We start from the raw sequence: 115,343 nt of genomic DNA, 5'->3' as shown, positions 1-115,343 counted from the left end.
GTGGTTCACAATGGTTTCATGAGGTCGCGCACATCGGCGCCAAATTGAAGATGGGTGCTTCGCGAAGCCTTCTCTCCGTATCAAGCAAAGCCGAGCGGCATATCCTATTGGCAGGCGGTATTGGCATTACACCGCTTTACAGCATGGCCATGCATTTCCTCACCGCCGGCAAACCGTTTGAACTGCATTACTTTGCGCGGTCGAAAGAACAGGCCGCCTTTTTCGAAGTGCTTTCATCCGGCGCTTTCGCAGACCATGTCCATTTTCATTTTGGTCTGGAGACCGCGGCACTAGCACCGGTTCTGGATGGAATTTTCGCGCAAAGAGGCAGCGGTAGCCATCTTTATATGTGCGGCCCCGGCCCTTTCATGGATCACGTACGCACGCAGGCATCACGCCTCTGGGCCGAGACGGAAATCCATGAGGAACGGTTTTCCGGAGCGGCGGCTCCAGAGAATGCGGATAGTTTTCGTGTGGTTCTTGCGCGTAGCGGAACCACAATCGATGTGCCGACCAATCGCAGCATACTCGACGTGTTGATGGCCAATGGCCACGACATCGAACACTCCTGCGAACAGGGTTTTTGCGGAAGCTGCATGACGGCCCTGCTTGAAGGCGAGGCCGAACATCGCGACACATTTCTCACCCCCGAAGAGATCGCATCCGGCCAGTGGATCATGCCTTGTGTGTCCCGCGCCAAAACCGCTCAACTAACCCTCGATCTGTAATTTAGGACTGCCCCATGCCCGATATCTCCGATGCCTTTATCCAACGGTTTGATCACACGCTTCAAGCGAGCCCGGTAATCAACGACCAGCCGCTCTCCGGCTTGAGCGTCGCTGCGAAGGACAATTTCGACATTAGGGGCCTGATCACAGGAGCTGGAAACCCGGAATTTGCGGAGGAACAGAAACCAGCAGCGGCAAATGCGGGCGTTGTCGACACGCTACTGAAAAACGGCGCCTCCATCATCGGCAAAACCCATATGGACGAACTTGCCTACAGCCTGATGGGTTTGAACGCACGTTACGGCGTGCCGTTGAATACGGCAGCACCATCGCGCGTACCAGGCGGCTCTTCCTCCGGCTCAGCGTCTGCGGTGGCCGCTGACCTTGCCGACATTGGATTAGGAACAGACACCGGTGGATCTGTTCGGCTTCCCGCCTCCTTTTGCGGCCTTTATGGCTGGCGCTCTACCCATGGGCTGATTTCATCCGAGGGCATGGTGCCGCTGGCCGCGAGTTATGACGTTTCGGGGTTCTTCACCCGGGATCGCAATCTGATGGAACGGATCATCTCGGTCTTTTGCCAGACATCAGCCGACGCTACAGACATTCGTTATTGGGCACCCGAAGACCTTTGGGCCTTACCGATGGATGAAACCCGTGAACATATCCGCTCTGCCCTCCCCGACTTCGATTACAGGCTTGATACGATCCTGCCTGACGGTGGAGCGGAAGCTTCCTTAAGCGCATTTCGTCTCCATCAGGGATACGAGATCTGGCAGCATTTCGGGGAATGGATTACCAAACGTCAACCGGCCTTCGGACCGGGCATCAAAGAACGTTTCGCCATGGCGAGTAAAATTACCGAAGCCGAATTCAAGGACGCCAGCGCCTACCGCGAGCGACTTCGTGCACGGCTGGATGCACTTTTACCCGAAGGGACAATCCTGCTCTATCCCACGGCGCCCGGCCCTGCACCTTTGCTGACAACACCGCAGTCAGAACTTGAGCCCTATCGCAATCGAGCGCTGAGCCTGATGTCGGTCGCCGGTCATGCGGGTCTACCGCAACTCAGCATTCCCTTCGGAACGGTGGATGGCGCACCCGTTGGACTTTCCCTGGTCGGTAGGCCGGGCAGCGACCTGCTGCTCATCAAAGCCGCCGCCTCGTTTCAATCCTTCTGACGTGTCAGGACATCAGCATGCTGCAAACCGCGCTCGCCTTTAACGGCACTTTCACCGCACCGCACCGCGAAGCTGCCTATGCCGGACGCCGTATTCTTGATGAAGGTGGAACCGCCATGGAAGCCATGGTTGCCGCAGCAGCGATGATCGCCGTTGTCTATCCGCACATGAACGGTATCGGCGGAGATGGCTTCTGGCTAATCCACAGACCGGGCAAACCACTCACTGGCATTTCCGCCTGTGGGCAGGCAGCCGGTCTTGCGACGGTTGACTGGTACCGTGACCGTGGCCATGTCGCCGCCATTCCTACGCGCAACGGCGAAGCCGCACTGACCGTCCCCGGCACCATCGGCGGATGGGACATGGCGCTGTCGATGGTTGATAACGCAAAGCGTTTTTCTGTCTCCGAACTTGTTTCAGCTGCCGTCGCGAAAGCACGCGACGGAATTGCCGTCACCGCCAACCAGTCAATCTGCACATTAGACAAATTACACGAACTTGCCGGTGTTGCGGGTTTTGCCGAAACCTATCTGATCGATGGAAAAATACCGCCAGCTGGCGCGCGTCTGCGACAGTCACGACTGGCCGATACGCTGGAAGAGCTCGGGCGCAAAGGCCTGCGCTCCTATTATGACGGCGATCTCGCTCAAAGCCATGCAGCCTTTCTTGAGCGCAACGGCAGTCCGTTGCGGGTTGAGGATTTCAGGCACTATGCACCGCGTGAAGTTACACCGCTCAGCGTCACGACGCGTGAGGGCACGCTCCACAACATGGTCGCGCCTACCCAGGGTGTCGCCTCCCTGATGATCCTCGGTCTCTTTGATCGGCTGCAAATCGAAACTGGCGAAGGTTACGACCACATTCACGGGCTGATCGAGGCAACAAAACAGGCCTTCATCAAACGCAATCGTGACCTTGGTGATCCGGCCACAATGACTGCCGACGCCCAGACATGGCTTGAGGCTAAAGCGCTCGATAATCTCGCCGCCAGGATCGACATGAACCGGGCACTGCAATGGCCGTACAAACCAGCAGAGGGCGATACGATCTGGATGGGGGCAGCCGACCGATACGGCAATGTCGTCAGTTTTATCCAGAGTGTGTATTGGGAGTTCGGCTCTGGACTTACTTGCCCCGAGACCGGTGTGTTTTTCCAGAACCGTGGCGCCGGTTTTTCGCTTGCCGAAGGTCCAAACCAGCTGCAGCCCGGCAAACGGCCGTTCCATACGCTCAATCCGGCCCTCGCGAAGCTCGCCGACGGCCGCGTGATGGCCTATGGCACCATGGGCGGTGAGGGCCAACCGCAGACGCAAGCTGCAATTTTTACCCGCCATGCCCGTTTTGGCATGCCGCTTCAGGAAGCAATCACCGCACCGCGCTGGCTGCTCGGCCGCACATGGGGCGCCAGCAGCACCAATTTGAAACTGGAAAGCCGCTTTGATACGGCACTTGTCGAAAAGCTCAAAACGGCGGGACACGACATTGAGATGATCGCGCCGTTTTCCGATCTTTGCGGCCATGCCGGAGCCGTTGTCCTGCATCCTAACGGGCTTTGCGAAGCTGCTACCGATCCAAGATCTGATGGTGCGGCTCTCTAATGGCATGACCCTTGCATTTCCTGAACCAGACGACCGGGAATGACCATGTTTGCGAATATTAATCCCTCGATAGATGTGCGGCTGCTCCGCACCACCTACCTCCTGCTTACCGAGCGCAATGTCTCAAGAGTGGCGGTGCTGCTCGGGCACAGCCAGCCCACGGTCAGCGCCTGCCTGAAGAAAGCGCGCGAAATCTTTGCCGATCCGCTGCTCGTGCGAGCCGGACAACGGCTTGTGCTGACCGAAAGAGGCGAAGAGATCAAGACGCTGATCGGCAGTGTGCTGCTTGGCCTGTCTGATGCCTTAAACGGTCAAGACCATTTCGATCCGCGTCTATCCAGCCAGAATATTCGCATTGCTGTGCTCAACTGTTTTGGGGTGTTTCTCGTCCCGGAAATAGCCAAGCGCATTCATCACAATGCTCCCAATGTCACACTCGACTTCTTTCCGCCGGGTGATAATCCTGACCTTCCCGAAGAACTTGGTGCGGGCCGTGTCGATGTGGTCATCGGCAATTGGCCTGCACCGCAGCCAAGCCTGAAGTCTACCGCCTTGTTTCAATGCGACATTGCCTGCATTGCCCATCGCGATCACCCCTTGGCTGCAGGGGACGCGATATCACTCGATGCCTATCTCGCCGCTAGCCACATTTCACCGACAGCAAGTTCCAGTGCCGGGTTCAGCCCGATCGACGGGCGGTTGGCGCAGCTCGGGCTGAAACGCAACATTGCCATGTCCGTGCCCGAATATGCGATGATCCCGCCTATCGTCGGCGGCACCGATCTTATCTTCACCACGGCGCGCGCCTATGCCGAACATATGGCCGCCAACACACCTGACCAGCACCTGCAGGTCATTGATGCGCCGTCAGAGTTCGACCGCATGCATCTTTACCTGCTTTGGCACGAGCGTAACCACACCAGCATTGCCCACAAATGGCTGCGCCGTATCATCCGGGATGTCGCGAAGGAATTTGAATTCAGCCTGCACGAGCCGACCCTGTCGCCGGTACGCCCTTCCCTCAATCAGCTGCCGATCTGAGCGTCGATATAGCGTTTCATCTATACCGCATATCGGCGTCCGTGGAGTTCACTCAATACCTTAATGCTCATATGATAAGCAGTAATTATTGAAGCTCAAATATTGAGCATTTTGCAGCCGATTTCATCATCACTGCGATACAGCCCGCATGAATTTACAGCCCCGAGGATATGACGTTGTCAAATAAACATTATCTCACCCTGGACAACGTAACAGCGAGCTACGGCGACCAGACGGCCGTCGACGGTCTGACGATTGAAGTGCCGAAAGGCGAACTTCTTTCGCTTCTCGGCCCCTCTGGCTGCGGCAAAACTACGACGCTGCGCATGATTGCAGGCTTTGTCAAACCGACCATGGGACGGGTCATTCTCAACGATGAGGACATCACCAGAAAGCCGGTGCACGCCCGCAATATCGGCGTGGTCTTCCAGTCCTATGCGCTGTTTCCGCATCTGACAGCATTGGATAATGTCGGCTTTGGCCTGCGTATGCGACAGGTCGACAAGGCAAAGTGTCGTGAACGGGCGGCGGCAGCCCTTGAGACTGTGGGCCTCGGCCCCTACAAGGATCGATATCCAACGCAGATGTCCGGCGGCCAGCAACAGCGTGTGGCGCTTGCACGTGCGCTCGTCATCGAGCCTGATGTTCTGCTCCTCGACGAACCACTTTCCAACCTTGATGCCCATCTGCGCGCCGATATGCGCAGCGAAATCCGCTCGCTTCAGCAGCGCCTTGGCATCACCACCGTCTTTGTCACCCACGACCAGCAGGAAGCACTGGCCATGTCGGACCGTGTGGCCGTCATGAGCAAGGGCATCATGGAAGAAATCGGCAAACCGGAGCAGCTTTGCGACAATCCACGCTCTGCCTTTACGGCATCCTTCCTCGGTGCCCGGACCGTTATCGAAGGCCGCAGCGAAAATGGCGTTTTCCGCGCACCCGGCCTGTCCTGCACCGGCGCGCCAGATGGCGCAACCCGACTGGTACTGCGCGCCTCACGGCTTAGAATTACTGACGAAGCCGGTCCGCTGACCCTGCCCGGCACACTCATCAACGCAGCTTATCTCGGAGACACCTGGGAAGCGGACATTCAGTCTGCAGCCGGTACGATCCGGGTGATCGTTCCCTCGGATTTGCCGCCACCACCGCTTGGCGCACCATGCAGCCTTCAGGCCCAGCCCGGCGGCGCTACCTTTATCTGACCCCACCCAACATCTGAACCGGACAGGAGTATTTGCAATGACCCTATCGCGTCGCAATTTCAACAGGCTCGTACTTGGCGCAGGTGCTGGCGTTGGCCTCGCAGCTCCATTTCACATCATCCGCCCGGCCTACGCCGAAATCAAAAAAGGCGACGAACTGGTTGTCGGCATTTGGGGCGGCGCCCAGGAAAAGATCGTCAAAGAATATGTTGAAAAGCCGCTTGTCGAAAAATACGGCTGCAAGATCAGCTACGTGCTTGGTGGTACTGGTGACCGTCGCGCACGCGCCTATGCCGAGCGCGGCCGCCCGAGCTTCGACGTCCTTTACCTCAACATCTATGAGAGCCGCCAAGCCGTAAAAGATGGCGTCACACAGGAACCGACCGCGAACGTTGCCAATTTCGAAGCGCTTTACCCGAGCGCCCGCAAGGGAGGTTATGGCGTTGCCTTCAACCCTTGCACGATCGTTTACGACAAGCGCAAGGCATCCAAGCCGATCACGTCCTGGAAGGATCTCTGGAACCCGGAATGGAAGGGTCGTATTGCTTGGCCGGACGGCCTCGGCGCGGAAGGCATTTCTGCATTGATGATGACAGCCCGTGCATGGGGCGGCACTGAAAAGGACTTCGATCTGGTGGTCGAAAAGGTCAAGGAATTGAAGCCTTTTGCCGCCATTCAGGCAAGTCAGGCACAGCTGTTTGAAATGTTCGATCAGGGCATCTGCGATCTCTCCGTCGAGTTCGGCAGCTTCACCCGCTCTTACGCGGAAACCCGCAATCCGAACATCGAGATCGCGTCTCCAACTGAAGGTCAGGCACTGGCAATGAACGTTGCCTGCATCACCGAAGGTACCAAGAACCAAAAGCTGGCAGAAGAGTGGGTCAACCTGCACCTGTCCGAGCCATGCATGCTGGCCTATGCCCGCGAAATCTATTACTCCCCGACCGTCAACAACATCACCATTCCTGACGATCTGAAGAGCAAGCTGATCGTTGGTGATGAGCAGGTTTCGCAGCTGGTTGATTTTGATTGGGACTTCATCAACGCCAACCGCGCCAAGTGGCAGTCCCGTTATGACCGGGAGATCGCCGGATGACACGGTGGATAGGACCGGCCCTTTCAGCACCGGTCACTTTTTGGCTACTCCTGTGTTTCGCGGCCCCCATGGCCGCGATCTTCCTGCTGTCGCTGCACGAATACCCTGATCCGTTTGGACCACTGATCACTGCGCCGTCGCTGGCGCAGTATATTGGTATCGTCACCGACAGTTTCTATTTCCGCGTTGTGGGTGAAACCATTGCACTCGGCCTTGGCGTCACCTTGCTGACGGCCCTGCTGGGTTATCCACTCGCCTACTGGCTGGCGCGCATTCCGGTGAAATACCGGGCCGCGGCCTTTGCCATCATTCTCATTCCGCTGTTGACCAACGTGGTCGTCCGTTCGCTCGGCATCATTCTGCTGCTTGCGCCGGACGGATTGATCAATTCGGTGACTGGCCTCGTTGGTATTCCCAAGGCCGCCAACATGCTGTTCAACCATGGCGCTGTGGCGGTTGCTCTGGCGCAGGTCTTCCTGCCCTTCATGGTTCTTGCGCTTTACGACAGCATGCAGAACACCTCACCGCGTGTGCATGAGGCTGCCGAAAGCCTTGGCGCATCGCCTGCGATGCGTTTTCTGACGGTCGACCTCCCCCTGTCGCTGCCCGGCCTGCGTTCCGGCCTTGTCATCGTCTTCCTGATGGCCAGTACAGCCTATGTGTCCGCCACCCTGCTTGGCGGCAAGAAGGTCTGGACGACAGGCATGCTGGTCATGCAGGAGGCGATCAAGAACCTCAACGCCCCACTTGCCTCGGCGCTTGCCGTCATCATGACCATCACCAGCCTGGCGTTTGCAGCGCTATGCGGCATCGGCATGAAACGTCTGATGCCATGGCTGAACGAGCGCGCCAGCAACCCGGTATTCCTGCCGAATATCGTTGTCAGGCTGGCAGATACCGTCGGTTTCGTGATCGCCCGCCTTTTGCTGGTGGCATCGCTTGGCCTGCTTCTCTTGCCACTGGTGCTCGTATGCATCCAGAGCTTCAACGATGTGCCACAGGCAACGGCCGCCGGTTTCAAGGGCTTCACACTCAAGTGGTATTACGCAGTTCTGTTCAACGGTGCCTATGCGGACGCTTTCTGGGTTTCAGTTCAGCTCGCCACGGTCTCGGTGCTGGTTGCCATTGCACTGGCGCTTCCGGCAGCATTTGCCCTAGCCCGCTTTCCGTTCAAGGGGCGCTCCGTCCTGATGACATTCTGGATGCTGCCACTGTCTTTGCCGCATGTGGCAATTGGTGTCGGCATGCTGAAACTGCTGCAAATCTATCTGATCGTGCCGCCGTTCCTCGGACTTGTGGCAATCCACGTCATCGTCATCCTGCCGTTTGCCATCACCCTGCTCACCACCTCGGTCATGCAGCTTGATCGTTCGCAGGAGGAAGCGGCCGCAAGTCTGGGCGCCGACCCTTTCAGGATGTTTTTCCTGATCACACTGCCAGGCCTTGCCCCGGGTCTGTTTGCAGCAAGTCTCGTCGGCTTCCTGCTGAGCTTTGGTGAAGTAACGGTCACCAGCTTCCTGACCACGGCACGCCTGACAACCCTGCCGGTTCGTATCTACGCAGAATCAACCTTCAGTCTTGAACCGACAGCCCATGCAATCTCCGCAGTGCTGATTGTGTTCACAGTGATGGCCCTGATCCTGGTTGGTCGCCTTGTCCGACTGGACAAACTCTATGCCCGCTAAACGGTAACGGCGAAAAGGAAGCCCACATCATGCAACAGGTTTTCAATCCGCCTGCGGTTCCCAAACCGTTCGGAGCCTATAATCACGGTCTGCTGGTGCCTCCGGGCGCCAGCCTGCTGGTCACCTCCGGGCAGCTCGGCATCGGTCTGGATGATGTCATTCCACGCGAAGTCAGCGAACAGGCAGAACTGTGCTTCAAGGCAATAGGTGCAATTCTCGAGGAGGCGGGCATGAGTTTTGCGGATGTTATCCGCATTTCCGGTTTCGTGACACGCCGGGAAGATTTTCCAGCCTATATGGCCGTGCGCGATCGCTTCACTCTGGATCGCAAACCCACCTCGACCTTGATCGTGGTGGGAGGCTTTACGCGTCCGGAATTCAAGGTCGAAGTCGAGATTACCGCCGCAAAGATATTTTAAGGGAAAAGTCCCGCTGTTCTCAGCGGGAATACAATTCATCCAGCGAAAATCCTTCGAATTCGCGCAGCAGTTCGACGAAACCCGCCACCTGATGGCGGCAGATTATCTCGCCCTTTTCTGCACTACCCTTGGTCGCGTCACCAACCACGCCATGTGGGTTCAGGTCATGGGCAAGCCAGGACAGTACATGCGGCGGCGCTGGTTGCATGAATTTCGAGCGGCTTTCAGCCTTCGACACGAAGTTCTGCGCATTTTCCATACGCACGAGCTCAGGCCGGAAATGCAGCATCAGCGACGTTTCCACTTCGCCGCCATGAATGCCGAATTGTCTCTCATGCTCACTGATCAAACCATCCGGGTGACCGAAGCGGCCCCAATGAGTGCAGATAACCGCCATCTGGTGGCGCACCCGCAGCTCCCGGCCAACAATGCTCATGATGTCCGCATTACCGCCATGGGAGTTGACCATCACGAGTTTGCGGATACCGGCTTCCGCAACTTTGGTTCCGATGGCAGTCCAGGCTGGGATAAGAATTTCGGGACCGAAAGACAATGACCCCGGACCGTAGACATGCTCATTCGCCTTGCCGATCTCCTGTGTCGGCAGCACGAGTATGTCGAGGTCGTCAGGGCGCTGTGTCTTCAACTCGTCGAGCATACCATTGGCAATGGCGACATCCGTTGCAACAGGCAGATGTGGCCCATGCTGCTCAGTCGAGGCGAGCGGCAGGATGGCTATGGTTTTTTTGGGCGATAAATGAGCAAAATCGTAGGTGTTCAATTCATTCCAGTAAAACGGCTTGCTCATGTAATTCCCTCTGATTGTTTTGCGATCATCGTTAGAAGATTAGCCGGGTCTCGAACAGCATCAATTTGCGTCCACCTTGTTGCTTTTCTGCGAACGCCCCCTGACGGTTTGAAGTCTGCTCACCGCACCTCCATATCAAACAGCAATGGAGCACATGCGACCAAAGGTATCGTCCGCCTCTCAAAGTTGAATTACATTCTTGACGAAAATATCATGTTATGTAGGCCAAGCAGGATCAGGTAGAGCATGCGCACCGCACACGCTCCAAATTGAAAGTATTCGTTATGTTCGTCCAACGCCGTTTGAGAGATGTTTCAGCGCGAACCAGGATGTCTCGCAGGATTGTTGTCGGTATCATCGCGACATTGCTGGCCAGCATGTCTGCCGCTCCAAGCGCCATCGCCCAGGAACAAAAAGCGCTGCGCATTGCCTTGGCGACGAGTATTTCAAATGAAGCTGTTGAGATTGCAGCGAAAGAGGCCGAAGCCAAGGGCTTGAAGATCGAGATCATCGAGTTCAACGACTGGAACACCCCCAACACGGCGGTTGCCGATCGCGAAGTCGATGCAAACCTGTTCCAGCATATTCCGTTTCTGGAATTCACCAACGCAAATACCGGGCACAATCTGGTTCCGGTCGCCCCGGCATTCAGCACGCCCTTCGGACTCTATTCCAAAAGATACAAAACGCTTGAAGAATTGCCTGACAATGCCCGCGTGGTTTTCTCCGGGGACCCCGTCAATACCGCCCGTTCCCTGTTGTTGCTGCAGCGTGCGGGCCTGATTGAACTGAAGCCCGATGTTGGTCACCGCGCGACATTGGAAGACGTTGTCGTCTGGCACAAACCGCTCAACATCGTGCAGCTTGATGGCCCGCAGATTGCCCGCGCGCTGGATGAGGTCGATGCCGCTGCCACCTATCCGACATTTGCCAAACTGGCAGGTCTTGACCCGGCATCTGGCCTGATCTTCGAGAACGACCCGATTTATGCGTTCCAGTTTGTCACGCGTCCTGACATGAAGGACGACGCAAACCTGCGCAACTTCATCGACATCTATCGCGGCTCGGATGCTGTAAAGGCAAAGCTGCGCTCACTATATGGAAATCTGGTCTCTTTCCCCTGATTGAAATGACAAGGCATAGGCCTTCTGGATTGGAACACTAGCATGCATGGTGAATACAAGGTGCAGGGCGGTAAGCTTGTGGTCGTGGATCTTGATAATATCAACGACCGTCTGACGAACGTGCAGGTGCACGGCGACTTTTTCCTCGAGCCGGCCGAGGCTCTGGACGATATCCGCACCTCACTGGAAGGGCTACCGGTTATCTCGACCGTTGAAGACATTGTTGCCGCGATCAGAGCCGGCCTGCGCCCTGGCGCTGAAATGATCGGCTTCAGCCCTGAGGCCGTCGCAATCGCTGTGCGCCGGGCGCTCGGCGTCACTGGCACTTGGCGGGATTATGAATGGCAGATCATCGAGACCCCTGCGCTTCGTCCGGCCATGCATCTTGCCCTTGATGAAGTTCTGGCAAAGGAAGTGGGCGAAGGCCGCCGCGCCCCTTGCCTGCGCTTTTGGGAATGGGAACGTCCGGCCATCATTATTGGCGGTTTCCAGTCACTTCGTAATGAAGTGGACATGGAGGCTGCGACCCAATTCGGCGTTGAGACCGTACGTCGTATCACGGGTGGTGGGGCAATGTTCGTCGAGCCCGGCACGACCGTGACCTATTCACTTTATGCACCAGCCGAACTCGTTGGCGACATGAGTTTTGCAGACTCCTATGCCTTCCTTGATGACTGGGTTTTGAAAGCTCTGAACTCCCTGGGAATTGATGCCTTTTATAAACCGCTCAACGACATCTCCAGTTCCAAGGGCAAGATCGGTGGCGCTGCACAGAAGCGCTTCACGTCGGGTGCCGTTCTCCACCATGTCACCATGGCCTACAACATGGATGCCGACAAAATGGTGCAGGTGTTGCGCATTGGCAGGGAAAAGCTGAGCGACAAGGGCACAACCAGCGCAAACAAACGCGTTGATCCCCTGCGCAGCCAGACCGGCTTACCACGCGAAGAGATCATCGAGCGGATGAAGGAAACCTTCCGATCCCTCAATGGCGGAATTGCCGGTGGCGTTTCTGCGGATGAATACGCAGCGGCCGAAAAGCTGGCAGCCGAGAAATTCTCGACCGACGAATGGCTGCGGCACATACCCTGAAATCATAACTGGCCATGACATCATGACTGGGCCGTCGGCCCAGATCATTCATTCAGGAGAGTTGCCTTGGCACAGATGACGGTTGGCGCCGCAACCACAAACGAGGATTATCTCAACCGCCGGGCCGAACAACTGGTCATCGAGGGTTATCGATTCCTGGCCGGATTGGCAGATAGTCGCGCCAAACTGACTTCACCATCAGTACTGCGTCTTTATCACGACAATCTTGGCGAACCTGCGGGCGCGGAAGCTGCCGTAGCTCTTGAACGACTTGTCGCCGCACTAAAAACTTTTCGAGCTAGCCCAATTGCCGCCTACCCGCCAGGTTCACGGTTTATCAGTCCGGACGAAGTTTTGGTGCTCGGAATTATCGCTGGGATTCAGCATTGGGATGAGCAAATATTCCGTGCCTGCCTGAAACAGCTCTGCGCCGAAAGCGATCGGATCAGGGTGGCGGCGTCTGCCGAGACCTTTGCAATGGCCTTACACAATGCCGGCATGATCCTGGCACCATTGCCATTTAGCTTAAGAGCCCGCATCGTCAGGCAGTCTGAGATACGCCGACAGAAGGTGCCAGCCTCCATCACCCTGCATTGATTTCCGCTCACACCTGGAAGCTCATTCAGCTCGAATTGCGATTTAACCTTATAGTCTTGGCGGAAATGGCCGGTATTCTCAAACCCGACGGCCAATTGCCACTTGTGATACCTCCCGCCCCCATCAATCCGGCAGGCACACCCCATGAAGTGGTTTCCTTGCAACCCGCACGGCTGTTGATGGTCGGTTAGCCGGCGTTACAACAGGCCTTTCCCGACATCGAAATAACAACAGGGCCCTTTCGGGCCCTGTTTTCGTTTTTAGAGGAACAGCCTTGGTACGATCAGCGAAATCCAGGGGATGTAGGTCACCAGGAATAGCACTGCGAGCAACGCAAACAGGAATGGCCAGCTTTCGCGGATGTAGTGGCCGATCTTCACCTTAGCGATTGATATGGTGATGAACATCATTGTACCAACCGGCGGAGTAAAGCCGGCAATCGTCAGGTTGATCGACATGATGATGCCGAAGTGTACCGGGTCGATGCCCATGCCCAAGACCACCGGCACAAAAAGCGGTGCCATCAAGATCATCGCAGAACCGCCCTCAAAGAACGCGCCAACGGCGAGCAGAATGAGGTTGATGACAAGCAGCATGATCAGCGGATCGGAGATATTCGTCGTCAGGGCTGTGGCTACCATGGCGGGAATGCCTTCCCACGTCAGGTAGGCCGAGAACACAGTCGCCGCGCAGATCAGGAACATCACGCCCGCAGTCGCCAGTGTAGACTCCATTAGAATGAGAGGAATGTGCGACCATTTCAGCTGGCGATAAACCAAGGCACCGACAAGCGCCGCATAGATCACGCAAATCGCGCCAGCCTCGGTTGGGGTAAACAGGCCATAACGCAAGCCACCAAGGATAACGATCGGCAGAAATAGGGCCCAACTGGAATCCAGCGCCTGACGGCCGATCTCGCCCCATGAGGCCCTGCCTTCTCGGCTAGGCTTGTAGTTGCGCTTTTTCGAAATGATCGCAACGGTAATAGCAATCGCTACATAGATCAGCAGCCCCGGCAAATAGCCGGCAAAGAAAATCCGCGTAATCGAGACATCAGCCACAAGCGCATAAAGGATCAAGATGATACCGGGCGGGATGATTGGCGCGATACAGGATGAGGCGGCGGTTACCACAGTGGAAAAACCCTTGTCGTACCCAAGTCGGGTCATTTCAGGCACGATCATCTTGGTGGTCATGGCCGCGTCAGCATTGGCAGAACCCGAAGGCCCGCCCAGCAGCATGTTCACCAACACATTCACCTGCGCCATTCCGCCAGTGTAATGGCCAACCAGCACGTTCGACAGCTTCAGGATTTTATCTGTAATTCCTGAATAGTTGAAAATGACGCCCGCACAGGTGAACAGCGGAATTGCCAGATAGGAAAACGCCTCCGTATTGGCCATCAGATTGGTGACCATCGTGTCGGTCGGCAGCAAAGTGTTGATGAACACGAAGTAGAAAGCCGCCGCACCCATCAGTGACAAAGCAACAGGAACACGCAAAAGAAACAGCGCAAAAAGGACGAAAAGCGGCAGGTAGGAAGTCAAGCCCATGTGAGCCCCCAGACGCTCCCAATGGAGCAAGTAATAACGGGATGAAGAAGGTCGCAGCACATGACAGTTACATCTGCTCTTCCAGATCAACAGATGGCAGTTCCTGCCCTCTGAGGAGCATCACCAGAAAGCGGATGCTGTAAAATGTCATCAGACCAAACGAGATGGCCGGCGCGAGATTGATCCAGAAATAGGGAATTTCAAGAAACGCTGTACGACGAATCCATCCGGACATCGCAAGCGTTGCAGCCAGATAAAAGAAATACCCACAGATCACGACCATGATGATGTAGCTGATGATATGCGCAATATGCTTCGGGCCGGGCGCGAACATATCAACGACCAGATCCACCGCGATCATCGCACGCATTCGAAACAGCAGTGACAATCCAAAAAAGACGGAATAGCCGAAAGCGATATAGGCAATTTCTTCAGTGAAAACCAATGAGTTACCCGTCGTAAAACGAATGATGACATTGGCCGAAATAACCAGCACCATGGTGGCAAATGCCACCATAGATACCGTCACCTCGAATTTTGAGACGAGCCCAGCTAACCGGTTCATCACATGCATGATCTTTACTCCATAGATAAACGATGTCCGGCAGAACCGGACATCACGATGAGTGCGTGGAGGAGATGGGAACTTACTTGATGATGCCGTTCATCTTGTCGTAGACGCCAGGCGTCCACTCAGGAAAGGCATCCGGAACCTTCGCAGCAGCTTCAAAGAAGGACGATTTGTCCACGTCATTGAAGCGAATGCCCTTGTCTTCAAGCGTCTTGCGGAACTCGGTTTCAAGCGCTTGGATTTTCGGGATACGCTTGGCCGATTCAGCACGACCCACGGTATCGAGAGCTTTCTTGGCGTCATCAGGCAGGCTGTCATACACCTTCTGGCTCATCAGGATTGAGGTGGTGGCAACAACGTGACCGGTCAAAGATATATTGGGACGGGTTTCATAGAGCTTCGATGAATAAAGCAACGATAGCGGCGCTTCCACGCCATCCGCCACACCCTGCTCAAGGGCGCTGTAAGCTTCAGACCATGCGGTGTTGGTCGGGTTTCCACCAAGGGTCTTGGACACTTCGTTCCACATCTTGGTTGGGGCATTACGGATCTTCATGCCAGCCGTATCGGGACGAGCCTTTACCTCACGGTTGGAAAGCAGATGGCGTGTGCCGAAATAAACAAGCGTAACAACACGTAGCCCCTTTTCGGAAAGCTTCGCTTCCATGTCCTTGACCGTGTCAGAGTTCCACAGCTTCTCGATATCCTCAGGCTTCTTCACAAGATACGGGGCCATGAAAGTCGAGAAGTCAGGCACATAGTTGGACAGGTGGCTCGGATCGGAATCCTGCAGTACCGGCGCACCACGCGAGATGGTGTCGATCATGTCGACCGTCTTGCCCAAAGCTTCCGACGGGAAGATTTCGACCTTGAGTGTGCCATTGGACGCAGCTTCCAGCTCCTTGGCAAACTCCTGCCAAAGCGGGTAGGTTTTGTCCTGATTGGACACCACCATGTTCATGCGCAGCAATGTCGGCGATTGCGCGAAAGCAGGCAGCGCACAGGACATAGCAAGGCTGGCAGCAACGCTCGCCGCAAAAACTCTACGGGTGAATTTCAGCATATATTTTCCTCCAGATGGACGTGTCGTGCCTCCCCGGCACGGTTAAGACGATCCCGACCTGTGGTCCGTGTGCGGCTGGCTGCTCCTCCAGCACCGCTCACTCCTCCTCGGCCTCAGTCATATATCATGCATCATATTCTTTCAGCGTCAAGTCCGCCAACAGCCTGCAAACGCGTGTTATTCAAACAAAGTGGCCTGCATCGACGGTTTGGCGGAGACAGCATCCAACCATGACGCGAGTGCGGGGTGACGAACTCGCCAAGCATCCTCGGAAAAACGGAAATCCAGATATGTCAGCGCACAGGCAATCGAGATCGCCCCAATATGGAAGCGGGACAGTTCACCAATGTTTTGCTCCAGATGCGCCAGTGTCTGGTCAATCGTGCGCCTGTAGAGCCGGAGACGCTCAGGCGATTGCTGTTCTACAGGACGCAATGTTTCATGGCGGCGGGGGACTGCCGCGTCCATGATCCCGTCACCCAGGGCCTGTTGCAGCAGCGCCTGCCAGCGCGCACCGCTCTCAAACGGAAATAGCTTTGGACCATAGGTTACATCGAGATATTCGCTGATCAGCGGGCTGTCAAAAAATGCCTTTCCGTCGTCCAGCAGCAGGGCCGGAACACGGTTCATCGGATTGACGGCAGCAAGCGTGACATCGTCAGACATGGCATTGACGGCAACCAATTCAAGCGGCACATCGAGTTCGTGCGCAACCACCCTAACCTTGCGGGAATAGGGTGAAGGCACTGCATATAGAAGTTTCATGCGGTTTCTCCGGGCGTGAAAAAGTGTCCGCCGATGAGGTCATCGGCGGTTATAAAATCAGAAATCCAGGATTGCTCAGACGGCTGTCTTGCGCTCGGCTTCGAGGGTCCGGACCATTTCCTCGCCCCACAGGATATCTTCCTGCATGGCGGCACGGCTTGCCTGTGCGTCTCCGGCTTCCAGCGCAGCAATCAGGTCATAATGTTTGTGATTGTCACCCGAAAGCTGACGTACCGGCATCCGGTCGTGGAAGGTACGAAGGAACGGGCCCATCAGGACCCACATATTTTCACAGATGCTTTCGAGGATCGGCAATTGCGCAAGACGCAGGATTGCAAAGTGAAAATCGCGGTTCAAAACACTTGCTCGCTCAGGGCTTGTCGCAGCGGCCTTGATAAATTCAGCGTTGATGGCTTTCAGCGCCTTGATATCTGCCTTGGTGGCCAATTCTGCTGCACGTGCTGCTGCAACACCTTCAAGCTCGACGCGAATACGTTGCACCTCCCGCAAACTCTGCGGGGAAAGATCAGGAACCTGCACAGATGTGGCAGCGCGCATTTCCAGGGCCCGCTCGCTGACCAGACGGAAAATCGCTTCGCGTACCGGGGTTATGCTCGTGCCATATTCTTCGGCCACGCCTGAGATCGTCAGGCGTTGGCCCGGTGCATACTGGCCGTCCATAAGTGCATTGCGCAAATTGCCATAAAGCTGTGTCGACAGGTTTTCCCGCGAAATAGGTTTCTGGGCCAATCCGGCATCCTTTCAGGCAACGAAACAAATCATATATGATCTAACATACTTCTCTATGACCTGGGTAGCTCGACCAGTTCGATAAGCACGCCATGTGGATCACGCATGTATAACCCCCGCAAACCGGCCGCTATTCCCTCGGTAATCTCGGTCAGTTCGCCTTGCTCAGATCCGCCATTCCGGAGAATGTCATCGCGCAGCGCCTCGACATTTTTTATGCGCAGGCAGATATGTGCGGCACCCGGCTGGCTGCCACGCGGCATGGATGGCGTGTCCTGTTCTTCAAACTGGATGAACTCGATATGGCCTCCATGGCCATAGAGATGCACGAGCTTCACCTGCGCATTTGGCACACCCATGAAGCATGAAATCCATGGCTGACGTCGTTCGCCAATCGGTTTCGCCTCAAATCCCATCACATTGGTCCAGAAGGCAACCGAGCGCTCAATATCGGGTGTAATCCAGCCGGTATGGTCGAGGCTGGATTGTCCCCATTTTTCCAGATAGGCCTGATCTGTCATTTCGAAAAAATTTCCTGACGGGTTGTGTAGGGCGCCACCCGGTCCCAATCGAGTGCGAGACCCGCACCTTTGCGTCCAGTGGCAATGATGTTTCCGCCTTCGATGACCGGAGGTGACAAGAAAAACTGGTCGATCGGATCGGCCCCGACCTCCGGCATGATCATTTCGACACAGCGAACCGCATCAAAAGCCAATGCCATCTCAGCGTGAAGCGCTGCAAAAACATGCGGAATGACGGGCCTGTCAAAGGCGCGAGCCACCGCAATTGCCTCTACTGCACCGGTAATGCCGCCACTGACCGAGGCATCGACCCGGAGAATACCGCCAGCATTGGCAAGATCACGAAAGCCCGGGAGATCGATGACGTCCTCGCCCACCGCCAGCGGAATGTCGAGCCGCGAGGACAATGAGGCGATGGCATGCACCTGCGTTGGTGCGAATGGGTCTTCAACAAAAGCGGCACCAAGCTTTTCCGCCAGCCTGCACCAGGGAAGCGCCTGATCAATGCTGGTCCACGACCAATGCGCATCAATCCCAAATTTGACACCTGTTGGCAGTGACGCAGCAAGAGCCTCCATGACAGCCTTGTCAGCCTCGAAATTTAGCCCGTCAATCATGCATTTGATGGTCTTGAACCCGCGGGCAGCGAGATTTGCGCCTTCCGTGGCAGCCCGTTCCGGCGTCATGCCGTAACCGATTACCGGCATGACAGGCACCTTGTCCCGAACGGCGCCCAAAACAGTAGAAAGCGGTTGGCCAACCGACACGCACCAGGCATCCCAAAGCGCAATGTCACAAAGGCTCATTCCTCTGACCATGGCCGCACGCGGTGCAGGCGTTGGTCCCAGTGCAAGTTTACGCAACCGGTTTCGATCGGCCGCCTTTTCGCCCGGATAATGCCGGGCCGCCTTGGCCACCAGATCAAAGAGCGGCAGACCACGATCATAGCCATAAGCGTAACCTTCCGACCCGTCGGAAAGCACCAGCTTCACAACGACATAATCCCGTTGTGCGATGGTAACAGGACCGAGTTGAACCGGTTTTTGAAGCGGGATGCAGACAGACCTCGCTTCGAGTTTTGCAATTGTCGTCATCAGCTTGCCACGCCCAGATCAGCGCTTTCGGTGAGGAATGCATTGGCTGTCATGCCGCCATCCACCATCAAGACGTGGCCTGTCACAAAACTTGCCGCTTCGGACGCCAGGAAGATTGCCGAACCCATTAACTCATCTGGCTCGGCCCAGCGTGCCAGAGGCGTGCGGTCGATGACCTGCTGCTCAAAAGTTCCCGTCCCCAGCACCTTCTTGTTCATGTCAGTCAAAATATAACCGGGACCGATCGCATTGACCGTGATGCCGCAGGAACCAAGCTCCGCTGCCAGACCACGTGTGATGCCAACCACCCCGTGCTTGGCCGCAACATAGGATATGACGCCGGGGCGCGAACTGATGGCCATGACCGACGCTGTGTTGATGATACGCCCGTATTTCTGCTTGCGCATGTGGCGAATGCATTCACGCGCCACGCCGTAGAGCGAACTGAGATTGATGGAAATGACCTTGTTCCAGTCATCCATGTCATGGCTTTCAACCGGCTTGCGAATAAGAATACCGGCATTGTTCATCAATATGTCGAGCCTGCCATTGCGCTCAACAATACCGTCGACAGCGGCGGCAACCGCTGGCGTGTCAGTCACATCAAAGGTGACGGCTTCGGCACTCCAGCCGCTGGCCTTCAAGCTCTCGACCGCAGCGTTGGCGTTATCGGCATTGATATCGTTGATAACGACGTGCGCACCTGCCGAGGCAAGTCCTTTGGCAAAGGAAAAACCAATGCCGCGACCAGCACCGGTTACCAATGCAATGCGGCCTTTCAACGAGAAAAGTTCAGTCCCTGTGGTCATGATCAAGCGGCCTCGATGATGGTAATAGCGCGGGCGATATCGTCAGCCGAAATCGGCTTTACAAATTTCTTCATATGCGCGGCCTCGGCAGACACGGTGGCGATGGTTTCGACAACCGAATTCGACCGCTCGTCCAGACCGAGATCCGCCAGTTTCAGCGGCAGTTTGGCGTCACGATAGAAATCGTACATATCGGCCATGAAGTTATCATCGCGGTCCTCAAGCACAAGCTGCACCAGCAGGCCGTAAGCGACCTGATGACCATGAAGTGCGTTGGCGATACCGGGCACTGCTGACAGTCCACGCGTCATGCCGTGAGACACGGAAAGTCCGCCACTTTCAAAGGCCAGACCGCTCATCAGAACGCAGGCTTCAACCAGTGCCTCGAGATGTTCGTCCGGTTCGCCGCGCTCAAGCGCGGCATAAGCGGCGGTGGTGTGTTCACGCACAGTATCATAACATGCATGAGCGAGCGCTAGAGCAGAGCGCGGTGATGCCGCACCAAACACGTTATTGCCCTTTGCTCCGATGCACTGCTCAACCTCGAAACGTTTGACCAGCGCATCACCAACGCCTGCGGACAGCAATTTCAGCGGTGCCTTGGCGATAATAGCTGTATCGACAAGCACAAGATCAGGGTTAGCACGGTTCTGTTCCACGCCAACCAGCTTGTGGTCGCTGTCGTAGACAACCGCGATATGACTGGTGGGAGAATCATTTGAGGCAACCGTCGGAACCGAAATGAAAGCGGCCTTCAGCGCCCTTGCCACCAGCTTGCCGGTATCGATGGTTTTGCCACCACCTGCAGCAATCACCACGTCATGTTTTGCATCGGACACTTCCTTCACCAGTCGCTCAATCTCGGCATAGGTGATTTCGCCGCCAAAACGCAGACCTGTCACACTAACGCCTGCCTCCTGCGCACTGCGGGTGATGGTTGGGCCAACAATTGCGTTGACATTATCATCGGCCAGAAGGATCGCGGATGTTCCAAATCCCGCAAGTTCCTTGCCGATGGCTGCAAGAACGCCTGGCCCCTGAATATAGCGGCGTGGTGCTCCAAAAATAATCATGCGTTTTCTCTCCGGATATTCAAAATATGTTCATCCGGGACCTGCCGGACAACGAAATCAATGAAAGGATCTATCTGGCCGGTCAGCATATGAACGCCCTCGTGGACCATCGCACCGCGCAGGTGCGCTTCCTCCAGAAGTCGCGTAACGGGTGGCGACATGATGACTTCGGCAACGATGCTGCCACGCTCCAGCGTATCGGGATCAAGCGGCAGCGGATCATTATCATGCATGCCAAGAGCCGTGCCATTGACCACCAGATCGAAACCGGTTCCATCGGCCTTGCCAACACTGACAGGTGTTGCCGGATACAGTGCCCGCAAACGGTCCACCAACGCTTGCGCACGGGCTTCGGTACGGTTGCTGATAACCAACTCGCGGACACCGGCCGCCAGAAGCGCATCGGCTATGGCAACAGAAACACCGCCCGCGCCCACCAAAAGCGCTTTCTTGCCAGCTGGGTTACGCCCCAGACGCGATAGACCGCCCGTAAAACCCTCACCATCGAGTATACGACCGACCAAGGCTCCGTCAGCATCCTTGCGAACGACATTGGCAACACCAAGCAATGCGGCAGGGCCTTCAAGCCTGTCGCACAACGCAGCAACGGTCTCCTTGTGAGGGATTGTGATAATCGCACCGGGCACACTTTCGCTGATGCGCAGCGCATTCATCACGGCGACGAGATTGTCAGGGTGGACCTGCCACGGCACCAGCACCGCATCCAGCCCACGCTCCGTGCAGCGGGCATTAAACAGCTGCGGAGTCCGCAAATGCGCAGACGGATACGCAATATGAATGAGAACTTGCGTTCTCCCGTTAATCTCCATCAGCGCCTCCCTCGCATTGTCATCACGTATCATGCATGATATTTGATTGTCGTCAACGCAAAAGTCTTTGGGAGGAGCAATGAAGGCAGTTGTATTACACGCACCACATCATCTAGTGATCGAGGATCGAGATATGCCCGTTCCAAGCGACGGAGAGGTGCTGGTCCGCATTCATAAGGGGGGAATCTGCGGCTCGGACATGCATTATTACCATCATGGCGGCTTCGGGACAGTGCGCATGAAGGCACCGATGGTGCCCGGACACGAACTTTCGGGCGTTGTTGAACGCCTTGGCGTGGATGTTTCTGGAAAAAGCGTCGGTACAGCAGTTGCGGTCAATCCATCGCTCGCTTGTGGAAAATGCAGCTACTGCGCGTCGGGCACGCCACGGCACTGCTCCGATATGCGCTTCATGGGCAGCGCCATGCGCAACCCACATATTGATGGCGGTTTCCGCGAATATGTAGTGGTTCGGGCGGCGCAGGCCGTGCCGGTCGGGACACTTGCAGGGCTTGATGAAGCAGCCTGCGCAGAACCATTGGCCGTATGCCTGCATGCGGTATCGCAGGCACCGGATCTGCGGGGCAAACGCGTTCTTGTCACCGGTTTCGGGCCAATCGGCGCACTGACATTCCTTGCTGCAAGACACGCCGGAGCAGCTGCAATCTCTGCGACCGATGTTGCCGACATGCCGCTTCGTCTTGCAGCGCAATTGGGGGCAGAAAAGACTTGGAACGTCACAATGCCCGGTATGATGGAAGAAGAATACCGCGATCGGGGGCAGTTCGATGTGGTATTTGAATGCTCTGGCAATCAGGCTGCAATGCAGACAGCCATTGGCGTCACCAAGCCCGGCGGCACGATTATTCAGGTAGGGCTTTTGCCTGACGAGATAACCACAGCCTTTAATCCTGTCATCACCAAGGAAATCACCTTCCGGGGATCATTTCGTTTCGACAGCGAATTTGATCTGGCTGTCCGGCTGATCTCAGACCGCACCATCGATGTGCGGCCAATCATTTCCCGCACCTTCAAATTTGACCGCGCTGACGACGCTTTCGCCTTCGCCCGTGATCGACAGCAGGCCATCAAGGTCATGCTCGACTTTGCATAACAACAGGAAACCTTATCCCGTGACACATGATCTTCGTTCCCGGCTCACTGATCCGAGCCTGCTTGCAGACAAGGCGTTCATCGCTGGCCAGTGGGCAATAGCTGACAGCGGTCGCACACTGGCTGTCGATAATCCCGCAACGGGCAAGGAAATTGCCACAGTGCCCGACATGGGTCGCACAGAGACCGCCCGAGCAATCGACGCGGCATATGTTGCCCAGAAGAAATGGGCAGCCCTGACCGCCGGTGAGCGCTCCAAGATACTGCGCAACTGGTTTGAACTGATAATGGCCAATCAGGAAGACCTGGCGATCATCCTCACCACGGAAATGGGCAAACCGTTGGCTGAGGCGCGCGGCGAAATTGCCTACGGCGCGGCCTATGTCGAATGGTTTGCCGAGGAAGCAAAACGTGCTTATGGCGACATTATCCCGGGCCACGCCGGCGACAAACGGATCATGGTCATCAAACAACCGGTTGGCGTGGTTGGCTCGATAACCCCGTGGAATTTCCCGATCGCCATGATTGCCAGAAAGGCTGCTCCTGCGCTGGCGGCAGGATGCACATTCATCTCCAAGCCGGCAAAACAGACACCACTGTCAGCATTGGCACTGGCGGTCCTCGGAGAGCGTGCCGGCGTCCCGACCGGCGTATTTTCTGTACTGACCTCCGCCTCAAGTTCAGCAATCGGCGCCGAATTCTGCGAAAATGAAAAGGTCAGGAAACTGAGCTTCACCGGATCTACAGAAGTTGGCCGTATCCTGATGCGTCAGGCCTCGGACCAGATCAAGAAACTGAGCCTTGAACTTGGCGGCAACGCGCCATTCATCGTGTTTGAGGATGCCGATATCGATGAGGCCGTCGAAGGCGCAATCCTTTCGAAATTCCGCAATGCCGGGCAAACCTGTGTATGCACCAACCGCATCTATGCCCATGACAGCATCTACGACACATTTGTCGAGAAATTAGCGAAAGCCGTGGCAAATCTGAAAATCGGCGACGGCCTGCAAGAAGACATCAAACTCGGCCCGCTGATCGACAAGGCAGCTGTGGCCAAAGTCGAGGAGCATATAGCCGACGCCCTCTCAAAAGGCGCCACACTGGTTGTGGGCGGCAAACCCGATGAGCGTGGTGGGTGTTTCTTCCAACCAACCGTCCTGCGCGACGTTCATCAGGGCATGGCTGTTGCACGCGAAGAAACATTCGGACCGCTCGCTCCGGTTTTCCGGTTTAGCGATGTCGACGAAGTCATCGAGATGGCCAATGACACAATATTCGGGTTAGCCGCCTATTTTTATGCTCGTGATCTGTCGCGTGTCTTCAAGGTGGCGGAAGCACTTGAATACGGCATCGTCGGCGTCAACACCGGGCTGGTATCCACCGAAGTCGCACCGTTTGGTGGCATTAAACAATCCGGCACCGGCCGCGAAGGTTCGAAATACGGCATGGATGACTACATGGAGCTAAAATATATCTGCCTGGGTGGCATCGGGAGCTAAACGTTTCTATTGTCACAACAAAAATGGCGATCTCCCAAGAGACCGCCATTTTTTCAAGCCCGTTTTTACGGACCACGGGAGATCAGACCAGACGTGATGCCACGTCTTCAATACCGGCCGCATCAAGTTTGTAGTGGCGGTAAAGATGGGTTGGCGGGGCAATCAGGCTGTATTCATCCATGATACCGTGACGCACCAATCGAGCCGCACCCGGGTTTTCCGCCATCACTTCAGCGACCGCGGAACCCAGACCACCAAGAATATTGTGCTCTTCCACCGTCAGGACGACTTTGGAGGCTTTGGCCGCTTCAAGAACCGCCTCAACATCGAGCGGCTTGATGGTGTGCATATCGATCAAACCGACGGAGTAACCCTTGGCGTTAAGCGCCTGCATGGCCGCTTTCGCGCCATGTACCGGCATGCCGCAGGCAATGATGGTGAGGTCCTTGCCGATAGCATGAACCTTCGCCTTGCCGATCTGGAATTTTTCCGTGTCGTCATAAACAACCGGATCGTGACCACGATGGGTTCTGAAATAGATCGGTTCCTTGTATACAGCAGATTCCAGCAAAAGCTGCTTGTACTGCTGACCATCAGAGGGTGAGATAACCGTTAGATCCGCGATGGCCCGCATGGTGGAAATGTCTTCCGTGGCATGGTGGGACGTGCCGTAAAAGCCCATGGAAATGCCGGTATGATGCCCGATCAGCCGCACCGGCTGCGCGCAGTAGGCCACATCCATGCGAATCTGTTCGCATGTCAGCAGACCGATGAAAGACGCGAAGGTTGCGACATAGGGAATAAGCCCGGTCGTCGCCATACCAGCGGCGGCAGACACCATGTTTTGTTCGGAAATACCGAACTGAACAAAACGATCGGGGTAACGTTCCGCGAAGGCAAAAAGGCCGTTGGAGTGCTGAAGGTCGGCAGTGCCTGCAGCAATGGGATGACCAGCTTCGACAAGTTCAATCAGCGCATCGGACAGCACGGAAAGCGACGGCGCCTTCTTGTTGAGATCGCGATATTGCCAGGATTGTGGGTTCTGTGGGGCGTTCATTATTGGACTCCATCTAGAATGGTCTGGCGCGCGCGCTCTTCATCATCCGGGGCAAGCCAACCAAGATGCCAGCCAGGCTCCGTTTCCATGTAATCAATGCCCTTGCCTTTCAGCGTCTTGGCAATGATGCAGCATGGCTTGGTACGCTCGCGGTCGGCCTTGACCTCACGGAGTTTTTCGGTGAGCTCAACAATGTCGTGGCCATCGACCACATGCACTTCCCAACCGAAAGCACGCCACTTTTCATCCAGTGGCTCGATTGCAATGACATCGTCCACCTTGCCATCCAGCTGATAGCCGTTGCGGTCAACGATGGCGATGACGTTGGACAGGCCGTGGCTGGACGCGTTCAATGCCGCTTCCCAGACCTGGCCTTCCTGCATCTCGCCGTCACCCAGCAAGACAAAGACGTCGAAATTCTGCTTCTGGATCCGCGCGCCATGCGCCATGCCAACACCATTGGATAGCGCATGGCCGATAGAACCTGAGCTGAAGTCGACACCCGGCACCTTGCGCATGTCAGGATGGTCACCCAAAGGGCTGCCAAGACGCGTATAGTCGTCCAGCCATTCTACGGGAAAGAAATCAAGATCAGCGAGAATGGGAAACAGACCAACCGCCGCATGGCCCTTGCCCATCAGGAAGCGATCACGATCAGCCCATTTCGGCTCTCCACGCCGAATATTCATCACGTCATAATAGAGTGAAGAGAAAATCTCGGCGCATGAAAAGACGGACGAATAGTGTCCGACCTTGGCGATGCTGATAAGCCGAATGGTCTCCAGTCGGACGAATTTCGCCCGCTCCTCGAGACGGGCAATCAGCTCCGGCCCCAGTTCGGTGTTCTGCATAAACATATCTCGCTTTTGTCGTTACGAGGCACGCCCCGACCTCCGCCGTTTCCGGCGGCGCCCGGGCCAGCTCCTCCACTGTGGCCCCTGCCGTTCAGTAAAAAAAACATACGAAGAAAAATATCATGCGTCAAGCATGATGCATCATATATGATATTGACTCATGTTTTACCTGAAATCCGCCCCTCCGGTTTGACAGAAAGTTTGGGGGTAGCGTCGCAGACTAACGCAACCAAGCAGCCCCTTCAGCCAAAAATTCAATTTTCAGCGATGTCGCAAATTGGACACTAATTTGTCGTTTCCGGCATTCCAATTTGGTCGTAATAAGAGGAGATTGCCGCCGAATTTGATTATTCGGACTGGCTCAGCAACGACGCTGAAACGGTTCCGTCAGACTGGATTATCCCTTTGTAAAAACATCAGTATTTACGACCAATATGTCGTTACCTGTTTCCGGCAATGTCCAGCTTGATCTGTGTAAAACCCAATGAATGCCAATGTTTGCAGGTACTCATCAGCCTTCCCATATCCTCCCCCCTGAAATGAGATACTCATGTCTATGCAACTCCTGGCAAAGGTGTTGGCTCCGCTACTCGGCCTTTTTATTCTAAGTGTCGGAAATGGCTTCCTGTCATCGCTTACCACCCTGCGGCTTGACGCCAGCGGCGCATCCGCCACCATGGTTGGCATTGTTTCTTCCGCCTATTTTATTGGCCTCACGATCGGCGCACTGTTCCACGACCGACTGATCGTGCGGATAGGTCACATTCGCGCCTATAGCAGTTTTGCATCGCTGGGCGTCGTTAGCATCCTGATGCAGGCACTGTCCGCGGACTGGACCGTCTGGATCCTCGCGCGTCTGGTTTATGGCTGGACGACAGTTGGTATTTTTCTTGTCATCGAAAGCTGGTTGTTGCTTGCCGCCGACCAGAGTGTACGCGGCCGTCTGCTGGCTTTGTACATGATTTCCTTTTATGGCGCTGGCGCTCTCAGTCAGGTGTTGCTTGGATCCGTTGCAGGCCTGGGAGAAACTGCACCGTTCATCACCGCAGCGATGCTTGCCTCACTCTCGGTTCTGCCAATTGTGATCTTGCCGCGCATAACACCAACAGTGGAACGGGTGGAAGCACTCAAACCATCCCGACTGTTTCAGATGTCGCCGAGTGGCGTTATCGGCTGCTTTGGTTCTGGTGTCGCAATTGCGGCAATATATTCGCTTCTGCCGCTTTATCTCCAACATGCTGGTCTGCAGGTTGAAGAGGTCGGTCACATGATGGCCAGCGTCATCCTAGGCGCTATGGTGCTGCAATATCCAGTGGGACGCTGGTCTGACCGGCAGGACAGACGTATCGTGCTGATCACACTGGCATTCATTTGCCTGTTGTTGTGTGCTGCCATTTTGTTGCTGCCACATACGTCGACGACACTCATGATCACCATGTTCCTGTTCGGCGGCGGCGTGTTTGCCATCTATCCGGTATCGGTCAGCTTTGCGGCCGACCGCGCCTCATCAGAATCGCTGGTACCGATCATTCAGGGTCTGCTGCTGATAAACTCCCTTGGTTCGGCCATAAGCCCAATCGCCATTTCGCCCGTCATGAACCATTTCGGTGCGTCCGGCCTGTTCTGGTCACTGGCTGTTCTCAACGTCGGCCTGATATCATTCTTCTTCTGGAGGCGTGGTGTCCGCCCGGAATCGAACCACGTTGCGCCATTTGCAGCAACAACCGCGATGACGCCGGTTGGCGCGGAACTGCGTGTCACCGACGAAATGATCCAAGGCGTACACGACAACGAGACTTGATCGGTGTGAAGATGCGGCCTGAGCATTCAGGCCGCATGCTTGCAAAAGTTTATTCGAGATCAGACCCGCCGATCCCGAGTGTCGTGCCAACGGCCTGGTGCCTCATTCAAAACGGTGAGATCAAAACTTTGCGGTCATGTTGACACGGAACGTACGTCCCGGAGATGGCATAAGACCAAGCGTCCATGTAGTAAACGTCGGTAACGTTATCGACGGCGAGGTCGATATTGACACTGTCATTGACCTTATAGCTCGCGAACAGATCAAGCAGTGTGTATTTCGACCAATTGACCACGGTCGTATAACCACCGGTGTCATTGCTGGTCATGGTTCCTCGGTCGCCAACAAAAGTCACACGTCCGCCAGCTTCCAGAGCCTCTTCCATTAGCCGGACACCGGCTGTCAGCGAGGCGGATTTGCGAGGCGGCAGATGCAACTGGGCATAACCGTTCTGAATGCCGGAAGATCGGCAATTCACGCCAAGATTCAACTCTGCAGCACAAAACTCGGTCTTGTCGTAAACCGTGCCACCGATATCGAAGTAGCCCCACCCGACGTCATAACCGATCGACGCCTCGTAACCGCGAAACAAAGCGCTATCGATGTTCTTGACCGACACATCCGGGTAGTTTGTACGGGACAGATAGTCCTTCACATTATTGTTGAAATAGGACGCCTTGAACCGCACCTTATCCCCGCCAAGCAGAACATCCTCCTGAAGAACATTGATACCGATTTCCGTGTTGCGTGAATGCTCCGGTCTTACGCCAACCAGCGGGTTGGTATTGAATGAAAAACCGGTGGTCGATTCAAACAGACTCGGCGAACGAATTGCTTCGGAATATTTCGTGTAAAGCTGAATGCCGTCCCACGGCTCGAGCGTTGCGCCGATCATCGGCGCCCAGCCGCTGTTTTTCTCTTCGTTATGCAGGGTGGAACCATAATTGGTGTTGTTGTCATAAGACTGCGTCCACGTGTAACGGATCGCACCATCGAACTTCAGCCAATCGGTGGGTTTCCAATCGACGGCAGTAAATGCACTGGCTTCCTTGCGCCATCCGTCACGCGAGGCGAGCAATCCATTGGAATCAATATTCACATGACCGGATGGCGGTTCAATGGTCTCATACACAAAGGATCCGCCAACTGACACACCGACTTCGCCCCAGTCCGTGTCGATCTCAGATGCGTTGACGACGTCAAAACCGTAGCGTTTGGCGATATCCCAATAGGCTTGCGGCAACTCCAATGTTCCGCCGAAAGGAAAGCTGAAGGCATAAGGCGTAACAATCTTGGTGTCGGTGTCTGTCATCCAGAGGTTGGCTTTGAGATCGATCAGATCGTTTTCTTCCGGGTTCCATTTGTACCCTGCGCGGTATGTGTTGACGGAAACCTCACTGAGAGGTGCCTGCGTTGCGCCATCAAAACGGATGATCACCGACGGCATCATTTCACCAAACATGCTGTGATACCGCATGTAGCTCATATCAAAGGTGTGGCCGCCGTCCAATTCCAGTTTCGACTTCAGCATATAGGACGTGTTATCCTGAGAGGTATTGAGAACCTCCTCACCGCCTCTATAGCGGTTCAGGCCATTTAGAGAGAAAACCGTATAGTCTGTAATCCGGTCCGGAGTGCCACTTCGTCCCGGACGAATAATCGTGTCATAGGATTTTTTCAGGACGGGTGTCCTGCCCCGCGTTCCGGCGAAATAGTTGCCATTCTTGCGTCTTGCATAGGCGCCGACGACCTCGAACATGTCATTGCGTCCGGCAATTGCGACACTACCATTGCCGGTGGTCGGGGTAAGAAAAGCAGGGCGGTCCAAACCGTAGGGGCTGCCCGAGAGCAAGTCATCAGGAATAGTATCGACGGCGCAGGGGGTGTAGTTGCAACCGGTAATGAAGCGGGACTTTGCCAAGGGCGGATAACCACCCGGCGTGCCAACGGCTGGCGGTGTGGTCGTATTGCTCATCAAGCCACCACGCACCCGAATACCCCAGTTTTTATCACCCTTGATAATATCGTCTGCATTGATGGTTTCCATGCGTACAAGGCCGCCGGTTGCGCCAACACCATAGACGCTGGCAGAGGGACCTTTTTCGATAACAACGCCACCAATCATGTCGGGATCAACATAGTTGCGTGAGGCGACGCCAGAATAACCGCGGTAAACCGTGTTCTGCTGCGTGGTGCCATCAACAACCACGGGAACACGGCCAAACCCCTGCATACCGCGAACGTTCACGTCGACAGCACCGCTGTTGCGGTTATCCCCGGTCAGAACACCCGGCGTTCCCTTGATAAAATCGCCAACCGACGATCCGCGAAACCGCTGAACCTTCTGTTCACTTAGAAACGCGCTGCTGCCGGCGTTGCGATAATTGGCATCCTCGTCGGCCAATACGCCAAGCGTTGCTATGCGCCCTGTCTTGCCGACGATCGTGATCGGATCAAGCAGTATTGAACCACTCGCATCGACGGGACCAGTCGCAGCACTGTCGCCGACAATCAACGCTGCAGAATTTGCTCCACTCAAACGGATGCTGACGCCGGTACCGGCAACAAGCTGCTGCAAAGCCTGCGATGGCGTGTAGCTGCCAGCAACAGCAGTCGAGGTTTTGCCGTTGACCAGCGCGGAAGAGTAGCTGATCTGCCAGCCGGTCTGGCGGATAAAGGCATTGATGGCGGATGACAGAGGCTGTGCAGGAATGGAGAACTTGACGGCATGATCGGCAACCAGCGCGGCATTCTGTTGAGCCTGTGCAAACGTGGTCGTGCCGGTAAAAACAAATCCCAGAACAGTGGATGCCATCAGCAGCGACACCACGCGCAAACGGCTTTGCTGTCTGCCAGCGGTCTTTGCAACGCCGCCTTCAAAATTCTTATGCCCCATTCCCAAACCCTTCTCATCAATTCCAAAGGGCCCTGCTCACATCATGTTGGCATGGGCCTTCGTATTCTTTGACGAACGAGGTGTGGCGAGTCGGAAAAAATAGTTGAGAATTTAACGAAGGATTATGATCCCGCCCGGCAGACGCGTCATGGAGACACCTGCTGCATCCGCGAGTGTCTGGATTGCAGCCTCAACATTGTCGAGACGATAGTTACCGGTCACAGCCAACTGGTCGTGACGTTTATCGACCATAACGACCGTACCTCTGTAGTAACGCTGCAATTCACTGAGCACGCGGGAGAAGGGTTGGTCTTCAAAAATAAGGCGGCCATCGCGCCATGCAAGCGCAGTTGATAGATCGGCCGGAGAGATGGCCGAAAGCGATGCTCCACTGGCAAAAATCATCTCGCCGGGGCGAAGATTGGCTTTCTCTGGCTGATTGCCGACACGGCGAACCTCGACAAGCCCGTGTTCCAGTACCACACGGTCGGCCTCATCGTCGCGACGCACCGAAAACGCCGTGCCCCTCACTTTGACTTCACTGTAACTTGCCACTACGCGAAATGGATGGGCCGGATCTGGCTTAACGTCAAAAAACGCCTCTCCCTGCAACAGCTTGATATTGCGCTTTCCATCAGCAAAATCGACGGCAACCGCAGACGCGGTATCCAGCGTCATCACCGATCCATCCGGCAGCGTCACGCTAGACCTGTCGCCAACGGTGGTGAGGTAATCAGCCTCCCACCGCAACATCATCACCGGATATTGCCATATACCGATGGCCATCACAGCGGCGGCCGCCATGGCAGCAAAACGGCGCGTCCAGCCAAGGTTTTTTGTTTTGACCTCCAGCTGCGGCACGGGTGTTGCCGGAAGGCTCTGTACTGCCTTTTTGAATGCGGGCGCTCCCCACATCTCTTCAAGTTCGCGATAATGCTGCGCGTGAAGCGGGCTCGTCGCAATCCAACGTTCAAAGGCAGCTTGGGTCGCCGGATCAGGTGTTGTGTTGCGCAGGCGGGCAAACCACTCCAAGGCGTCATCCACGATGGGATTATCGTGTTCGAAGCCGCTCTGGTTCATATCCTGATCGTCGTCCTGTGGTGCCACTCAAGCCGTCCAATTGATGCTGTTTTCGCGCCTTTTATATATGAGACGCTCGACGCGCTGAAATTCAGCAAAGAAAGTTATCCCGTTTTCAAAACCGGGGAGTTATCGACTGTCAAAGCGGGCAAGCGTTTCGCGGCAATGGGCCATGGCAAGCTTGAGGTCATTGAAAACGGTTCGCTCTGAAATATCGAGATGTTCGGCGATCTTTCGGTTGGACCACTCTTCGATCCTGCTCAGTCTCATCACGGTCTGCGTTCGCTCAGGCAATCCACTCAGCGCCTTTTGCAGCGCATGAAAACGCTCCCTATCCAATATTGCCGCCTCAATCGACGGCACATTGTCAGGAATGGTCTGCAGAAAATCGTCGCTCACACCATCGGCTTCATAGGTCGAGCGCATTTTGCGATGGCGCTGGTGATCAAGAGCCAAGTTGCGCGCGGTCTGGTGAAGGAATGCTTCAATATGGTCTATTGAGCCGTTTTCTATCGCCCGCCGGGCACGCAGATAGGCTTCCTGCGCGACATCCTCAGCGATCTGTGGATCACCAACGATCTTCATGACCGCCCAGATCAGGGAGCGTCGGCGAGACTGGAAAATTGCATTCAGGGCTGCGGACAAATCAGCCTCCCGCGCCCTTCAAATCTGTAAAGCCAAACACTACTGCACATGTCAATTTCGCCTGAGACGCTGGACGGCTTATGCGTTTGCAGCACCCGCGCCACAGGGCTTAGTCAAGGTCAAATGGGATTGCAACCATGCGAGACGACGCTGAAACATGCGCGTTTAGCCCCCCGCTAAAAAACATGAGTATTCTACACATATTTTCTATTTGATTTTACTGCATGAATCGCGGTTCGTTCAGCCACAGCTGATGCTTCATGATTGGTGGCATTTTTTTGGAATGATGAATAAAATTTTCGTCATCGAATTGCATGTGGTACCGGCCTCCGCACACGATGCTGGAAAAGCGAATGTCGCAGCTGTGCATCCCCATCATTTCGTAACACGCAGTGACGGGGATGCAGTTCTTTCAAAGCATTACCTATCTCATGGGAAGATCAAAACTCTTCCCAGCTATCGGACGCCGTGCTGAGTGCCGCATTGCCGGAGAAGGCTGACGCCACCTTGCGTGCAAGATTACGTGCTGGTGATGCCGCTGGAACGTCGCGCGCTTGTGCTGGACGAACAGCAGCATATTGAGAACGGCCAGACAGTTTGAACTGCGCCAGAAGCGCATTCAGCGATGCAGCATCACGGGCAAGGCCGTGGCTGGCTGCGGTGGATTCCTCTACCATCGCCGCATTCTTCTGGGTGTCCTGATCCATCTGGTTTACCGCAGTGTTGATCTGCTGCAATCCGGAGGACTGTTCCTGTGCCGATTCAACGATTGCGTTGACGTGGCGGTTGATCTCCTGCACCTCAGCGACAATCGTTTTCAAGGCTGTACCGGTTGCGCCGACAAGTTCAACCCCGTTCTGTACCTGCTGGTTTGAGTTGTTGATCAAAGCCTTGATTTCCTTGGCCGCGTTTGCGGAACGCTGCGCCAATTCGCGCACTTCCTGTGCAACAACAGCAAAGCCCTTGCCGGCTTCGCCAGCGCGTGCTGCTTCAACACCTGCGTTCAGTGCCAACAGGTTGGTCTGGAAAGCAATGTCATCGATGACGCCGATGATATTGCTGATCTCGCCCGAAGACTTTTCGATCTGCTCCATGGCGGCAACGGCATTTTGTACAACGGCGCCTGACTTTTCAGCACCGGCCCGTGTCCGGCTGACCAGCAACCCGGCTTCATGGGCACGGCTGGCCGCATCTTTGACGGTCGTTGTGATCTGTTCAAGGGCTGCAGCTGTTTCTTCGACGGAAGCGGCCTGCTGTTCAGTCCGTTTGGCAAGATCGTCGGCGGCAGATCTGATTTCAGACGAACCGGCCTCAATGCTGCTGGCATTCTCAGCAACCTGTTCCAGCGCCAGCTGCAACTTGCTTGCTGACGCATTGAAGTCGCCGCGAACTCCATCCAGCACAGATGTGAAAGGCTGTTCGATGCGATAGACGACATTGCCGTCGGCGAGATTGCTGAGGCCTTTAGCAAGGTTTTCAACGGCAAACTTGACCTCGGATGCTTCGCGGGCACGCTGTTCTTCCCGTTCAACGCGCTCCTTCTCCGACAGACTGCGGTTTTCATCGGCTTGCAGTTCAAGGCGGGCCCGTTCAAGGGCATTATCACGAAAGACTGCAACGGCTTCGGCCATTTGGCCGATTTCATCCTTTCGTACGAGGCCGTCGATGTCTGAACGAACATCACCGGCGGCCAAAGACGCCATGCGTTCACGCAACCGTGCCATCGGCGCGGTGATACCTTTTTGAGCAATGGCGAGGCTGGTTGCAATCGCGATTGCGATGCCGGCCAACAAGGCGCAAGTCGTGTAAAGGATTGTTTGTGACACTGAATTCGATAGTTCTTCGCCACCTTTGGTCAAAGCTTCGGCCATAACGACATTGTTGGCACCGAATTTCGGTGACAGGTCAATCACGGCTTTGTCGAGCATCGCGGAAAGTTTTTCGACCTCTGCAGAGTTCCCCTCCGCATGGGCTTTCAGCACCTGATCACCAATCGATTTCAAATTGTCGACCAGAACGAGGATTTCGTTCATCGCCTCTCTACGAGACGGCACGAGGTCTGCCACCTGCGCAAGGCGCCCACGCGCGCCAGCAAGTTCCTTAGTAAAACGCTCGGAAAAGTCCTTGAAGGCGGGCGATGCTGGATTTTGAGCCAGCGCACGCGTGAGCCAAGTCGTCGCGGTCCAGGTTCCTGCTGCGCCACGGGGACCGTAGTTTGCACCAAGGCTTTCATGCTGGAGAAAGCCGAAATAGGCCGTGTTGGCCTCGGAAAACTTCAAAGTCAGGTGCATCAGACCAGCAAGTGAAATGAGGCTGAGAATGGCGATCGCCATAAGAAATTTGGTTTTGATTTTTAAATTTTGGAGCATCGGAAAAAACCTCGGTGCGGGGCAGAGGGACTAAGCGTTTGGCGTCAGGCATGTGAGGAAGAAAAAAGGAAACCGCCTGAAAAGGCGGCGCACATCATGCGCGCTGGTGACCAGATTTGGTCGCTATGTTCCAAGCCAAAATGCTAGGAGAAGAACAATAAGAAAATCTTACCTTTTGCTGCGCTGCAACATAAACTTCGAAAAAATCTATCGGGATAACGGCGATGATCGACATTTTCGTCTTTTCGAAACCACAAAACCCGACAAAGCCGAGAATATTCTTTCCTATGCACGGCAAACTGACGGTTATATCGAACTCATAAGGTCCGATATGGGTCGCGTGCAAATGAAACCGCACAGGCTTAAAACAAAACCACCCCACCCGGACACGCCGGATGGGGTGGAGTTGTCATCAAGATTCGTCAACCGCTAGGGTTGCACAATTATCAAAACTCTTCCCAGCTATCAGCAGAAGGCTTCAGCGCGGCATTGCCTGCAAATGCAGCCCGAACTTTGCCACCGAGCGCACGCGCCGGAGAGGCAGCCGGCCGATCAACCGGGGATGCCGGGCGAACGTTGGGAGAAGCAGAGCCATATCCATTGTCAGACAGCGTGAACCTGGACAGCAGCTGGTTGAGCGACAGCGCCTCGCGTGCAAGTCCGTGGCTTGCAGCGGTGCTTTCTTCGACCATCGCAGCGTTTTTCTGCGTGTCCTGATCCATCTGGTTAATAGCGGTGTTGATCTGCTGCAAACCGGATGACTGTTCCTGCGAGGATTCTGCAATCGCAGCAACGTGGCGGTTGATCTCCTGCACTTCTGCAACAATCACCGACAATGCATTGCCGGTCTCGCCGACCAGTTGCACGCCCTGCTGTACTTGGCTGTTTGAGGTTGTGATGAGGTTCTTGATTTCCTTTGCAGCACCTGCAGAACGCTGCGCAAGTTCACGCACTTCCTGCGCAACAACCGCAAAACCCTTACCGGCTTCACCGGCACGCGCGGCTTCTACACCGGCGTTCAGCGCCAACAGATTGGTCTGGAAGGCGATTTCGTCGATGACGCCGATGATGTTGGAAATCTCACCTGCAGATTTTGCGATCTGTTCCATAGCCGCGACGGCCTTCTGAACAACCTCGCCAGACTTCTCGGCGCCGACCTTTGTGCGGCTGACGAGCTGGCCTGCTTCCTGCGCACGTTTTGTCGAGTCCTGAACCGTCGTCGTGATTTCTTCTAGTGCTGCAGCGCTCTGCTCAACAGCAGCCGCCTGCTGTTCTGTTCTTCTGGCCAGGTCATCAGCAGCGGACTTGATTTCATTTGCGCCAGCATCGATACCGCGCGCATTCTGGGCAACCTGGTTGAGCGTCGTCTGCAGCTGTTCTGCAGCTTTGTTGAAGTCGCCACGAATACCGTCAAGATTACCAACGAAAGGCTGTGCAATCCTGTAGGTGACATCGCCATGCGCGATCTTAGAAAGAGCTGTGGCCAGATTATCGACTGCAAACTGCACGTCTCGCTCTTCCTGTTCTTTCTGCTTGGCGCGTTCAATTCGCTCTTTTTCAGACAGCGAACGATTGGCTTCCGTTTCATTCTCAAGGCGAATGCGCTCAATGGCACCTTCACGGAAGACCTGTACGGCAGCGGCCATCTGGCCAACTTCATCCTTGCGGTCCATGCCGTCAACGCCTGCGGCCGTGTCGCCATTTGCCAGCGAAGCCATCCGTTCGCGAAGACGGGCAATCGGCATCGTGATGCCACGCGACGAGACGTAAAGGCCAAGCGCAATCAGCAGACAGGACAGGATGACAATGCCAGTAATGCTCTTGAAAATCGTGCTGTTGGTATTTGCAGTAAGCTCGTCGCTACCCTTGACCATTCTCTCTATGAGTTGCTCGTTACCGGCACTGATTTTTGGCGAAACTTCGCCCAGCTTCTTGAGGAGCTCCAGCGCCATCTTCTGAGCATCTGCAGTTTGTCCTGCCTGCATCAGTGCAATAGTGCGTTCTCCGACAGCCTGAACCTCTGCAACGCCGTTAAGAATGTCACGCGCCGCATCGGCGCGCGATGGAATAAGCTTTACGATCGTGTTCTGGCGTTCTTCAAGCTGCTTGCTGTCAGCACGGAACGTCTTGACGGCGTTTTCAAAATCGCTGCTGCCAGCTTCATTGAGAGTGGCACGGAGAACCTGCATGCCCAAGGCATTGAGGTTACCACTGGTTCTGGCGTTCAAGACCGCTGCAACACCGTTATTGGCGATGAACTCACTATAATTATTATCAGTGTGTTTATATTGCAGGCTGACATAACCCAGGCCAGACAACGAAACGATACTCATCAAAGCAATTACAAAAACGACTTTTGTTTGTATCTTGGCATTTTTCAAAAACGACATATAGACCTCAAGCCAGACGGCCTCGAAACCGGCCCTACGGGGGCAGTTTGTGAGCACATGATAAGACATTGCAGGTAGGTGGGCCCACTCATCGGGCGACAAGCGGCAATGCTGTTGGCAACTGCATCATGCAGGGCAAGAGCGTGATCCGATTGTTCTACCGGCTCCAGCCTTGAAAGCGGGAACCTGCAAATTGTACATTTTGCGAAAAGTTTAAATTAAGTATTACTTTATTCATACAAACAATCATGGAAAGAGATTAAATCCCAATATTTCCAGTTATTTAGTTATGGCAGTTTGTGAGACGCACGGAAGGCTTGAACATCAGGAGGTCAGGCTCGCGGAGCGGCTCGACCGTCTTCTCAAGGTCGTCCGTTAGTTACGGGATATTGTGATGTCAGTGTGTCTGTCTGCATCGCTCCAGGAGATTGCGAAACGAGACGGGCCAACTCGTCGTCATTGAGTCCCATCCCTCTTATGCAAGAACCAAAGCAAGCGCTCCGCCGATGCCAAAAGCCGCATCAATATTTGCCCTTCATGTGTGTTCCCAAACAACAGTTTTTCGATCTAGAAAAATACGGCCCGTGAAAGGCTTCTCAGCGCGCCCACTCGTAAAGCCGCGATAGCATCTGCGTAATCTCCCGTCCTGCATCGGTCAGGGTATAAGTTGTCCGGCGGGGAAAGGTCGATGTGGAGGACCGGGTTACCAATCCCCTTTCGACAAAACCTTCGAGCCGCTCCGTCAGGACTTTCGGGCTAATCTTCGGCAGCGTCTCCATGAGTTCTGAAAAACCGAATTCACGATCGGAGAGACGCCAGAGGATCAACGCACTCCAGCGGTGTCCGAGAAACGTCAGCCAATCCTCAACCGGGCATTGCGACACATGGCGGGGTGCCTGTTTCGTGCCCACTGCCTCACCTCGCAGTCCCTGTTCTTCCCATTTGGATAGTTCAGTTGCCATCTGCTTTATCTGCCATCGGACCAATCGATTCGCCGGAACATAAATTTTTCGGCCTGACATGCAAAGGCGCGACACTAATGGGTGATAACACAACAATCCGACCGGGCGTCATGATCGTCGGCGGATATGGCCATGTCGGCAGCCAGATCGCTCGCCGTCTAAAGAAAGCCGGTCACTATGAGGTCTGCATCGCCGGCCGTGATGAAAACAAAGCCAATGCCATGGCCACGCGTTTGGGATGCAAAGCAACACAGCTTGATGTGCGCGATCCACAAACCTGGAGCAAAGCACTTGCCGCAATTAAGACGGTTGTTGTCTGCATTGACCAAACCGACACCGGCTTCATCGAACATGTTCTGACGAAGGGCTTGCGCTATATCGACATTACTGCCGACGATACGTTTTTCAGAGACGTCGAGCAGCTAGCCCAACTCGCCAGGGCATCAGGCGGAACGGCGCTTCTGTCCGTCGGTCTCGCGCCGGGCCTCACCAATCTGCTGGTCAAGGCCTGTGCCGAGAAACTGGATGACGCGACGGATGCGCGTATCGGTATCTTGCTCGGCCTTGGTGACACGCACGGACCAGCTGCCATCGACTGGACACTTCAGAATTTCAAACGCGCACCCATTGAAAAACTGCATTTCGGTAAAAATGACCGCCCGCACCCGGCAATGGAATTCAACTTCGCAGATCAACACGTGCTTCGCCGCACACGCGGTATCGGCAAGGTTAGAACATTGCTGACCTTTGATAGCGCGACTCTAAGTCGGATTTTATTCCACCTGCTGCCAGTCATGACAAAGAGCGCGTTTCTCCGCCGCCTGGTCAGCAAGAGCATGATGCACATCAGGCTCGGTTCTGATCGCACGGCTCTTTCAGTGGTGGTGACGGGCTCACATAGTGGCCGCGAGGCCACGGCCACCATGTCACTGGAAGGAAGAGAGGAAGCGGCGATCACTGCGTTGGTCGCTGCAAACACCGTGCAGTTACTTACTGACACACCCATCGCGCCCGGCGTATGGCATATCGATCAAGTCGCGTCGATCGAACACTACAGCAATTGCCTAGCCGCCGAGGGCGTAACTTTCTCAGTCGTTGCGTAACACAACGCAATCGGTTTTGGACGTTGAGTGTGAAAGCAGGGACAGATTCTGTCCAACAAGCATAGCTGTGGCACGGAGAGCTATGTGGAGTTTGATGCTGATCTACACCCAAAACCGCACGCCCCGTCGTCAGGTTCTTAATCGGCAAAAATAGCGGCTTTTGCTTCGATTGCGAAGCTCAACGTCCAAATCCATCCGAAATGGCTGGTTCAATCCCAGTTCCAGCCTGCGAGAATCCAGTGTCATCGGTGTAAAAGCCAGAGCGCAACATATTGAACACACGCAGATGTGCTCTGGCCTGTTCCGATCAGCGCTTAGCAGTATGCGCCGTGTATTCCCGCGACAGCAGATCGACGACCTTCTCGATAAATTCCGGATCAATTTTTCCGACAAAGTCGATCCGCGGCGCTTTGCCATCGACGCGCAGTGTCGCAAACACCTTCCCCTTACCGTCGCGGAGTTCACGTGGACGCTGGGTTTTCTGTTTGGCAGGCGGGCGGGCCGAAAGTCGTTTGAACAGCAATTCAAACCGCTGGTCGCTTTGCGATGTGCCGAAACGATCTGTGCCGATCTCGTCCATGGCGTTGCCCTGAGCGGTATCACTCTGCAGCATCTCACCCAACTTCATCCAACGATCACGGCCGGCCTTCGGAGCAGCCCCGATAATAGTGATGAACCGGGCTGGCACTTTTTCCACCACCTGCATGAGGCGGGAGAGCTCGCTTTTCTGAACCGAAAGCGCGTCACCGATCACCTTACGATCAAACCCGCGCTCCGCGAGGTTTCTGGCAAAAATTGCTCTCTCGATGAAGGAAAGATTACGGCGTTCGGCATTTTCCTTACCCTGCGCCAAAACCAGCTCATCATCGCTCAAAGAGCGAATGATTGCCTTGACCGGCTGCCCCAGTTTAAGCGCCGCACGAATACGACGGTGACCATAGGCCGTCTGGTAACGACCTTGTTTTTCCGGATGCGGACGCAGGAGAACCGGCACCTGCTGGCCACTTTCGCGGATACTTTCCAGCAGCACCGCAAAGTCTTCATCATCTACACCCGCCACACTCAGACGGTCCTCGACGAATGAGGCATCGATCTGCGCTGGATCAACGGCCAGAACGTGCTCGCCGTCGCTCATGGCCTGGCGCAGCGCCCTCGCCTCTTCGGCTTCACGGGTCATTGAACCAAGCGACAGGCCCATGGCACGAACTGCACCAGAGGCGCTGCGCGCCGGTGCATTTGTCTCTGTATTGCTGACCGGAGCCACTGGTGCGGGGCTGGCAGGTTTGACTTCTGGCGCCACAGCCGGTGTTGTCGTAACCGGCAGAGAGCCGCCAAACAAAGCCTTGAGTTCGCTTTTACGGGAGTTTCCAACCATCTTCGTCAGCCTCCTATCGGCCCCATGCGTCGTGAACGAGTTTCTCAATTTCTGCATTGACCGCATTCATCGCTTCCTGCGCGCGATCATAAGTGGTGCGGGTAAAGTTTTCGCGGCCCACTTCATACAGTGTCTGCTTGGTCAGGCCTGCATCGGAAACAGCTGTGGATTTCAGCATCGGCGCGGTCAGAACCCGATCCCCAAACAGCGAACGCATGAAGCCGACAATCTGTGTTTGCGGTCCATCGTTCGGTTCAAAACGGGTAACGAGATAGCGGAGGAAGTCGAAGTTTAACTCCCCGCCAGCCTCACGCACCACGCCCAGCAAATCCGAGGTCATGAACAGAAACTGGTTCATCGATGCCACATCCAGCATCTGCGGATGGACGGTAACGATAACGGATGTGGAGGCGCACAGCGCTGACAGGGTGAGATATCCGAGCTGCGGCGGGCAATCGATGACCACCACGTCGTAATTCAGCTCCACGCTGGCCAGAGCGGCCTGTATACGGGCAAAGAACAGCGGCCCGCTGTCTATGCCGCTGTGGCGGCGTGTCAGCGCCTGTGGCGTCTCGTGCTCGAATTCCTGCAGTTCGATATTTCCAGGGACCAGATCAAGCCCCGGGAAATATGTGCCGCGGATGATCTGCGAGAGTGGTCGGGCCTGATCGTCATAACGAATAGCGCCGTACAGCGTATCATTGCCGGTCAGATCCAGCTCCGGCTGATAACCGAACATCGCCGACAATGATGCCTGCGGATCGAGGTCGATGGCGAGAACCCGGTGACCGGTCAGCGCCAGATATTGCGCCAGATGAACAGCTGAAGTGGTCTTGCCAGAGCCGCCCTTGAAGTTGGTCACCGAGATGACCTGCATGTGTTCGCCGCGCGACAGATCACGCTGCGGCAGATAACTGCGTGCCTTCGCAGTGTTGCCTTTCGCCAAAGCCTGTTCAGCGAGGTGATGGCGCAGTGCATTGATGTCGTTCAACGTATAGAAACGTCGGCCGCCGGTCCCGGTTTCCGGTTGTGGCCCCTCGCCCGCCAGCGACAATTGGCGCAAGTAGCCATCCGAAACACCGATGAGCTTTGCAGCCTCACCTGAGGAAAACTGGCGCAGTGTCTTCTGTGCCATCGGTGGATACAGGCGTTCACGCATCGCCTTCAATTGCTCGGACAGCGCACGCGCGTCCGCCGCAATCGCGGCATCTGCCACGATGCTCGGCGTGCCCTGTGGCTTTTCATCGGTCGCCTGCACTACAGACACCATGGGTTCTATCTCCTGACTGGCGAGTATGAGGACTGTGGGTTCGACAGCGGTGAAATCATTCCTTGAGCGCCAGAAGGAGGACCAGGACAACTATCTCAAGCTGACGAACCATACCGAGATTTACAGAAATCTGGTCCAGTTACGACAAATACTCAAATTTTTGCTAATTTCCGTAACAGGATGACGGATTCAGTGATTCCCGTCAAGCACTCCGCGACCCAAAACATCTGAAATTTGGCACGAAACTCAGCACTGGTTGACAGCTGTCAACCGAATAATATGAAAGAATTTCAGTTATTTAACTTTATCGACGGCCCGCCAACCACCACTTACGTGGTCTAAATGTGGCATAAGGGCACAAACTATCCCATTTCATAAGGACAAAATAACAACCGCAAAATCTGGGATTCTGCGGTTTTGTTGACTGAGTTGACAGCTGTCAACTCGCGGGATGTCTTGGTCTTCAGCAGCTTATGCTAGCGTAAATCCAGAGAGACGGCTCTCCAGCTTGGCAATGGTTTCAACATCGGCATTGGCGAAAGCGAAGCGCAGATAGTCCTCTTGGCCCTCACCAAAATAGACGCCCGGCAAACACACCACCCCTGCCCTTTTCGCCAGCTGCTCCGAGACTGCTGCAGACGAAACGCCACGGAACGGATGGCGGATGAACGCAAAGTAAGCACCAACAGAAACCAGGTCCCAACCACTGATCTTCGGCATGACCTGACGCAGTGCATCGGCCCGTCTTTCAATCTCGAGCCGATTGTCATCGCGCCAATCGGCCAAAGCGGGAATAGCCTTTGCAACGGCGGCCTGCGGTGCACGCGCTGCACAGATCTGCAGATTGTCCATGATCTTGGCGATCTCGGTCACAGCCTGTGGGCCCGCTGTTATCGCGCCAAGTCGATGCCCGGGCACGCAGAAGGACTTCGAGAAGCTGTACAGCATGATGAGATTATCCTGCCATCCCTCGACATTCATCAATGTGTGTGGACGCGGCGTCTGGCCGGGAAGGAAGTCACGGTAGGTCTCGTCGAGGATGAGCCAGACGCCTTTTTCGCGGCAGGCGTGGAAAATCTCCAGCAACAATTCAGGCGGATAAACCGAACCGGTCGGATTGTTTGGCGTCACCAAAGCGAGAGCCTTCACACCGGTTTCCAGCACTCTTTTGACGTCAGCGACATCTGGCAAAAACGCATTATTGGGATCGCAGGATACAAGCACCCGGTTGATGCCGAGCATGGCAAGCGTCGTATCCTGATTGAAATAAAACGGATCCGTGAGTGCTACACTGTCACCAGCCTTGGCCACAGCCATTGCCGCACACATGAAGGCCTGATTGCAGCCCGACGTGATGTGGATATTATAGATGCCAACACTCGCACCATAAAGCTCTGACACGTGCTGCGCATAGACATCCCGCAACTCGGTCTCACCCTCAATCGGACCGTATCCGCAATATTGTTTTGAGGATGCCGCCTCACCCAGCCAACGCAGAATATCGTCATGCGGCGCATAACCCGGTACGGCCTGAGACAGGTCGATCATCGGTCCGCGTGCGCCATCGTAAGCCCGTGCCCAGGCAAAAACGAAGGGAACAGGTGGTGGCGACAACTCAGCGACAAGAGAGTTGAATACAGGTTTGTTATCGGCGGATGGCATGGAATGTCCTTGAGCGTCTTGCAAAATCGTTATCGGGCAGGGGCCGTCTTATCTGGCGACAGACCATGAAATAGGAGCGGAAAGCGTGCAAGTGTTTTCATGCGGTTTGATCGCCTCACAGGGTTCGCAGAATAGCATTTCACCTAAAACCACACATTGCATCTAAATTGCTCTGCATCTCAAAAAAGCTGAAATGCAATTGCTGTCTTATCGTCCCTTTAAGATGGACACTCCTCTCACCGCAGGCATAAGATGCTGCATTGCGGCCCGCGAAGCATCTCATCTATCGGAGTGAAATCATGTCTTTCTCATCCTCACTGTCCCGACGTCTGCTCTTGAAAAGCAGCATTCTGCTGGCCGCTTCGACCACACTTGCGGGCAGGGGCTTTGCGCAGGAAGCAGCCTCCGGACGTCTGATTGTCGCCGCCGACTCCGAACCTAAAAACCTCAATCCTGCGATCGTCGCGTCAAACGGCGTGTTCTTTATTTCCAGCAAGGTCATCGAGCCGCTGGCCGAAGCCTCCTTTGATGGTAAGGATGGGCTTGCACCGCGTCTTGCCGTGGAATGGCAGGGGTCTGAAGATGGCCTGAGCGCCACGTTCAAACTGCGTGAGGGCGTCACTTGGCACGATGGCAAACCCTTCACTTCGGCTGACGTTGCTTTCTCGGCGCTGTCCGTCTGGAAGACATTGCAGAACCTCGGCCGTCTGGTTTTCGCGCATCTCGAAACCGTCGACACACCGGATGCCCATACCGCAATCTTCCGGTTCTCAAAGCCAACACCATTCCAGCTTATCCGTAACGCGCTTCCGGTCGTCACCAGCGTCCTGCCAAAACATGTCTATGAAGGCACCGACATTGCCACCAATCCGGCCAACAACAAGCTGGTTGGTACGGGCCCATTCGTGTTTGCGGAATATAAACCAGGTGAGTATTACCGTCTGACACGCAATGAAAAATACTGGAATGCCGGCCAACCGAAGCTGCAGGAAATCATCTACCGCATTCTGCCAGACAGGGCAGGGGCGGGTGCTGCGCTTGAGGCGGAAGAAATCCACCTTGCGGCCTTCTCGGCGGTTCCGCTGGCAGACTTGTCGCGCATCTCCAAGGTGCCGGGCATAAAGGTGATTGCCGACGGTTACGAAGCGCTCACCTACCAGCTGGTCGTCGAAATCAATCACCGCCGCAAGGAGTTGGCCGACCTTAAGGTGCGCCAAGCGATTGCGCATGCTATCGACAAGAAGTTCGTGGTCGACACCATCTTCCTTGGTTATGCAACGGCCTCGAGCGGCCCTGTACCCAAGAATGCGCCTGAGTTCTACACGGACGACGTGGAGACCTATGATTTCGATGTTGCTAAGGCCAACGCCCTTCTTGATGAGGCTGGTTACAAGCGCGGGGAGGGCGGTAATCGCTTCTCGCTGAAGCTACTGCCGGCACCTTATTTTAATGAAACCAAACAGTTTGGTGCCTATCTGCGGCAGGCTTTGGCGGAAGTCGGCATTGATGCCGAGCTGGTCAACAATGATTCCGCCGCACATCAGAAGGCAGTCTACACCGATCATGCATTTGATCTGGCGATTGCTCCACCTGTGTTCCGTGGAGACCCGGCCATCTCCACCACCATTCTCGTCAAATCAGGCACACCGGCTGGTGTCGGCTTCTCCAATCAGGGTGGCTATGAAAACAAGGATCTGGATGCGCTGATCGACAAGGCTGCCGAGGCGGTCAATACAGAGACCCGTACGGAACTCTACAAGGAGTTCCAAAAAAAGGTCACCGAGGATCTGCCTCTCATCAATGTTGCTGAGTGGGGCTTCATCACCGTTGCCCGCGATACCGTGCAGAACGTGGCAAGCAACCCACGCTGGGCGGTTTCGAACTGGGCAGATACGGAACTGGTTTCCTGACACCTGACAGGGTTTGGCAGGGTGACAACTCTCCCAAACCCTAACTTCAACAACAGTCGGCCTCCATAAAAATCTGCTGCACTTTGCAGTATCGACGTTTTCGAGTTCAGCAATTATCGCCGTGGCTTTACCACCGGCCGAAGTTCGGGATGACAAATTTTCACAACAGGCTGGTCAATGCTTCCGAATACTGATTGGCTGCGCTCGCAAGAATATCGATAGTCGGGGATATCAGCTATGCGCCGGTCCATGACATTAGTGAAACGAAGAGCCGTCAGCGCCATTCCGGTCCTGCTGATCGTTTTGCTGTTTACTTTTGTTTTGCTTGAAAACGCCTCGGGAGACGCCGTTGATGCCTATCTAACCTCGATTGGTGGCGGCGATGCGAACCTTGTGCAGACACTGCGGGCGCAATACGGCCTGGACCAATCCATGCTTGCCCGTCTTTGGCTCTACGTTGGCTCCATAGCGCGTTTAGACCTTGGCTGGTCTCTGTCCTTCGATCGCCCCGTGCTTGCGCTCATACTCGAACGGCTGCCGAATACGCTACTACTCATGGGAAGCGCCACAGCCATTTCTTTCGCATTGGGCTCAGCGCTTGGCATTGTTGCCGGGGCGAAACCGGGAAGTGTGCGTGATCGGTTCCTGTCGGTCTCTTCACTGGCACTTTACGCCATGCCGGGTTTCTGGCTCGGCCTGGTGCTTGCCATTATATTCGCGGTTCAGCTTCGCTGGTTTCCGACATCCGGTATTGAAACCATCGCGTCGGGCAAACAGGGATGGGCGAGGGCACTGGACATCGCCAGACATCTCGTCTTGCCGGTTACCAGTCTCGGTCTGATCTATCTGGCACTTTTCCTGCGTGTCATGCGCACCTCCATGGCCGGCATCTGGAAACTCGACTTCGTACTGTTTGCCCGCTCGAAGGGACTTTCACGCAGCAGGATCGTTCTACGCCATGTCGCACGCAATGCCCTGTTACCACTCGTCACGGTGCTTGGTTTGCAGTCAGCGGCGATGCTGGGGGGCAGCGTAGTGATTGAAAGCGTATTTGCCATACCGGGGTTTGGACGTCTAGCGCAGGAAGCTGTGTCGGGACGAGATACGCCATTGTTGATGGGCATCATTCTTGTCAGCGCCGTGTTCGTGATTGTCGTCAACCTGCTTGTCGACATCCTCTATGCCACGCTTGATCCGCGCGTCGGGGCAGGGACCACCGGCACATGAAACAGCTCAGTTTTCTCATGGCTTCCGCATCGGGACTGGCCGGCGTGATCATCCTGCTCGCACTGAGCGCGATTGCGCTGGCTGCGCCCTATCTTTTTCCTGCCGATCCTCTGTCGATTGCCGGTGCGCCACTCATTCCGCCGTTCACTGACATGAGCTTTCCGCTCGGAACCGACAGGCTGGGCCGCGATGTTCTGGCCGGGCTGGTACATGGCACACGTGCGTCACTCGCCGTCGGACTGGCCGCAGCTATCGCCGCAATAACCCTCGGTACGATCATTGGCACCCTTGCCGGTTTCGCCAGTGGCCTGATTGATGAGGCACTGATGCGTGTCACTGACGCCTTTCAAATCGTGCCCAGCTTTCTCATGGCACTTGCCTTCGTCAGTACCATCGGTACCTCCATGCCAATTGTGGTCATCGCAATTGCACTCGGCGCATGGGCTGATCCCGCCCGTTTGACGCGCGCACAGGTGTTGTCCATTCGTGAAAGCGATTACGTCGCCTCTGCCCGCACGATCGGCATGCACCCGCTTGAAATCGCCTTCAGGCAGATATTGCCCAATGCCCTGCCACCGGTTCTGGCACTGGCTGCCATCATCGTCGCAGCAGCCGTGCTGACAGAAGCCGCTTTGTCGTTTCTGGGACTGGGAGACCCGAACATCGTCACCTGGGGATCGATGATTGCCGAGGGACGTAATGTGCTTCGCTCAGCACCATCGCTCTCCATCATACCGGGCCTTGGTTTGCTGACACTGGTGCTGGGTGTTTATCTTCTGGGCGAAGGTATCAATCAGGCTTTGTCGAAAAGCGACAGGGGAGGGGACCAATGACGCTTCCACTGTGCCATATCCAAAATCTCGGCATAACCTACCCCAAACAACGAACTCCGGCATTGACAGATATTAACCTTGAGATCTATGCAAGAGAGAGACTGGCAATCATCGGTGAAAGCGGTTCTGGCAAAACGACACTGGCCAGATCTCTCGCGGGACTTTTACCGCAGGGCGCTAAATCGAGCGGCTCAATTGATTGGGCCCTGCATGGAAAGCGCATAAAAGCCCGCCCACAAGCCGGTCGTGAACTGGCATATGTTTTTCAAGATCCTGGAAGTAGCCTCAATCCTGTGCTGAAAATAGGCGAGCAAGTCGCCGAAACTGCACATCAGCATCTCGATATCTCCTATCGACAGGCGTTGAGACAGGCTGTGGACCTGCTGGAACGGGTTCAATTGCCGGAACCTCAGCGCTTGGTGAATGCCTATCCACATCAGCTCTCAGGTGGCCAGAAACAACGTGTAGCAATTGCAGCAGCCATTGCGGCACAGCCATCCATATTGATAGCCGACGAGGCCACAAGTGCGCTTGATAGCGTCACTCAGGCGGCAATTGCCCGACTGCTCGATGGTCTGGTGCAAGAGGAAGGCATGACGCTGATCTTCATCACTCACGACATCGCTTTGGCCAGCAGTCTGGCGGACCGCATTGCTGTTTTGCAATCCGGACGGCTTGTAGAGCAGGGCAGGGCGAGTGAGGTCATAAACTCTCCCGAAGATCCCTACACGCGCGAACTGATTTCCGCGCATATTGATCTTTCCACGCCACCGCTGGTGCTGGAGCCCCAACAATGACCGAACCACTGCTGCAGGTAACAGGACTGTCAAAAACCTATGACGGCGGACCACGCCAGGTGACGGCACTGTCCAATATCACCTTCAGCGTCGAAAAAGGCGAAACGTTGGGTCTTGCCGGCGCTTCAGGTTGCGGAAAATCGACACTAGCCCGTATCTTAATGCGGCTTGTTCCACCGGATAGCGGGTCTATTCGTTTTCAAGGACAGGACTGGCTGGCTCTGCCGCAGGCAGCGCTTCGAAAACAGCGCAAGCACATGCAGATGGTGTTTCAGGACACTGTAGGGGCCTTCAATCCACACGCAACGGTCACAAGTGCGATTGGCGATCCGTTGCGCATCCACAATATTGTGCCAGCCACGGGACGTGAGCGTGAAATTCACCGATTGCTGGAACGTGTGGGTCTACCAGCCAGTTACGCCGTACGCCCGATCATGGCTCTATCAGGTGGGCAACGCCAACGTGTTGCGATCGCCCGGGCCCTGTCACTACGCCCCGATTTACTGGTGATGGATGAAGCCGTCTCTGCGCTTGATGTCTCCGTTCGCAGCAGAATTTTGAAACTTCTTGTTGAAATTCAGCGTGATACCGGCATTGCCTGCATCTTTGTATCACACGATCTTGCCGTTATTCGGGCTGTCTGCCATCGCATTGCGGTGATGGAAAAAGGGCATATCGTTGAAAGCGGTGTTACCGGCAAAGTCATTGCCGCACCGCAATCTGCCGCCGCCAAACAACTGACTGAGGCCGTTCCGCGGCTTAATATATTGCATGAGGACATCCGCAATGCCGAACCGTGACTGGACTTTCCTGCTCGACACACCCCCTTTCCCGGCCAATGCCTATGCGCCATTGGCGGACCAGTTGGCAGCGATACTTGGCACTCGAAACGATGTTCTCCTAATTCAGGCAGAAGCGGTGCTGGCACTTGAAGCCGTTGCGACCAGTCTGGCACGACCAGACCTCACCGCACTCAACATCGTCACCAGCCCCTATGGCAGCTGGTTCGGCGGCTGGCTGTCGCGCGGCGGCGTGCAAGTGACCAACTTGCAGGCTGCCCCAGCCAAACCGATCACAATCGAAGCTGTCGAAGCCGCCCTTGATGCAGAACCTGACATCCAAATCCTTGCAGTGGTGCACGCGGAATCGGCCAGTGGCATTCTCAATCCATTGGAGGAGATCGTTGCCCTTGCAAAAAAACGCGGCATTGTCACCGTGGTGGATGCCGTTGCTTCCGTCGGCGGCCACGCATTGGAGGTCGACAGGCTGGGCATAGACATCGCCGTCATTGGCCCGCAAAAATCTTTGGCAGGTCCAGCCGGACTATCTGCGATCTCGATTAGCAAAGCGGCATGGGCATTTCTTGATCATGATAATCCCCCACGCGAGTCCATGTTGTCGCTGATTGACCAGAAAAAACAATGGCTTGAGATAGGGAGAGGTGCACTCCCTGGCACACCGGCGCCACTGGAATTCTATGCCTTGAGAGCAGCTTTGCAGCGTGTGGAGCAAGAGGGAATTGCCCACATTGTGACGCGTCATAAGCGCGCGGCAAGCGCCACCCGCAGTGCATTGCAAGCCCTGGGCGCCACGCTATGGGTGGAAAAAGACCAGGCATCCGCGCTTGTGACAACCGTCATATTACCAGAAAAAATCGCGTTGAATGACTTCGCAGCTCGATCACGGGGTGCAGGATCTGATCTCACATCGGGTGTAGGTCCTGGCGCGGAACGACTTCTCCGCTTCAACCACACAGGACGTCGCGCCGCTCGAGACGCAGTCACCGCCAATATCGATGCCTATATCTCCCTAATCAAACATTTTGATGTCGCACATGACGCGATCTCTGCCCACTCAGCTCTGGCAAAAACCTACGAAGACCCAAATTAAGCCCGCATTTTCTCTCGCGTTCCATCAGTAAACATTCTTGCTATAGTCTACAGAAAAAATAGAAAATTGATTGCCTGACCAATCTTGACGAAAAAGTGGCAACAAAGCACACTTAACGGGACGTAAACGATTAGACAGGAGATACGTAAATGGTAGCAGGTATGAACATGCTTTCCTTTGACCTCTTCGGTCTCGGCCGCAAAATGCCCGAGAACAAGTCAGAAACGGGCAGTGAAAAAACTGCGGCACGCACTTCGCGCGACGAGGCATCTCGTAAGGATGTGGAGCAGGAACACGAACTGTTTTTCTGGTCCCTCTATCCGGTAATTTGACATCCGAACGATATTTGTTGTGGCATTTTTTGAGATAAAAAGTGCCACAACATAAGGCAAGACCGTGATCGAAGAAACGGGATTTATCCTTTTAGATCATGGCCTTAACGGCACCTTCAATATCTCGCCAATCTTTCAATCCATATTTCCACAATACATTTCAGACGCTGGGTTTTAACGCGGCCACTTTATAGCTGTTGCATCATATTGGGGATTTTGAAGGTGCTGTCATACTCATGACCATGGTTACGCAGCCGCCACCAGACGGTCCTTCCATAGTCTCAACGCACGTTGATAGTATTCCAGAAAACTATCCGCCGATGCACATTCAATCGTCATCAGCGCCATGGCGGCCGTCGCGCAAATCACCATTTCCATGCGTTCATCACGCGCCGCACCTGTCCAAACCGCAAACCAGTATTCCCGCATCGTCATCAACGTGTCCGGTTCTGCACCTGGCTGCTTCATGCCCGGAATAGAAAAATCATAGGATGCACCATCCAGCAAACGATAGATTGTCGTCGTTCTGAACGGGCCAAATTCCGGAATATCCCTGATATTGCCGATGATGGACAGTTGCTGCACACCCAGCAACATCGCAATATCGCGGTGTAGATCCCGTCGCGCGGATCCCGACGCACCCATGATGCTGGCCTTCGTACCCAAGGGATTGATCAACTGCAGAATCGTATTGAGCGGCGAGCGCATTTCCATCAACGGATACAGACCGATAAGCCGGGTAATTTGTGCATCGAGGGTTTCCATTGGAATAAAGACGCTCGCAGCCGTCTTCAGCGCATTTTTTGCATCTTTGATCGATGCGCAAACGGGAATGCCCGACATCTTCGCAGCGATAACAAATTTTGCTTCGTCCTGACCACCGCCGGCAGAACCGTGCATTGCCACGCGGTAACCAGCCATATTAACCAGTCAAACGGCGTGCATGAACCAGGGAGAGGTGCGTAACTTCGGTGATAAATATACCGGCCAATCAAGATCAGCCGTCGTGGTTCCGACATCCGATGCCTTGAGATGAGCACGAAGTGCCGTGACAAAACCTGCAAATTCCGATGTCGTTGCACCGCGGAACTGCATTGTCGCCAACAAAGCACCAATCTGGATCGGATCTGCCTCGCCGTCGAGAATGATGGATAAGGCGTCTTGCGCTTCTTCCTGATTGAGCGAGCGGCTGCGGCCTACGCCTGCGCCGGACAGTGCGATATATTTCGCAAGTCGCTGCATCGGCGGTGCGTTGTCCCCTATCCGGGATAATTTATCGGCGATGTGCTCTGGTGATGGCTGTCCATCCAGAAGCATCGAGGGCCGAACCGCAAGCGGTGGTGCATCCAACAGGGCAGGGCCACTCCAACCGGTTTCGCCGGGCCTGGAGGAGGAGACGGTCTCCTTTTGCGGCGCTAACAACCGATCCGTTTCTGCCGCAAGTGCCCGAACACGAACCCGCAAGGAATCTGCAAGTGGCGTCGGCACCAACCCTCGCGCCGTTCGATGGAATAGTGGATCGCCATAAATTTCCCGCAATTGACCGAGCATTCTGCTCATTGCAGGTGGCTGTATACCCATGCTTGCCGCAGCGCGGCTGACGCTCCCCTCTCGCAAAAGAGTGTCCAGCACGATCAAAAGACGCAACTGTCCTAATCGATCTTGTGGTTGATCAACGCCCCCGCGTCGCTTTTTTTCCCCTGTCACGACATCTCCGTTCTGCCCCGTAACTTCCACATATTCAAATTTGGAATCATTCGAAAACAACACGGTTGCTCTTACCAGAGCCGTTAATTATGTGGATACCATTACTCAAGTTAATTGTCTGGAGTGTCACATGAAGTTGATCGCTGACCGTCGAGGGGACGGGCAGGGGACGATGTTGCGCGCAAAAAAACGCCAGCATCCAAGCGAAAACCTGAAAGCCGGAAAGCCGGAAAGCCGGAAAGCCGGAAAGCACCGAATTGCCTTGGCGTGCCTCGCGAGTACAGCCATTTTCATTGCTCAAAACGCTTACGCGCAACAGTCAGCTGACACAGCCACAGATGAAGAAGCACTTATGCTTCAACAGATTGTCGTGACAGCCTCGTCGGTCGCAACCGATTTGCGCAACGCACCGGCCAGTGTATCGGTTATCAACTCTGATACATTTGAACGAAGAGCCGTCACTGATATTTCCGAGGCAATCCGCACTCAGCCGGGCGTTAATGTCGGATTTGGCAGTAATGGCACACGCGGTGTCAGTATACGTGGCCTCGGCTCCAGCTACACACTCATCCTCATAGACGGCAAGCGCGTAAACTCCGGCCTGACGACAATGCGCAAATATAACGGCGATCTTGATTGGGTTCCAATCGATGCAATCGAACGTATCGAAGTCGTGCGCGGCCCGATGTCGACACTTTATGGCTCCGATGCATTGGGCGGTGTCGTCAATATCATCACCAAGAAAAACAGTGATCGCTGGCGTGGATCGGTGACCGCAGAAACGCTGTTGCCCAGCAATGCCCTGACCGGCTCCAAACAGAAACTCAGCGGTTACGTCAGTGGTCCGATCATCCCTGATGTTCTGTCCTTCAGCGCATTTGGCAATGTCAGTAAACAAAAAGAAGCTGATGAAAGCTTGGGCGGCGGTGTGGAGACACCACGCGGCACACGTGATTTCGACCTGACAGGTCGTTTGACATGGACGCCATCAGCCGATCAAGTTATTGATCTCGAAGCGGGTTTTGGGCGTGAGCGTTACATCCCGTATCTTGAACCGGGCGAGGCCGACACACCGACAACAATTGAGCGCACCTCAGTTTCGCTTCGCCATGTCGGCGAGTGGGACTTTGGCACCTCGACAGTCACCGGCTTTATGGAAAATGCCGAAAACAAACACACCATCACCGATCGTTTGGGCGAGGTTCTCGGCAACAGCATCACCGTTCGCAGCTACACGCTGGACGGTAAATTGGCCATGCCGCTGGATTATTTCTGGACGGATGGCCTGACTATTGGCAGCGAATTCCGTTACGAAGAACTGGACGATCCGGAAAATCTTGGCAAGGCCAATACAGTAACCGGAACAAGTGGCTCTCCACAAACCGACAATTGGACAGCTGCGCTGTTTGCCGAAAACAAGCTCGACATCATCGAAACTGTCCATCTGACAACGGGTCTGCGTTATGACTACCACGACATGTTTGGCAGTCATCTTTCTCCACGCGCTTACATCACCTGGGATGTCACTCCGGATTTGACCTTCAAAACCGGTTGGGCTCAGGCTTTCAAAGCGCCTGATCTTCGCCAGCTCAATCCGAATTGGGTGCAAACATCCCGCGGTCGCGGCTGCGGTGCTGTCGGCGGCCCTTGCGAAATGGTCGGTAATCCAGACCTCAAACCGGAAACCAGCAACAGTTTCGAAGGTGGTCTTTTCTACGAAAACTCCGCCGGATTGCAGGCAGGCCTGAATTATTTCTTCAATGAAATTGAAGACAAAATTACCTCTGCCCGCGTAGCTTCCCTAATCACTGCCGGCGGCACGAAATACGTTCAACAGATCAATGTTGACCGTGCCAGATCACAGGGGTTGGAAGGTAACTTCTCCATTCCATTACACGACACTTTGACCTGGACAAACTCGTTTACCTGGCTGTTTGAATCGAAGAATCTCGAAACTAACCTGCCATTGTCTGCGGATCCGGAAATGTCCGTCCATACGGAACTGGTTTGGCAGGCCCGTGAGAATTTGAGCTTCACACTCTCAGGTGACTATTACGGAAAACAGGTCGATTATGTCACAACACCTGAAACGCTCATCGCTCAGAACGTCGAGCCTTACGCTGTTGCCAATATTTCGACCAGATACAGCTTCAATGAGAATGTCGACTTCAAAGCCGGCATCAATAACATCTTCGATACGCAGCCAAAGAGCGAATCCAATTTTGTGGAAAATGGCCGTACATTCTTCCTTGGCGTAACCACGAAATTCTAAGAGTACAGGTGCGCTTCATCGCATCACGCTTCAAGATAACCCGGCCTCATCAAAGCCGGGTTATTTTTGTCGAAAATCTAGTATCCCCGTTGAATATCGACAGTCGGTGGCAAGGTGCCATTTTGCCGCCAGTTACGAATATTTCCAGCAACGATACGCGCGGAACTTTCACGACTGGTCGGTCCGGAAATGTGCGGTAGTACTGTCACTTTTTCATGATCCCAAAACGCCGAATTATCGGGTAGCGGCTCTACTTCGAAGACATCGAGTACAGCGTGTGAAAGCTGACCACTGTCCAAAGCGTCCAAGAGGTCATCAGTCACGATAATCGGTCCGCGTGCGAAGTTGATAAGGCTGGCGCCCTTTTTCATAATTCCAAACCGAGATGCATTGAGCAATCCACGGGTCTGCTCGGTGAGTGGCACGAGGCAGACAACAATATCGCTACGCTGCAACATGGTGTTCAACCCCTCATCACCGGCAACTGTTTCAATTCCGGCTAGCGATTTCATCGAGCGGCTCCAGCCAATCACGTTGAAACCTGCATCTTTCAGTTTTCGGGCAGAAGCTGCACCCAACTCGCCAAGGCCGATCAGACCAACGGCCATTTCGCTCGGTTGCCGATACTCCAGTTCCTTCCAGACACGATGCTGTTGCTGCTTCCGATAAGCGGGCATATCCCGTTGGAGGTAATAACTCCAGGCAAGAACAGCCTCAGACATAACCCGCGAAAGTTCTGGATCAGTCAGTCGAACCAAAGGTGGAGCCTTTGGACCCAACTCCGCAACCAAACGTTCAACGCCGGCCCAAAGACTATGAACCCACTTCAGGTTTGGCAGTGCTGCGATATGTTCGGGGTCGGGATTGGCGACAACAGCAATTTCTGCGCGCTGCTTTTCATCATCCGACATTGCCGAAAAAGAGATGATTGTCTCTTGAGGTAAAGCCGCACTCAAGGCACTGATCCAGACGGCTTCGGAGGCGGCATCACTCCGCGAGACAAATGCAATAGGCGGCAGTTGGGACATCTATCAAAAACACCTTTTTTGGAAATGAGTGTAACTGGGCAAACCGTATTCAACCGGCATTCGAAAGGAAAGCAATTCCCCATTAATTACACATGTTGTAGGACGGGTGAGCTTCAAAATTCATTAAAGGAAAAGCGAAATGAGCAGGACCGTTTATGTCAACGGTGAATGGGTCGCGGAAGAAAACGCCAAGGTCTCTGTCTTCGATCGCGGTTATCTTTTCGCCGATGCGATATATGAAGTAACCGCAGTCGCTAACGGCAGGCTGATCGACTTCACTGGCCATGCGGCACGTCTCGCCCGTTCACTCGAAGCGCTCGGTATCAAACCGCCGGTGACCAATGATGTTCTCAAGTCGCTCCATTTCGAAATCATTCGCCGAAATGAACTTACGAACGGTTTGATCTATCTGCAAATCTCGCGTGGTGCTGAAGATCGCGACTTTCTCTATAGTGCCAGTCTCGAGCCAACAATTGTGATGTTTACCCAGGCCCGCAATGTCTTGGCAAATCCACGATGGGAAACCGGAATTTCGGTCGCCACGGTCCCTGAAGGCCGTTGGTCCAATCGCCAGATCAAGACCGTACAATTGTTGTATTCGTCGATGGCGAAGATGGAAGTCCAACGCAAGGGCGCAGATGATGCTCTCTTTGTCGAGGATGGTTTCATCACCGAGGGCACATCCAACAATTTTCATATCGTGACCAGCGATGGCACACTTATCACCCGCGCATTATCAAATGCTCTGCTCCATGGAATTACCCGCGGATCAATTCTTGATATCGCAGATAAGGCCGGTATTCCGACGGAACAGCGGTCTTTTACACCTGATGAAGCAAAATCAGCCGCGGAAGCATTTATCACTTCGGCCGGGGTTTTCGTTATGCCCGTCATCGCTATCGACGGACAAAATATCGGCGACGGAAAGCCTGGTCCTATAAGCCAAAAATTGCGTGCACTTTATATTCAGCATAGCCTCGATACCAGCGAAGGCCCCTGATTCAGGCAAACAGAAACACCTAAAACCCTGTCAACTGACAGGGTTTTATTTTGCCCTAATGGGCGGCTTTACATTAGCCGTCACTGTCGTCCCATATCGCCAATAGATTGGCGTGTCCTTTTCCCCCTTTCCACCGACAATTAAAAACGTCACATCCACTTCAGTGGCTCATTGCCTTTTTTGTACAGTTGAGTTGATCGATGGTTGATAATCACTTCCGCTGCAAATCTCGCTAAGCGCGAGCTGACCTCACTATTTTCTCTCGGCCTGGAAATATGCCGAGCCATCGGGCCAAAATCTCACCAACAGTAGCAGTGGCATTTCGAAACAAATTCTGTTTCCATTTAATGCCACTTGCGAAATCGACTTTAAGTCCGCCGGTTCGCTGCAATCTTCCACACTCGGCTGCCAGCGATTAATGCTTCCGACATCAGTCGACTACCATCGTCTTGCTATGAACCACCGACCGATTTCGGAAATCAGACGTTGGACTTTTATAAAGACAAACCCCGACAAGCTCATTTGCACATGACACCACCGCGTCACCCCGCCTGGCGTTGATTAGTCCCAGCCACTCTCAGCAGAGCCATCAACATTGGTCCCAATGAGAATTCGCCAAGTGCTGTGCGTTTGGTCAAATCGCGCAGATACCCGCCAGCTGAATTGATGTGCTGTGCTCGTTCCAGAATGCAGGCGATAGCAACCGCCGCATTTTCAGGGCCCATGACTTCGCACGCCGACTGATAGGCGGACGGGCTGACACCCAGCATTGAGCGAACAGTCACCGCGGCACTCATCAAATCGCGCCAATTCTCAATAACGCCGGACGGACCATAGGGCACAATCTCGGGGCAGGCGCGAAGCACCATACCCAAAGGAAATGCCTTCAGCTCCACATTCGGCTTGGCTGTTTTGACACCAAGTTTCGGGTCGAGCTCATTTTCTGAGCTAGCTTCAAGTTCATTAAGAGACTTGGTATTTGAATTCTGTTTGTGCCGCTCAAAATGATCTGCATTGCCGCTTATATTATTTGAATTAGCTAGTGTTTCCAGCAGATTGAGTACCTCTGCCCTGAGCATCAGCATCTCATCGAGCAGCGAATTCAGTTCATCGGTCGTCGGCGACCTTGGAATACGCGCAACCAGCTCGTTGTAAACTTCTTCAACAGCATGCCAATCGCCGTCTGCCTCTTCGTCGATCGCGGCCGAGATGAGCTTGCGAACATCGCGTCGGCATATCGTTAGAGCTTCTTTTGACCGTCTGAACTTCGCACGCTCTGCAGCCACCTCTTGCGCCAGGTGTGCAAATTCTTCTGCTCGTGCAAGTATTGGTGAAAGGTCAAAACCGAAAGCGTCCTGGACTTCCCCTGAACGACCTTTGCGGGCGAACCGCTTGCCATTAGCGCTGTCTTTGCGGACAATAAGACCTGCTCCAACCAATGCTGCCAAATGCCGGCGTAATGTTGCATCCGCCATGCCATGGGCGCGAACTGAAAGACTTGCGTTTGATGGAAATACGATGAGCTGGTCACCCTGACGCAGTTCTGTTTCAGGATAAAAGCTCAAAAGCGCATCAAGCACTGCAAGTGATCTGTCCTGCACGCCGAGCATACCTCGAGCTTCGCACACATCACGAAACACTTTCCACTTATCGGCGGTTTTACCGGATTGAATCTGAGCCGAAGCGACTTGCCGTTTCATCAGGTCAAGCGTCATCGGCCGCCGCCCAAAGGGCGTCGTTACATTGACAGGTTGCATCTTCTTTTACCTCTTTTAAGGCAACAGAAATCCGCTCACCAAAAAGATGCCGAAAACTCTTGACTGTGAATCATGGAAATGCGATTCTCGAAGTGCTAAATCTGAGAGAGGCTTCCATGCGGCAACGTTTGGGGGCCTTTTTCTTTTGCGGTAAATACCTTTCTTCGTTTTCGATCAACAAGATAGCTTGTGCTATCAGTTGTTCTTTTTTGCGCGTTGAAGCGAAAACTGCTCGACGAGTGTCGGCAATTGCTCAGCAACAAACTTGATGAATTCCTTGCCAAGCTGATCCTCGGCAGAAATGCGAACTTCTTTTGCGGACGTATTCAGTGCCACGAGACGATCACCATTGGCGTCGAGTATCTCGGTCGGTGCCTTTTCGGTGACCGTCGGCTTGATGGCTTCCAGCACATTCTGGAACCGCTTGTCTGATGTCAGCAACTTACCACCGCCATCGGCAAGAGTTTTCCGGATTACCTCCAGAGCATTCTTGTTGGCGCTGATGCGCTTAGCGAAATCGACCCAACGCGGTCGACCAATCTTTGGCGCCCGCCCAATGGCCTCAATCACGTCGGCTGGTACTGTGCGGTAAACGCCACGCATCCGCGCCAGTTCGGCGTCATCGATTGAAAGCGCCGCATAAATGTCGCGCGGCTTTATCCCGGCCATATCCATACGCGATGCAAACAAGGCACGCTCAATCCAGCTCAAATCCTGTCGGCTGGCATTTTCAATACCCTGCGCGACAACAAGATCCAGGTCGGAAATATCCACTTCCATTGCCTGAACCGGCTTTCCCAGTTCCTTGGCGGCGAGCCACCGGCGATGACCGTAGACAATTTGATAGCGGCCGGCTGCCGTTGGGTGTTTGCGAACCTGAATAGGTACCTTCTGTCCGTCAGTCTCAATCGACGTCTTGAAGGCCTGAAATGCATCCGGGTCATCTTCCGGCAAACGGTCCGGATAGGGCGAGGGGTCAACAACGGCGGTGTCGAGCATCAGCAGTGAACCACCACCAGCCTCTACCAAAGCTTTCAAACGGTCACGCTCGGCACGAATATCATCGATGGCACGATGTGCAGCACCAATGACACCAGCTCCCACACGATTGTTGGCAGCCTGAGGTGCCACTGCCGGTGCAGATACCTCACCCTTCAGGTGATTTTCCAACTCAGCCGAAAGCAGTCCGAAACTGGCCACGATCGATTTGCGAGATCCTTTGCTCATTTGCGCCCCCAACTGCTATTGATCAAATCAATGATCGCTTCGTTCACGGCATCGACGGCTTCGCGAGCACGTTTATGAGTATCCCGGCCGATCTGTCCCATCTCCAGTTCATAGAGGGAACGTTTGGCAAGTCCGGCCGCTTCCACGGCTGTGCTTTCAATCGATGTTGGCAACAGAACATCGGTGCCAAACAGGTGACGTAGCATTGCCACCACTTGGGACTGAGGCCCATCATTCGGGTCATGACGTGTAATCAAATACCGTATGAAATCTTGATCGAGCTGCGCGCCGCTCTCGTTGAGAACGCCGATCAAATCACCCATCATCAATAGAAACTGGCTCATCGACGCGACATCCAACATGGCAGGATGCACAGTGATGATCATGCTGGTGGCAGCGTAGATAGCGCTCAACGTCAGAAAGCCAAGAGATGGCGGCGTATCCAGGATAACGATATCATAGTCGTCCTGAACCTCATCAAGAGCCAACTTCAGTCGTTCGAAAAAGATCGCGCCGGAACTGGACTTATTGGCGAGTACACGCGGTGTCTCATGTTCATATTCCATGACCTCAAGATTGCCGGGTATCAGATCAATACCGTCAAAATAGGTCTTGCGGATAATGTCGCGAATTGGACGCCGCTCAGCATCTTCATAGCGCAGCGCCGCATATATTGTCTCGTTTGCACCAACATCCACTTCAGGCTGCGCACCAAACATCGCTGACAACGAAGCCTGTGGGTCCAGGTCAAGCGCCAGCACCCGATAGCCTTGCAGAGCGAGGTAGTGCGCGAGATGGACACAGGTTGTCGTCTTGGCACTACCGCCCTTGAAGTTAGCGATCGCCAACACCTGCAAATGTTCACCAGCACGCCGACGCGGCAGAAAACGAAGCGCGTCGGCGGGCTTCTGCTTGGCAAACAGTTCGCGCAGCTCATTAATTTGCGGAAGAGTGTAAACTCGGTGATTGTTCTCCAACCGACTCGGAACGGGTCCACGTCCTTCGCTGGACATCAGTTTCAGGGTGGAGTCAGGAATGGACGTCAATCTGGAAACCTCATTGGTCATAAAATGACGCAATGATTTTTCAGCCTTTGGGGGATACATACGAGTTCTGAGTTGCTGCAATTGACCAGACAAAACGGTAGCGTGACGCATGATTTTACTACCAGCGTCTTCCTTCACTACAGCTTTGGCGCCTGCACGCTCAACTATCGTCATATTCTCCCCTTGGCGGCATTTTGTCGGTTTGCCGACCTATGCCCGCCAAGACGTAGAACATGATTCTGACACTTCGTCCAGAAGTGAAGGTTAACAGTGCTTTTACACCACAGAAAACAACGCTCTAGCCGTTTACACTTAAGGCGGAAACCGGGAGAATTTTATAATAAAACTAAATTAGCAAAATCATTTTTCTATATATAATTCAAATAATTACCTATGTCACTCTTGAGTGACTTTATTTTGAAAGCACAGCTACCCGCAGATACCCGCCTGTTGAGTGCAGAGCCGTCAACTGTTAGCCATTTCATTATCAGACTGACACATTCAGACGGTTCATTCATCAAAAACCGCGAATCATTGCCGCCCCTGCCAGAGGTCAGCGGCAACAAGAATGCATTATACTTACACGTTAGCTGAACCCTGTTTCCGCACATATTGCCTGACTCAGTAATGGCAAAGACCATTCAAGGCGCCACCTAACTGTCGACCCTTCAACCGAGAGACCGGTATAGATTCGTGAAAATTTTCGTTCTTGAAAAGTGTAACAGTCGTTTGGTACATTGAGGGTCAAACAGGTGGTGTGCCATCATCCCTGTAAGGACGCGGCATTCCAAGGGTGGAGGAAATCTGAAATGGCGCCATATACCGCACCGGTTGATGATATCGGGTTTCTGCTGGAGAGAATTTTCAACTTCGATGCTGTTATGCAAGACCTCCAGGGATTTGAGGAGGTCAATGCCGAACTTGCGGTCACCGTCATGGAAGAGGCCGGTAAGTTTGCAACGGGTGTGCTGGAACCGATTAATCGGGCTGGTGATGAGGAGGGTTCCACTCTGGAAAACGGCGTGGTCCGCACACCGAAAGGAATGGCGGACGCCTACAAGACATTCGTCGAAGCGGGTTGGGGCGGGCTATCCGGTGATCCGGAGTTTGGCGGCCAGGGGCTTCCTCGAGTACTGCAACTGCTGCTGGATGAGATGATGGCTTCGGCCAATCTGTCATTTGGGCTTTTCCCAGGCCTGACGCGGGGCGCCGCTGAAGCAATTGCCCACCATGCTGACGACACCTTGAAACAGACATACCTATCCAAAATGACCTCAGGTGAATGGACAGGCGCAATGGCTCTCACCGAGGCATCGGCCGGCACTGATCTTGGTCTGCTGAGCACACGGGCCGAACCGGTTGGTGACGGCAGCTACAAGCTCAAAGGCACCAAAATATTCATTTCCTCAGGCGACCACGACTTTGACGGCAATATCATCCACCTAGTATTGGCACGTCTGCCAGATGCCCCGAAAGGCGTGAAAGGCATAAGCCTGTTTCTGGCGCCGAAATTCCTTGTCAACGCGGATGGTAGCCTGGGTGATCGCAACACCATGTCCGTTGGCTCGCTGGAACACAAGATGGGTATCCACGCCCAACCAACCTGCGTCATGAATTATGACGGAGCGACAGCGTGGCTTGTTGGTGAGGCAGGTCGTGGGCTGAACGCCATGTTCACGATGATGAATGCCGAGCGACTTATGGTCGGCATTCAAGGGTTGGGCATTGCTGAAGCGGCCGTACAAAAAGCGAGCGATTACGCACGTCAGCGTTTACAAGGCCGCTCAGCAGATGGCGCGCACAGTCCGGTGCCAATTATCGAACATCCTGACGTGCGCAAGATGCTGTTGACCGGACGCAGTTTTATCGAAGCCGCGCGCGCCCTGGCGGTATGGACAGCCTTGCAAATGGACACCGCAGACCGGCATTCGGGTGAAAAGACAAGGAATGAGGCCGGCAATCTGGTGGCGCTTTTGACACCTGTCGTGAAAGCGTCTTTCACCGACTTCGGCTTCGAAACTGCAGTGCTGGCCCAGCAGGTATTTGGCGGGCACGGTTACATCCGCGAATGGGGTATGGAGCAGTTTGTCAGAGATGCCAGAATTACCCAGATTTATGAGGGTACCAATGGCGTACAGGCGCTTGATCTCGTAAGCCGCAAATTACCACTTGAGAACGGTGGAGTGGTGCGAGGTTTGTTCAAAACAATGCGCCAGGACATGCAAAGTGCTGCCAAGACAGACGCAGCGAAAACAATCGCTGAAAGTTCTCTTGCCGCGTTAAAGCAGTTGGAAGCCGTTACGGAAACCCTGTTTTCGCGCCAAAGTGACGCCGCCTTTACGGGCGCTGCGGCAACCGATTATCAGCGGATGTTTGCCCTTGTGTGCTTCGGCTGGATGTGGGCAAAAATGGCAAAAGAAGCGGCCGGCAAAACAAACGATTTCGAACGTCGAAAAACTGTGCTTGCAGATTTTTTTGCCCATCGCATGTTGCCACAAACCGAGGCTTTGGCCAAAGCCATTAAGAACGGCGCGCTTTCAATCATGGCGCTTGATGCGGAGCTGTTTTAACAAACAGCAGGCATCTGATCAGATCGGCACCAAAATTCAGGTGGGCCAGCTTTTCTGGCTCACTTCGGTTATCATCACCTATCGCTGCAAAAAACAGCTGACAATTTTTAGACATGGATAGTGACCGTTCGGTTGTATATTCAGTATGTAGCATTCTGTTACACTGCCACTGAACTGATGGCCTCCTACATCCAAGATGGATCATGCCCATGCCCCGCCAGCTTGCACCGCTGAAGTTACCGAGCCTTTCGATATTTCTAGCAACGCTGGGCATTCTGTTCAGTGCGCCGGCAGAAAGCGCTGAGAAGAATACCGATGGCATGCTTCCGGTCTTGTTTGATACACGCGAGCGTCTTCCTAGCGCCAATATCTCTGACATAAGCAGCATTCGTTTCCTGATGTCGGTTGATTTTCCGCCGTTTAATTTCACCGACCAGAATGGCCGCCTGACCGGCTTTAACGTCGATCTGGTGCGCGAAGTCTGTGCGCAGCTGAAAATGGACGCAAAGTGCCAGATGCAGGCCCTGCCGTTTGATGAGCTGGAAGCGGCCGTGGAGATGGGTGAGGGGGATGCAGTCGTTTCTGGCATGGCGGTCACCGGTTCGCTGCGCCAGCGTTTTTCGTTTTCCCGTCCCTATATGATGCTGCCAGCGCGTTTTGTCGCCAACAAGAATGCCAAGTTGCAAGGTAGTGCAGCAACTGCACTGGCCAAACGCAAGGTCGGTGTTGTCGCTGACTCTCGCCACCAGGCAATGCTGAAAGCCTTTTTCCCTGACATTACCAGCACCGAATATAAAAATTACGACGAGCTGTTCGAGGCTGTCAAAACCGGTGCTGTAGATACCATTTTTGCCGATGGATTGCGTTTGCCATTCTGGGTATCTGGCGCAGCGTCAGCGGATTGTTGTGAGCTGTTTGACGGGCCCTATATGTCCGACAAATTCCTGGGTGAAGGTCTGACGATTATGGCGAATGATCCCGAAAATGTCCTCATCCCGGCTTTTGATCAGGCGCTGGCGACCTTGTCACGCAATGGCAAGCTGGACGAGATCTATCGCCGCTATTTTCCGCGTGGCCTTTACTGAGGCATCACGCTTCACGCTCTTTCAATCGGCCTTACGTGCAATGAACAGGATACCCGTGATAGGTTTACCTGCATCCATTCGGATGGTGGTCCGCACGCTCTCCAACAGGTCGAAACCTTTTTTCGCCAAGAGATCACAGACATAATCGAAGGAATGAGCGTATCGCAGCGAAGGGCGAAGCGTGAAGCCAGTTTTATCGCCAGCATCCTCAACGGAAAAGGCGAATATGCCTTTTGGCATCAACAGGCTTTCGGTCAGGTCAAATACCGTCGCAAGGCTTCCGAGATACATCAACACGTCGGCCGCAGCGACAAGATCAGCACGATGTTGGACAAAACTTTCAGTAAATAAGGCGGATTCTTCTGGCCCCAACGCCAGATCGGCCTGTCCGAGATAGTCATATATCTCTTTTTCTTCTGCCTTGGACAGCATGTTGGCAGAGATATCAAAGCCTTCAAGCCTGCCTGCCATGGATTTGATTTCAACACCCAGCAGGCCAGTTCCACACCCAATATCAACAACACAGTGAAACGAAGGGGTGGGGATATTTTTTTCGATCAGGGCCGTAAGTTTGGCCGGAACGGAATATTCGAGTTTTTCAACCAGTGCCGTTTCAAACCGTACGGCATATTCATCGAATAATTCCTCGACATAACGGCTGGGGGGTTGATCGGGCACCTCCGCGGCCCCAAGAACAGCGAGCTTCAGGCTGGCTGCAAATATCCCCTCTGGGTCCAAGGATACCACCCTTTCGTAGGCAGATATTGCGCCTCCCTTATCTCCGGATTTCTCTTGATATTCCCCCAGTTTAAACCATCCCGCTGGCCAGTTGGGGGCCAGTTCCAGGGCTTGCGCCATAAGTTCGGTCGCGGCGAGGTGGTCGCCGCTTTCAGCAAGCATTCGGGCATAATCCGCCCGGCGGTCTACGATTACGTCACCGGAAGAAAATTGGGTTGAGGCCATAGCAATATCCTGAAGCGATGGCGCTAATTGCAGCAGTCATAAAAAAACTCAAGTCTTATTTCATTCACGCAGCGCTCATACATATAGAAATAGGGTTGCAGGCAGGCGTTGCCTTTCATATCTCTGTCCCAAAAGGAGAAAACAATGGCTGGTGATGTGAACAGGTTCCTCGGGGATAGTCCCGCTCGCACCGTACTGAAGCTGGTGGTCGTATCATTGATCGTCGGTTTTTTGATGGCGATCTTTGGCGTTGACCCATGGGATCTCGTCTACAGCATCCGCAATTTCATTCTCGATATCTGGCACAGTGGTTTTGCCGCACTCGGGAAAATTGGCGATTACCTGATACTGGGAGCGACCATCGTCATTCCTATTTTCATCATCCTGCGAATTTTCAACTACCGCCGTTGATATGACCTTGCAAAACATACCAAAAATCTCGCGCAGAAACATTCTTGCAGTCTCAGCAACTGTCTTGCTGTCGGCCTGCGTATCATCACGCGCACCAAAGCTCTCGGGTAATACCTCGGATGAAACCGGCGCCGCATTGGCGATGGTTAACAAGCTTCGTGAAGGGCGCGGACTTTCGCCCTTAAGCGCCAACACACGTGCGCGACAGGCGGCAGCAAGCCAGGCGGTTCGCATGGCAAAAGCCGACAAGATGTCCCATCTCATCGGTTTGGGCGACAGCTTCCTCAGCCGTATGAAAAGCCACTCTGTGCCACTTCCTGCTGCGGAAAATATTGCCAGCGGCCAGGCAGAGGTGCAGAGAGCGGTTCAGGCCTGGATTGATTCTCCAAAGCATCTGGAAAACATGCTGGGCAATTATCATGGTCTTGGCGTTGCCGTGGCACGGGATGCGTCTTCAGGAAATCGGCCTTATTGGGCGATGGTGCTTTCAAGCTAACCGCCCAATAGAGACAAATTCAAACCACCTGCAAAATCAGCAAATGGCTCAATCGAGCTGTTTGCTGGCCCATTTATCCACTGCGCTGTCGCGCAACTCCGTTATCGACGAGACCTTTTCTCGATCCATCAGGTTCGAGAGACCACGGATAATCCGTGACGGCAGCGTTGGACCTTCATAGACCATGCACGAATAAAGCTGCAGCAAGTCAGCGCCAGCGCGGACTTTCTCAATGGCTGTCTCAGCAGAGGAAATACCGCCTGCACCAATAATCGGCAGGGACTTGCCAACGCGCTGTCTAACCTTGGCCAGCACGGCGGTCGAACGCTCGAACAATGGTGTACCAGACAGGCCGCCAGCTTCGCCATTATGGGGGCCAGCCTTCAAACCCGCCCGAGATAGCGTGGTGTTGGACACGATCAAACCGTCGAGGTCATGTTCCAGCGCTTCTGCCGCAATGTCATCCAACCCTTCCTCCGTCAAATCGGGCGCGATCTTCAGAAAAACCGGAATACGTTTGCCGCTGGCTGCCGCCAGTGCATCTCGCTTGCTCAGCACGGCCGACAGAAGAACAGCAAGGCTTTCCCGTGCCTGCAAGTCACGCAACCCAGGTGTGTTCGGAGAAGAGATATTGGCTGTGAAATAAGAGGCAACCGAATAGAATTTGTCGATACCGGCAACATAATCGGCAACCCGGTCTGCACTGTCCTTGTTGGCGCCAATGTTAACGCCGACGAGGCCATTCAACCGCCCCGCTGACAGGCGTTCAAATGCCACCTCATGGCCCTCATTGTTGAAACCCAAGCGATTGATGACGGCATTATCCTGCGTCAATCTGAAAATGCGTGGTTTCGGGTTACCGTCCTGTGGTTTCGGCGTCAGAGTTCCAACTTCAGTGAAACCAAAACCCAGCTTCAACAGCGCATTTGGCACTTCAGCATTCTTGTCGTAACCGGCAGCCATGCCCAGCGGATTGGAAAATCGAATTCCGGCAACTGTCTGAACCAGACGGGGATCTGCCGCAGGCGCGCAGCTTGGCACGAGACCGCTTTTCAGCGCCTTGATCGACAAACCATGCGCTGTTTCAGGATCAAGCATAAACAGACCGCGACGGCCAATCGACGACAGAAAATCGTTCATTCTGATAGCTCCGGAAAAACATGAAGACCATCTGCACCAAGTGGCAGAGGTTTTTCCCACAAGACAGCATCAAGCGGTAAAGCAGCGTAGAGATGCGGAAACAGATCGCCGCCCCTTGACGGTTCAAAGACGAGAGCCTCACCCAGTTTCGCCGCCTCTACTGCAATAAGCAGCAGATCGTTTTGACCGGAAAAGTGCCGTGCCGCTGTTTCCAAAGCCTGGGCAGCCGTCGAGAAATGAATGAAGCCATCCTGAAGGTCGATCGACGCTCCGTCAAAAACACCTTTCTGGCGGGCAAGCTGCCAGAGTGCTTGCGGCACAATCTTGTAAATGACGGAAGCCACCATGCCAGTAAATCTCTGTGTGGGGTCAATGATGCCAGCCGATTTGCCCCAAAGGGATGCCCTTGTCCATCTTTCATCGACAAGTTTTACCGATTTCCGTTGGAAATAGCCAAAGACCCGCTTTTCAAACGCGTCATACAGCAACATCATGCGCCATAGAGTCAGCAATCAGTTGTATCTACTGGCGGGCAAGATTAAACTTTCCCGTTATAGGGCAAGCGAAAGCGTGCCCGTGCCCTTGGGAGGGGGCTTCCCATGACACAACTCACGATCATCATCGCGGACGACCACCCGTTATTTCGAGGTGCGTTGAAACAAGCCGTCAACGGCATTGATGCAGACCAGACCATTGTGGAGGCCGGGGATTTCGAAACGGCACATGCCGCAGCGCAGGAGCAGAAAGATGCGGACCTTTTGCTGCTCGATCTCGCCATGCCGGGGGTCAGCGGCTTTTCAGGTCTGATGGCATTGCGCGCCGAGTTCTCAAGCCTGCCGATTGTCATCGTGTCTGCCACCGACGACACGACAACAGTCCGCCGCGCCATTGAACTGGGCGCATCTGGTTTCATTTCGAAATCTGCCGGCATTGATGAGTTGCGCAAAAGCATTCAGACGGTTTTGAACGGGGGAATTTCAACACCGAACGGCTATCAGGACGGACGCGAACACGATCCTGACATTGCGGACCTCATCAACAGACTACGCACATTGACCCCACAACAGAGCCGCGTTCTCGGCATGCTTGGCGAAGGACTGCTTAACAAACAGATCGCTTATGCTCTGGGGGTGTCTGAAGCGACCATAAAGGCGCATGTCTCGGCAATCCTGCTCAAACTCAAGGTGGATAGCCGTACTCAGGCGGTCATACAGCTGTCGAAAATAAACAGCTCAGCCATGGTGGCATAGGGAGGAAAGGATTTTATTCCTTCTTCACTTTACTTTATCGTACCAATGTCTAACATGGGGCAGATGACAATAGGGGTGACTCACGTAACAACCCCCACTCATGGGTCCATACGCCAATGCTTTCACACGATGCGATCTGGAGCGCTATCGACAACCTTGCTGAACGCAATCAGTTGACCCCTTCCGGACTTGCGCGGCGGGCAGGGCTTGATCCTACGTCATTTAACAAATCCAAACGGCTGGGCCCTGATGGTCGTCAGCGCTGGCCATCGACAGAGTCAGTATCCAAGGTGCTGGAAGCGACCGGCGCAAGTGTCGACGACTTTTTTGGCATTGTCATAACCAACAGTGATACAAACGCTGCATTTCAAAACACCGCATTTTCACAAGCTGAACTTAGGGCAATACCCTTGCTAGGCTTTGCGCAGGCTGGATCCGGCGGCTTTTTTGACGATGGTGGCTTTCCTGCTGGTCAGGGCTGGGACGTTGTTGAGTTTCCAACCTCTCCGGCCGACAAGGCAGGTGTGTACGCTCTGGAAGTACAGGGCGAAAGCATGATGCCGCTCTACAGAGATGGCGATATTCTAATTGTCGAACCCGGCGCCCAAGTCAGACGTGGTGACCGTGTGGTGGTCAAAAGCCGTGACGGCGAAGTCATGGCAAAACTTCTCGCCCGTCAAAGCCCGCGCTCTATTGAATTGCTGTCCTTGAACCCGGCACACCCCAACCGAACATTTGACATCAGCGAAGTTGAGTGGATCGCCCGTATCATTTGGGCAAGCCAATAAGGTGTTCAAAAACGCGCCGATTTGCTGCTTGCTCCTGCAAGCAACACAACGCGTCGCCGTTTTTCATTTTTGCCGTTCTCACGGATATTAAAAAAGCCGTCTGCAACATTCTGTTTATTTCGCGCAAAGCCCTGTGACATAATGTTTTCTTGCATTTTTCATGATAGGTCAGCTTTGCTTACTTACCCTGCTTGATGAACCCTAGGGCGCAATGCAAAATAGCATGCATTAGCCCGAAAGGATGGGGAATGGTAAAGTCCAAAAGCGTCTATGGTATGTGGAAATCAGATCCGTCGCATCACTCTGCGGCCGAAGACATACAGGGCATATTTACCGGCAGCATGATCTCCGCTTTGGGCTTTTATTTCATGAATAAGGTCGGTCTGTTGACCGGCGGCACCGCAGGCGTCGCCTTCCTCATGCACTATGCATGGGGCATAAGCTTCGGCCTGCTATTTTTTGTCGTCAACCTGCCATTCTACTACCTGTCGTTCAAACGTCTGGGTGCGGCTTTTTCTCTGAAAACATTCATTGCCATTGCGCTGGTATCGGTGATTACCGAACTGGAATCCCGGATGCTGGTGATTGAAAGCATCAACCCCATCTGGGCGGCGCTGCTTGGCGGCCTGCTTTTGGGTTACGGCCTGTTGGCACTTTACCGACACAGGGCAAGTCTCGGGGGCATCGGCATTCTGGCAATATATATCCAGGACCGCTTCGGCATTCGCGCGGGCCTGATACAATTGGCATTCGATGCGGTTGTCATGCTGTGCGCCTTCACTGTGATCGATCCAATCACCGTTACCTATTCCATCCTTGGTGCGGTCGTGCTGAACATCTTCCTTGCCATCAATCACCGCGCCGATCGTTACATCGTGGTTCGGTGATGCTCATTCTTTCCTTTTCAGGCTAAACGAGATTATACTGCTTTGCATTGACCTTTTGAGACTGAAAGGGAAAGCAAAATGCCCATTCTGACCCCTGAACTCTGTCACGCAGCACGTGCCCTAGTTAAGGCCGATCAAGCCTTGCTCAGCGAGACATCTGGCGTTCCACTGAACCTGTTGAGACGGTTTGAAAGCGGCATCGAAACACCTCCCCAGAGCGTTCTGAGCGCCTTGAAATCCGCGCTTGAGGAACTCGGCGCTGTCTTTCTGCCTGAGGAAGGTAATGGCGCTGGCGTTCGCCTAAAGTTTGACCGCGAGGAAAGACAAGAAATCGTTGGTTGGGAAGGTGAGGGTGGAAGTGCTGCAGATGACAACGTCATCTAAAAAACAACCTGAAGGCAGAGATTTAAATCCTATAACAATCTCTTCCAAGCAGGTATCAATAATTCCCCCGGACGTGCAATGAATTCAAGCAAGATGAAATTTATACATGCACACCGATAATAAGTTGTAGATTGTAATTAATTCAATTTTTAGCGTTGTCATGCGAAAAGCCTGATATTCAGGGAGTATTCGGCGACATTGTCACCTCCTGTCACAGCCCGTATTGCTGTCGTGTGGAACGTGAAAACCCGAATACGACCTCATATCTCGGGGGAATCGCATGAAAATTTCAATAAAACACACTCTTGTGCTTGCCTTTGTCGGCTTAAGCCTCGCTGTTATTGGTTTGATGAGCAAAATGCTTGTCCAGGAAATTAAAACATACGATAATTCCTCCCGACTTTCAGAACTGGCACAATTGGACGCCAGCTTGTTTGATGGCCTGCTTGGCCTTCGAGGCGAACGTGGCGCCATATCCTCGGCAATCAAACTCGAAACTTCTGCCATCCAGTCAAGCCTCGTCAATCTCGAGACAGGCCGCAAGCAGGTCGATGGTGCCTTCAGCACAATTCGCACATTGGTCGACAATATCGGCTCCGGCGAAATTCAAAGCGCCACCACGCCGGTGCTGGATGCTTATGCCAAATGGACGTCCCAGCGCGCGGACATCGACAATGCGCTGAAGCAGGCTGTCGAAAGCCGTGATCCAGCATTGGGCAAACAAGTGCTGACTTTTGCTGACGGCATGTTGTCGGACCTGGAAAAGGCCGCCAACCGGGTAGAAGCGACAATCAACGGTCGGGAGCCCGGCATGATCATGTTCACGCAGTTGCGCTCGCTTGGATGGCAGGCTCGCACAAACGGTGGCGCGGCGAATTCGACGCTGGTCGGTGGATTGATTGCCAAAGAACCTCTGAGCGCTGCAAAGCTCGCGGAAATCTCCGTACAGGATGCCAAGGTTGACTTTGCACGCGACGTCATTGCCCAGATCGTCGCCAGCCCAACCGCACCTGAACAGCTCAAAAAGCTGTTCGACGTTGCGCAAAATTCATACTTCGGCGGCCCTTACGCGGCGCAAAAAGCCAAAGCCCTCGCAGCCTCCAAGGATGGTGTAGCCGTCGACATCAATGTCGATGATTGGCGCAAAGATGCAGCACCGGCACAGGCATCGCTTGCCGATATCGCATCCGCAGCGCTGGTCGAGATGACCGCCTTCACCGCTGCCAATGCAACATCGGCCACAAGATCAATCATCGCGTACTCCATCGCCACGCTCTTGATAACGGCCCTGTCACTGGTCGGCATTCTAACAATCATCTTCCGTATCACCAATCCGATCGCTGAGCTGACGGCCATCATGCGCAAGCTGGCCGGTGGCGATCTGTCTGTCACGGTTTCGGGTTCCAAACGCAGCGATGAAATCGGCGAAATGGCACGCGCAGTCGAAGTCTTCAAAGAGGCGGCCCTGCACAACAAGGCACTCGAGAGACAGGCAGACGAAAACCGTCGTGCGTCTGAGGCCGAACGCATCTCAATTCAGGAGCGTGCTGAACAGGAAGCAGAAGAGCGTCTCACAAAGGCAACATCCGGCCTTGCAAATGGTCTGAAGCGCCTTGCCTCCGGCGACATGCTTTGTGAGATCAATGAGAAATTCAGCGAGCAATTCGAAGCTCTGCGTGAAGATTTCAACAGATCCGTCCATCAGCTTCGCATTACGCTGGAGCAGGTCAACCAGACCGCGCAGAGCGTCAGCAATGGCAGTGGCGAAATCTCGACTGCGTCGGACCAGCTTTCCAAGCGGACAGAACAACAGGCGGCATCGCTTGAAGAAACCGCAGCCGCGCTTGAAGAGGTCACAACCAACGTTAAGCAGACCTCCGAGCGTGCGGGTGAAGCCCGTGAGATGGTACGTCACGCAAGCCAGCGAGCAGTTGCTTCAAGCACTGTTGTATCTAGCGCAGTCGAAGCCATGCAGAAGATAGAGATGGCCTCCGGGCAGATCAGCAATATCATCGGTGTCATTGATGAGATCGCTTTCCAAACCAACCTTCTGGCGTTGAATGCCGGTGTTGAAGCTGCGCGTGCCGGCGAAGCAGGCAAGGGCTTTGCGGTGGTTGCACAGGAAGTTCGCGAACTGGCACAGCGCTCTGCCAATGCGGCCAAAGAAATCAAAGCGCTGATCGGTAACTCCGAAGCTGCCGTCAATCAGGGCGTTACATTGGTGAATGATACCGGGAGCGGGTTGACCGAAATTGCCCAGCTTGTGACCGCTATCAATGAACACATGGACGCCATTGCGACAGCGGCCCGCGAGCAGGCTTCAGGCTTGGCGGAGATCAACACTTCCGTCAATCACATGGATCAAGTCACACAGCAGAACGCCGCAATGGTTGAGGAGATGAATGCCGCTGGCGCAAATCTCGCCGAAGAAAGTGGTCGTCTTTCCGACCTTCTTGCGCAGTTCAGAATGCAGGAGGGTAACCCCCAGCAAAACGGCTCGTATCGTCGCTATGCGGCGTAACGCTCCGCTCCATACCATCTGATGTCATCTAAACCGCTCCGCGAAAACGGAGCGGTTTAATTTTATCGCCTCATCAGGCTGCGACTTCCGTCACGGTGTTCTGCATGTAGGCAATCAGATCTTCGATCGTAACGAGCAGGATATTGTGCTGCTCCGCAAAGATCTCGAGCTGCGGCAGACGCGCCATGGTACCGTCATCATTGGCAATCTCGCAGATGACGCCCGAAGGCGACTTGCCGGCAAGTCTGCAAAGATCAACGGCAGCCTCGGTGTGCCCAGGACGACCCAAAACACCATTCGGATTGGCACGCAGTGGGAAAATATGGCCCGGACGCGCAAACTCATCCGGCTTTGCCGAAGGATCAAGCAAAGCCTTTACGGTCGCTGCGCGGTCCGCTGCAGAAATTCCGGTGGTCGTGCCGGGCAAATAGTCGACAGACACTGTGAATGCTGTTCTCAGAGACTCTGTATTGTTTGGCACCATCAATGGAATGTCGAGTTCATCAAGCCGTGAACCTTCCATAGACACGCAAATCAAGCCACGGGCCTTGTTCATCATGAAGGCGATCTTTTCAGCAGTCGCATCCTGCGATGCAAAAACGATATCACCTTCATTTTCGCGGTCCTGATCGTCAACAACGATCACCATTTCACCGCGAGCAATGGCCGAGATAGCATCTTCAATTTTAGAGATAGTCATTTCATAGTCTTTCAAGGGTTGAGCCAGAAGTCCGGCTTATGTTGCGCCAACCGTGCTTGGGGGCACTTCGGCAAAACTTCCCTTGGGCGAACAAACACTGCCCAACCACCCCGAAGGATGGCTGTCGTGACCTGCTCTCTTCTATCCGGACTATACCGTCGGCTCCGGCATCTCACCGGATCTGCTGACCTTCCGGCGGAACCGGAAGCGCTCGCGGGCTCCGGGATTACTCCCGATACCGCCGGTGGGGAATTGCACCCCGCCCTGAGAACAGGCTGAAGATAAGTGCATAGGCTGGCGAAATGCAAGGCGTGTTGATTTAAAAATCGATATTTAGATGATCGATACGCTGAACACTGTGTTGAATGAAAAAGATGTCTAAGCTTTGCAGCTAGCGTAGCAAATCATGTATGCAATCTGCCGATTTCTAATGGCAGTTACATGTCAGGCACCGCGCATCTTACGTTCAGGCGCTCTCTCTGGGAATCAGCTTGCCCAAAAACAGCCTGTCAAAATCCTTGTCTTCGGAACTGCCAAGCACCTCAACGAGATATTCGACCATATCGGTCAGTGGTTGGCGATAGGTCGTCAAACGATAATTCGGGCTATCTGCCTGTGGCACATCATCAAAACCGGCCACAGCGATGTCCTCCGGCACCCGCAGACCAAGTTTATGGCGGATGACATCAACAGCACCGAGCGCCAGAGCGTCGTTTTCGCAAACGATGATATCAGGCAGATTGGCCAAATCACGTCCAGTGAACGCCTTCATGATGACGTCAGCTGCCAGTTCAGGATCATAGGCGGGCACGCTTGCTGTTTCCGGTTCAACGCCAAAATAATCCCGCCAGCGGTCAACGAAGGTTTCCTTGCGCAACAAATGTGCGGAATAGGTGCGTGGTCCGGCCAGAAACATCGGACGTTTATAACCGCGATCACGGACGTAATTGGCAATTTCAGTCGTTGCATGCACGTCATCGACGGCAATAGAAATTGTATTCGGGTTACGAGATGTTCTGGCAAAAATGATCAGCTTACGAAACCGCCGGGCGTGCAGGGCGGTTTCCAGAACCTCGTCATCAAACTGAATACCAATCAGGATAACCGCATCAACCCGCCGCTGGCTGGCATTGAGCAAAGCATGTCCAGCATCGTCTTTGTTGAGGGTGTTGACGAGGAGAATGTCCCATCCCTCACGACGCAGGATCCGCGTCAATCGCTCCATCATCACCAGCTTATGAGGATTGGCGAAATCGTCAATGAGCAAAGCAACAAGATTGGTCCGATCAGAGGAGAGACTCGCTGCCCGGAGATCGGGAACATAACCAAGTCGTTCCGCCGCAGACATGACTTTTGCCAGGCTTTTCGGGGAAATAGAGGCGTCTTTGCGAAACGCACGGTTGACCGTCCACCGCGATACGCCAGCCTCAACCGCTACGTCATCCGCGGTAACGTTCGCGGCGAATAGAGGTTTCTTCTCTTGCGGCATAATCGTCTCCTCCTAACCTTATGTCGTGTATCGCGCTTCATTGATAGCTCCTTTTTGCACACGCTTCCATTTATTTTGCTCACGGGAGCAAATTGCTGTTGCTCACGGGAGCAAATGAGTGCTAGGTCTTGCTCACGGGAGCAGGAGGGCTTCCAATTCGGGAGGAATAGAGTGCTTAAAGTTGCATTGCTCGGCGCTGGCCGCATCGGTCGGGTTCACGCGGTCAATATTGCCGCAAACACCAGAAGCGAGCTGGTCGCTGTTGCGGACGTTAATACAGCGGCCGCAGATGAGTTAGCCGGACATTATGGTGCGCAGGCACGTTCGATTGAGGATATCCTGGCCGACAGAGCCATTAATGCAGTCCTTATCGCAACTTCGACCGATACCCACTCTGATCTTATCGAGAAAGCGACAGCAGCCGGAAAGGCTGTGCTGTGCGAAAAGCCGGTGGATCTGTCGCTCGAGCGTGCGAAAGCCTGCTTGGCGAAAACCGAATCCTCGGGCCTGCCGGTGATGATCGGTTTCAATCGCCGTTTCGATCCAAATTTTGCGGCTGTAAAAGCTGCGGTCAACGCCGGTGAAATCGGAAAACCGGAACTGCTGTCGATCACATCATTTGACCCGGCGCCGCCACCTGTCAGCTATGTGAAGGTTTCCGGCGGCCTGTTCCGCGACATGATGATCCATGACTTCGACATGGCTAACTTCATTATGGGCGACGCACCCAAGACCGTGCATGCTGTTGGCACATCGATTGTCGATCCTGAGATCGGCAAGGCTGGTGACGTCGACACTGCGGTGGTGACTTTGACCTACGCAAACGGCCGCATCGCAGTGATCAAGAACAGCCGCCGTGCCATTTATGGTTATGACCAGCGATTGGAACTGCTCGGTTCAGAAGGCCTGCTTTCGGCCGCCAACATTCTGGAAAACACAGTTTCCAAGGCCACCAAGGCCGGCGTGACGAGCGCGAAGCCAGAGCACTTCTTCCTTGAAAGATACATGCGTGCCTATGTTGCGGAATGGAATGCATTTGTCGCTGCAGTCCTTGATGGTGCGGCGATCCCAGTCACACTGAAAGATGGCGTTCAGGCGCTGGCACTTGCTGAAGCGGCAACGCAATCGGCGCAAACAGGTCGCTCAGTTGAACTGACGCTGTAGGCATCTGACCACTCGTCATGATGCATGAGTTTTTGACCGGAGTGCGTAGGGAGAACGCGCACCCGGTCTCGAAATCCGGCTTGGAGGGCCGGGAGGCAAGGGCGTTCAGACGGGGCGCCTTGCGAAACTTAACGGGAGGATATCATGAAGAAGTTATTTGCCGCGGTATCAACAGCCGCAATCATTGCTATGGCTGGTCCGGCCTTGTCCGCCAGCATTATTGTTGTTGCACATGGACAGGCGAACGACCCGTTCTGGTCGGTCGTCAAAAACGGCGTGGAAAAAGCCGGCAAGGACACAGGCGCGACCGTAGAATTCCGTTCGCCTGAAACCTTCGACATGGTTCAGATGAGCCAGATGATTGATGCGGCCGTTAACCAGAAGCCAGATGGCCTTGTCGTTTCCATCCCTGACGCCGATGCACTTGGCCCATCCATCAAGCGCGCTGTGGAAGCCGGTATTCCGGTCATTTCCATGAACTCTGGTTCCGATGTCGCTCACGAGCTCGGCGCCCTCCTTCACGTTGGCCAGTCTGAATTCGACGCTGGCAAGGCAGCTGGTGCCAAGCTCGCTGAACTGGGCGGCAAGAAAGGCATCTGCATTAACCAGGAAGTCGGCAACGTGTCCCTCGACCTGCGTTGCAAAGGCTTTGCTGAAGGCTTCGGGCAAGTCACCGTTATCCCAACCGGTAACGACCCAGCAGAAGTGCAGGCCAAGGTTCGCGCTGCTCTCGAATCCGACGCCGACGTTGACACGGTTCTGTCATTGAACGCCTCGCTGGTCGGTGAGCCCACAGTGCAGGCAGCGCAGGCAATCGGCCGCGACAAAGTCATGATCGCTACCTTCGACCTGTCGTCTGGCTTCCTACAGGACATTGTCGACGGCAAGGCAACCTTCGCCATCGATCAGCAGCAGTTCCTGCAGGGTTATCTACCTGTTTCCTTCTTGGCGCTTAATGCCGAATACGGCCTGATCCCGGGCGGTGACGTACCATCCGGCCCGAACCTTGTGATGAAAGATTCGGCCGCAAAGGTCATCGAGCTTTCCGCAAAGGGCATCCGCTAAGCAACAGCCGGGCCATGCACTGGTGTGGCCCGGCTTTCTATCGGGAGGAACAGCATGTCGACGGAGACGCTTGCTATGGTGGATGAACGCATTAAAGCTGAGTCCTTTGTGACCAGGCTCATGAAAAGACCAGAACTGGGAGCAATCGGAGGCGTCGTCCTCGTCACGATCTTTTTCCTGATTACCGCCGACAGCACCATGTTCACGCTGTCAGGCATCATGAATTTCATGACCCCTGCAGCTCAATTGGGTATTCTCGGCATCGCCGCTGCCATGTTGATGATTGGCGGTGAGTTCGACCTCTCCATCGGCTCGATGGTCGCTTTTGCCGGGATGTTGTTCGGTGCTTTTACCGTTAATATCGGCCTGCCGCTGATCGTTGCCATTCCCCTGACCATGGGCCTTGCCGGTGCTCTTGGCATTGCAAACGGACTCATCGTCCTTCGCACCAAGCTACCCTCTTTCATCGTCACGCTTGCTGGTCTTTTCATCCTGCGCGGCGCATCACTTGTTGGACTGAAAATCGTCACAGGGGGTTCGACACAGCTGCGTGGTGTCCGTGAAGCAGTCGGCGGCGACTTCATTGCACCAATCTTCTCCGGAGATGCATTCGGCTGGTTCTTCCAGTGGATGGCAGACAAGGGGCTGATCGACACATTGCGGACCGGCGCGCCCAAAGTACCGGGTGTGCCCGTTGAAATCCTGTGGTTCATTGGTTTTGCCATTATCGCCACCTACGTCCTTCTGCGCACGCCTTTCGGCAACTGGATTTTCGCGACAGGCGGTGACTCCGTGGCCGCACAGAACTCGGGCGTCCCAGTTCGTCGCGTCAAACTTTCTCTGTTCATGTTGACAGCAATGGCTGCAGCTCTGGTCGCTATCATCACTGTTATCGATGCTGGTTCCACCGATGCACGGCGCGGCTTCATGAAGGAATTCGAAGCCATCATCACAGCGGTTATCGGCGGGTGCTTGTTGACAGGCGGATATGGTTCGGCGGTCGGTGCATTCTTCGGCGCCATCATCTTCGGCATGGTCACCATTGGCCTCACCTACACCAAATTCGACCAAGACTGGTTCCAGATCTTCCTTGGCGCGATGCTGTTGCTGGCTGTGATCTTCAACAATGCAATCCGCAAACGCGTAACCGGGGAGCGTTGAGATGACTGCACCTATCATCCACATGGAAAACATCAAAAAGCACTATGGCAATGTCATTGCCCTGAACGGTGTGACCTTTGATGTCATGCCCGGAGAATGCCACTGCCTGCTGGGCGACAACGGTGCCGGTAAATCTACCTTCATCAAGACTATGTCGGGCGTACACAAACCCAATGAGGGCAGCATTACCTTCGAAGGACGCCCCATGTCTTTCGAAACGCCGCGTGACGCGATGGAAGCCGGAATTGCCACCGTATTCCAGGATCTCGCTATGATCCCGCTGATGTCAGTTACCCGCAACTTTTTCATGGGCCGCGAGCCGACAACGGGTAAGGGTATCTTCAAGCGCTTCGACATCGACCGTGCCAACGAGATCACTGTCCAGGAAATGCGCAAGATGGGCATCAATCTGCGCGGACCTGACCAGGCTGTGGGCACATTGTCTGGCGGTGAACGCCAGACAGTTGCCATTGCAAGAGCGGTCTATTTTGGTGCCAAGGTCTTGATCCTTGACGAACCGACTTCGGCGCTTGGTGTGCGGCAAACCTCCAATGTCCTGGCAACCATCATGAAGGTACGCGCACAGGGTGTTGGCGTCGTCTTCATCTCTCATAACGTCCGCCATGCCATGGCCGTCGGTGATCGCTTTACCGTCCTGAACCGCGGCCAGACGCTGGGTACGGCGAAAAAGGGCGAAATTACAGCACCGGAATTGCAGGATCTGATGGCCGGTGGCCAGCAGCTCGCCGAGCTTGAAGGGTCTCTTGGCGGCACGATCTGATCCGTCAACAGACGTGCCCGTATCTATCCATAGAAAGTGAACTGGTGACAGAGATGTCTTATCCAATGCCTGCAAAAGAACTCGGCATCGCCCTGATCGGCACCGGCTTTATGGGCAAGTGTCACGCCATGGCCTGGCGCAATGTGGCAGCAGTGTTTGGCGGAGTGCATCCCCGCTTGGAAATCCTGAATGATGTTACGGAAGAGGCAGCGCAGAATTACGCTCGTCAGTTCGGATTTGCACGCGCGACCTCCCGTTGGGAAGATGCAATCAATGACCCCAAAGTCGATGTCGTCTCAATCACTGCGCCAAACGGCATGCACCGCCCAATGGCGGAGGCGGCTCTAAGTGCAGGCAAACATGTCTGGCTTGAAAAGCCGATGGCGCTGACACTTGACGACGCCCGCGCCATGGCGGCTCTTGCCGCACAACATCCCGATCAGAAAACCATTCTTGGTTACAACTACCTGCGCAGCCCGGCATTCCAGTCCGCCAGAAAGATGATTACCAATGGCGTCATTGGCAAGCCCGTGGCATTTCGCGGCGTTTATGACGAAGACTATTCCGCTGACCCGCTCCTCCCTTGGTCATGGCGGATGACTCACGAAGGTGGTGGTCTGGGTGCTCTTGGGGATCTGGGCTGCCACCTCGTGAGCCAAATGATCGCATTGATGGGTCCTGTCACAGAAGTTGTGGCACAGACACAGATCGTTGTTTCAACCCGCAACTCTCCCGAAGGTCCAAAGCCGGTCGAGAACGAAGACAGCGCGCTCGCATTGTTGCGTTTCGCCTCTGGTGCACAAGGTTCGTTCGCCACGTCACGTGTCGCTCGTGGCCGCAAATGCCGTTTGCAGTGGGAAGTGCATGGCACGGATGGAACGCTCGTCTTCGATCAGGAAAACATGAACGAACTTTGGCTGCATCGCCGTGGCGAAGCCGGTTTTACCCGTCATCTCACCGGACCGGACCAGCCGGATTTCGCAGCATTTTGCCCCGCACCGGGTCACAATTTCGGCTTCAACGAACAGAAGGTCGTTGAGGCACGCGATCTGTTGCGCGCGATCGCAGGTGGCGCTGCCTGTGGCCCTGATTTCATTCAGGGATTGGAAATCGAAAAGATAATTAACGCCATGGCAACGTCCCATGGAAGTGTCGTGCATATTGAAAGGTAAGGCTGTGACCAAAACACTCGATGTCATTACGATCGGTCGCGCAGGTGTGGATCTCTACGGTGCGCAGGTCGGTGGCCGTCTGGAAGATATGGGGTCTTTCGAAAAATACATCGGAGGCTCTCCCACCAATATTGCCTGCGGCAGCGCGCGACTTGGTCTGAAAACAGCGCTTCTCAGCCGTGTTGGCAACGAACATATGGGCCGCTTCATTCTTGAGCAGTTGGCCCGAGAAGGTGTCTCCACCAAGGGCGTCAAATTCGATCCTGAGAGACTGACTGCTCTCGTTATTCTCGGTATCCGCGACGACGAACAATTCCCACTGATCTTCTACCGTGAAAACTGCGCAGACATGGCATTGTGCGAAGATGATGTTGACGAGGCCTTTATCGCCTCTGCACGCGCCGTCGTCGTGACCGGCACGCATCTCAGCAACGCGCGCACTGAAGCCGCCGTTATCAAGGCGCTGAAACTCGCGCGTAAACATGGTCTGCGGACAGCGCTTGATATTGATTATCGTCCAAACCTGTGGGGCGTCGCCGGTCATGGCGATGGTGAAAGCCGTTTCGTCGAAAGCCAGAAGGTCACAGCAAAACTGCAAGCATCCCTGCATTACTTCGACCTGATCGTCGGGACCGAAGAAGAATTTCATATTGCCGGTGGCAGCACCGACACACTGGCATGCCTGAGGGCTGTGCGGGCGCTGACGCCAGCAACCCTCGTCTGCAAACGCGGTGCACTCGGTGCCGTCGCATTTGAAAAGGATATTCCTGACAGTCTCGACAAGGGACAGTCCGGCCAAGGTTTCCCGATTGAAGTCTTTAATGTGCTGGGTGCCGGCGACGGCTTTTTCTCCGGCCTGCTGCGCGGCTGGATGACCGATCAGGACTGGCCAACATCTCTCAAATACGCCAACGCTTGCGGCGCATTTGCGGTCAGCCGACATGGCTGCACACCAGCCTATCCAAGCTGGGAAGAGCTGCAATTTTTCCTTGAGCGTGGCGTTGTACGACCTGACCTGCGCAATGATCCGGTTCTGGAACAATTGCACTGGTCAACCACAAGACACACGCGCGTTAATGGTGATTGGTCAACCATGCGGGTTTTTGCCTTTGACCACCGCATGCAGCTTGAGAATATGCCGGGCTACACCTTGGAAAAGGGCGGTGCTTTCAAGGAACTGTGCCTTGATGCGGCCCTCAAAGTGCAAAATGGCCAGGCTGGCTACGGCATTCTTTGCGACAACCGCATTGGCCGCTCCGCCTTGCAACGCGCCTCTGCAACAGGTCTCTGGATTGGCCGTCCTGCAGAACTGCCGGGATCAAGACCTCTGAAGCTTGAACCAGAGCTTGGAACGGATTGCGGGACACTGGTCGAATGGGCACGCGAAAACGTCGTTAAGGTTCTGTGCTTCTGCCATCCGCAAGATAGCGCGGAGGTATGGTCCGAACAGATCGCAACCGTAAAACGTCTGTTTGAATCTGCACGCCGTAACCGGCTGGAATTCCTTCTGGAAATCATTCCATCCAAGGTGGCAACAACCGATGACGACACGGTCGCAACCCTCGTACACCGTTTCTATGAAGCTGATATTTTCCCTGACTGGTGGAAACTGGAACCGCTGAAGACACATGCGGCTTGGGCCAATGCGATCGACGCCATTGAGGCAAACGATCGCCACACCAGAGGCATCGTCGTTCTGGGACTTGAAGCGCCCGAAGCAGAGCTTTCACAGAGCTTCGAGGTCGCCGCGAGCTTCGATCTGGTCAAGGGTTTTGCAGTCGGTCGCACGATCTTTGCAGATGTCGCAACACGCTGGCTGGCAGGCGAGATCACAGACGCTGCCGCCACAGATGAAATGGTGTCGCGTTACGCCCGCTTGTGCCGGGTTTGGGACAATGCACGCGCCAAGGCCAAGGAGTATGCCGCATGACGACCATAAGATTGACAGCGGCACAAGCCATGGTGAAGTGGCTCTCTGCACAGTTGACGGAAGAAAACGAACGTTTCATCGACGGTATCTGGGCGATTTTCGGCCACGGGAACGTTGCGGGACTTGGCGAAGCTTTGCAGAAGGCAGGCAACAGCCTGCCAACTTGGCGCGGGCAGAACGAGCAGACCATGGCACATGCGGCCATCGCCTATGCCAAGGCAAAAAAACGCACGCGTGCCCAGGCGGTGACATCATCCATCGGCCCCGGTGCGACGAACATGGTCACGGCTGCTGCTCTGGCACACGTAAACCGTCTGCCATTGTTGCTTATTCCCGGCGATGTTTTTGCCAATCGTCGTCCTGACCCGGTGTTGCAGCAAATCGAAGACTTCGATGACGGCACGGTATCGGCCAATGATTGCCTGCGTCCTGTCAGCCGTTATTTCGACCGCATTACCCGGCCGGAACAGTTGCTAACTGCTTTGCCACGCGCCATGCGCGTACTGACAGACCCGGCCAATTGCGGCCCGGTGACATTGTCATTCTGCCAGGATGTTCAGGCCGAAGCTTTTGATTGGCCGCAAGCATTCTTTGAAAGCCGCGTTTGGCGCATACGCCGTCCAGCGCCGGACACACGCGACCTTACAGAGGTTGAAAAAGCCATCCGCGCAGCACGCAACCCGGTCATCGTCGCAGGTGGTGGTGTGATCTACAGCGGGGCAGAGCAAGAACTGGCCGATTTCGCAACGCGCCATAACATTCCGGTCATCGAAACGCAGGCAGGCAAATCCTCTTTGCCGCAAGCACACCCGATGAACTTCGGTGCCGCTGGCGTCGACGGATCAGCGGCAGCGAATGCTGTTGCGCGTAAGGCTGATGTAGTCATCGGCGTTGGCACCCGCTTTCAGGACTTCACGACAGGTTCCTGGACATTGTTTGAAGCAAAGGACCGCAAGCTCATCTCGATCAACGTGCAGGCATATGATGCCGACAAACACGGTGCCATTGGTCTTGTTGCCGATGCGAAAGTTGCGCTTGAAGCACTCAGCGCAGCCTTGGGCGGTCACAAGTCGGAACAGCAAGACGGCGCCTTGCGCTCGGAGTGGCTGGCGGCTGTTGATCTCCACTGTGCAGCGCCCAAGATTGACGGCTTGCCGACCGACGCACAGGTCATTGGCGCCGTACAACGCGCCACGAGCGATGATGCAATTGCCATGTGCGCGGCCGGCACAATGCCCGGCGCATTGAAATTGCTCTGGCAGCCAAGTCAGGGCGGCTACCACATGGAATACGGCTTCTCCTGCATGGGTTATGAAATCGCCGGTGCTATGGGCTTGAAGCTGGCGCGGCCGGAACGGGAAATCATCTGCTTTGTCGGCGATGGGTCCTACATGATGGCCAATTCCGAACTGGCGACTGCGGTTATGCGCAAGGTACCGTTTACGGTGGTTCTAACCGATAACAGAGGTTACGGCTGCATTAACCGCCTGCAGCAAGCGAGTGGTGGTGCCGCATTCAACAACCTTTATGCTGACTGTAATATCGAGCAACAGCCGCAAATCGACTTTGTCGCCCACGCAGCATCCATGGGTGCCGTTGCCATCAAGGCGAAGAACATTGCCGATCTTGAACAGCAGATTGCACAAGCCCGACAGCGCGATATCCCTACCGTCATCGTCATCGATACCGATCCGACCAATGGGCCTGGTTTTGGCGACGCAGGAAACTGGTGGGATGTTGCCGTGCCGCAAGTCGGAACGACCGAAAAATTGAAAGAAGCCTATGCACGCTACCTTGAAGGTATGGCACGGCAAACACTGGTAAATTGAGGAATGAGCATGATCCGCTTCGGAACAAATCCAATCGCCTGGGCCAATGACGACGACCAGACCCTTGGCGCAGATATACCGACAGAACAGATCCTCCGGGAAGCATCCGAGATCGGTTTCGACGGTATCGAAAACGGCCACCGCTGGCCCGATGAACCGGAGGCTTTGAAAAGCCTTCTTGGTTCTTACAGTCTTTCCTTCGTTTCCGGCTGGTATTCCCTCAACCTTCTGACTCAGTCTGTCGAAGACGAAAAGAAGGCGATCCAGAAGCACCTCGACAAGCTGAAGCACAATGGCTGCAAAGTCTGCATCGTTTGCGAAACCTCCAATTCCATTCAAGGGCTGCAGACAGCACTTTCGGAAAGCCCGCAACTTTCAGCAGACGAGATGAAGGCTTTCGCTGCCAAGGTGGAAGAACTGGCCGCATTCACGGCGTCCCAAGGCATTACGCTGGTCTATCATCATCACATGGGCACTGTTGTCGAAACACCGGAAGAGATCGATGCCTTTATGGCCGCGACCGGCCCGGCAACACATCTGCTTTTTGACGCCGGACATTGCTATTTCGGTGCTAACGGCGCCGATCCGACACCCGTGCTTCGCAAATACGTAAAGCGCGTCGCGCACTTCCATGCCAAGAATGTCCGTCCTGCCATTATGCGACAGGTCCGCGAAAACGGCCTGTCATTTATGGATGGTGTGCGGGCAGGCGTATTCACCGTTCCGGGCGACAGCGAAGGTGGCGTCGATTTCCTGCCGCTTCTGCAAATACTCAAGGATGAAGGTTATCTGGGCTGGATCGTCATCGAAGCCGAACAGGATCCAAAGGTTCGCAATCCGCATCAATACCAGTCACTCGGCCTGAAAACCTTAAAAGAGGCAGCCGCAAAGACAGGTCTCGTCTGACATCCAACGACCACAAGAATGCTGCCCCGGCTAACCCGGATGCAGCGTTCTCTTATCAATAATTTATTGCATGCATCACCCAAGATCGCTCAAGCGGGTGATATTCCCAGGAGGAAACACGATTCCCAATCTTCTCCATCGGCCTTTTGGCACCCACGGAAAGGTGCACGAAATCACTCCCACTTCGGCTGGCTGGCGTTATGTCGGTTTTTCGCTCCATCGTTTGCGAGCAGGTGAAAAAGCAGCGGAGGCAACGGGTGATCGTGAAGTGATCCTTGTCCTGATCGAGGGTAAAGCCGCGATAAATTCGAACGGCCGGGATTGGGGTATCTTGGGCAACCGCATGAATGTATTTGAAAAGACAGCTCCCCATTCGCTCTATCTGCCAAATGGCTCGAACTGGCAGGCGACGGCCGAAACAGATTGCGTGATTGCCGTGTGTTCCGCTCCTGGCAAGAGTGGTCACGAAGCCCGCCTGATTGACCCAAACAGCATTACGCTTACACAGCGCGGCGAAGGTAGCAACACCCGCTACATCAACAATATCGCCATGGAAAACGAGGATTATTGTGACTCGCTGCTGGTCACCGAGGTCTTCACACCCGCTGGCAACTGGTCAAGCTATCCAAGCCATCGCCACGACGAAGATGATTTTCCCCGCATCACCTATCTCGAAGAGACCTATTATCACCGGCTGAACCCTGCGGACGGTTTTGGCGTGCAGCGGGTCTATACCGATGACCTGCAATTGAATGAGACCATGGCAGTTCACGACGGCGACGTCGTCTGCGTGCCACGCGGCCACCATCCCTGCGGCGCGCCTTATGGCTTCGAGATGTATTATCTCAATGTGATGGCTGGCCCACTGCGCAAATGGCGGTTCGTTGCAGCCCCCAATGTCGAACATCTGTTGAAGTAATCGCAGAACCTCAGAGTACTTATCATGACCCAACCGTTTACACTTGCCGTCTGCGCCGAAATGATCTGGCGGGACAAGCCGATTGAATGGCGTTGCGCACGTCTTGCCGAAATGGGGTTTGACGTCGGCCTTTGGAACTGGCCGGATCATGATCTGGAAGCCTTGGTACAATCCGGCGCCAGTTTTTCGATCATGAACGGTTACCTCACTGGCCGTTTGGCAGACGATGAAGGAGCCACTGAACTGCTGCGCTCAGCACGGGAAACCGCCCAAATTGGCAAGCGGCTTGGTGTCGCCCGGCTTAACCTGCATGGCACTGGCCTTGGCGAGGGCGGCCTGCCGGCTCAACCCACTGAGATCGTCACCGGCAAAATGTGGCTCAAGGCACGCGATACTCTGGCACGTATCGCCGAGATGGCGGAAGAGGAGGGTGTCGTCTACACGCTTGAGAACCTCAATCTTCCGGTCGATCACCCCGGCACACCTTTTGGTCGGGCAGAAGACACGCTTGCTCTGGTGTCATCCGTCAACCATTCCCGTCTGCGTCTCAATCTTGATCTCTATCACGTGCAGATCGGTGAGGGTAATCTGATTGAAACCTGCAAATCCTGCCTGCCATGGGTCGGCGAGATACAGGTGGCGGATGTACCTGGACGATGTGAACCCGGCACCGGCGAAATCAATTACCCGGTGATCGCAAGAGCATTAAACGACATGGGATATCGCGGACCGGTCGGCATGGAGGCATTTGCAAAAGGTGATCCTGAGCATGCACTTGAAGCCTTCCGCAATGCCTTCACCTTATAGGAAAGGTTTCTGAGCGACGCTCTTTTCGCGCATTGTCTACGTCCAGTCTTTGTCACAGCCACAAACCAGACAAGACAAGCCGTTTACAGCATCGGCTATTGACGACGTGAAACACCGCATGGTTCATGCATTTCAGAATATCGGCCAGTGTCTGGCATGACGGAAATGTGAGGAAAATGACCATGCGGCTTGGGTACATCAACCTGACAGACGGCGATGAGTTGGACAAATGCCTGTCGCGGCTCGTCAAGCTGTTTGAAGAAGCTGGCATGAAACCGTCAGGCGCACTTCATGCACCATACAAAGGTCCAAACCGCAGCAAATGCGACATGGACCTTCAGATTTTACCGGATGGGCCAGTGTTTCGGATCAGCCAGAACTTAGGTGAACTCGCAACCGGATGCCGGTTGGACAGTGCTGCTCTGGAGGCAGCGACAACAGAAGCTGCTGCACGCTCAGATGGCGCCTCCGTGTTGATCGTCAACAAGTTTGGCAAACATGAAGCCGAGGGTCGCGGCTTTGTTTCGATGATCATCGACGCCATGGAACGGGACATTCCCGTAGTCATCGGTGTCAACAAACTCAATCTCGAAGCCTTTCTCTCTTTCACGGATGGCTGCGCGGAAATCCTGCCAGCAGACCCGAATTACATTGTAAACTGGGTAACAGCTGAGGCAGTACACTAGACCACATGAGATAAAATACGGCACCATACCACAGGCAATTCACTTGTTTTTCTTAGCAAAATTCAAGTTCTCGCAATGGCCCGACGGACTGTTGGAAATTTATTCCGTGGATTAGGTCGAGAATAGAATTCACGGCCTTGTTTGCCGACAAAGGATGGCTACGAAATCCTGATAATATTCGCAGGTTTTCTTCCATCATGCCTCTTCTGGACGTTCAAAATATTTCGCGAGCATTTGGCTCGACGCAGGCCTTGAGGGATGCCTCTTTGCAGGTCGAGCGCGGCGAAATTGTAGCCCTCATGGGCGCCAATGGTGCGGGAAAATCCACGCTGGTAAAGATACTGTCGGGTCTCTACACGGCAGATTCCGGCAGAATCGTCTGGGAAGATACAGACTACAAACCGCAAAACCCGGCCGAGGCCGCCGCACGCGGCATTGTCACCGTTCATCAGTCCACTGACGTGGTCGGCATTCCCGGTCTGAGCGTTGCAGATGTGCTTTTGCTCAATCAATTCGTTGATCGCAGTCATCCGTTTTTCCTCTCTCACAGAACAGTACGGCGCGAAGCAGCACGCATTCTGCAGGAAGCGGGTTTTGATCTGCCCCTTGATCGCGACTTCGAGACGCTTGGCACTGCGGACCGACAGATGGTGGCTATAGCGCGCGCGCTCTCGCAAAACGCACGTCTACTGATTCTAGACGAACCGACTGCAAGTCTCTCGGTACGGGAAGCGGAGCGTCTCTATGAGATTTTGCGGCAACTGAAGGCACGCGGCATCGCCGTCCTTTATATCTCACACCGCACTGCAGATCTGGAGGCGTTGGCTGACCGGGTTGTCATCTTGCGTGGTGGTCGCAATGTCGGCGCCTTCAGCAGACCAATTGATTTTTCAGCCGCCATCGAGACAATGATCGGACGGTCGCTTGAATCGGCACGGCCCGACCAGCGGCGATTTGGACAGGCGGTTCTGGAGCTGAAAGGTATTCAGCTATTGCCCGATAGTCGGCCGTTCGATCTGACCGTTCACAAGGGTGAAGTCGTTGCGATAACCGGCGTGCTCGGTGCCGGCAAAAGTCGTCTTCTCTCCGGTCTGTTTGGTGTCGGTTCATTCGTCTCGGGTAACATCACATTGAACGGACAGCCGTTCAATGCGCGCAAGCCGGCAGACGCCATTGCCGCAGGCGTGGTCATGGCGGCTGAAGATCGACATACTTCGTCGCTGATACATGCAGGTTGGCCCGGCGAAAGCATCGCCTCCACCATCAGCCTACCGCATCTGAACCGTTGGTATCGCTCAGGTTTCATGTTCTCGAAACGCGAAGAAAATGAGGGCAATGCCGCCATCAAACGGCTTGGCATCAAGGCAGTCGACTCTCTCGCGTCAGTGTGGTCGCTGTCTGGCGGCAACCAACAGAAGACAGTGATTGCACGTTGGGAAGCGGAGCCAAGCCGGGTGCTGCTTTTGGACGAGCCATTTCAGGGTGTGGACGTCGGTGCGCGTCAGGACATCATTGCAACTATTCGCAGCCACACCGACCGCGCCACATTGATTGCAACCTCAGACGCGGAAGAAGCACATGAAGTTGCGGACCGCGTATTGGTGATGGACCACCATACGCTGCGCGAAGAAACCAAACATTCGGCCTTCACCGGCTATCAAGAGGACACTGTCTAATGACCAACAGCGCCCAACACACTTCTGAAAATCCACGCGGCGGCAATGGTCTGGAGACAGTTCGAGAAACCATTCGCCGTGGTGCGGTTTTCATTCTACTGATCGCGCTTGTTGTCGGCTTCTCGCTGGCGCAACCCGCATTCATCAACATCAACAATCTGATGAGCATTCTGCAGGCGGTATCCGTCGTCGCAATCATCGGCGCGGGTGTCACGGTCACGCTTGCCATTGGTGGCTTCGACCTTTCCGTCGGCGCAGTTGCTGCTTCAAGTGTGATGGCCGCGAGCTACGCCATGATCGTGCTTGGCCTGAATGCCTATCATACCGTACCACTGGTGCTGGCCTTCGGTGCGCTTGTCGGTTTCGCCAATGCATTTTTAATTGTGAAGCTGAAGGTACCAGACCTACTGGCAACCCTATCGACCATGTTCCTGCTGACCGGCTTGCAGCTTATTCCAACCGCCGGGCGCTCGATTTCGGTTGGCCTCATTCTGCCCGATGGTACGACGGCGACAGGAAAATACGATCCGGCGTTTCTGACGATTGGTCGTTCCAGCCTGTTTGGCACCATCCCGTTCTCGGTACTGATGATGTTGCTGGTCGCTCTAATCCTGTTTGTATTGACGGAACGGACGCGACTGGGACGCCTGCTTTATGCGACGGGTGGCAATGAAGTCGCAACACGACTGGCCGGTGCGAATGTCAACCGCATAAAGACCTTCGCTTATGTGCTTTCTGGCACTCTTGCTGCGTTGGGCGGCATTATCGTTGCCGCGCGCGTCGGCAGAGGCGACGTATCGTCAGGCGCATCGCTGTTGATGGATTCTGTTGCCGCGTCGCTGATCGGTTTTGCGGTTCTGGGCCTGCGACGTCCCAACGTCCTCGGCACCCTGATCGGCGCTGTGTTTGTTGGTGTGTTGCTGAATGGCCTGACCATGCTGAACGCCCCTTATTACACGCAGGACTTCATCAAGGGTGCTGTGCTCGTCGGAGCACTGGCGCTGACCTACGGCATTGGCCGCTCCCAAAACTAACCAGACATTCTCTCGAATTATTCTTAGCAACGAAATGGAAAAACCATGTTCAAGACACTGAAAAGGCTGGCAGCCGTTGTTATTGCCGGTTCGATTTTCACCGCACCGGCGTCCGCTGCTGGCATCGCCGGCGCACCAGCACCGTTCGACAGCAAGACCGTCAACATTGCCGTTGTCAGCTTTCTCGGTAGCGGCGACTGGTTGCAGGCATTTGAAGCAGGCGTGAAAAAGCAGGCTGATGCACTCGGCATCAATCTGACTGTCTCGCAGGCACGTAACGACAATGACACCCAGCGCAATCTGGTTGAGCAGGCCATCAATCTCGGCGTTGACGGCATCATCATCAATAACGGTCGCCCTGAGGTTCTGCAGGACGTAGCCCAGAAGGCGCTCGATGCCGGTATCAAGGTTGTCGCCTATGACGTAGACCTCGACAACCCGCAAATCCCGCAGATTGAACAGAGCGACAAGGATATGGCGAAGCTTGTTCTTGAGCAGGCTGTGAAAGACAAGGGCGAAGCATTTGTCGGCGGCGCCGTTTATGTTGCAGGTTTTGCACCACTTGATCGCCGCTATGGCGTCTGGAAAGAATTTGTCGAAAAGCACAAGCTGACGGAAAAGGCCGTATGGGGCGTCGTGAACGATACGGTACCAGCATCAGTAGCTGACCAGACCAAGGCAATCCTGCGCGCCAACCCGGATATCTCCGTCATCTTCACGCCTTGGGACGAATTCGCCAAGGGCGTAAAGCTGGCTATCGATGAGCTGGGTCTTTCTCAGCAGGTCAAAATCTATGGCGTCGACATTTCGACCGCTGACATTCAGCTGATCACCGAGCCAGACAGCGCATGGGTTGCAACTGCCGCCACCAACGCCGCTGTTGTGGGTGAAGTCTCTGTTCGCGCCGTATCGCTGGCGATTGCCGGTCAGTTCCCTGGCCGTTCCGTCCTCCTTCAGCCAACCCTGATCACCCGTGACGATCTGGTCAACAACAACATCGGCACGATCGAGGAGCTTCAACAAAAGTTCCCGGCATTCCAGAAGAGCGACGCTGCCTCTGCCGAATGGATTCCTGCTGCAAAGCAGTAAGACCAAAGATGAAAATGACGCCGCCCGCAAGGCGGCGTTTTCCCTTTACCAAGCAATGAGAATGGCCATGACAGACCTGCCAAAACCGGATTTCGCCCGCAATATGAAACTGATTGGCCATAGCGATATTGGCGGTCGTGGTGATGGCCTGCAGCTTATGGTTCACCACAACCACGCGTATATTGCCCACCCCTGGTCGCAGGGCTTCTCAATCGTCGACGTCTCGGACGCCAAGAACCCGCGTACGGTCAATTATGTAGCGGCGCCTGCGAACACCTGGAACATCCATCTGCAGACACACGGCGATCTGCTTTTGGTCATCAATGCGCTTGACCTGTTTGCCGACGTCGAAACCTTCACCGATGAGAAGGCCTATTACACCAAGTCGGTAGGTGAAACCGTCGCGGCGACAAAACGCGAGCGTTCCTGGACGGCTGGAATGAGCGTCTACGATATTTCAAGCCCCGCTCAGCCCCGCAAAATCGGCCAACTGGATGTCGACGGCGTCGGTCTGCACCGCATCTGGTACGTCGGCGGCCGTTACGCCTATGCTTCAGCGCTTCTGGATGGTTTTTCGGATTATATTTTCGTGACTATCGACCTTGCCAATCCCGCGAAACCCGAACTTGTCGGTCGCTGGTGGTTGCCGGGCATGAACCTTGCGGCTGGCGAAACACCAAACTGGGGTGAGGGGCGTCGTTATGCACTTCACCACGCCCTTGTGCATGGCAACACAGCCTATGCCTGCTGGCGCGATGGCGGCCTGACCCTTCTTGATGTGTCGGATCATTCCGCACCAAAGCTTATCAAACACCACAACTGGTGCCCTCCCTATGGCGGTGGCACGCACTCTCCATTGCCATTGCCAGGACGCGATCTGCTTGTCGTCGCCGACGAGGCGGTACTTGATAACGAAGAAGACGGCCGCAAACATACGTGGGTATTCGACATCCGGGTTCCCGAAAACCCGATCAGTATTTCGACATTCCCGATCCCAAATGAGATCGACTACACCAAAAAGGCCGGCCATTTTGGTCCACACAATCTTCACGAAAACCGCCCCGGTTCGTTTGTGTCGGAAACTCTGATTTTTGCGACATGGCAGAATGCCGGTATCCGGGCATTCGATATATCCGACCCCTATCACCCCGTTGAAACGGGCGCGCTCGTACCGGCTGGCCCAACAACAATGACGGACCGGAGACCAAATCGGCCTAGGGTTATCCAGTCGGCTGACGTTTTTGTTGATGCCAATGGCCTGATCTATGCAACCGACTACAATGCTGGCCTTGAAATAATCGAATATGGCGGCTGATCGCAGACGCTAGCACCCCTATGGTCCGTTGATGATATCGGAGGACCATAGGTTTCGCTTTTAATCATTCGCCAAATACTCAGATTTTTTGTGAGATCAAACGAGATCAAACGTCGAATACCAGTGAACGCATTCGTTCGTGGAATTTTGAAAGTGACGTTATGATCTTTGTGCGCGCCGTGTTTGCCCTAGTTACCCTTTTTGCCGGACTTCAGTTTGCTCAGGCTAATGGTGTGGAGTGGGACAAGAAGGTGACGCACGGAAAGTTGGATAACGGCCTCTCCTACATTCTCTACGACAGCAAACGCGCAGATGAACCGTTCAACATCCGCCTTGTTGTGCACGCCGGATCTGTTGATGAAGAGATACCCCGTGGCACTGCCCACATCCTTGAACATATGGTGTTCCAGTCGACGCAGGCGCACCCCGAGACATTACACACCTACTTTCAGAAGCTTGGGTGGCGCACCGGCGTGCAGATCAATGCAGTCACGCGCGAAGCAGAGACCCAATATATGGTTCGTACCCGCCCGAATGATGCGCTCGATGTAGAAGGGTCCTTGGCGCTGGTTGCTGACATGGCCTTTGGCGCGAAACTGTTGGCCGAGGACTGGGACAAAGAACGTTTCGTCATTCTTGAAGAACTGCGCCATGATAACAAGGTGGCTGAACGCATCAACCGACAGAAAAAAGAGCTGCTGCGTGCAGGTTCGCGTTATGTTGATCGTCCGACTATTGGCACACGTGAGGGAATTGAAGCGACGACCATCGCTGACATCAAGGCGTTTTACGATTCCTATTATGTCGCGTCCAACATGACCCTGATCGTCTCTGGCAGGATAGATGCGGCAAGCACTGAGAAGGCGATTATCCGTCTGTTTGGCTCAGCACCGAACAAGCCACAACCATCCAGAGACTACGTGGCATTCCCGTTGAAAGATGAACTCTCCATCGGCCAGGTACAGGACCCACAGGGCACCACCTCGCAAGTAACCTATGCTTTCAGACTGGAAATGCCACCCCGTCAAAGCGATGACGGCAGACTTGCCTATCTCGAGAAATATTTCCTGACCCGCCTGATGCGCGACGCGATACAGACGCAGGGCGAACATTACGGTGAGATGGTCAATTCTCTCAGTTTCGTCATTCAAGAACCTGTAGAGCGGCGGCTTATTCTGGCCTTCAACGCCAGAAGCGAAAATCATGACAGAGCGAAAGACATTTTGCTTGAAAGTGTCGAGCGACTGCGGCGCACGGGCCTGTCTCGGGATGGCTTCGACGCTCTGATGAAAGATGCTGTCCGGATCAACAGTCGCAATCCTGACGCCGCAGCCCAGCGAACCTATGCGGAGTGGGAAGACCGTATTACCAGCGCGGTGATGATGGATTCCGTGCTGCAAGACGCAGCTGAAAAGGCGAGGGACACACAAGCCCTGCTAGAGCAGATCACCTTCGAAAGCCTGTCTGCCCGTATGCAAGACATGCTGCGCGCGCCCGACCAGGTGATGATGTATCAGGTTCCGGGCGACAAGACGGTAGAGCTTCCATCGGTCGACGATATCAGTGCCCAACGTCAGGCGTTGTCCACGGTTACAGCACTCCCCGATTTGCCCGCGATTGTAGCTAAGGCGCCGGTTGCGAAAGAGCAACCGCTGCCAATATGGCCAACAGACGCGACGGTTGATGAAACGGGAGAAATCGTTTCGGAAACCCGCCATGACAACCCAACGATACAGGAATGGGTCCTTTCGAACGGCGATCGCGTGGTCTGGCTGGCGCGCGACACGACGGATGGCAAGGTCTATCTATCAGGACAATCCAGACCGGGTTTCATGAATGCCGAGTTCGGCAGCACAGTTTCACAGGCTGCCATTCAACTCTGGGAACAAAGCGGTTTTAATTTCTGGTCACAGGACGAATATGAACTTTGGAAAAAAGCCCAGCCAGCGAGGTGGAGTTGGGCGCTGAAGGACAGCATGCTCGACGTTGCCGTGGCTGCAAAACCGGAACAACTCCCCGAATTGTTGCGTCAATATGCAGCGAGTATAAAATTTGGTCTGGTTCGTGAAGAGGCATCTGACGCTTTCCGCACCCAGATGGCCAGCAACCTCACCTCTGCCAATGAATATTCGCAGTTGCTCTACGGAGAGTCTGCCGATCACCCCGGCGATGCAAACATTGGAGTGATTGATGCACAGGCGTTGGAAAAAGCAGCTCGCGCGCTCGTCGCGGAACCGGTAACCTGGTTTGCGGTCGGTCCCGCCCCAACGCCTGAGACCAAAACCACATTTGCAAAAACACTGAGTGCGTTGGCACGCGCTCCGTCTCTCACACCAGCGCCCGCCAGGCAGCAAGACGGCATACACAAAAAGAGCATTCAAACATTTAGGGATCATCGGGCCCAGGTCGAAATATCTACGTTCACAGCCCTTGAATGGACGCCAGAAAAAGCCTTCCTCATTTCGACGCTGACACCACTCGCACAGCAAGCGCTGAAAAATGAACTGCGCAATCATCTTGGTGGCATCTACACGCTGCAGTTTGAGTTGCGCATGGACCCAGAGACCAACCGCAGCATCAGTACCTTGTCGTTCATTTGTGCGCCGGAGCGGGCAGAAGAGCTGGCAGACGCTGCCATAAATGTCCTGAAGAACATGCCGCAGAACATACAGGCTGTGGACTTCAAGCGATTGCAGGCAGACATCGACTTTGCCGAAAGCGGGCGTATGAGTGACGCCAACACTTGGCTGCGCCGACTGTCTTTGAGTTACCGCCGTTACGGCGACCCGACCTACCTCAGCAACATGCCAAAATTGAGCGAACAGTTGACGCCGATCGCGTTGCAGACCTATGCCGAGCAGGTGTTTAAAACAGATAATATAGCTGTGCTGACCCGCTTGCCTCTGGCCAAGGCGCAGTAATTGCAACGTTCAGATCGCTAGACGCAGCGTGTTGATAGTTGCTGCGTCTGCTCCGTAATTATACGGCCTTATCACCGACCATCTGATGCCTGCCCATCGGCAGCATCAGCGGCCGCCCTGAGGTAGGGTCGGTTATGATGCGGCTCTCAAGGCCAAACACCTGTCGCACATTGTCCTCTGTCAGAACCTCTTCCGGCTTTCCCGTGATGTGCAGTCGTCCACATGCCATGGCGACAAGATAGTCGGCATATCGTGCCGCCAGATTGAGGTCGTGGAGAACCATGACGATTGTCGTTCCACGCGACTGATTGAGATCGGTCAACAGATCCAGCACCTCAATCTGATGGCTGATATCGAGGAAGGTCGTTGGTTCGTCCAGCAACAGGACTTCAGTCTGCTGCGCCAGTGCCATTGCAATCCAGACACGCTGCCTTTGTCCGCCGGAAAGTTCGTCGACCGGCCGTTCTGCCAGCTCAACAGTTTTGGTGGCAATAAGCGCTGTCGCGACAGCTTCATCATCCGCTGATGTCCAGCGCGTAAACATGCCCTGATGCGGATGCCTGCCACGGCTGACAAGGTCTGCCACCATGATACCTTCAGGCGCGATAGGGGATTGTGGCAAAAGCCCCATCACTTTCGCCAGTTCCCGTGATGGCATTTTGTGAATGGACTTGCCGTCAAGCAGCACGTGGCCTGCACGCGGCGTAATCAGCCGCGACATGGTGCGCAGCAGTGTCGACTTGCCACAGGCATTGGCGCCAACAATCACTGTGATTTTGCCATGTGGCACCACCAGATCGAGGTCATTCAGAATGACGCTATCGCCATACCCGGCTGAAAGTTTCGTGGCGGCAAGTGAATAGGTAGTCATAGTGAACCTCCGGCGCGATTGACGCGCACGATAAGGAAAATGAGGTAGGGGGCGCCGAGCGCACCCGTAACGACACCGACCGGATAACGGCTGGGCAACAGGAATTGCCCGCAATAATCGCCAACCAGAACGAGCGTTGCGCCGACCAGTGCCGAAGGCACAAGCAACGAACCATTGTTACCCATGATCCTTGCAGCGATCGGCCCGGAGAGGAAAGCAACAAATGCAATAGGCCCGGCCACTGCTGTGGCAAATGCGATCATTCCAACTGATGCGATGATAACGATGATCCGTGTCTTGGCGACACGCACGCCAAGTGCTGCGGCAGTATCATCGCCGAGCCGTAAGGCTTCCAGATCACGAACGCGGGTCAGCAGCAGTCCACCGAAGGCAGCCAAGGCGAGAATGAGCGGCAGTGTCTGCGACATCTGTGCACCGTTCACACTGCCCGTCAGCCAGCGCATCGCCTCCTGAAGGCTCCAGGCCGGCGCGACAGACAATATGTAAGCAATAAAACTCTGCAGCATGGCAGAGACACCAATGCCGACAAGGATCAATCGCGTCCCTGCAACACCGTTGCGAAACGACAGAGCATAGACCAACAGCGCAATACCAAGCCCGGAGACGACGGCGAAAACTGACACGATCGGCCCGCTGAGCGACAGGACAACAATGGCAAAAACCGCAGCGGCACTTGCGCCGGAACTGATGCCGATAATGTCAGGGCTGGCGAGTGGGTTGCGGAGCATGATCTGAAAGGCGACGCCACCCATGCCAAAACAAAGTCCCGCAACAATGGACAGGACAGCGCGCGGCAACCGCAACTGACCAACGGTGAAACTCAAACCCGGGATATTCTCACCAAGCAAAACACGGATAACGTCTTTCGGCGGCGTAAACGTCTGGCCGGACATCAGCGTCAGTGCACAGACGGCACATAACAACACCACCAGACCGGAGATAACAAGCCACCGGCCACTAGCGCGCTGACGCCGGTTTCCAGCGATCGAGGTGATGACAGGGGAAAGCATGCTCATAATTCACGCACCCTTTGCCGCCTGACAATCCAGATAAAAAACGGCGCCCCGACGAGTGCAGTGACAATGCCCACATCCAACTCGGCAGGCCGTGCCACGATGCGTCCCATAATGTCCGCGGCCAGTAGTAGGCAAGCTCCACTCAAGGCCGAGAAAGGCAATAGCCAACGGTGGTCTACCCCCACCAGCAGGCGGCACAGATGTGGAACGACGAGACCAAGGAAACCGATCGGACCACAAATCGCAGTCGTTGCACCACATAAGAGGATTGCCCCGAATGACGCTATGGCCCGGGCAGTCGCAACACGTTCGCCCAGACCAGCGGCCAATTCATCGCCGAGCGCCAATGAGTTCAACTTGCGAGCCGACAACAGGCTGATTGCAAAACCAACGATCAGAAACGGCAGCACATGAGAAATACGCTCAAATGTCGCCCCACCAACACCACCGATCTGCCAGGCGCGAATACCGCCCGCAATATCATTGCGTGGCAAGACTACAGCGATAACCAAAGAGGAAAAAGCGACCGATGTCGCGGCACCAGCCAGTGCCAATTTGAGCGGTGTCGCACCGCCGCGCCCCATCGAGCCGATGACGTAAACAAAAACAGCTGAAATGCCGGCACCTAAGATGGCGACCATGATGTAGGCGTATGCCGACGCGATACTGAACCACGCCACACCCACCACGACCGCCAAAGACGCACCCATATTGACGCCGAGAATGCCGGGATCAGCCAAAGGATTGCGGGTAACGCCCTGCATGATCGCACCTGCCAAACCGAGTGAAGCGCCCGCAAGCAATGCAAGCAGAGTCCTTGGCAGTCGGACTGCGACAGCAGCTTGGCTTATATTATCCGTATGGCCACGCAATGCCATTACGATATCGCTCCAAAACACGTCTCGTGTACCGATCGCGACCGACAAGGCGCACAAAAAAGCAAGTGCTGCCAGCACTAGAACCAAACCCAAGAACCGCGAACGGCGCATATTTCCCGGAAAAGCCTTCGCAGCCTGCGAGGACCCTTTATTCAATATCATTTGGACTTTCCCGCCGCCTCGGCAAGCAGATTGACGTAGTCTTTCAACACCCACGAAATCGACAATGGTGTTGGATTGGATGCAGTACCGAGTGGATTGCGGCCCAGCATGACGATTGCGCCATTCGCGACTGCGGGCATTCGCGAAAGCAGGGGATCAGCGTTCACCGCATCCAGCAAGGCCTGGCTGCCGTAAGTCACGACGATATCAACATCATCAAAGGCGTCGACACGTTCTGCACTGACGCCCGCAGCAAACTGGCCCTTGGTGGTTGCATCCAAAACGCTCTTGGGTGACTTAAGACCGAGATCGGTAAAAAACTTCACGCGAGTGTCATTGGCGGTATAAAAATTGACGATGCTGAGGTTCGTGGTGTCGAGATGCGTCACAAACATTGCCGACTTGCCCTCAAGCTGACGATGCCCAGCGACCGTATCAGCGATCTCCTTTTCAATCCGCTTAATCAGCGCATCGCCTTCTTTCGCCATGCCGAGCCCGGCGCTGTTAAAGCGGATCATATCGCGCCAATCAGTCGCCCAGGATGATTCCGGATAGGCAACAACCGGTGCAATCTGGCTCAACGTGTCGTAATCGGCCTGACTGAGGCCGGAATAGGCTGCGAGAATGACGTCCGGCTGGGTTGCAGCGACGGCCTCGAAGTCAATTCCATCCCCCTCATCAAACAGCACGGGCTTTTCAGTACCAAGCTCTTTCAGCTTTTCAGCGACCCATGGCAACAGACCGTCGCCATCGTCATCGCCAAAATTGGCTGCTGCAAAACCAACGGGAACAATGCCCAATGCCAACGGAACTTCATGATTGGCCCAAGCGACAGTCGCGACGCGCTCTGGCTTTTTGGCAATCGTGGTTGTTCCCAACGCATGTTTGATGACGATCGGATAAGACGTGTTTTCGTCTGCACGGACCTGTGTGAATGCCAGCAATGAAAGGCATGTCACAACCACCATTGCGTAAAAACCGAAGAACCTTGGCACGGGCAACCCTCCTTGATATTTAAAGTTGGCTTTCCAGTTCCAGTTTAATGGGGATGCGTCAAGGTTTACGCAAACGACCAACCGGCAGCGCGTCAAAGTTTCCGGAGTTTCATACAAAACCAGAGGAATCTACAATACCAGACTGTACGCCTCAAGTTAACAAGCGCCGAAGGTGAATACAGGGTATCGCCACAGTTCGTGCCATTTTGCATCAAAGCGACGCACAGAACCGCTTTGGCAAAGGACTAAGAAAAGCACCCTGTTGGTGACCAGCAACAACAACGCCAACCTCTGGAATTTGGACATGCACAGCAAAAAAAACGGCAGCGCAGGCAAACGGTCCGGTCTTCATTATCGCAATGCTGCCCTTCTTGGATGCACGGCACTGATCGCTTTTTCGCCGGTAACATCGCTGGCGCAGGATACCGAAAGTTCGGGTACCAATACTGTTTTGCAAACTATTACTATCGATGGCGCCGGCGCGGATGATGACAGCAAATCCATTGTCGCTACCAAAACAACCAGTGGCGGCAAAATTCCTACGGACATCATGAACACGCCTGCCAGCGTGTCTGTGATCACGTCAAAAGAAATCCAGCAACGTGGCGCGCAGAACGTCGAAGAAGTGTTGCAATACACCGCTGGCGTCACGACTGATTTTTATGGCTCAGACGACCGGTTTGATTATTTTAAGGTTCGCGGTTTCGATGCCTATATGTATCGAGACGGCCTTTTGATCGGTCGTCCCTTTGGTGGTCTCCGTGAAGAGCCTTTCGCATACGAACGTGTAGAAGTGCTAAAAGGCGCCAACTCGGCAACATTCGGCGTTTCTGACCCAGGTGGCGCCGTCAACTACATGACGAAGCGACCCAGAAACGAAAGGTTTGGCGAAGCCTATGTGACCGGGGGATCTTACGACCGCGCCGAAACAGGGATCGATTTTGGTGACAACATCACTGAAGACGACACGCTATCGTATCGCATTACGGGCAAGGTCAAAAATGCAAAGGCCGAGTTCGATTTCTCGAATGATGACGAGAAGTTTTTTATGGGCGGCCTTACATGGCGTCCTACCGATGTCACCAGCCTGACCGTCGTTTACGATCATCTTAATACTGATGGCGTACCGGGAAGTGGTGGTCATCCTGTTGGGACGGATTTCAGCAGAAGTCGTTTCTTCGGCGAGCCGGATTTCAATTATCGCGGAGTCAACAGAAACTCCTTGAGCGTCATGTTCGATCATGATTTTGGCTCAGGTCTGAGCTTCAGTACAAATGCCCGATATAGTAAAGCAAACACCGATTTTGGTTACGCATATATTGCGTCGACGCCAACGAATGGCTCTACGACTGCTAAGCGTTCATTCTTCGCAGACGATTCATCAGATGAGAATTTCATCGTTGATTCACGTCTGCAATACGAGGCGAACTTTGACGCAGTCGAAAGTAAGACCCTGTTTGGCGTCGAATACAATAACCTATCCTCTGATGGTCAGATCAACTTCGGTGACGCACCCGGCATTGATTGGACCAACCCGATATATTCGGGCGCACCAACATCAGTTCCTCTGGGTGAAATAACGCGAAATCGCCAATACACTACGGCTATATATGCACAACAAGATTTGACGTTCTCCGAAAAACTCATAGCCACCGTCGCGCTTCGAAATGATTGGCTTGATTTGAAGCAACACTCCACTTCGTATTGGACAGGGTCCGAAGTGGTTAGCAATGATGAAGACCGCGTGAGTGAGCTTACTAAGCGCTTTGGCGTCACCTATCGATTTACTGATGCGTTTGCCGCCTATGCAAGCTACGCGGAGTCGGTGGCACCACCCACAGTAGGCGTTCAACCCGAGCGCGGCGACCAAATTGAATTGGGTGTAAAATATCAACCGACAGATTTTCCGGGTCTATTTACTGCCGCGATTTACGACCTGACCAAGTCAAATATTACTGTCACGAACCCAGTGACAAATCTTCCGTCGACCATCGGTGAAGTTAGGGTTCGGGGATTGGATCTTGAGGCAAAAACAGAGGTGACAAACAACTTCAGTTTGACAGCAGCCTACTCGTACCTGAAATCAGAGATCACTGAGAATGGCACTGGCGGGAACATTGGCAACGAACTGCAATTCGTACCCAATCATTCAGCTTCGTTGTGGGGTAATTATACTCTCGAGGGCAACGACACCATTGGCGACATGACTTTTGGCTTGGGTGCTCGTTACATTGGATCTTACTATTTCGACGATGCAAACACGCAAAAAACTGGAAACAACGTCGTTTTCGATGCGTCGTTCAACTACAAGATTCAGGAAAACACATCGCTGGATCTGAATGTCAGCAATCTGTTCGACAAGAAGTACGTCGCTTATGGCGGTTTTGGAGCTGACTTCTACAATCCGGGCCGGTCGTTCGCCGTCACACTGCGCCGGACTTGGTAACAAAATACCCCCACCTGACAAAACGTCGGGTGGGGGTAAACGTTTTAATACCTGCCTTGCCAGACATGGCGTAATCGATCAGGCTGACAGACGCTGTCCACTCGTCGTATCGAACAGATGCAGGTTTGCAGGATCAACGTCGAAGCCGATGTTTTGCCCCACATTCAGGCGCGTTTCAGCTGGAAGTGCGACGCTGAATTCATGGCGACCATTCTTCAGTGTTACCAGACGTGTTTCGCCATGAAACTCGTTGCGATCAACCTGTCCACGGAAGGTTCCGGCCGTTTCGTTCAGGCGAAAAGCGCCAGGACGAATACCAACTGTCACAGCACCGGGGCGGACATTGAAAGGTGCGCCCAAGTTGACTGTGTCACCAGCCAAAACGCCATCTGATGCCTGTAGCTCCAGGAAGTTCATGTTCGGCGTACCAATGAAACCGGCTGCAAACAATGTGGCAGGCGTCTGATAGATCTCCTCTGGCGTACCCATCTGTTCGATATGACCATCCTTCATCAGCACGATGCGATCAGCCAGCGTCATGGCCTCAAGCTGATCATGTGTCACATAGATGCTGGTGGTTTTCAGGTCATGGTGCAGACGGGCGATTTCAACTCGCAGGCTTCCGCGCAGCTTGGCGTCGAGGTTTGAAAGCGGCTCGTCAAACAGAAACACTTCCGGTGTCTTGATCATAGCACGCGCAATCGCCACGCGTTGCTGCTGACCACCGGAGAGCTCTGTCGGTTTGCGCGACAGATAGACGTTGAGACCCAGCGCTTCGACGACCGGTGCCAGACGTGCGTTGATGGCATCCTTTGCAACACCCGCACGTTCAAGACCGAATACGATGTTCTCGCGAACGGTCATATGCGGATAAAGCGCGTAGTTCTGGAACACCATGGCAATACCACGATCACCGGGATCGCGGTCATTCATACGCTGACCACCGATGAGAAGATCGCCGCCAGAGATATCTTCCAGGCCGGCAATCATGCGAAGCATGGTGGATTTTCCGCAGCCCGATGGGCCGAGGAAAACCACGAATTCATGGTCATTGATCGACAGGTTGAAGTCACGCATGACTTCAAGCGAACCGTAGACCTTACGGATGGAACGGCATTCGACTGTAGCCATCAGCTCGTTTCCTTATCCAGCACGATTTGCAGCTTCACATCTTCAGGGCGCCCTTCGGCAGCCCGCTCAAAAGCAGCAATCGATTGATCGAAATTATATGTGTCCGAAACGAGCGGCTTGAGATTGACCTTGCCAGCAGCAATCAGCGCCAGCGCACGGTCAAAGACGTTTGCGTAGCGGAACACGGTCTCAATACGGCACTCACGGGCGCAGGCAGCAGCGATATCGAAAGGAACCGGCTCCGGTGGCAAACCAACCAGAACGACAGTGCCGCCCGGACGCACGACCTTGAACAGGTCCCGTATGGCAGCAGGTGCACCGGAGCACTCAAACACGATGTCTGCGCCCCAATTTTCTGTCGCCTCATTTACGGCGCTGACAATATCTGTTTCGCGCAGATTGATGCCGGTGATGCCTTCGTAGGTCTCAGCCAATTTCAGCTTGGTTTCGGACAGATCCGAAATCAATACGCGCGAGCAACCGCCAGCCAGTGCCGCCAGAGCAACCATGATGCCGATGGTGCCGCAGCCCATGACGACGGCTGTATCGCCGGGCGTGATGTGGGCGCGGGCAGCTGCCTGCATACCAACAGCAAAAGGCTCGACCATCGCACCTTCTGCGAAGGAAACATTGTCAGCCAGCTTGTAGGTGAAACCGGCAGGATGCACGGTCTCCGGGCAAAGAATGCCGTGAACAGGTGGTGTGGCCCAGAATGTAACGGCAGGGTCGACGTTATAGATACCGAGACGCGAGGCGCGCGAGATCGGGTCAGGAATGCCAGGCTCCATGCAGACACGGTCCCCGACTTTGAGATGGGTGACATTGGCACCAGCCTCGATGACCGTACCGGCAGCTTCATGACCGAGCACCATTGGCTCGTTGACCACGAAATCACCAATACGACCATGTGTGTAGTAGTGCACATCGCTGCCGCACACACCAACCGTATGCAGGCGGATACGGACGTCATCCGGTCCCATGGTCTGGGGCAGATCGATATCGCGCAGGTTCAATTCGCCAACGCGTTCCAGGACAAGTGCTTTCATTGAATAATCAACCCTGATTTTGTTTTTTCGAGAATGCGGCATTCAGACCGCCCGCCAGCAATCCAAGCAGGATAAGAGGGGGCAGGGACAAAAGAACGACGGCTGCGTTTAGAATACCCCAGGGCACATTCATGCCGAGCTGGGACATTTCGGATGCGATGATTGGCAAAGTTTTTGCGTTTGATGTGGTCAGCATCATGGCCAGAAGGAACTCGTTCCAGACGAGCACGAAAGAAAAGGCGATCGCGCCGAAAATCTGGAACCGAGCGATTGGCAATGCCACGCGGAAGAATGTTGCATAAGGTCCAAGCCCATCAACTCGGGCCGCTTCTTCGACGTGAATGCTCACACGCTCAAAGGCAGGAACGGACAACCAGATCGTAATCGACGCGGTAACGATCAGATAGGTTACGATCAGTGACAGGCGTGAATCGTAAAGACCGAGGCCCAGCCAGATCACCAGCATGGGAATAGCAATCGCGACAGGCGGCAGGAAACGCAGCGACAGAACAAAGAACTGCGCTTCTGCGGTCAGTCGGTTCTTGAAGCGGGCGATCACATAAGCCGCGGGAACGCCAATGATGGCACCGATCACCACGGCCGACGAGCAGATAATGACCGAGTTGGTCAAAGCCCGTGCCACAGAGCGACGGTTCAACACGTAACTCATATTGTCCCAGACCGGCTGGAAAAACACCTTTGGTGTACTGACCAGCAGATCCGCATTGGTTTTGAACGCATTCAGTAGCGTCCAGAGAAGCGGCAGGACGACAAACGCCGCAGCAACGACCAGCACCAGCCGAAGGAGAATGGTGGAAATCTTCATCGGTTCAACCTCTTCCAGGTAAAGGTAAAGGTTACGACTGTCAGCACCATCATGATGACCGCCATTGAAGACGCATAGGAAATCTTACCGGATTCAATAAAGCCTTGCGAATAGGCGTACATATCGAGCGTTTCGGTTGAAATGCCCGGACCACCACGGGTCATGACGTAGACGAGATCGAAAGAGCGCAGGCTTTCAATCGCCTTCACCAGCAGAAGACTGATCAATGGCGCCTTCAACATCGGTAATGTCACGAAGCGGTGAATTTCCCAACGACTTGCCTTGTCAATGCGCGCAGCTTCCAGCGGTTGCGGCGGCAGAGATTCCAGCAGCTTCAAGATGATAACCGCGAAGAACAATCCCCATTGCCAAACATCAACGAAGGCAACAGCCAGAAGGGCACCCCAAGGTGTCGAGAGAATATCCGGGGTGCTGCCCGTCAATTCACGCACCGGCCAGGTCAACGCACCGTAAAGCGGATGAAAGCCGAATTTCCAGACGAATGCAGCACAAACGCGCGGCAGCAAAACCGGAATGATGAAAAGCAGACACAGCACATTGCGCATGCGCGGTCCAGCAGCTTCAAACATCGCAATACCAAGTCCGATGCCTGTCAACATGGTCAAGCTGACGCTGATGACTTCCCATTTTACCGATACCCAGAGGGCATTGAGAAAACGCGCATCCGAAAAGAGAGCAATGTAATTTGCAAACCAGATGTAGTCGGCCACCGGTTGGGAAAGTGTCCGGTTCTGCAAAGAAATATTGACCGCATAGACCGTGGGCACCAGTGCCAGCACGACCAGGATCAAAAGGGTCGGCCCCAGAAATACATAGGGCAGTGAACGTCCGCGTCGCATCACAGCAGATCCTAGGCTGAAAAGATGGGCGCGCATGAAAGCGCGCCCTGTTTTTGATTATGCAGCATCAGAGCTTGCGGGCGAAGGCTTCAAGTTCGTCCAGAGTGCCCTTGATGTCGGTGCGGCTGCCGGTGATCAGCTCTTCAAGCATGATGCCCCACTGATTGCCCAGCTCCTGCCAGCGAGCATCCTGCCAGAACGTCACCTGCGTGTGCTTGCCGGTCTCTGCCATCGCGTCAGAAAGGTTCTGACCGAATGTCTTGGCATATTCTGCACTCTGGTAGGTGCTGGTTCTGGTCAACTCACCCGGCTGACCGGCAGCGAGACGGCGAGCTTCCTGTTCCTTGGAGGTCGCCCATGCAACGAACAGACCGGCGCAAGCCTTTTCCTCATCCGTCGCATTTGCCTTGGAGGCCACTGCGAAACCATGCGCATAACCAGCGCCTGGCAGTGGAGATGGTGGAACGGAGAATGCAACCTTGTCGGCAACCTGGCTCTGCGCCTTGTCGACGGACATGCCGCCAAGTGGTGCGGATTCTACCAGGATAGCAACCTTGCCAGCGCGGAAGGCGCCGGTGGATTCATCCCACGAACCGGTCTGAGTGCCTGGAGCGGAATATTTGAACAGATCAAGATATGTCTGCGTGGCCTTTACAGCTGCTTCGGAGTTGAATGCAGGCTGACCATCCTTGAACCATTCACCGCCATTGGCCTTGAACAGTGGCATCCAGCGCCAGACATTGGCACCCGAACCGCGCTGACCACGGAGTGCCGTACCGTAAATGCCATTTGCCGGATCATGCAATTTTTTCACTGCGGCGAGATATTCGTCCCATGTCTTAGGTGGCTGAATGCCAGCCTTTTCAAGCAGGTCGGTGCGATAAACCATCAGGTCGCCGCCGCCCTGTACCGGTGCAAACCACTGCTTGCCGTCGTAGGACGCAGCAGCGCGCATACCTGCGTCGAAGTCGTTGTAGTCATATTCGGCCGGATAAAGGCCATCAAGCGGCACAATCCAGCCGGAAGATGCAAAGAGTGCGAGGTTTGCCTCATCAACGTAATAAACGTTGAAGCTACCAACGGTCGATGCGTCGGCCTGCGACTTGGCGCGGCGGTCATTTTCATTCAGATAGCTGATTTCAAAGCCTGCACCGGACAGCTTTTCGAACTCATCAACATAGTCTTCCAGCAGCGTCAGGCCGTCACGTGGCTGTGCAAGAATACGCACATCCGCGCTGCACTGGGCAGCAAAAGTATTGGACGCAGCAAAAAGCGCAATCGCCGCACAACCAGTGCGGAGTAAAGTCTTCAACATGATTTCCTCCCTCAGAAGCTGCACTCCTGTACAGCCCACGCACCTATTTTCGAAAAACATTGGTTGGGAACTAGTTGGCTTTTTACCGTTAACTGATACTATTTTGACATTATCACGCCAATGATGAGAGATACACATGCGTATATCATCAGATTTTCCCCACTCGGTGTCAGATACCTACACCGCGACGCGCGAACAAATCATCCTTCCGGACAACATGTCCTACCTCATCCGGCGGGATGATTATCCCAACCCGATCTGTATCTGGAACTATCATCCGGAGTGGGAAATTCACTACATCTCTGATGCAGCAGGCTTTGCCTATGTCGGCGATTATGTCGGCCCGTTCAAACCGGGTCACCTTGTTCTGACCGGGACCAACCTGCCGCATAACTGGATCACCCCCGGCGCCCCAAACCTGCCGGGTCGTGACCTCGTTTTGCAATTCGATGCGGATACGTTGATGCAGGCCCGCGCCATCTGCCCAGAACTCGACGTGCTGCACCGTCTGAAACCGATGTCTCGCAGAGGCATAGAGATTCTGGGGCCGGAAGCCATTGATATTGGTGAGATGATTGTTGAGTTAAATGACCACAAGGGTGCCGTTGGTCTTGGATTGTTTCTGGAAATTCTGAATGCCATTGAAGCTGCACCGCGCAAGCGCGCATTGGCGACAGAACATTTCATATCGCTCTATGGCGAGCTATCCGACAAACGCCATCGCCGCATTGACCAGGCAATTCAGATTTTACAATCCAGACCGGATACACAAATGCATGAGGTTGCCGAGACTGTGGGGCTAGACCCTTCGGCATTTTCCCGCGCATTCAGACGGCTGACCGGCATGACCTTCTCAACCTATATTCGCTCGGTGCGTGTCTGGCGCGCCCGCACCTTGCTTGCCGAAACCGAGATGCCGATTACAGACATCTGCTTTGAAGCAGGCTTCAATAACCTGTCCAACTTCAACCGTTATTTCCGCATGGAGACGGGTTTGACGCCGCGTGACTACAGGACGGCATCGCGCATTCGTAACAAGTCGATCGTGCCTGCGCCCGAGATACGGACAAGATAACAGCTTGCCTCAAATCTGTGCGCGACACAGATTTTTCGTCAAATTATGGGGGTCGCACCTATTTGTTGTAACATGCTACAGAGCATTCAATAGAGTGGGCAATTCCGATTCCGGGTGCCAGACGGAACGAGAGAGCCAAAACAGATGGCAAAAAAAGCCAAGACTCCAGCGTCATCCAATGGGCCGGTCGAGCGTGCCGAGGATCCGCGCGAGCGTATTATTGCCGCAGCACGCGCCGTTTTCATCGAACAGGGCTTCGATCTGGCTACCGTGCGCGAGATCACTTTGCGCGCCGACGTTAATGTCGCCGCCATCAACTATTACTTCGGCTCCAAGGATGAGCTGATCAGCGAAGTGCTGAGTATCATGATGGAGCCTTATACCACTGCGCGTATCGCCGCACTGGAGGCATGTCAGAAATCGGCGCATCCAAACCTGCCAACACTGCAGGATGTTGCGGAGGCGCTGGTGCGCCCGATGGTGCAGTTCAGCCGCGACGCCGTTGGTGATCGTCCGCTGATCCGAATGATCCAGCAGGTTCGCTCACGTCCAAGAGAAATCACCACACGTTTTTTCCTACGACGTGTCGACCCGGCGGTGTTTCGTTTTATCGATGCCTTCGGGCACGCCGTCCCATCGCTCGAGCGCCGCGACATCTTTTGGCGCTACAATTTTTCAATCGGCTCTGTCATGCAGGTGTTGACGGATTCAGACCACGCAACCTACCGTCTCAAGAACTTGTCCGGCGGCCTTTGTGACACTGACGATGATGAACAGATCATCGCGCAACTGACTGCATTCGTTTGCGCCGGATTCCTGGCGCCAGCTGTCAAAATCAAGCAAAAAGACGCAGCTCTCGCTCAGTCGGAATAGTTTTCTATTTCTGATAATATATTGAGCAAACCATGCTGCATTCATGGGCATTTTGACCATTTATAGTCGTTGACTGAATTGGAATTAAAACTATGTTTGAAACATTGTTTATTCTCCGATGGAGCAGCCTCAATGTCCGCAGCAGCCAAGAAAATTACCGGTTCTTTCGTCGCGCTTATCACGCCATTTGATCGCTCTGGCGCTGTCGATATCGGCGCATTCCGTGAACTGCTGCAGTTCCATGAGGCCAATGGCACCTCTGCCGTCCTCATCATGGGCTCGACCGGTGAAGTGTCGATGCTGTCGCAGGACGAAAAGCGCAAGATCATCGTCGAGACGTCCAAGATGAAGTCCGAGAAGATGCCAATTTTCTTTGGCTGCACGGGCAACAACACCGACACAACAATCGACAACGTCAAGTTCGCCAAGGATAACGGTGCCGATGGCGCGATCCTCGCGGCGCCGGCCTATATCTGCGCACCGGAAGCTGACATCGAGCGTTACTTCCTTGAAATTGCTGATGCAACAGACCTGCCACTTGGCCTTTACAACAACCCGCCACGCGTGAAGAGCGACCTGCATTGGGACCACCTGCTGCGCATCTTCAAGCACCCGAACTACGTCATTCACAAGGAATCGACGGCACGTGTTGGTCAGGTTGCCCAGGTTCTCGCGGCACGCCCAGACGTTTCTGTCATGTGCTGCGATAGCCCCAACCTCGGCCTCGTCGTTCCGACAATGAGCCTCGGCGGCCACGGCACCGCCAACATGGGTGGCAACATTGCGCCTGCTGAAGTGGCCGTCATGTCGCGTCCATGGACCAGCTACACTGAAGCAGAAGGTTTCCGTGACAATTACCTGCGCCTGCTGCCGCTGCTGCACTACAACTACTCGGCCATCAACCCGGTTGCCGTAAAGTCGCTGATGAAGGCTGTTGGTCTGCCTGCCGGTGAACTGCGCCGCCCGCTGACTGGCCTCGAAGGTGAAGCACTGGCACGCGGCGTTCGCATCGTGCAGGAACTTGGCCTCGACAAGGTGTACGGCTGGAAGATCAACACCGCAGCTCTCGCCGCCTAAGGAGAGACAGATGGACCTCGGGATTTCTGGCAGAAAAGCTCTCGTCACCGGTGCAAGCCGTGGCATGGGTAAAGCAGCCGCGATGACGCTTGCACATGAAAATGTGGATTTGACGATTGTTGCCCGCACTGCTGAAACGCTTGAGGAAACGGCTGCGGAAATCCGCTCCAAGACCGGCGCCCGCGTCACGACCGTTGCGTCCGACATAACAAGTGCTGAAGGACGGCAAGCCGCGCTCGCGGCATGCCCCAACCCGGATATTCTGGTCAACAATGCCGATGGGGAATTGCCTGGCGATTTTCGCAACTGGAAACGCGAAGATTGGCTGCGCGGCATGGACCGCATGATGCTGACGCCGATCGACATGATACGTCTGACTGTCGATGGCATGATGGACCGGGGTTTCGGTCGCATCGTCAATATCGTATCGCGCAGCGTCAAGATCGCACAGCCAGAACTTGGCCTATCGAATGCTGCGCGTTCTGGCTTGGTCGGCTTTGTCGCTGGCCTGGCGCGCCAGACCGTCAGTCACAATGTGACGATCAACAATGTTCTTCCCGGCATTATTGCCTCGGATGGCCAGCGCGAGCATGTCAGAGTACTGGCAGAGCAAAGTGGCCGCCCATTCGATGACATTTGGAAAGAACGCGCCTCACAGAACCCGGCCGGTCGTTACGGCGATCCGGACGAGATCGGTGCTTATATTGCATTCCTGTGTTCAACGAAGGCCGGTTTTGTTACCGCGCAAAACCTGCTCGTTGACGGAGGTCAATACCCCGGAACCTACTAGGGTTTCGGCACATCCCATTCTACGGTAGCTGACAAGCCACCGCACTGTTTAACGCTGCGCATTTCCGCGGCGAACGTACATCTGTATCCTGAATTCAGAAGGAGCCACCAGACATGAAAAATATTGGATCATTGCTTCTTGCCGCATCGCTCGCTGCCATCTCCGGTGGCGTTGCCGTTGCACAGGAATTCCCTGCACGCGCAATCAGCATCGTTGTGCCATATCCACCAGGCGGCGCCGTTGACGGTGTAGCCCGCGTGCTTGCCGCTGAACTGTCTGAATCAACAGGCAAGACATTTGTCGTTGATAACCGTGCCGGTGGTGCAGGTGGTGTTGTTGGCTCCGCAGAAGTCGCCAAGGCAGAGCCGGATGGCTACACGCTGCTTCTCAATGCATCGATCCATGTGGTCACGCCGCTGATCAACAAGAACGTGCCGTTTGACGTCCTCAACGACTTCACCCACATCGCCGGTATCGCCGCAGGTCCGCTGCTGGTCGTTACACCGACATCCACAAAAGCCAACACTCTCAAGGAATTCTTTGAAGAAGTGAAGGCTGATCCAGAAGGTTTCAACTTCGCAACATCGAGCTACGGCTCTGCTGGCCACCTTGCCGTCGAAGTGCTGAAGGCACAGGCTGGCGTTGATACTGATGTCGTGACCTATAAGGGCGCAGGTCCGGCTCTTACCGATCTGATGGGTGGTCAGGTTCAGCTGATGGCTGACCCCATGCTGTCGTCGCTGCCACACGTCAAGGCAGGTCGCCTGAAGGCTCTGGCTGTTACCAGCCTCAAGCGTTCGGCTCTTGCTCCAGAAATCCCGACCGTTGAAGAAAGTGGCATGCAGCCACTGGACATGGTGTCCTGGTACGGCGTGTGGGCGCCGAAGAACCTTGATCCGAAGGCTACCGAATACCTCGACGCCGCAGTGTCCAAGGTCGTCAACTCCGACAAGTTCAAGGAAAAACTCACTGTGTTCGGTTTCGAGCCGATGTATAAGAACAGTGCAGACCTGAAGGCTTTCGTTGTCGACGAAACCAAGCGTTATGGCGAAATCGTAGATTCGGCTGGCATCAAGGTCGAGTAAAATGAGCAAGGCTCCGGTAAACCCAATGAAAAATACGGATTTTTCGGAGCCCTCCCGACAGCGGAATCTTGTCGGGAGCCATTGGGGTTTTTACGAACATGACAGCAAGTCGGGAGACCTGAAGCCTTTTCGTGAAGATCCGGATCCGGCCATGTTCGGCACGGAACTGACGCAAGACCGGCTGTCGCCATCGCGTATCCTTAGGCCCGCAATACGGCGCTCCTATCTCGAACATGGCCGAGGAACGGATCATGGTCGACGGGGCGCCGAGCCATTCGTCGAAGTATCCTGGGACGAGGCTCTTGACCTCGTCGCCTCGGAGATAAGCCGTGTCCGGCAAACCTACGGCAATGGCGCGATTTTTTCAGGTTCCTACGGCTGGTCGAGTGCAGGACGTTTCCATCATGCGCAGAGCCAGCTCAAGCGTTTCTTCAACATGGCGGGCGGCTCGGTTCGCTCAGTTCAGACATACAGTTACGCAGCGGGTGAAGTCATTCTTCCGCATGTCATCGGCAATCTGAACGGCCTTGTCAGCGGCCATACGCCGTGGGGACAGATCGCCGGGCATTCCGAATTTATTGTGATGTTTGGCGGCACCCCGTTGCGCAATGCGCAGGTTAATGCCGGTGGCATCACACGCCATACCGCACGCAGTGCACTTCTTGCCTGCCGGGATTCCGGTGCACGTTTGCTGAATATCTCGCCGGTGCGCGATGATACAGAAGCCGAATTATCTGCCGAGTGGCAGCCACTTAGACCCGGTACCGACACGGCATTGCTGCTGGCATTGGCCCACACGCTGATCGCCGAGGATTTGCACGACCAGGATTTCCTTGCAAGCTACACAGAAGGCTTTGAGACATTTCGCGCCTATCTGATGGGTGAGCAGGATGGCATCGTAAAGAATGCCGTCTGGGCCAGCACGATAACCGATGTAGATGCAGCAGTGATTTCCGATCTGGCGCGGATGATGGCCAGAAAAAAGACCTTCATCATGATGTCGTGGTCGCTGCAACGCGCCGATTACGGCGAGCAGCCCTATTGGGCAGCAATTGCGCTCGCAAGTCTGTTGGGTGGCATTGGTTTGCCTGGTCAGGGTTTCGGTTTCGGTTACGCATCAGTCGGCAGCATCGGCCAGCCCGCATCGCCGATCAACTGGCCATCCCTGCCTCAGGGCAAAAACCCAATCACCGACTACATTCCGGTCGCCCGTATTGCAGACATGCTGCTTAATCCCGGCACCGAATACGACCATGATGGCACCCGCCGTACATATCCGGATATCAAGCTTGTCTATTGGGCTGGCGGCAATCCATTCCATCATCACCAGGACCTCAACCGTCTTGTCGAAGCTTGGCAAAAGCCTGACACGATCATTGCGCATGAGCACTGGTGGAACGCACATGCGCGCCATGCGGATATCGTTTTTCCGGCCTCGACGTTCATGGAACGCAATGACGTCATCGCCAGCGGTCGCGACAGCTTTATCGGCTGGTCTTCGAGTCTTGCAGCGCCGCCTGAGGGCATTGTGACCGACCACGAAATCCTGCGGCGCATTGCTGGCCGATTGGGAGTTGAGGCTGAGTTCACCGAGGGTCTGAGCGAGGACCAGTGGCTTGAGCGCCTGTATGGGCAAGCATGCGTGAACGCCGCCACACGTGGTATCAACATGCCGGATATCGAGACATTCCAGAATACCGGCATCGTTGAAGTGGCAGCACAGTCCCCGGAACGCGCGCTGCTTGCAGATTTCAGAGCCGATCCGCGGGCGCATCCACTCCGCACACCGTCAGGCCGCATTGAACTCGGCTCACAGACCATTGCCAGCTTTGCTTATGATGATTGCCGCGGACATCCGGCATGGTTCGAACCGAAGGAGTGGCTGGGATCACCGGTTGCGCAGCAGTTCCCACTTCATCTTTTGTCATGCCAGCCGCATGACAAGCTGCATAGTCAGTGGGACCATGCCAAACCGTCGCGTCGTACTAAGGCTTCAGGTCGTCAACCGGTGCGCATCCACCCGAAAGATGCCGCCATACGAACTCTGGCAGATGGCGACACAGTCACGATCACGAGCCCACGCGGGGCATGCCTTGCGAGCGTTTCGATAACGGACGCTGTGATGGAAGGGGTCGTGCAACTCGCAACTGGCGCATGGTTTGACCCGTCCGAGCCTTCCGTTGCCGGTTCACTAGAATTAAACGGCAACCCGAATGTCCTCACGGCTGATCACGGCACCTCACGTCTGGCACAGGGGCCAAGCCCCAATTCGTGCCTCGTCGAAATAGCACGTTTTGACGGTATCGCACCACCAGTCCGTGCTTACCGACCGGCGGATCTGGTCCCAGATCCGCGCAAGACCACCAGAAAAAACGAGGTAAGATAATGTCCTCACGTCTGAACACCGAATTACTCTCAGGTCTGCTGTTCATATTGATCGGCAGTCTGTTTCTGATTGGCAGCCTCGATTTGTCGTTTGGCACACTGCGCAGAATTGGCCCCGGTGGCTTTCCAGCGATGGTCGCAGTTGGCGTTATCATCATGGGGGTGATCGTTGCGTTGAAAGGCATCAGGATGGGCACGGCTGGTGAAGCCTTGCGCGTCAATCCTTCGCGCGTCGTCATCATCATCGCATCGATCGTGATATTCGGCCTCACGGTTCGCGGCGCTGGCCTGCTTATATCCGTCGCGCTTTGCAGTCTGATTGCATCCTTCGCTTCGCGTCCGTTTCGACCAATTGCCATGGGGCTATACGGCCTGTGTCTGGGTGCGGCGTGCAGTGCCGCATTCATCCTAGGTTTGGGCATGCCGGTACGCATTATCGGTCCGTGGTTCGGTTACTGAGGAAAGACCAATGGAAACAATCAACGCTCTTCTCCTCGGTCTTGATCAGGCTATTATGCCGGTCAACCTTTTCTGGTGTCTGATTGGCGCCTTGCTCGGCACACTGGTCGGTGTTTTGCCCGGCCTTGGACCTGCGGCAACCATGTCGATCCTTTTGCCATTTACAATTGGTCTCGAACCGGTGACATCGT

At 54.6% G+C, this 115,343-nt stretch carries 101 protein-coding genes and 1 riboswitch (2 of these 102 running past the window's edge); of the genes, 58 read left to right on the top strand and 43 right to left on the bottom strand.

All coding sequences use genetic code 11. The features are described 5' to 3' along the window. The 8 genes from M2418_RS14010 to M2418_RS13975 all read left to right on the top strand — a co-directional run. Positions 1-728: the 3' portion of a PDR/VanB family oxidoreductase gene (locus M2418_RS14010; RefSeq protein WP_259147243.1), read on the top strand. Its footprint begins 232 nt before the window's first position; the window shows 728 of its 960 coding nt (coding positions 233-960); the start codon falls outside the window, past its left edge; it ends in the stop codon at positions 726-728. 14 nt (positions 729-742) lie between these two features. Beyond that, positions 743-1,909: an amidase gene (locus M2418_RS14005; protein WP_259147241.1), complete on the top strand. Its 1,167-nt coding sequence runs from the start codon at positions 743-745 to the stop codon at positions 1,907-1,909. A gap of 17 nt (positions 1,910-1,926) precedes the next feature. After that, positions 1,927-3,507: a gamma-glutamyltransferase family protein gene (locus tag M2418_RS14000; protein WP_259147239.1), complete on the top strand. Its 1,581-nt coding sequence runs from the start codon at positions 1,927-1,929 to the stop codon at positions 3,505-3,507. 45 nt (positions 3,508-3,552) lie between these two features. Next, positions 3,553-4,548: a LysR family transcriptional regulator gene (locus M2418_RS13995; protein ID WP_259147236.1), complete on the top strand. Its 996-nt coding sequence runs from the start codon at positions 3,553-3,555 to the stop codon at positions 4,546-4,548. A gap of 176 nt (positions 4,549-4,724) precedes the next feature. Further along, positions 4,725-5,750 carry an ABC transporter ATP-binding protein gene (locus tag M2418_RS13990; protein WP_250985040.1) on the top strand — a complete coding sequence of 342 codons (1,026 nt, stop codon included), beginning with the start codon at positions 4,725-4,727 and terminating at the stop codon, positions 5,748-5,750. Positions 5,751-5,787: 37 nt separating this feature from the next. Beyond that, entirely contained in the window at positions 5,788-6,846 is a 1,059-nt protein-coding gene (locus tag M2418_RS13985; RefSeq protein ID WP_250985039.1) for a PotD/PotF family extracellular solute-binding protein, read from the top strand. Beyond that, positions 6,843-8,531 (top strand): ABC transporter permease subunit, encoded by a 1,689-nt coding sequence (locus M2418_RS13980; protein ID WP_259147232.1) that lies wholly within the window; start codon positions 6,843-6,845, stop codon positions 8,529-8,531. The genes M2418_RS13985 and M2418_RS13980 overlap by 4 nt, the downstream gene beginning before the upstream one ends. A 29-nt stretch (positions 8,532-8,560) precedes the next feature. Beyond that, positions 8,561-8,950 (top strand): RidA family protein, encoded by a 390-nt coding sequence (locus tag M2418_RS13975; RefSeq protein ID WP_250985037.1) that lies wholly within the window; start codon positions 8,561-8,563, stop codon positions 8,948-8,950. 19 nt (positions 8,951-8,969) lie between these two features. Here M2418_RS13975 and M2418_RS13970 read toward each other — a convergent pair whose 3' ends face one another. Further along, positions 8,970-9,758 carry a creatininase family protein gene (locus M2418_RS13970; protein WP_250985036.1) on the bottom strand — a complete coding sequence of 263 codons (789 nt, stop codon included), beginning with the start codon at positions 9,756-9,758 and terminating at the stop codon, positions 8,970-8,972. 329 nt (positions 9,759-10,087) lie between these two features. On the opposite strand from M2418_RS13970, the gene M2418_RS13965 reads away from it, so the two are divergent. The 3 genes from M2418_RS13965 (at position 10,088) to M2418_RS13955 (ending at position 12,571) form a co-directional block, all read left to right on the top strand. Further along, complete coding sequence (locus M2418_RS13965) at positions 10,088-10,882, top strand: MetQ/NlpA family ABC transporter substrate-binding protein (protein WP_250985035.1); 795 nt, start codon at positions 10,088-10,090, stop codon at positions 10,880-10,882. 42 nt (positions 10,883-10,924) lie between these two features. Next, complete coding sequence (locus tag M2418_RS13960; RefSeq protein ID WP_259147229.1) at positions 10,925-11,974, top strand: biotin/lipoate A/B protein ligase family protein; 1,050 nt, start codon at positions 10,925-10,927, stop codon at positions 11,972-11,974. Positions 11,975-12,040: 66 nt separating this feature from the next. Next, complete coding sequence (locus M2418_RS13955; protein ID WP_259147228.1) at positions 12,041-12,571, top strand: hypothetical protein; 531 nt, start codon at positions 12,041-12,043, stop codon at positions 12,569-12,571. A 260-nt stretch (positions 12,572-12,831) separates the two neighbouring features. On the opposite strand, the gene M2418_RS13950 is transcribed toward M2418_RS13955, so the two are convergent. The 10 genes from M2418_RS13950 to M2418_RS13905 all read right to left on the bottom strand — a co-directional run bounded on the left by M2418_RS13950 (position 12,832) and on the right by M2418_RS13905 (position 21,600). After that, positions 12,832-14,124, bottom strand: coding sequence for a TRAP transporter large permease (locus M2418_RS13950; RefSeq protein ID WP_210323934.1), 1,293 nt, complete (start codon positions 14,122-14,124; stop codon positions 12,832-12,834). 67 nt (positions 14,125-14,191) lie between these two features. Further along, positions 14,192-14,698 carry a TRAP transporter small permease gene (locus tag M2418_RS13945; RefSeq protein ID WP_250985032.1) on the bottom strand — a complete coding sequence of 169 codons (507 nt, stop codon included), beginning with the start codon at positions 14,696-14,698 and terminating at the stop codon, positions 14,192-14,194. Between the two features lie 73 nt (positions 14,699-14,771). Beyond that, positions 14,772-15,758 (bottom strand): TRAP transporter substrate-binding protein DctP, encoded by a 987-nt coding sequence (gene dctP / locus M2418_RS13940; protein ID WP_259147225.1) that lies wholly within the window; start codon positions 15,756-15,758, stop codon positions 14,772-14,774. A 177-nt stretch (positions 15,759-15,935) separates the two neighbouring features. Continuing rightward, on the bottom strand, positions 15,936-16,523 hold the full coding sequence (locus tag M2418_RS13935; RefSeq protein WP_259147223.1) for a glutathione S-transferase family protein: 588 nt from the start codon (positions 16,521-16,523) through the stop codon (positions 15,936-15,938). 75 nt (positions 16,524-16,598) lie between these two features. Then, positions 16,599-17,273 (bottom strand): GntR family transcriptional regulator, encoded by a 675-nt coding sequence (locus tag M2418_RS13930; RefSeq protein ID WP_250985029.1) that lies wholly within the window; start codon positions 17,271-17,273, stop codon positions 16,599-16,601. A 53-nt stretch (positions 17,274-17,326) separates the two neighbouring features. Further along, entirely contained in the window at positions 17,327-17,794 is a 468-nt protein-coding gene (locus M2418_RS13925) for a VOC family protein (RefSeq protein WP_259147220.1), read from the bottom strand. Then, positions 17,791-18,888, bottom strand: coding sequence for a mandelate racemase/muconate lactonizing enzyme family protein (locus M2418_RS13920; RefSeq protein WP_259147218.1), 1,098 nt, complete (start codon positions 18,886-18,888; stop codon positions 17,791-17,793). Before M2418_RS13920 ends, M2418_RS13925 begins: the two co-directional genes overlap by 4 nt. Then, a complete protein-coding gene (locus M2418_RS13915; protein WP_250985026.1) occupies positions 18,888-19,697 on the bottom strand; it encodes an SDR family NAD(P)-dependent oxidoreductase in 810 nt (269 codons plus the stop codon). The genes M2418_RS13920 and M2418_RS13915 overlap by 1 nt, the downstream gene beginning before the upstream one ends. 2 nt (positions 19,698-19,699) lie before the next feature. After that, the gene (locus tag M2418_RS13910; RefSeq protein ID WP_259147216.1) at positions 19,700-20,770 is read right to left on the bottom strand and encodes a glycerol dehydrogenase; all 1,071 of its coding nucleotides are present in this window, start codon (positions 20,768-20,770) and stop codon (positions 19,700-19,702) included. Further along, positions 20,767-21,600 (bottom strand): shikimate dehydrogenase, encoded by an 834-nt coding sequence (locus M2418_RS13905; protein WP_250985024.1) that lies wholly within the window; start codon positions 21,598-21,600, stop codon positions 20,767-20,769. The genes M2418_RS13910 and M2418_RS13905 overlap by 4 nt, the downstream gene beginning before the upstream one ends. A gap of 79 nt (positions 21,601-21,679) precedes the next feature. Between M2418_RS13905 and M2418_RS13900 the strand changes: the two genes are divergently transcribed. Both M2418_RS13900 and M2418_RS13895 read left to right on the top strand, forming a co-directional pair. Further along, complete coding sequence (locus tag M2418_RS13900; RefSeq protein WP_250985023.1) at positions 21,680-22,714, top strand: L-idonate 5-dehydrogenase; 1,035 nt, start codon at positions 21,680-21,682, stop codon at positions 22,712-22,714. A 19-nt stretch (positions 22,715-22,733) separates the two neighbouring features. After that, positions 22,734-24,212: an NAD-dependent succinate-semialdehyde dehydrogenase gene (locus M2418_RS13895; RefSeq protein ID WP_310503206.1), complete on the top strand. Its 1,479-nt coding sequence runs from the start codon at positions 22,734-22,736 to the stop codon at positions 24,210-24,212. An 82-nt stretch (positions 24,213-24,294) separates the two neighbouring features. On the opposite strand, the gene M2418_RS13890 is transcribed toward M2418_RS13895, so the two are convergent. Together M2418_RS13890 and M2418_RS13885 are read right to left on the bottom strand one after the other, a co-directional pair. Next, on the bottom strand, positions 24,295-25,269 hold the full coding sequence (locus M2418_RS13890) for a transketolase family protein (RefSeq protein WP_250985022.1): 975 nt from the start codon (positions 25,267-25,269) through the stop codon (positions 24,295-24,297). Further along, entirely contained in the window at positions 25,269-26,120 is an 852-nt protein-coding gene (locus M2418_RS13885; RefSeq protein WP_259147215.1) for a transketolase, read from the bottom strand. Before M2418_RS13885 ends, M2418_RS13890 begins: the two co-directional genes overlap by 1 nt. A gap of 553 nt (positions 26,121-26,673) precedes the next feature. On the opposite strand from M2418_RS13885, the gene M2418_RS13880 reads away from it, so the two are divergent. Next, entirely contained in the window at positions 26,674-27,924 is a 1,251-nt protein-coding gene (locus M2418_RS13880; RefSeq protein ID WP_250985020.1) for an MFS transporter, read from the top strand. Between the two features lie 106 nt (positions 27,925-28,030). Here M2418_RS13880 and M2418_RS13875 read toward each other — a convergent pair whose 3' ends face one another. The 6 genes from M2418_RS13875 to M2418_RS13850 form a co-directional block, all read right to left on the bottom strand. Continuing rightward, positions 28,031-30,820, bottom strand: coding sequence for a TonB-dependent receptor (locus M2418_RS13875; protein ID WP_259147214.1), 2,790 nt, complete (start codon positions 30,818-30,820; stop codon positions 28,031-28,033). Positions 30,821-30,931: 111 nt separating this feature from the next. Further along, entirely contained in the window at positions 30,932-31,927 is a 996-nt protein-coding gene (locus M2418_RS13870) for a FecR family protein (RefSeq protein ID WP_259147213.1), read from the bottom strand. A gap of 102 nt (positions 31,928-32,029) precedes the next feature. Then, the gene (locus M2418_RS13865) at positions 32,030-32,545 is read right to left on the bottom strand and encodes an RNA polymerase sigma factor (protein WP_250985017.1); all 516 of its coding nucleotides are present in this window, start codon (positions 32,543-32,545) and stop codon (positions 32,030-32,032) included. A 440-nt stretch (positions 32,546-32,985) separates the two neighbouring features. Continuing rightward, complete coding sequence (locus M2418_RS13860) at positions 32,986-34,914, bottom strand: methyl-accepting chemotaxis protein (protein WP_259147212.1); 1,929 nt, start codon at positions 34,912-34,914, stop codon at positions 32,986-32,988. Positions 34,915-35,360: 446 nt separating this feature from the next. Beyond that, positions 35,361-37,304 carry a methyl-accepting chemotaxis protein gene (locus tag M2418_RS13855; protein WP_259147211.1) on the bottom strand — a complete coding sequence of 648 codons (1,944 nt, stop codon included), beginning with the start codon at positions 37,302-37,304 and terminating at the stop codon, positions 35,361-35,363. 596 nt (positions 37,305-37,900) lie between these two features. Beyond that, on the bottom strand, positions 37,901-38,266 hold the full coding sequence (locus M2418_RS13850) for a helix-turn-helix domain-containing protein (RefSeq protein ID WP_250985014.1): 366 nt from the start codon (positions 38,264-38,266) through the stop codon (positions 37,901-37,903). Positions 38,267-38,343: 77 nt separating this feature from the next. Here M2418_RS13850 and M2418_RS13845 point away from each other — a divergent pair, with 77 nt between their 5' ends. Next, on the top strand, positions 38,344-39,369 hold the full coding sequence (locus M2418_RS13845; RefSeq protein ID WP_259147210.1) for a saccharopine dehydrogenase NADP-binding domain-containing protein: 1,026 nt from the start codon (positions 38,344-38,346) through the stop codon (positions 39,367-39,369). Between the two features lie 307 nt (positions 39,370-39,676). Here the strand turns inward: M2418_RS13845 and repB (M2418_RS13840) are convergent, their stop codons facing one another. The 3 genes from repB (M2418_RS13840) to M2418_RS13830 form a co-directional block, all read right to left on the bottom strand. Beyond that, a complete protein-coding gene (repB, locus tag M2418_RS13840) occupies positions 39,677-40,744 on the bottom strand; it encodes a plasmid partitioning protein RepB (RefSeq protein ID WP_259147209.1) in 1,068 nt (355 codons plus the stop codon). Positions 40,745-40,757: 13 nt separating this feature from the next. After that, positions 40,758-42,014, bottom strand: coding sequence for a plasmid partitioning protein RepA (gene repA, locus M2418_RS13835; protein WP_250985011.1), 1,257 nt, complete (start codon positions 42,012-42,014; stop codon positions 40,758-40,760). Positions 42,015-42,485: 471 nt separating this feature from the next. Further along, positions 42,486-43,676 carry an aminotransferase gene (locus M2418_RS13830; RefSeq protein WP_259147207.1) on the bottom strand — a complete coding sequence of 397 codons (1,191 nt, stop codon included), beginning with the start codon at positions 43,674-43,676 and terminating at the stop codon, positions 42,486-42,488. Positions 43,677-43,975: 299 nt separating this feature from the next. Here M2418_RS13830 and M2418_RS13825 point away from each other — a divergent pair, with 299 nt between their 5' ends. The 7 genes from M2418_RS13825 to M2418_RS13795 all read left to right on the top strand — a co-directional run bounded on the left by M2418_RS13825 (position 43,976) and on the right by M2418_RS13795 (position 50,665). Beyond that, positions 43,976-45,586, top strand: coding sequence for an ABC transporter substrate-binding protein (locus tag M2418_RS13825; protein ID WP_259147205.1), 1,611 nt, complete (start codon positions 43,976-43,978; stop codon positions 45,584-45,586). 237 nt (positions 45,587-45,823) lie between these two features. Beyond that, positions 45,824-46,813: an ABC transporter permease gene (locus M2418_RS13820; RefSeq protein ID WP_250985008.1), complete on the top strand. Its 990-nt coding sequence runs from the start codon at positions 45,824-45,826 to the stop codon at positions 46,811-46,813. Continuing rightward, on the top strand, positions 46,810-47,646 hold the full coding sequence (locus M2418_RS13815; protein WP_250985007.1) for an ABC transporter permease: 837 nt from the start codon (positions 46,810-46,812) through the stop codon (positions 47,644-47,646). Before M2418_RS13820 ends, M2418_RS13815 begins: the two co-directional genes overlap by 4 nt. Next, positions 47,643-48,443: an ABC transporter ATP-binding protein gene (locus tag M2418_RS13810; RefSeq protein ID WP_259147202.1), complete on the top strand. Its 801-nt coding sequence runs from the start codon at positions 47,643-47,645 to the stop codon at positions 48,441-48,443. The genes M2418_RS13815 and M2418_RS13810 overlap by 4 nt, the downstream gene beginning before the upstream one ends. Further along, on the top strand, positions 48,440-49,243 hold the full coding sequence (locus M2418_RS13805; RefSeq protein ID WP_259147201.1) for an ABC transporter ATP-binding protein: 804 nt from the start codon (positions 48,440-48,442) through the stop codon (positions 49,241-49,243). Before M2418_RS13810 ends, M2418_RS13805 begins: the two co-directional genes overlap by 4 nt. Beyond that, the gene (locus M2418_RS13800; RefSeq protein WP_259147198.1) at positions 49,230-50,333 is read left to right on the top strand and encodes an alanine--glyoxylate aminotransferase family protein; all 1,104 of its coding nucleotides are present in this window, start codon (positions 49,230-49,232) and stop codon (positions 50,331-50,333) included. Before M2418_RS13805 ends, M2418_RS13800 begins: the two co-directional genes overlap by 14 nt. Before the next feature lie 149 nt (positions 50,334-50,482). Further along, entirely contained in the window at positions 50,483-50,665 is a 183-nt protein-coding gene (locus tag M2418_RS13795; RefSeq protein ID WP_259147195.1) for a hypothetical protein, read from the top strand. 246 nt (positions 50,666-50,911) lie between these two features. Here the strand turns inward: M2418_RS13795 and M2418_RS25705 are convergent, their stop codons facing one another. Together M2418_RS25705 and M2418_RS25700 are read right to left on the bottom strand one after the other, a co-directional pair. Continuing rightward, positions 50,912-51,586 carry a hypothetical protein gene (locus M2418_RS25705; protein ID WP_310503205.1) on the bottom strand — a complete coding sequence of 225 codons (675 nt, stop codon included), beginning with the start codon at positions 51,584-51,586 and terminating at the stop codon, positions 50,912-50,914. Between the two features lie 9 nt (positions 51,587-51,595). Beyond that, positions 51,596-52,372, bottom strand: coding sequence for a LysR family transcriptional regulator (locus tag M2418_RS25700; protein WP_310503204.1), 777 nt, complete (start codon positions 52,370-52,372; stop codon positions 51,596-51,598). Between the two features lie 130 nt (positions 52,373-52,502). On the opposite strand from M2418_RS25700, the gene M2418_RS13785 reads away from it, so the two are divergent. Next, the gene (locus M2418_RS13785) at positions 52,503-54,644 is read left to right on the top strand and encodes a TonB-dependent receptor domain-containing protein (RefSeq protein ID WP_259147192.1); all 2,142 of its coding nucleotides are present in this window, start codon (positions 52,503-52,505) and stop codon (positions 54,642-54,644) included. Between the two features lie 77 nt (positions 54,645-54,721). Here the strand turns inward: M2418_RS13785 and M2418_RS13780 are convergent, their stop codons facing one another. Next, complete coding sequence (locus M2418_RS13780) at positions 54,722-55,663, bottom strand: glyoxylate/hydroxypyruvate reductase A (RefSeq protein ID WP_259147406.1); 942 nt, start codon at positions 55,661-55,663, stop codon at positions 54,722-54,724. A 148-nt stretch (positions 55,664-55,811) separates the two neighbouring features. Here M2418_RS13780 and M2418_RS13775 point away from each other — a divergent pair, with 148 nt between their 5' ends. Next, entirely contained in the window at positions 55,812-56,672 is an 861-nt protein-coding gene (locus tag M2418_RS13775) for a D-amino-acid transaminase (protein ID WP_250985000.1), read from the top strand. A 542-nt stretch (positions 56,673-57,214) separates the two neighbouring features. On the opposite strand, the gene repC is transcribed toward M2418_RS13775, so the two are convergent. From repC to repA (M2418_RS13760), 3 genes are all read right to left on the bottom strand, one after another. Then, positions 57,215-58,429 carry a plasmid replication protein RepC gene (gene repC, locus M2418_RS13770; protein ID WP_259147189.1) on the bottom strand — a complete coding sequence of 405 codons (1,215 nt, stop codon included), beginning with the start codon at positions 58,427-58,429 and terminating at the stop codon, positions 57,215-57,217. A gap of 195 nt (positions 58,430-58,624) precedes the next feature. Then, positions 58,625-59,656: a plasmid partitioning protein RepB gene (gene repB, locus M2418_RS13765; RefSeq protein ID WP_259147187.1), complete on the bottom strand. Its 1,032-nt coding sequence runs from the start codon at positions 59,654-59,656 to the stop codon at positions 58,625-58,627. Continuing rightward, on the bottom strand, positions 59,653-60,876 hold the full coding sequence (gene repA / locus M2418_RS13760) for a plasmid partitioning protein RepA (protein ID WP_192489028.1): 1,224 nt from the start codon (positions 60,874-60,876) through the stop codon (positions 59,653-59,655). Before repA (M2418_RS13760) ends, repB (M2418_RS13765) begins: the two co-directional genes overlap by 4 nt. A 635-nt stretch (positions 60,877-61,511) precedes the next feature. Here repA (M2418_RS13760) and M2418_RS13755 point away from each other — a divergent pair. Beyond that, a complete protein-coding gene (locus M2418_RS13755) occupies positions 61,512-63,272 on the top strand; it encodes an acyl-CoA dehydrogenase family protein (RefSeq protein ID WP_259147186.1) in 1,761 nt (586 codons plus the stop codon). Positions 63,273-63,481: 209 nt separating this feature from the next. Then, positions 63,482-64,357: a transporter substrate-binding domain-containing protein gene (locus tag M2418_RS13750; RefSeq protein WP_405049419.1), complete on the top strand. Its 876-nt coding sequence runs from the start codon at positions 63,482-63,484 to the stop codon at positions 64,355-64,357. Positions 64,358-64,378: 21 nt separating this feature from the next. Here the strand turns inward: M2418_RS13750 and M2418_RS13745 are convergent, their stop codons facing one another. Then, complete coding sequence (locus M2418_RS13745; protein WP_259147184.1) at positions 64,379-65,320, bottom strand: methyltransferase domain-containing protein; 942 nt, start codon at positions 65,318-65,320, stop codon at positions 64,379-64,381. Positions 65,321-65,464: 144 nt separating this feature from the next. On the opposite strand from M2418_RS13745, the gene M2418_RS13740 reads away from it, so the two are divergent. Further along, positions 65,465-65,731: a DUF6460 domain-containing protein gene (locus M2418_RS13740; protein ID WP_192489032.1), complete on the top strand. Its 267-nt coding sequence runs from the start codon at positions 65,465-65,467 to the stop codon at positions 65,729-65,731. 1 nt (position 65,732) lies between these two features. After that, on the top strand, positions 65,733-66,227 hold the full coding sequence (locus tag M2418_RS13735; RefSeq protein ID WP_250984995.1) for a CAP domain-containing protein: 495 nt from the start codon (positions 65,733-65,735) through the stop codon (positions 66,225-66,227). Positions 66,228-66,275: 48 nt separating this feature from the next. Here M2418_RS13735 and M2418_RS13730 read toward each other — a convergent pair whose 3' ends face one another. Then, complete coding sequence (locus M2418_RS13730; protein WP_250984994.1) at positions 66,276-67,367, bottom strand: quinone-dependent dihydroorotate dehydrogenase; 1,092 nt, start codon at positions 67,365-67,367, stop codon at positions 66,276-66,278. Continuing rightward, positions 67,364-67,714 (bottom strand): DUF952 domain-containing protein, encoded by a 351-nt coding sequence (locus M2418_RS13725; protein WP_250985123.1) that lies wholly within the window; start codon positions 67,712-67,714, stop codon positions 67,364-67,366. Before M2418_RS13725 ends, M2418_RS13730 begins: the two co-directional genes overlap by 4 nt. 252 nt (positions 67,715-67,966) lie before the next feature. Between M2418_RS13725 and M2418_RS13720 the strand changes: the two genes are divergently transcribed. Together M2418_RS13720 and M2418_RS13715 are read left to right on the top strand one after the other, a co-directional pair. Next, the gene (locus M2418_RS13720; protein ID WP_192489035.1) at positions 67,967-68,617 is read left to right on the top strand and encodes a response regulator transcription factor; all 651 of its coding nucleotides are present in this window, start codon (positions 67,967-67,969) and stop codon (positions 68,615-68,617) included. 116 nt (positions 68,618-68,733) lie between these two features. Beyond that, positions 68,734-69,405, top strand: a complete 672-nt coding sequence (locus tag M2418_RS13715) for a helix-turn-helix transcriptional regulator (RefSeq protein WP_250985122.1) — start codon at positions 68,734-68,736, stop codon at positions 69,403-69,405. A 5-nt stretch (positions 69,406-69,410) separates the two neighbouring features. Here the strand turns inward: M2418_RS13715 and M2418_RS13710 are convergent, their stop codons facing one another. Beyond that, complete coding sequence (locus tag M2418_RS13710) at positions 69,411-69,545, bottom strand: hypothetical protein (RefSeq protein WP_259147181.1); 135 nt, start codon at positions 69,543-69,545, stop codon at positions 69,411-69,413. 108 nt (positions 69,546-69,653) lie between these two features. Between M2418_RS13710 and M2418_RS13705 the strand changes: the two genes are divergently transcribed. The 3 genes from M2418_RS13705 to M2418_RS13695 all read left to right on the top strand — a co-directional run bounded on the left by M2418_RS13705 (position 69,654) and on the right by M2418_RS13695 (position 73,197). Next, positions 69,654-70,292, top strand: a complete 639-nt coding sequence (locus M2418_RS13705) for a YitT family protein (protein WP_250984992.1) — start codon at positions 69,654-69,656, stop codon at positions 70,290-70,292. A 78-nt stretch (positions 70,293-70,370) separates the two neighbouring features. After that, positions 70,371-70,676, top strand: coding sequence for an XRE family transcriptional regulator (locus M2418_RS13700; RefSeq protein WP_250984991.1), 306 nt, complete (start codon positions 70,371-70,373; stop codon positions 70,674-70,676). A gap of 280 nt (positions 70,677-70,956) precedes the next feature. After that, the gene (locus tag M2418_RS13695) at positions 70,957-73,197 is read left to right on the top strand and encodes a methyl-accepting chemotaxis protein (protein WP_259147180.1); all 2,241 of its coding nucleotides are present in this window, start codon (positions 70,957-70,959) and stop codon (positions 73,195-73,197) included. Positions 73,198-73,270: 73 nt separating this feature from the next. Here the strand turns inward: M2418_RS13695 and ribB are convergent, their stop codons facing one another. Both ribB and M2418_RS13685 read right to left on the bottom strand, forming a co-directional pair. Then, complete coding sequence (gene ribB, locus M2418_RS13690; RefSeq protein WP_259147178.1) at positions 73,271-73,897, bottom strand: 3,4-dihydroxy-2-butanone-4-phosphate synthase; 627 nt, start codon at positions 73,895-73,897, stop codon at positions 73,271-73,273. 129 nt (positions 73,898-74,026) lie between these two features. Then, positions 74,027-74,173, bottom strand: a riboswitch (FMN riboswitch). 190 nt (positions 74,174-74,363) lie between these two features. Further along, on the bottom strand, positions 74,364-75,386 hold the full coding sequence (locus M2418_RS13685; protein ID WP_250984988.1) for a LacI family DNA-binding transcriptional regulator: 1,023 nt from the start codon (positions 75,384-75,386) through the stop codon (positions 74,364-74,366). A 171-nt stretch (positions 75,387-75,557) separates the two neighbouring features. On the opposite strand from M2418_RS13685, the gene iolG reads away from it, so the two are divergent. From iolG to M2418_RS13605, 16 genes are all read left to right on the top strand, one after another. Further along, complete coding sequence (gene iolG, locus M2418_RS13680; protein WP_259147174.1) at positions 75,558-76,550, top strand: inositol 2-dehydrogenase; 993 nt, start codon at positions 75,558-75,560, stop codon at positions 76,548-76,550. 144 nt (positions 76,551-76,694) lie between these two features. Next, entirely contained in the window at positions 76,695-77,615 is a 921-nt protein-coding gene (locus M2418_RS13675; protein ID WP_250984986.1) for a sugar ABC transporter substrate-binding protein, read from the top strand. Positions 77,616-77,669: 54 nt separating this feature from the next. Further along, a complete protein-coding gene (locus tag M2418_RS13670) occupies positions 77,670-78,776 on the top strand; it encodes an ABC transporter permease (RefSeq protein ID WP_192489044.1) in 1,107 nt (368 codons plus the stop codon). A gap of 1 nt (position 78,777) precedes the next feature. Continuing rightward, the gene (locus tag M2418_RS13665) at positions 78,778-79,557 is read left to right on the top strand and encodes an ATP-binding cassette domain-containing protein (protein WP_192489045.1); all 780 of its coding nucleotides are present in this window, start codon (positions 78,778-78,780) and stop codon (positions 79,555-79,557) included. Positions 79,558-79,610: 53 nt separating this feature from the next. Further along, on the top strand, positions 79,611-80,729 hold the full coding sequence (locus M2418_RS13660; protein WP_259147170.1) for a Gfo/Idh/MocA family protein: 1,119 nt from the start codon (positions 79,611-79,613) through the stop codon (positions 80,727-80,729). 4 nt (positions 80,730-80,733) lie between these two features. After that, positions 80,734-82,659 carry a 5-dehydro-2-deoxygluconokinase gene (gene iolC / locus M2418_RS13655; RefSeq protein WP_259147167.1) on the top strand — a complete coding sequence of 642 codons (1,926 nt, stop codon included), beginning with the start codon at positions 80,734-80,736 and terminating at the stop codon, positions 82,657-82,659. Continuing rightward, entirely contained in the window at positions 82,656-84,488 is a 1,833-nt protein-coding gene (gene iolD, locus M2418_RS13650; protein ID WP_259147164.1) for a 3D-(3,5/4)-trihydroxycyclohexane-1,2-dione acylhydrolase (decyclizing), read from the top strand. The genes iolC and iolD overlap by 4 nt, the downstream gene beginning before the upstream one ends. Before the next feature lie 9 nt (positions 84,489-84,497). After that, positions 84,498-85,394, top strand: a complete 897-nt coding sequence (gene iolE / locus M2418_RS13645; protein ID WP_259147161.1) for a myo-inosose-2 dehydratase — start codon at positions 84,498-84,500, stop codon at positions 85,392-85,394. Between the two features lie 121 nt (positions 85,395-85,515). Next, positions 85,516-86,313, top strand: coding sequence for a 5-deoxy-glucuronate isomerase (iolB, locus tag M2418_RS13640; protein ID WP_259147402.1), 798 nt, complete (start codon positions 85,516-85,518; stop codon positions 86,311-86,313). A 24-nt stretch (positions 86,314-86,337) separates the two neighbouring features. After that, complete coding sequence (locus M2418_RS13635; protein ID WP_259147157.1) at positions 86,338-87,120, top strand: TIM barrel protein; 783 nt, start codon at positions 86,338-86,340, stop codon at positions 87,118-87,120. Between the two features lie 176 nt (positions 87,121-87,296). Further along, positions 87,297-87,806 carry a DUF2478 domain-containing protein gene (locus tag M2418_RS13630; protein WP_259147156.1) on the top strand — a complete coding sequence of 170 codons (510 nt, stop codon included), beginning with the start codon at positions 87,297-87,299 and terminating at the stop codon, positions 87,804-87,806. A gap of 197 nt (positions 87,807-88,003) precedes the next feature. Next, positions 88,004-89,482 carry a sugar ABC transporter ATP-binding protein gene (locus M2418_RS13625; RefSeq protein WP_250984979.1) on the top strand — a complete coding sequence of 493 codons (1,479 nt, stop codon included), beginning with the start codon at positions 88,004-88,006 and terminating at the stop codon, positions 89,480-89,482. Next, positions 89,482-90,516: an ABC transporter permease gene (locus M2418_RS13620; protein WP_250984978.1), complete on the top strand. Its 1,035-nt coding sequence runs from the start codon at positions 89,482-89,484 to the stop codon at positions 90,514-90,516. The genes M2418_RS13625 and M2418_RS13620 overlap by 1 nt, the downstream gene beginning before the upstream one ends. A gap of 45 nt (positions 90,517-90,561) precedes the next feature. Further along, complete coding sequence (locus tag M2418_RS13615; protein WP_259147155.1) at positions 90,562-91,605, top strand: substrate-binding domain-containing protein; 1,044 nt, start codon at positions 90,562-90,564, stop codon at positions 91,603-91,605. A gap of 61 nt (positions 91,606-91,666) precedes the next feature. Then, positions 91,667-92,920 (top strand): LVIVD repeat-containing protein, encoded by a 1,254-nt coding sequence (locus tag M2418_RS13610; RefSeq protein WP_250984976.1) that lies wholly within the window; start codon positions 91,667-91,669, stop codon positions 92,918-92,920. A 161-nt stretch (positions 92,921-93,081) separates the two neighbouring features. Further along, a complete protein-coding gene (locus M2418_RS13605) occupies positions 93,082-95,841 on the top strand; it encodes a M16 family metallopeptidase (RefSeq protein ID WP_259147152.1) in 2,760 nt (919 codons plus the stop codon). Between the two features lie 58 nt (positions 95,842-95,899). On the opposite strand, the gene M2418_RS13600 is transcribed toward M2418_RS13605, so the two are convergent. Genes M2418_RS13600 through M2418_RS13585 form a run of 4 tightly spaced genes read right to left on the bottom strand, consistent with a single transcriptional unit; the run spans position 95,900 to position 99,757 of the window. After that, the gene (locus M2418_RS13600; protein WP_250984974.1) at positions 95,900-96,712 is read right to left on the bottom strand and encodes an ABC transporter ATP-binding protein; all 813 of its coding nucleotides are present in this window, start codon (positions 96,710-96,712) and stop codon (positions 95,900-95,902) included. Continuing rightward, positions 96,709-97,749, bottom strand: coding sequence for an iron chelate uptake ABC transporter family permease subunit (locus M2418_RS13595; RefSeq protein ID WP_250984973.1), 1,041 nt, complete (start codon positions 97,747-97,749; stop codon positions 96,709-96,711). Before M2418_RS13595 ends, M2418_RS13600 begins: the two co-directional genes overlap by 4 nt. Continuing rightward, positions 97,746-98,738, bottom strand: a complete 993-nt coding sequence (locus tag M2418_RS13590; protein ID WP_250985121.1) for an iron ABC transporter permease — start codon at positions 98,736-98,738, stop codon at positions 97,746-97,748. The genes M2418_RS13595 and M2418_RS13590 overlap by 4 nt, the downstream gene beginning before the upstream one ends. 47 nt (positions 98,739-98,785) lie before the next feature. Then, a complete protein-coding gene (locus tag M2418_RS13585) occupies positions 98,786-99,757 on the bottom strand; it encodes an iron-siderophore ABC transporter substrate-binding protein (protein WP_250985120.1) in 972 nt (323 codons plus the stop codon). 331 nt (positions 99,758-100,088) lie between these two features. Between M2418_RS13585 and M2418_RS13580 the strand changes: the two genes are divergently transcribed. Further along, on the top strand, positions 100,089-102,230 hold the full coding sequence (locus M2418_RS13580) for a TonB-dependent siderophore receptor (protein WP_259147397.1): 2,142 nt from the start codon (positions 100,089-100,091) through the stop codon (positions 102,228-102,230). Positions 102,231-102,308: 78 nt separating this feature from the next. On the opposite strand, the gene M2418_RS13575 is transcribed toward M2418_RS13580, so the two are convergent. From M2418_RS13575 to M2418_RS13555, 5 genes are all read right to left on the bottom strand, one after another. Then, positions 102,309-103,361, bottom strand: coding sequence for an ABC transporter ATP-binding protein (locus tag M2418_RS13575; protein ID WP_250984972.1), 1,053 nt, complete (start codon positions 103,359-103,361; stop codon positions 102,309-102,311). Next, positions 103,361-104,407 carry an NAD(P)-dependent alcohol dehydrogenase gene (locus M2418_RS13570; RefSeq protein ID WP_259147149.1) on the bottom strand — a complete coding sequence of 349 codons (1,047 nt, stop codon included), beginning with the start codon at positions 104,405-104,407 and terminating at the stop codon, positions 103,361-103,363. Before M2418_RS13570 ends, M2418_RS13575 begins: the two co-directional genes overlap by 1 nt. Positions 104,408-104,414: 7 nt before the next feature. Beyond that, positions 104,415-105,233, bottom strand: coding sequence for a carbohydrate ABC transporter permease (locus M2418_RS13565; RefSeq protein WP_250984970.1), 819 nt, complete (start codon positions 105,231-105,233; stop codon positions 104,415-104,417). Beyond that, positions 105,230-106,093, bottom strand: a complete 864-nt coding sequence (locus M2418_RS13560; RefSeq protein WP_192489064.1) for a carbohydrate ABC transporter permease — start codon at positions 106,091-106,093, stop codon at positions 105,230-105,232. The genes M2418_RS13565 and M2418_RS13560 overlap by 4 nt, the downstream gene beginning before the upstream one ends. Before the next feature lie 67 nt (positions 106,094-106,160). Next, positions 106,161-107,408, bottom strand: a complete 1,248-nt coding sequence (locus M2418_RS13555) for a sugar ABC transporter substrate-binding protein (RefSeq protein ID WP_259147146.1) — start codon at positions 107,406-107,408, stop codon at positions 106,161-106,163. 136 nt (positions 107,409-107,544) lie between these two features. Between M2418_RS13555 and M2418_RS13550 the strand changes: the two genes are divergently transcribed. From M2418_RS13550 to M2418_RS13515, 8 genes are all read left to right on the top strand, one after another. Continuing rightward, on the top strand, positions 107,545-108,483 hold the full coding sequence (locus M2418_RS13550; RefSeq protein WP_250984968.1) for an AraC family transcriptional regulator: 939 nt from the start codon (positions 107,545-107,547) through the stop codon (positions 108,481-108,483). A gap of 144 nt (positions 108,484-108,627) precedes the next feature. Continuing rightward, on the top strand, positions 108,628-109,356 hold the full coding sequence (locus M2418_RS13545) for a TetR/AcrR family transcriptional regulator (RefSeq protein WP_259147142.1): 729 nt from the start codon (positions 108,628-108,630) through the stop codon (positions 109,354-109,356). A gap of 132 nt (positions 109,357-109,488) precedes the next feature. Further along, positions 109,489-110,433, top strand: coding sequence for a 4-hydroxy-tetrahydrodipicolinate synthase (locus M2418_RS13540; RefSeq protein ID WP_250984966.1), 945 nt, complete (start codon positions 109,489-109,491; stop codon positions 110,431-110,433). A 10-nt stretch (positions 110,434-110,443) separates the two neighbouring features. Continuing rightward, positions 110,444-111,223 (top strand): SDR family oxidoreductase, encoded by a 780-nt coding sequence (locus tag M2418_RS13535; protein WP_250984965.1) that lies wholly within the window; start codon positions 110,444-110,446, stop codon positions 111,221-111,223. Between the two features lie 113 nt (positions 111,224-111,336). After that, positions 111,337-112,308 carry a tripartite tricarboxylate transporter substrate binding protein gene (locus tag M2418_RS13530; RefSeq protein ID WP_192489070.1) on the top strand — a complete coding sequence of 324 codons (972 nt, stop codon included), beginning with the start codon at positions 111,337-111,339 and terminating at the stop codon, positions 112,306-112,308. Between the two features lie 25 nt (positions 112,309-112,333). Then, positions 112,334-114,694: a molybdopterin-dependent oxidoreductase gene (locus tag M2418_RS13525; protein ID WP_259147137.1), complete on the top strand. Its 2,361-nt coding sequence runs from the start codon at positions 112,334-112,336 to the stop codon at positions 114,692-114,694. Continuing rightward, a complete protein-coding gene (locus M2418_RS13520) occupies positions 114,694-115,152 on the top strand; it encodes a tripartite tricarboxylate transporter TctB family protein (RefSeq protein WP_250984962.1) in 459 nt (152 codons plus the stop codon). Before M2418_RS13525 ends, M2418_RS13520 begins: the two co-directional genes overlap by 1 nt. A 10-nt stretch (positions 115,153-115,162) precedes the next feature. Further along, a protein-coding gene (locus M2418_RS13515; protein WP_259147133.1) for a tripartite tricarboxylate transporter permease crosses the window boundary here: on the top strand, positions 115,163-115,343 show its beginning. It continues 1,319 nt past the right edge of the window; 181 of the gene's 1,500 nt are visible here — the first part of the coding sequence; its start codon is at positions 115,163-115,165; its stop codon lies off the right edge, out of view.

The organism is Rhizobium sp. BIGb0125 (assembly GCF_024810055.1).
Classification (GTDB): domain Bacteria; phylum Pseudomonadota; class Alphaproteobacteria; order Rhizobiales; family Rhizobiaceae; genus Agrobacterium.
The sequence above is the reverse complement of the archived record's forward strand: the minus strand, read 5'-3'. Positions and strand labels throughout refer to the sequence as shown.

Excerpts from the sequence above, each read along its gene's own strand:
- M2418_RS13700 (WP_250984991.1), top strand. The coding sequence starts at position 70,371 with ATGCCCATTCTGACCCCTGAACTCTGTCACGCAGCACGTGCCCTAGTT.
- repA (WP_250985011.1), bottom strand. The coding sequence starts at position 42,014 with ATGGTGTCTGTAGTGCAGGCGACCGATGAAAAGCCACAGGGCACGCCG.
- M2418_RS13795 (WP_259147195.1), top strand. The coding sequence starts at position 50,483 with ATGGTAGCAGGTATGAACATGCTTTCCTTTGACCTCTTCGGTCTCGGC.
- M2418_RS13660 (WP_259147170.1), top strand. The coding sequence starts at position 79,611 with ATGTCTTATCCAATGCCTGCAAAAGAACTCGGCATCGCCCTGATCGGC.
- M2418_RS13630 (WP_259147156.1), top strand. The coding sequence starts at position 87,297 with ATGACCATGCGGCTTGGGTACATCAACCTGACAGACGGCGATGAGTTG.
- M2418_RS13855 (WP_259147211.1), bottom strand. The coding sequence starts at position 37,304 with ATGTCGTTTTTGAAAAATGCCAAGATACAAACAAAAGTCGTTTTTGTA.
- M2418_RS13900 (WP_250985023.1), top strand. The coding sequence starts at position 21,680 with ATGAAGGCAGTTGTATTACACGCACCACATCATCTAGTGATCGAGGAT.
- M2418_RS13950 (WP_210323934.1), bottom strand. The coding sequence starts at position 14,124 with ATGGGCTTGACTTCCTACCTGCCGCTTTTCGTCCTTTTTGCGCTGTTT.
- M2418_RS13610 (WP_250984976.1), top strand. The coding sequence starts at position 91,667 with ATGGCCATGACAGACCTGCCAAAACCGGATTTCGCCCGCAATATGAAA.
- M2418_RS13670 (WP_192489044.1), top strand. The coding sequence starts at position 77,670 with ATGTCGACGGAGACGCTTGCTATGGTGGATGAACGCATTAAAGCTGAG.
- M2418_RS13920 (WP_259147218.1), bottom strand. The coding sequence starts at position 18,888 with ATGACGACAATTGCAAAACTCGAAGCGAGGTCTGTCTGCATCCCGCTT.
- M2418_RS13875 (WP_259147214.1), bottom strand. The coding sequence starts at position 30,820 with ATGGGGCATAAGAATTTTGAAGGCGGCGTTGCAAAGACCGCTGGCAGA.
- iolE (WP_259147161.1), top strand. The coding sequence starts at position 84,498 with ATGATCCGCTTCGGAACAAATCCAATCGCCTGGGCCAATGACGACGAC.
- M2418_RS13540 (WP_250984966.1), top strand. The coding sequence starts at position 109,489 with ATGTCCGCAGCAGCCAAGAAAATTACCGGTTCTTTCGTCGCGCTTATC.
- M2418_RS13520 (WP_250984962.1), top strand. The coding sequence starts at position 114,694 with ATGTCCTCACGTCTGAACACCGAATTACTCTCAGGTCTGCTGTTCATA.
- M2418_RS14005 (WP_259147241.1), top strand. The coding sequence starts at position 743 with ATGCCCGATATCTCCGATGCCTTTATCCAACGGTTTGATCACACGCTT.
- M2418_RS13800 (WP_259147198.1), top strand. The coding sequence starts at position 49,230 with ATGCCGAACCGTGACTGGACTTTCCTGCTCGACACACCCCCTTTCCCG.
- iolD (WP_259147164.1), top strand. The coding sequence starts at position 82,656 with ATGACGACCATAAGATTGACAGCGGCACAAGCCATGGTGAAGTGGCTC.
- M2418_RS13945 (WP_250985032.1), bottom strand. The coding sequence starts at position 14,698 with ATGCATGTGATGAACCGGTTAGCTGGGCTCGTCTCAAAATTCGAGGTG.
- M2418_RS13755 (WP_259147186.1), top strand. The coding sequence starts at position 61,512 with ATGGCGCCATATACCGCACCGGTTGATGATATCGGGTTTCTGCTGGAG.
- repC (WP_259147189.1), bottom strand. The coding sequence starts at position 58,429 with ATGCAACCTGTCAATGTAACGACGCCCTTTGGGCGGCGGCCGATGACG.
- M2418_RS13735 (WP_250984995.1), top strand. The coding sequence starts at position 65,733 with ATGACCTTGCAAAACATACCAAAAATCTCGCGCAGAAACATTCTTGCA.
- M2418_RS13860 (WP_259147212.1), bottom strand. The coding sequence starts at position 34,914 with ATGCTCCAAAATTTAAAAATCAAAACCAAATTTCTTATGGCGATCGCC.
- M2418_RS13810 (WP_259147202.1), top strand. The coding sequence starts at position 47,643 with ATGACGCTTCCACTGTGCCATATCCAAAATCTCGGCATAACCTACCCC.
- M2418_RS13575 (WP_250984972.1), bottom strand. The coding sequence starts at position 103,361 with ATGGCTACAGTCGAATGCCGTTCCATCCGTAAGGTCTACGGTTCGCTT.
- M2418_RS13600 (WP_250984974.1), bottom strand. The coding sequence starts at position 96,712 with ATGACTACCTATTCACTTGCCGCCACGAAACTTTCAGCCGGGTATGGC.
- M2418_RS13850 (WP_250985014.1), bottom strand. The coding sequence starts at position 38,266 with ATGGCAACTGAACTATCCAAATGGGAAGAACAGGGACTGCGAGGTGAG.
- M2418_RS13615 (WP_259147155.1), top strand. The coding sequence starts at position 90,562 with ATGTTCAAGACACTGAAAAGGCTGGCAGCCGTTGTTATTGCCGGTTCG.
- M2418_RS13965 (WP_250985035.1), top strand. The coding sequence starts at position 10,088 with ATGTCTCGCAGGATTGTTGTCGGTATCATCGCGACATTGCTGGCCAGC.
- M2418_RS13960 (WP_259147229.1), top strand. The coding sequence starts at position 10,925 with ATGCATGGTGAATACAAGGTGCAGGGCGGTAAGCTTGTGGTCGTGGAT.
- M2418_RS13530 (WP_192489070.1), top strand. The coding sequence starts at position 111,337 with ATGAAAAATATTGGATCATTGCTTCTTGCCGCATCGCTCGCTGCCATC.
- M2418_RS13820 (WP_250985008.1), top strand. The coding sequence starts at position 45,824 with ATGCGCCGGTCCATGACATTAGTGAAACGAAGAGCCGTCAGCGCCATT.
- M2418_RS13980 (WP_259147232.1), top strand. The coding sequence starts at position 6,843 with ATGACACGGTGGATAGGACCGGCCCTTTCAGCACCGGTCACTTTTTGG.
- M2418_RS13970 (WP_250985036.1), bottom strand. The coding sequence starts at position 9,758 with ATGAGCAAGCCGTTTTACTGGAATGAATTGAACACCTACGATTTTGCT.
- M2418_RS13620 (WP_250984978.1), top strand. The coding sequence starts at position 89,482 with ATGACCAACAGCGCCCAACACACTTCTGAAAATCCACGCGGCGGCAAT.
- M2418_RS13775 (WP_250985000.1), top strand. The coding sequence starts at position 55,812 with ATGAGCAGGACCGTTTATGTCAACGGTGAATGGGTCGCGGAAGAAAAC.
- M2418_RS13845 (WP_259147210.1), top strand. The coding sequence starts at position 38,344 with ATGGGTGATAACACAACAATCCGACCGGGCGTCATGATCGTCGGCGGA.
- dctP (WP_259147225.1), bottom strand. The coding sequence starts at position 15,758 with ATGCTGAAATTCACCCGTAGAGTTTTTGCGGCGAGCGTTGCTGCCAGC.
- M2418_RS13580 (WP_259147397.1), top strand. The coding sequence starts at position 100,089 with ATGCACAGCAAAAAAAACGGCAGCGCAGGCAAACGGTCCGGTCTTCAT.
- repB (WP_259147187.1), bottom strand. The coding sequence starts at position 59,656 with ATGAGCAAAGGATCTCGCAAATCGATCGTGGCCAGTTTCGGACTGCTT.
- M2418_RS13935 (WP_259147223.1), bottom strand. The coding sequence starts at position 16,523 with ATGAAACTTCTATATGCAGTGCCTTCACCCTATTCCCGCAAGGTTAGG.
- M2418_RS13925 (WP_259147220.1), bottom strand. The coding sequence starts at position 17,794 with ATGACAGATCAGGCCTATCTGGAAAAATGGGGACAATCCAGCCTCGAC.
- M2418_RS13885 (WP_259147215.1), bottom strand. The coding sequence starts at position 26,120 with ATGCAGAACACCGAACTGGGGCCGGAGCTGATTGCCCGTCTCGAGGAG.
- M2418_RS13525 (WP_259147137.1), top strand. The coding sequence starts at position 112,334 with ATGAAAAATACGGATTTTTCGGAGCCCTCCCGACAGCGGAATCTTGTC.
- M2418_RS13830 (WP_259147207.1), bottom strand. The coding sequence starts at position 43,676 with ATGCCATCCGCCGATAACAAACCTGTATTCAACTCTCTTGTCGCTGAG.
- M2418_RS13985 (WP_250985039.1), top strand. The coding sequence starts at position 5,788 with ATGACCCTATCGCGTCGCAATTTCAACAGGCTCGTACTTGGCGCAGGT.
- M2418_RS13665 (WP_192489045.1), top strand. The coding sequence starts at position 78,778 with ATGACTGCACCTATCATCCACATGGAAAACATCAAAAAGCACTATGGC.
- M2418_RS13675 (WP_250984986.1), top strand. The coding sequence starts at position 76,695 with ATGAAGAAGTTATTTGCCGCGGTATCAACAGCCGCAATCATTGCTATG.
- M2418_RS13880 (WP_250985020.1), top strand. The coding sequence starts at position 26,674 with ATGTCTATGCAACTCCTGGCAAAGGTGTTGGCTCCGCTACTCGGCCTT.
- M2418_RS13750 (WP_405049419.1), top strand. The coding sequence starts at position 63,482 with ATGCCCCGCCAGCTTGCACCGCTGAAGTTACCGAGCCTTTCGATATTT.
- M2418_RS13805 (WP_259147201.1), top strand. The coding sequence starts at position 48,440 with ATGACCGAACCACTGCTGCAGGTAACAGGACTGTCAAAAACCTATGAC.
- M2418_RS13720 (WP_192489035.1), top strand. The coding sequence starts at position 67,967 with ATGACACAACTCACGATCATCATCGCGGACGACCACCCGTTATTTCGA.
- M2418_RS13825 (WP_259147205.1), top strand. The coding sequence starts at position 43,976 with ATGTCTTTCTCATCCTCACTGTCCCGACGTCTGCTCTTGAAAAGCAGC.
- M2418_RS13695 (WP_259147180.1), top strand. The coding sequence starts at position 70,957 with ATGAAAATTTCAATAAAACACACTCTTGTGCTTGCCTTTGTCGGCTTA.
- M2418_RS13585 (WP_250985120.1), bottom strand. The coding sequence starts at position 99,757 with ATGGTGGTTGTGACATGCCTTTCATTGCTGGCATTCACACAGGTCCGT.
- repB (WP_259147209.1), bottom strand. The coding sequence starts at position 40,744 with ATGGTTGGAAACTCCCGTAAAAGCGAACTCAAGGCTTTGTTTGGCGGC.
- M2418_RS13910 (WP_259147216.1), bottom strand. The coding sequence starts at position 20,770 with ATGATTATTTTTGGAGCACCACGCCGCTATATTCAGGGGCCAGGCGTT.
- M2418_RS13975 (WP_250985037.1), top strand. The coding sequence starts at position 8,561 with ATGCAACAGGTTTTCAATCCGCCTGCGGTTCCCAAACCGTTCGGAGCC.
- M2418_RS25705 (WP_310503205.1), bottom strand. The coding sequence starts at position 51,586 with ATGGCTGGTTACCGCGTGGCAATGCACGGTTCTGCCGGCGGTGGTCAG.
- M2418_RS13565 (WP_250984970.1), bottom strand. The coding sequence starts at position 105,233 with ATGAAGATTTCCACCATTCTCCTTCGGCTGGTGCTGGTCGTTGCTGCG.
- M2418_RS13590 (WP_250985121.1), bottom strand. The coding sequence starts at position 98,738 with ATGCGCCGTTCGCGGTTCTTGGGTTTGGTTCTAGTGCTGGCAGCACTT.
- M2418_RS13730 (WP_250984994.1), bottom strand. The coding sequence starts at position 67,367 with ATGAACGATTTTCTGTCGTCGATTGGCCGTCGCGGTCTGTTTATGCTT.
- M2418_RS13715 (WP_250985122.1), top strand. The coding sequence starts at position 68,734 with ATGCTTTCACACGATGCGATCTGGAGCGCTATCGACAACCTTGCTGAA.
- M2418_RS13745 (WP_259147184.1), bottom strand. The coding sequence starts at position 65,320 with ATGGCCTCAACCCAATTTTCTTCCGGTGACGTAATCGTAGACCGCCGG.
- M2418_RS13570 (WP_259147149.1), bottom strand. The coding sequence starts at position 104,407 with ATGAAAGCACTTGTCCTGGAACGCGTTGGCGAATTGAACCTGCGCGAT.
- M2418_RS13595 (WP_250984973.1), bottom strand. The coding sequence starts at position 97,749 with ATGAGCATGCTTTCCCCTGTCATCACCTCGATCGCTGGAAACCGGCGT.
- M2418_RS13815 (WP_250985007.1), top strand. The coding sequence starts at position 46,810 with ATGAAACAGCTCAGTTTTCTCATGGCTTCCGCATCGGGACTGGCCGGC.
- M2418_RS13915 (WP_250985026.1), bottom strand. The coding sequence starts at position 19,697 with ATGACCACAGGGACTGAACTTTTCTCGTTGAAAGGCCGCATTGCATTG.
- M2418_RS13905 (WP_250985024.1), bottom strand. The coding sequence starts at position 21,600 with ATGGAGATTAACGGGAGAACGCAAGTTCTCATTCATATTGCGTATCCG.
- M2418_RS13635 (WP_259147157.1), top strand. The coding sequence starts at position 86,338 with ATGACCCAACCGTTTACACTTGCCGTCTGCGCCGAAATGATCTGGCGG.
- M2418_RS13535 (WP_250984965.1), top strand. The coding sequence starts at position 110,444 with ATGGACCTCGGGATTTCTGGCAGAAAAGCTCTCGTCACCGGTGCAAGC.
- M2418_RS13785 (WP_259147192.1), top strand. The coding sequence starts at position 52,503 with ATGAAGTTGATCGCTGACCGTCGAGGGGACGGGCAGGGGACGATGTTG.
- M2418_RS13550 (WP_250984968.1), top strand. The coding sequence starts at position 107,545 with ATGCGTATATCATCAGATTTTCCCCACTCGGTGTCAGATACCTACACC.
- M2418_RS13740 (WP_192489032.1), top strand. The coding sequence starts at position 65,465 with ATGGCTGGTGATGTGAACAGGTTCCTCGGGGATAGTCCCGCTCGCACC.
- M2418_RS13725 (WP_250985123.1), bottom strand. The coding sequence starts at position 67,714 with ATGGTGGCTTCCGTCATTTACAAGATTGTGCCGCAAGCACTCTGGCAG.
- M2418_RS13705 (WP_250984992.1), top strand. The coding sequence starts at position 69,654 with ATGGTAAAGTCCAAAAGCGTCTATGGTATGTGGAAATCAGATCCGTCG.
- M2418_RS13555 (WP_259147146.1), bottom strand. The coding sequence starts at position 107,408 with ATGTTGAAGACTTTACTCCGCACTGGTTGTGCGGCGATTGCGCTTTTT.
- M2418_RS13545 (WP_259147142.1), top strand. The coding sequence starts at position 108,628 with ATGGCAAAAAAAGCCAAGACTCCAGCGTCATCCAATGGGCCGGTCGAG.
- M2418_RS13685 (WP_250984988.1), bottom strand. The coding sequence starts at position 75,386 with ATGCCGCAAGAGAAGAAACCTCTATTCGCCGCGAACGTTACCGCGGAT.
- M2418_RS13890 (WP_250985022.1), bottom strand. The coding sequence starts at position 25,269 with ATGAACGCCCCACAGAACCCACAATCCTGGCAATATCGCGATCTCAAC.
- M2418_RS13605 (WP_259147152.1), top strand. The coding sequence starts at position 93,082 with ATGATCTTTGTGCGCGCCGTGTTTGCCCTAGTTACCCTTTTTGCCGGA.
- M2418_RS14000 (WP_259147239.1), top strand. The coding sequence starts at position 1,927 with ATGCTGCAAACCGCGCTCGCCTTTAACGGCACTTTCACCGCACCGCAC.
- M2418_RS13995 (WP_259147236.1), top strand. The coding sequence starts at position 3,553 with ATGTTTGCGAATATTAATCCCTCGATAGATGTGCGGCTGCTCCGCACC.
- M2418_RS13625 (WP_250984979.1), top strand. The coding sequence starts at position 88,004 with ATGCCTCTTCTGGACGTTCAAAATATTTCGCGAGCATTTGGCTCGACG.
- M2418_RS13710 (WP_259147181.1), bottom strand. The coding sequence starts at position 69,545 with ATGTCACAGGGCTTTGCGCGAAATAAACAGAATGTTGCAGACGGCTTT.
- M2418_RS13560 (WP_192489064.1), bottom strand. The coding sequence starts at position 106,093 with ATGCGACGCGGACGTTCACTGCCCTATGTATTTCTGGGGCCGACCCTT.
- ribB (WP_259147178.1), bottom strand. The coding sequence starts at position 73,897 with ATGACTATCTCTAAAATTGAAGATGCTATCTCGGCCATTGCTCGCGGT.
- repA (WP_192489028.1), bottom strand. The coding sequence starts at position 60,876 with ATGACGATAGTTGAGCGTGCAGGCGCCAAAGCTGTAGTGAAGGAAGAC.